The organism is Streptomyces sp. NPDC051180, assembly GCF_040689545.1.
Taxonomy (GTDB): domain Bacteria; phylum Actinomycetota; class Actinomycetes; order Streptomycetales; family Streptomycetaceae; genus Streptomyces.
In genome coordinates, this window is the sequence record NZ_JBFBBC010000007.1 from 57,672 (window position 1) to 173,014 (window position 115,343).

The 115,343-nt window shown below is 73.6% G+C and carries 96 protein-coding genes (2 of these 96 cut by a window edge); 43 read left to right on the plus strand and 53 right to left on the minus strand.

Annotated features, from left to right (window positions below; genetic code table 11):
- From AB0424_RS15010 to AB0424_RS15055, 10 genes are all read right to left on the minus strand, one after another.
- On the minus strand, window positions 1-2,210 hold the 5' portion of the coding sequence (locus AB0424_RS15010; RefSeq protein WP_366305403.1) for a vWA domain-containing protein. 244 nt of this gene lie to the left of the window's left edge; only the first 2,210 of its 2,454 coding nucleotides appear in the window; its start codon is at window positions 2,208-2,210; its stop codon lies beyond the left edge, outside the window.
- An 8-nt stretch (window positions 2,211-2,218) separates the two neighbouring features.
- Window positions 2,219-2,665, minus strand: a complete 447-nt coding sequence (locus tag AB0424_RS15015; RefSeq protein ID WP_366305405.1) for a Pycsar system effector family protein — start codon at window positions 2,663-2,665, stop codon at window positions 2,219-2,221.
- Between the two features lie 200 nt (window positions 2,666-2,865).
- Window positions 2,866-4,425, minus strand: a complete 1,560-nt coding sequence (locus AB0424_RS15020) for a hypothetical protein (RefSeq protein WP_366305407.1) — start codon at window positions 4,423-4,425, stop codon at window positions 2,866-2,868.
- Between the two features lie 548 nt (window positions 4,426-4,973).
- On the minus strand, window positions 4,974-7,409 hold the full coding sequence (locus AB0424_RS15025; RefSeq protein ID WP_366305409.1) for a hypothetical protein: 2,436 nt from the start codon (window positions 7,407-7,409) through the stop codon (window positions 4,974-4,976).
- On the minus strand, window positions 7,406-8,185 hold the full coding sequence (locus AB0424_RS15030; RefSeq protein ID WP_366305411.1) for a hypothetical protein: 780 nt from the start codon (window positions 8,183-8,185) through the stop codon (window positions 7,406-7,408). The genes AB0424_RS15025 and AB0424_RS15030 overlap by 4 nt, the downstream gene beginning before the upstream one ends.
- Before the next feature lie 170 nt (window positions 8,186-8,355).
- Complete coding sequence (locus tag AB0424_RS15035) at window positions 8,356-9,081, minus strand: Crp/Fnr family transcriptional regulator (RefSeq protein ID WP_366305413.1); 726 nt, start codon at window positions 9,079-9,081, stop codon at window positions 8,356-8,358.
- 334 nt (window positions 9,082-9,415) lie between these two features.
- Window positions 9,416-11,944 carry a polynucleotide kinase-phosphatase gene (locus AB0424_RS15040; RefSeq protein WP_366305415.1) on the minus strand — a complete coding sequence of 843 codons (2,529 nt, stop codon included), beginning with the start codon at window positions 11,942-11,944 and terminating at the stop codon, window positions 9,416-9,418.
- Window positions 11,941-13,449, minus strand: a complete 1,509-nt coding sequence (locus tag AB0424_RS15045) for a 3' terminal RNA ribose 2'-O-methyltransferase Hen1 (protein ID WP_366305416.1) — start codon at window positions 13,447-13,449, stop codon at window positions 11,941-11,943. Before AB0424_RS15045 ends, AB0424_RS15040 begins: the two co-directional genes overlap by 4 nt.
- Window positions 13,450-13,648: 199 nt before the next feature.
- Window positions 13,649-14,584 carry a homocysteine S-methyltransferase gene (gene mmuM, locus AB0424_RS15050; protein ID WP_366305418.1) on the minus strand — a complete coding sequence of 312 codons (936 nt, stop codon included), beginning with the start codon at window positions 14,582-14,584 and terminating at the stop codon, window positions 13,649-13,651.
- Window positions 14,585-14,600: 16 nt separating this feature from the next.
- Entirely contained in the window at window positions 14,601-15,524 is a 924-nt protein-coding gene (locus tag AB0424_RS15055) for an LLM class F420-dependent oxidoreductase (RefSeq protein WP_366305420.1), read from the minus strand.
- A gap of 249 nt (window positions 15,525-15,773) precedes the next feature.
- Between AB0424_RS15055 and AB0424_RS15060 the strand changes: the two genes are divergently transcribed.
- Window positions 15,774-16,106 carry a hypothetical protein gene (locus tag AB0424_RS15060; RefSeq protein ID WP_366305783.1) on the plus strand — a complete coding sequence of 111 codons (333 nt, stop codon included), beginning with the start codon at window positions 15,774-15,776 and terminating at the stop codon, window positions 16,104-16,106.
- 71 nt (window positions 16,107-16,177) lie between these two features.
- Here the strand turns inward: AB0424_RS15060 and AB0424_RS15065 are convergent, their stop codons facing one another.
- From AB0424_RS15065 to AB0424_RS15100, 8 genes are all read right to left on the minus strand, one after another.
- Window positions 16,178-16,663 carry a DUF6099 family protein gene (locus AB0424_RS15065; protein ID WP_366305422.1) on the minus strand — a complete coding sequence of 162 codons (486 nt, stop codon included), beginning with the start codon at window positions 16,661-16,663 and terminating at the stop codon, window positions 16,178-16,180.
- A gap of 126 nt (window positions 16,664-16,789) precedes the next feature.
- Window positions 16,790-17,185, minus strand: a complete 396-nt coding sequence (locus tag AB0424_RS15070; RefSeq protein ID WP_366305423.1) for a nucleotide pyrophosphohydrolase — start codon at window positions 17,183-17,185, stop codon at window positions 16,790-16,792.
- A complete protein-coding gene (locus AB0424_RS15075) occupies window positions 17,182-18,552 on the minus strand; it encodes an ATP-binding protein (protein ID WP_366305425.1) in 1,371 nt (456 codons plus the stop codon). The genes AB0424_RS15070 and AB0424_RS15075 overlap by 4 nt, the downstream gene beginning before the upstream one ends.
- A gap of 55 nt (window positions 18,553-18,607) precedes the next feature.
- On the minus strand, window positions 18,608-19,039 hold the full coding sequence (locus AB0424_RS15080; protein ID WP_366305427.1) for a cell division protein SepF: 432 nt from the start codon (window positions 19,037-19,039) through the stop codon (window positions 18,608-18,610).
- Between the two features lie 180 nt (window positions 19,040-19,219).
- Window positions 19,220-20,443, minus strand: a complete 1,224-nt coding sequence (locus AB0424_RS15085; protein ID WP_366305428.1) for a PLP-dependent aminotransferase family protein — start codon at window positions 20,441-20,443, stop codon at window positions 19,220-19,222.
- Window positions 20,444-20,623: 180 nt separating this feature from the next.
- Complete coding sequence (locus AB0424_RS15090) at window positions 20,624-21,412, minus strand: GntR family transcriptional regulator (RefSeq protein ID WP_366305430.1); 789 nt, start codon at window positions 21,410-21,412, stop codon at window positions 20,624-20,626.
- Between the two features lie 90 nt (window positions 21,413-21,502).
- Window positions 21,503-22,507 (minus strand): proline racemase family protein, encoded by a 1,005-nt coding sequence (locus tag AB0424_RS15095; RefSeq protein ID WP_366305432.1) that lies wholly within the window; start codon window positions 22,505-22,507, stop codon window positions 21,503-21,505.
- A 137-nt stretch (window positions 22,508-22,644) separates the two neighbouring features.
- Window positions 22,645-23,559, minus strand: coding sequence for a dihydrodipicolinate synthase family protein (locus AB0424_RS15100; RefSeq protein WP_366305434.1), 915 nt, complete (start codon window positions 23,557-23,559; stop codon window positions 22,645-22,647).
- 225 nt (window positions 23,560-23,784) lie between these two features.
- Between AB0424_RS15100 and AB0424_RS15105 the strand changes: the two genes are divergently transcribed.
- Window positions 23,785-25,032 (plus strand): SLC13 family permease, encoded by a 1,248-nt coding sequence (locus AB0424_RS15105; RefSeq protein ID WP_366305436.1) that lies wholly within the window; start codon window positions 23,785-23,787, stop codon window positions 25,030-25,032.
- A 251-nt stretch (window positions 25,033-25,283) separates the two neighbouring features.
- A complete protein-coding gene (locus AB0424_RS15110; RefSeq protein WP_188270826.1) occupies window positions 25,284-25,739 on the plus strand; it encodes a tellurite resistance TerB family protein in 456 nt (151 codons plus the stop codon).
- Between the two features lie 37 nt (window positions 25,740-25,776).
- On the opposite strand, the gene AB0424_RS15115 is transcribed toward AB0424_RS15110, so the two are convergent.
- From AB0424_RS15115 to AB0424_RS15130, 4 genes are all read right to left on the minus strand, one after another.
- Window positions 25,777-26,733 (minus strand): M56 family metallopeptidase, encoded by a 957-nt coding sequence (locus tag AB0424_RS15115; protein WP_366305437.1) that lies wholly within the window; start codon window positions 26,731-26,733, stop codon window positions 25,777-25,779.
- 5 nt (window positions 26,734-26,738) lie between these two features.
- Window positions 26,739-27,143: a BlaI/MecI/CopY family transcriptional regulator gene (locus AB0424_RS15120; RefSeq protein ID WP_366305762.1), complete on the minus strand. Its 405-nt coding sequence runs from the start codon at window positions 27,141-27,143 to the stop codon at window positions 26,739-26,741.
- Window positions 27,144-27,424: 281 nt separating this feature from the next.
- Window positions 27,425-28,819 (minus strand): cation:proton antiporter, encoded by a 1,395-nt coding sequence (locus AB0424_RS15125; protein ID WP_366305439.1) that lies wholly within the window; start codon window positions 28,817-28,819, stop codon window positions 27,425-27,427.
- 6 nt (window positions 28,820-28,825) lie between these two features.
- A complete protein-coding gene (locus tag AB0424_RS15130; RefSeq protein ID WP_366305441.1) occupies window positions 28,826-29,311 on the minus strand; it encodes a TrkA C-terminal domain-containing protein in 486 nt (161 codons plus the stop codon).
- Between the two features lie 275 nt (window positions 29,312-29,586).
- On the opposite strand from AB0424_RS15130, the gene AB0424_RS15135 reads away from it, so the two are divergent.
- Both AB0424_RS15135 and AB0424_RS15140 read left to right on the plus strand, forming a co-directional pair.
- A complete protein-coding gene (locus AB0424_RS15135; protein ID WP_366305442.1) occupies window positions 29,587-30,549 on the plus strand; it encodes a HAMP domain-containing sensor histidine kinase in 963 nt (320 codons plus the stop codon).
- Window positions 30,546-31,226: a response regulator transcription factor gene (locus AB0424_RS15140; protein ID WP_366305444.1), complete on the plus strand. Its 681-nt coding sequence runs from the start codon at window positions 30,546-30,548 to the stop codon at window positions 31,224-31,226. Before AB0424_RS15135 ends, AB0424_RS15140 begins: the two co-directional genes overlap by 4 nt.
- 1,007 nt (window positions 31,227-32,233) lie before the next feature.
- Here the strand turns inward: AB0424_RS15140 and AB0424_RS15145 are convergent.
- Window positions 32,234-32,836, minus strand: a complete 603-nt coding sequence (locus tag AB0424_RS15145) for an RNA polymerase sigma factor (protein WP_366305446.1) — start codon at window positions 32,834-32,836, stop codon at window positions 32,234-32,236.
- Window positions 32,837-32,914: 78 nt separating this feature from the next.
- Window positions 32,915-33,391 (minus strand): hypothetical protein, encoded by a 477-nt coding sequence (locus AB0424_RS15150; RefSeq protein ID WP_366305448.1) that lies wholly within the window; start codon window positions 33,389-33,391, stop codon window positions 32,915-32,917.
- Between the two features lie 247 nt (window positions 33,392-33,638).
- Between AB0424_RS15150 and AB0424_RS15155 the strand changes: the two genes are divergently transcribed.
- The 3 genes from AB0424_RS15155 (at window position 33,639) to AB0424_RS15165 (ending at window position 39,088) form a co-directional block, all read left to right on the plus strand.
- Window positions 33,639-34,097 carry a trypco2 family protein gene (locus AB0424_RS15155; RefSeq protein ID WP_366305450.1) on the plus strand — a complete coding sequence of 153 codons (459 nt, stop codon included), beginning with the start codon at window positions 33,639-33,641 and terminating at the stop codon, window positions 34,095-34,097.
- A 1-nt stretch (window position 34,098) separates the two neighbouring features.
- Window positions 34,099-38,259 (plus strand): tetratricopeptide repeat protein, encoded by a 4,161-nt coding sequence (locus AB0424_RS15160; protein ID WP_366305452.1) that lies wholly within the window; start codon window positions 34,099-34,101, stop codon window positions 38,257-38,259.
- Window positions 38,260-38,332: 73 nt separating this feature from the next.
- Complete coding sequence (locus AB0424_RS15165) at window positions 38,333-39,088, plus strand: DUF1775 domain-containing protein (protein ID WP_366305454.1); 756 nt, start codon at window positions 38,333-38,335, stop codon at window positions 39,086-39,088.
- Between the two features lie 142 nt (window positions 39,089-39,230).
- Here AB0424_RS15165 and AB0424_RS15170 read toward each other — a convergent pair whose 3' ends face one another.
- Both AB0424_RS15170 and AB0424_RS15175 read right to left on the minus strand, forming a co-directional pair.
- Window positions 39,231-39,749: a MerR family transcriptional regulator gene (locus tag AB0424_RS15170; protein ID WP_366305456.1), complete on the minus strand. Its 519-nt coding sequence runs from the start codon at window positions 39,747-39,749 to the stop codon at window positions 39,231-39,233.
- Window positions 39,746-40,120 (minus strand): hypothetical protein, encoded by a 375-nt coding sequence (locus AB0424_RS15175; RefSeq protein ID WP_366305458.1) that lies wholly within the window; start codon window positions 40,118-40,120, stop codon window positions 39,746-39,748. The genes AB0424_RS15170 and AB0424_RS15175 overlap by 4 nt, the downstream gene beginning before the upstream one ends.
- A gap of 702 nt (window positions 40,121-40,822) precedes the next feature.
- Between AB0424_RS15175 and AB0424_RS15180 the strand changes: the two genes are divergently transcribed.
- The 21 genes from AB0424_RS15180 to AB0424_RS15280 all read left to right on the plus strand — a co-directional run bounded on the left by AB0424_RS15180 (window position 40,823) and on the right by AB0424_RS15280 (window position 68,425).
- The gene (locus AB0424_RS15180) at window positions 40,823-42,301 is read left to right on the plus strand and encodes a sugar transferase (RefSeq protein ID WP_366305460.1); all 1,479 of its coding nucleotides are present in this window, start codon (window positions 40,823-40,825) and stop codon (window positions 42,299-42,301) included.
- 73 nt (window positions 42,302-42,374) lie between these two features.
- Window positions 42,375-43,691 (plus strand): nucleotide sugar dehydrogenase, encoded by a 1,317-nt coding sequence (locus tag AB0424_RS15185; protein WP_366305462.1) that lies wholly within the window; start codon window positions 42,375-42,377, stop codon window positions 43,689-43,691.
- A complete protein-coding gene (locus AB0424_RS15190) occupies window positions 43,681-44,946 on the plus strand; it encodes a glycosyltransferase family 4 protein (RefSeq protein WP_366305464.1) in 1,266 nt (421 codons plus the stop codon). Before AB0424_RS15185 ends, AB0424_RS15190 begins: the two co-directional genes overlap by 11 nt.
- The gene (locus AB0424_RS15195) at window positions 44,943-46,319 is read left to right on the plus strand and encodes a Wzz/FepE/Etk N-terminal domain-containing protein (protein WP_366305466.1); all 1,377 of its coding nucleotides are present in this window, start codon (window positions 44,943-44,945) and stop codon (window positions 46,317-46,319) included. Before AB0424_RS15190 ends, AB0424_RS15195 begins: the two co-directional genes overlap by 4 nt.
- Complete coding sequence (locus AB0424_RS15200; RefSeq protein ID WP_366305468.1) at window positions 46,316-47,836, plus strand: Wzz/FepE/Etk N-terminal domain-containing protein; 1,521 nt, start codon at window positions 46,316-46,318, stop codon at window positions 47,834-47,836. The genes AB0424_RS15195 and AB0424_RS15200 overlap by 4 nt, the downstream gene beginning before the upstream one ends.
- 3 nt (window positions 47,837-47,839) lie before the next feature.
- Window positions 47,840-49,774, plus strand: a complete 1,935-nt coding sequence (gene asnB / locus AB0424_RS15205; RefSeq protein WP_366305469.1) for an asparagine synthase (glutamine-hydrolyzing) — start codon at window positions 47,840-47,842, stop codon at window positions 49,772-49,774.
- Window positions 49,775-49,790: 16 nt separating this feature from the next.
- The gene (locus tag AB0424_RS15210; RefSeq protein ID WP_366305471.1) at window positions 49,791-51,974 is read left to right on the plus strand and encodes a bi-domain-containing oxidoreductase; all 2,184 of its coding nucleotides are present in this window, start codon (window positions 49,791-49,793) and stop codon (window positions 51,972-51,974) included.
- Window positions 51,971-53,914: an alginate lyase family protein gene (locus AB0424_RS15215; protein WP_366305473.1), complete on the plus strand. Its 1,944-nt coding sequence runs from the start codon at window positions 51,971-51,973 to the stop codon at window positions 53,912-53,914. Before AB0424_RS15210 ends, AB0424_RS15215 begins: the two co-directional genes overlap by 4 nt.
- Window positions 53,915-53,949: 35 nt before the next feature.
- Window positions 53,950-55,503 (plus strand): right-handed parallel beta-helix repeat-containing protein, encoded by a 1,554-nt coding sequence (locus AB0424_RS15220; protein ID WP_366305474.1) that lies wholly within the window; start codon window positions 53,950-53,952, stop codon window positions 55,501-55,503.
- Window positions 55,493-56,740, plus strand: a complete 1,248-nt coding sequence (locus AB0424_RS15225) for an O-antigen ligase domain-containing protein (protein WP_366305476.1) — start codon at window positions 55,493-55,495, stop codon at window positions 56,738-56,740. The genes AB0424_RS15220 and AB0424_RS15225 overlap by 11 nt, the downstream gene beginning before the upstream one ends.
- Before the next feature lie 7 nt (window positions 56,741-56,747).
- Window positions 56,748-58,025: a glycosyltransferase gene (locus AB0424_RS15230; protein ID WP_366305478.1), complete on the plus strand. Its 1,278-nt coding sequence runs from the start codon at window positions 56,748-56,750 to the stop codon at window positions 58,023-58,025.
- Window positions 58,022-59,257 carry a class I SAM-dependent methyltransferase gene (locus AB0424_RS15235; RefSeq protein WP_366305479.1) on the plus strand — a complete coding sequence of 412 codons (1,236 nt, stop codon included), beginning with the start codon at window positions 58,022-58,024 and terminating at the stop codon, window positions 59,255-59,257. Before AB0424_RS15230 ends, AB0424_RS15235 begins: the two co-directional genes overlap by 4 nt.
- Complete coding sequence (locus AB0424_RS15240; RefSeq protein ID WP_366305481.1) at window positions 59,254-60,072, plus strand: glucose-1-phosphate cytidylyltransferase; 819 nt, start codon at window positions 59,254-59,256, stop codon at window positions 60,070-60,072. The genes AB0424_RS15235 and AB0424_RS15240 overlap by 4 nt, the downstream gene beginning before the upstream one ends.
- Window positions 60,069-60,716, plus strand: a complete 648-nt coding sequence (locus AB0424_RS15245) for a PIG-L family deacetylase (protein WP_366305482.1) — start codon at window positions 60,069-60,071, stop codon at window positions 60,714-60,716. The genes AB0424_RS15240 and AB0424_RS15245 overlap by 4 nt, the downstream gene beginning before the upstream one ends.
- A gap of 3 nt (window positions 60,717-60,719) precedes the next feature.
- The gene (locus AB0424_RS15250) at window positions 60,720-61,745 is read left to right on the plus strand and encodes an SDR family oxidoreductase (protein ID WP_366305483.1); all 1,026 of its coding nucleotides are present in this window, start codon (window positions 60,720-60,722) and stop codon (window positions 61,743-61,745) included.
- The gene (locus tag AB0424_RS15255) at window positions 61,733-63,016 is read left to right on the plus strand and encodes a DUF4910 domain-containing protein (RefSeq protein ID WP_366305485.1); all 1,284 of its coding nucleotides are present in this window, start codon (window positions 61,733-61,735) and stop codon (window positions 63,014-63,016) included. The genes AB0424_RS15250 and AB0424_RS15255 overlap by 13 nt, the downstream gene beginning before the upstream one ends.
- A 5-nt stretch (window positions 63,017-63,021) precedes the next feature.
- Complete coding sequence (locus AB0424_RS15260; RefSeq protein WP_366305487.1) at window positions 63,022-64,332, plus strand: hypothetical protein; 1,311 nt, start codon at window positions 63,022-63,024, stop codon at window positions 64,330-64,332.
- Window positions 64,329-65,279 (plus strand): glycosyltransferase family 2 protein, encoded by a 951-nt coding sequence (locus AB0424_RS15265; protein ID WP_366305488.1) that lies wholly within the window; start codon window positions 64,329-64,331, stop codon window positions 65,277-65,279. The genes AB0424_RS15260 and AB0424_RS15265 overlap by 4 nt, the downstream gene beginning before the upstream one ends.
- Window positions 65,276-66,508 carry a polysaccharide pyruvyl transferase family protein gene (locus AB0424_RS15270; protein ID WP_366305490.1) on the plus strand — a complete coding sequence of 411 codons (1,233 nt, stop codon included), beginning with the start codon at window positions 65,276-65,278 and terminating at the stop codon, window positions 66,506-66,508. The genes AB0424_RS15265 and AB0424_RS15270 overlap by 4 nt, the downstream gene beginning before the upstream one ends.
- The gene (gene rfbC, locus AB0424_RS15275; RefSeq protein ID WP_366305492.1) at window positions 66,505-67,056 is read left to right on the plus strand and encodes a dTDP-4-dehydrorhamnose 3,5-epimerase; all 552 of its coding nucleotides are present in this window, start codon (window positions 66,505-66,507) and stop codon (window positions 67,054-67,056) included. Before AB0424_RS15270 ends, rfbC begins: the two co-directional genes overlap by 4 nt.
- A 7-nt stretch (window positions 67,057-67,063) precedes the next feature.
- Complete coding sequence (locus tag AB0424_RS15280) at window positions 67,064-68,425, plus strand: glutamate-1-semialdehyde 2,1-aminomutase (RefSeq protein WP_366305493.1); 1,362 nt, start codon at window positions 67,064-67,066, stop codon at window positions 68,423-68,425.
- A gap of 7 nt (window positions 68,426-68,432) precedes the next feature.
- Here AB0424_RS15280 and AB0424_RS15285 read toward each other — a convergent pair whose 3' ends face one another.
- Complete coding sequence (locus AB0424_RS15285) at window positions 68,433-68,879, minus strand: phosphatase PAP2 family protein (RefSeq protein WP_366305763.1); 447 nt, start codon at window positions 68,877-68,879, stop codon at window positions 68,433-68,435.
- 295 nt (window positions 68,880-69,174) lie between these two features.
- On the opposite strand from AB0424_RS15285, the gene AB0424_RS15290 reads away from it, so the two are divergent.
- The 4 genes from AB0424_RS15290 (at window position 69,175) to AB0424_RS15305 (ending at window position 78,752) form a co-directional block, all read left to right on the plus strand.
- Entirely contained in the window at window positions 69,175-69,654 is a 480-nt protein-coding gene (locus tag AB0424_RS15290; RefSeq protein WP_366305495.1) for a hypothetical protein, read from the plus strand.
- A 151-nt stretch (window positions 69,655-69,805) separates the two neighbouring features.
- Window positions 69,806-72,376, plus strand: coding sequence for a S8 family serine peptidase (locus AB0424_RS15295; protein WP_366305496.1), 2,571 nt, complete (start codon window positions 69,806-69,808; stop codon window positions 72,374-72,376).
- Window positions 72,376-75,318: a VCBS repeat-containing protein gene (locus tag AB0424_RS15300; RefSeq protein ID WP_366305498.1), complete on the plus strand. Its 2,943-nt coding sequence runs from the start codon at window positions 72,376-72,378 to the stop codon at window positions 75,316-75,318. The genes AB0424_RS15295 and AB0424_RS15300 overlap by 1 nt, the downstream gene beginning before the upstream one ends.
- Before the next feature lie 89 nt (window positions 75,319-75,407).
- On the plus strand, window positions 75,408-78,752 hold the full coding sequence (locus AB0424_RS15305) for an AAA family ATPase (RefSeq protein WP_366305500.1): 3,345 nt from the start codon (window positions 75,408-75,410) through the stop codon (window positions 78,750-78,752).
- Window positions 78,753-78,875: 123 nt separating this feature from the next.
- Here AB0424_RS15305 and AB0424_RS15310 read toward each other — a convergent pair whose 3' ends face one another.
- A complete protein-coding gene (locus AB0424_RS15310; protein WP_366305502.1) occupies window positions 78,876-80,204 on the minus strand; it encodes a TRAM domain-containing protein in 1,329 nt (442 codons plus the stop codon).
- A gap of 60 nt (window positions 80,205-80,264) precedes the next feature.
- On the minus strand, window positions 80,265-82,316 hold the full coding sequence (locus AB0424_RS15315) for an APC family permease (RefSeq protein ID WP_366305504.1): 2,052 nt from the start codon (window positions 82,314-82,316) through the stop codon (window positions 80,265-80,267).
- Window positions 82,317-82,550: 234 nt separating this feature from the next.
- On the opposite strand from AB0424_RS15315, the gene AB0424_RS15320 reads away from it, so the two are divergent.
- Together AB0424_RS15320 and AB0424_RS15325 are read left to right on the plus strand one after the other, a co-directional pair.
- On the plus strand, window positions 82,551-83,219 hold the full coding sequence (locus AB0424_RS15320; RefSeq protein ID WP_366305505.1) for a TrkA family potassium uptake protein: 669 nt from the start codon (window positions 82,551-82,553) through the stop codon (window positions 83,217-83,219).
- A complete protein-coding gene (locus tag AB0424_RS15325; protein WP_366305507.1) occupies window positions 83,219-83,899 on the plus strand; it encodes a TrkA family potassium uptake protein in 681 nt (226 codons plus the stop codon). The genes AB0424_RS15320 and AB0424_RS15325 overlap by 1 nt, the downstream gene beginning before the upstream one ends.
- A 103-nt stretch (window positions 83,900-84,002) precedes the next feature.
- Here the strand turns inward: AB0424_RS15325 and AB0424_RS15330 are convergent, their stop codons facing one another.
- The 4 genes from AB0424_RS15330 to AB0424_RS15345 all read right to left on the minus strand — a co-directional run bounded on the left by AB0424_RS15330 (window position 84,003) and on the right by AB0424_RS15345 (window position 88,513).
- Complete coding sequence (locus tag AB0424_RS15330) at window positions 84,003-84,752, minus strand: DUF3159 domain-containing protein (protein WP_366305509.1); 750 nt, start codon at window positions 84,750-84,752, stop codon at window positions 84,003-84,005.
- Window positions 84,753-84,755: 3 nt separating this feature from the next.
- Window positions 84,756-85,154: an OB-fold nucleic acid binding domain-containing protein gene (locus tag AB0424_RS15335; RefSeq protein ID WP_073906407.1), complete on the minus strand. Its 399-nt coding sequence runs from the start codon at window positions 85,152-85,154 to the stop codon at window positions 84,756-84,758.
- 57 nt (window positions 85,155-85,211) lie between these two features.
- Window positions 85,212-85,898, minus strand: coding sequence for a response regulator (locus AB0424_RS15340; protein WP_366305510.1), 687 nt, complete (start codon window positions 85,896-85,898; stop codon window positions 85,212-85,214).
- A 71-nt stretch (window positions 85,899-85,969) separates the two neighbouring features.
- On the minus strand, window positions 85,970-88,513 hold the full coding sequence (locus AB0424_RS15345) for a sensor histidine kinase KdpD (protein ID WP_366305512.1): 2,544 nt from the start codon (window positions 88,511-88,513) through the stop codon (window positions 85,970-85,972).
- 193 nt (window positions 88,514-88,706) lie between these two features.
- Between AB0424_RS15345 and AB0424_RS15350 the strand changes: the two genes are divergently transcribed.
- Window positions 88,707-89,111, plus strand: coding sequence for a YciI family protein (locus tag AB0424_RS15350; protein ID WP_366305765.1), 405 nt, complete (start codon window positions 88,707-88,709; stop codon window positions 89,109-89,111).
- Window positions 89,112-89,282: 171 nt separating this feature from the next.
- Here the strand turns inward: AB0424_RS15350 and AB0424_RS15355 are convergent, their stop codons facing one another.
- From AB0424_RS15355 to AB0424_RS15370, 4 genes are all read right to left on the minus strand, one after another.
- The gene (locus tag AB0424_RS15355; protein WP_366305513.1) at window positions 89,283-90,011 is read right to left on the minus strand and encodes an ABC transporter ATP-binding protein; all 729 of its coding nucleotides are present in this window, start codon (window positions 90,009-90,011) and stop codon (window positions 89,283-89,285) included.
- Window positions 90,012-90,272: 261 nt separating this feature from the next.
- Window positions 90,273-91,034, minus strand: a complete 762-nt coding sequence (locus tag AB0424_RS15360; protein WP_366305515.1) for a DUF3710 domain-containing protein — start codon at window positions 91,032-91,034, stop codon at window positions 90,273-90,275.
- Window position 91,035: 1 nt separating this feature from the next.
- Window positions 91,036-91,548, minus strand: a complete 513-nt coding sequence (gene dut / locus AB0424_RS15365; protein WP_366305517.1) for a dUTP diphosphatase — start codon at window positions 91,546-91,548, stop codon at window positions 91,036-91,038.
- Window positions 91,548-92,132 (minus strand): PaaI family thioesterase, encoded by a 585-nt coding sequence (locus AB0424_RS15370; RefSeq protein WP_366305519.1) that lies wholly within the window; start codon window positions 92,130-92,132, stop codon window positions 91,548-91,550. The genes dut and AB0424_RS15370 overlap by 1 nt, the downstream gene beginning before the upstream one ends.
- Window positions 92,133-92,190: 58 nt before the next feature.
- Here AB0424_RS15370 and AB0424_RS15375 point away from each other — a divergent pair, with 58 nt between their 5' ends.
- The gene (locus AB0424_RS15375; RefSeq protein ID WP_366305521.1) at window positions 92,191-92,694 is read left to right on the plus strand and encodes a DUF3093 domain-containing protein; all 504 of its coding nucleotides are present in this window, start codon (window positions 92,191-92,193) and stop codon (window positions 92,692-92,694) included.
- A 21-nt stretch (window positions 92,695-92,715) separates the two neighbouring features.
- Here AB0424_RS15375 and AB0424_RS15380 read toward each other — a convergent pair whose 3' ends face one another.
- The 4 genes from AB0424_RS15380 to AB0424_RS15395 form a co-directional block, all read right to left on the minus strand.
- Complete coding sequence (locus tag AB0424_RS15380; protein ID WP_366305522.1) at window positions 92,716-93,747, minus strand: hypothetical protein; 1,032 nt, start codon at window positions 93,745-93,747, stop codon at window positions 92,716-92,718.
- A 12-nt stretch (window positions 93,748-93,759) separates the two neighbouring features.
- Window positions 93,760-94,056 (minus strand): DUF4193 domain-containing protein, encoded by a 297-nt coding sequence (locus tag AB0424_RS15385; RefSeq protein ID WP_003955561.1) that lies wholly within the window; start codon window positions 94,054-94,056, stop codon window positions 93,760-93,762.
- A gap of 395 nt (window positions 94,057-94,451) precedes the next feature.
- Window positions 94,452-95,690, minus strand: a complete 1,239-nt coding sequence (locus AB0424_RS15390) for a HAMP domain-containing sensor histidine kinase (RefSeq protein ID WP_366305524.1) — start codon at window positions 95,688-95,690, stop codon at window positions 94,452-94,454.
- A gap of 4 nt (window positions 95,691-95,694) precedes the next feature.
- The gene (locus AB0424_RS15395) at window positions 95,695-96,348 is read right to left on the minus strand and encodes a response regulator transcription factor (protein ID WP_017237674.1); all 654 of its coding nucleotides are present in this window, start codon (window positions 96,346-96,348) and stop codon (window positions 95,695-95,697) included.
- A gap of 362 nt (window positions 96,349-96,710) precedes the next feature.
- Between AB0424_RS15395 and AB0424_RS15400 the strand changes: the two genes are divergently transcribed.
- On the plus strand, window positions 96,711-96,884 hold the full coding sequence (locus AB0424_RS15400) for a hypothetical protein (RefSeq protein ID WP_366305526.1): 174 nt from the start codon (window positions 96,711-96,713) through the stop codon (window positions 96,882-96,884).
- A gap of 88 nt (window positions 96,885-96,972) precedes the next feature.
- Here the strand turns inward: AB0424_RS15400 and AB0424_RS15405 are convergent, their stop codons facing one another.
- Entirely contained in the window at window positions 96,973-97,773 is an 801-nt protein-coding gene (locus tag AB0424_RS15405) for an inositol monophosphatase family protein (protein WP_366305528.1), read from the minus strand.
- A 9-nt stretch (window positions 97,774-97,782) separates the two neighbouring features.
- Window positions 97,783-98,910 (minus strand): ferrochelatase, encoded by a 1,128-nt coding sequence (locus AB0424_RS15410; protein WP_366305530.1) that lies wholly within the window; start codon window positions 98,908-98,910, stop codon window positions 97,783-97,785.
- A gap of 175 nt (window positions 98,911-99,085) precedes the next feature.
- Here AB0424_RS15410 and AB0424_RS15415 point away from each other — a divergent pair, with 175 nt between their 5' ends.
- Window positions 99,086-100,351, plus strand: coding sequence for an MFS transporter (locus tag AB0424_RS15415; RefSeq protein WP_366305532.1), 1,266 nt, complete (start codon window positions 99,086-99,088; stop codon window positions 100,349-100,351).
- A complete protein-coding gene (locus tag AB0424_RS15420) occupies window positions 100,290-101,630 on the plus strand; it encodes a D-arabinono-1,4-lactone oxidase (protein ID WP_366305533.1) in 1,341 nt (446 codons plus the stop codon). The genes AB0424_RS15415 and AB0424_RS15420 overlap by 62 nt, the downstream gene beginning before the upstream one ends.
- A gap of 3 nt (window positions 101,631-101,633) precedes the next feature.
- Here the strand turns inward: AB0424_RS15420 and AB0424_RS15425 are convergent, their stop codons facing one another.
- Entirely contained in the window at window positions 101,634-102,515 is an 882-nt protein-coding gene (locus tag AB0424_RS15425; RefSeq protein WP_366305534.1) for a hypothetical protein, read from the minus strand.
- 451 nt (window positions 102,516-102,966) lie between these two features.
- Between AB0424_RS15425 and sepH the strand changes: the two genes are divergently transcribed.
- Complete coding sequence (gene sepH, locus AB0424_RS15430) at window positions 102,967-104,034, plus strand: septation protein SepH (protein WP_366305536.1); 1,068 nt, start codon at window positions 102,967-102,969, stop codon at window positions 104,032-104,034.
- Between the two features lie 70 nt (window positions 104,035-104,104).
- Here sepH and AB0424_RS15435 read toward each other — a convergent pair whose 3' ends face one another.
- Window positions 104,105-104,932, minus strand: a complete 828-nt coding sequence (locus AB0424_RS15435) for a sulfurtransferase (RefSeq protein WP_366305538.1) — start codon at window positions 104,930-104,932, stop codon at window positions 104,105-104,107.
- Window positions 104,933-105,096: 164 nt separating this feature from the next.
- Between AB0424_RS15435 and AB0424_RS15440 the strand changes: the two genes are divergently transcribed.
- Window positions 105,097-105,870 carry a VOC family protein gene (locus tag AB0424_RS15440; RefSeq protein ID WP_366305540.1) on the plus strand — a complete coding sequence of 258 codons (774 nt, stop codon included), beginning with the start codon at window positions 105,097-105,099 and terminating at the stop codon, window positions 105,868-105,870.
- Between the two features lie 18 nt (window positions 105,871-105,888).
- Here AB0424_RS15440 and AB0424_RS15445 read toward each other — a convergent pair whose 3' ends face one another.
- The 4 genes from AB0424_RS15445 to AB0424_RS15460 form a co-directional block, all read right to left on the minus strand.
- Complete coding sequence (locus AB0424_RS15445) at window positions 105,889-107,280, minus strand: polysialyltransferase family glycosyltransferase (RefSeq protein WP_366305542.1); 1,392 nt, start codon at window positions 107,278-107,280, stop codon at window positions 105,889-105,891.
- 3 nt (window positions 107,281-107,283) lie between these two features.
- Window positions 107,284-108,249, minus strand: a complete 966-nt coding sequence (locus AB0424_RS15450; RefSeq protein WP_366305544.1) for a glycosyltransferase family 2 protein — start codon at window positions 108,247-108,249, stop codon at window positions 107,284-107,286.
- Window positions 108,250-108,345: 96 nt separating this feature from the next.
- Complete coding sequence (locus tag AB0424_RS15455) at window positions 108,346-110,925, minus strand: YfhO family protein (protein ID WP_366305546.1); 2,580 nt, start codon at window positions 110,923-110,925, stop codon at window positions 108,346-108,348.
- A 249-nt stretch (window positions 110,926-111,174) separates the two neighbouring features.
- Complete coding sequence (locus AB0424_RS15460; protein WP_366305547.1) at window positions 111,175-111,825, minus strand: isochorismatase family protein; 651 nt, start codon at window positions 111,823-111,825, stop codon at window positions 111,175-111,177.
- A gap of 144 nt (window positions 111,826-111,969) precedes the next feature.
- On the opposite strand from AB0424_RS15460, the gene AB0424_RS15465 reads away from it, so the two are divergent.
- Window positions 111,970-112,662 carry a TetR/AcrR family transcriptional regulator gene (locus AB0424_RS15465; protein WP_366305549.1) on the plus strand — a complete coding sequence of 231 codons (693 nt, stop codon included), beginning with the start codon at window positions 111,970-111,972 and terminating at the stop codon, window positions 112,660-112,662.
- Between the two features lie 81 nt (window positions 112,663-112,743).
- Here AB0424_RS15465 and AB0424_RS15470 read toward each other — a convergent pair whose 3' ends face one another.
- The 4 genes from AB0424_RS15470 to AB0424_RS15485 all read right to left on the minus strand — a co-directional run.
- A complete protein-coding gene (locus tag AB0424_RS15470; protein WP_366305551.1) occupies window positions 112,744-113,151 on the minus strand; it encodes a peptidoglycan-binding domain-containing protein in 408 nt (135 codons plus the stop codon).
- A 206-nt stretch (window positions 113,152-113,357) separates the two neighbouring features.
- A complete protein-coding gene (locus AB0424_RS15475; RefSeq protein ID WP_366305553.1) occupies window positions 113,358-114,008 on the minus strand; it encodes a thymidine kinase in 651 nt (216 codons plus the stop codon).
- Between the two features lie 60 nt (window positions 114,009-114,068).
- Window positions 114,069-115,274: a nucleotide pyrophosphatase/phosphodiesterase family protein gene (locus AB0424_RS15480; RefSeq protein ID WP_366305554.1), complete on the minus strand. Its 1,206-nt coding sequence runs from the start codon at window positions 115,272-115,274 to the stop codon at window positions 114,069-114,071.
- On the minus strand, window positions 115,274-115,343 hold the final stretch of the coding sequence (locus AB0424_RS15485; RefSeq protein ID WP_366305555.1) for a DUF5998 family protein. Its footprint extends 527 nt past the window's final position; 70 of the gene's 597 nt are visible here — the last part of the coding sequence; its start codon lies off the right edge, out of view; the stop codon is at window positions 115,274-115,276. The genes AB0424_RS15480 and AB0424_RS15485 overlap by 1 nt, the downstream gene beginning before the upstream one ends.

Below are 115,343 nucleotides of genomic sequence, written 5' to 3' on the forward strand. Positions count from 1 at the left end.
CCGCGCACGACGAGTTCGTGGTCGCCCAGGGCGATCGGCTCACCCGTCCGGACGGAGACCTGCGGGCCGCCCCGGGGGCGGAACAGCAGGTCGCCGCCGCCGGTGCGGCGCAGGACGTGGGAGGCGGCGGCGGTGCCGCCGCGGATCCGGCGGAGCGCGGGCGGCTCGCCGTACGGCTCGTCGACGGTGAAGGCGAACACCCCGCCCGGGCTCTGGCCGCGCCGGACGGTCAGCGCGTACAGGGACCGTCCCTCACGGCCCAGTTCGAGGGTGAGGCCGGTGAGGTCGCGGCGGCGGCGCCGGGCGGCGATCCGGATGCCGACGAAGGCCGCGGCGAGGAGGAGCGCGGCGGCGGCGCCGGCCACCTCCTTCCACCGGCGCTCCCACCAGGTGGGCGGGGCGACCACCCGGGCGTCGAGGTAGTCGGAGTCGAGGACCAGGTCGCCGTCGGTGTCCACGACCGTGACCTGCCCGCCCAGTTCGCCCTGCGGCGTGGAGCCGCCGACCGCGACCGTGAAGGCGACCCGGGTGCTCCTGCCGGGCGGCGCGGTGACGGTCGTCGGGGTGAGGGCGAGTTCGGCGCCCGGCGTCACGTCCTTCAGGGCGAGCCGCAGGGTGTGCGGCGCGGAGTCCTCGTTGGTGACGTCGAGGGTGCCGTGCACGGTGCCCCCGGGATGCACGGTGACCCGGTCGACGGCGAGGCCGGCGACCACGGTCCGCGGCTCCTCGGCCGTGCGGGCGTACAGCGGGCGCAGGTCCGAGGTGATGCCGGGCGCCGCCATCCGGGTCACGAACTTCAGCTCGCCGGTCGCCCCGGCGGGCACGGTGAGCCGCCCGGTGAAGCGGACGTCACCGGCCTTGCGGTCGGGCGCCCGGCCGTCGTCGGCGAGCCGGAACGTGACGGGCGCGAACCCCGCGCCGCTCATCTCGGCGGTGACCACGAGCCCGGCCAGCTGCCGGGGGTCGGTGATGACGACCCCGCGGCGGGTCTGCATCCGTGCCTGCACGGTGATCTCCTCGCCGGCGCGCGGCGAGGCCGGGTCGAGGGTGACGTCGGAGCGGAGTCGGCCCTGCCAGATGGCCCGGACGGCGACCTCGCGGTCGCGGTGGCCCTCCGGCGCCTCGATGTGCACGCGCCAGCGGCCGGGCAGCGGGTTCTTCACGCGCAGTGCCTCGACCGGGCCGTCCTGCCCGCTCACCTCGAAGACCGAGCCGTCGAACGCGCCCCGGGCGGGGACCTGGCGGCCCGCCGGGTCGAAGTACGTCACCCGCACCTTCGGGTCGTGCTTGGAGATGGTGAGGGAACCGTCGGTGGCGATCGGCGGGATGGTGACGGTCAGGTCGGCGGGCGGCTTGCCGACGGTCCCGTGGGCGATCCGGGCGCAGCGGGCGGCGGCGAACGTCTCCTGGAGCGCCTTGTCGATCTCGGCGGAGGTGCCGACGACCCGCATCTTCGGGGCGGAGCCGGGGATGTCGGAGCAGGCTCCGCGGTAGCCGCCCCCGGCCATCGCGGTGAGCGCGGCGCGGTCGATGGCGCTGCCGAAGCCGAGCGGCCAGATCTGGACTCCGGCGGCCCGCGCACGGGCGAGCTCCTCGGTGAGGCGCCGCTCGCCGTTGGCCTGGCGGCTGTCGCGGTCGGTGCCGTACTCGGGGCTGTCGGCGACGTCGAGCCGGCCGTCGGTGAGCAGGAAGACGACCTTGGGGACGGCCGGCGTCCTCGCCCCGGCCGGGGCGGCCCCGGTGAGGCGGGTGACGGCCTGGCGGATCGCCGCGGGGAAGTCGGTGCCCGGTCCCATCCTGGCCTCGTCGCGGCGGCCCAGCTTCTGCACGCACTCGCTGAGCGCCTCCCGGCCCGCCGCGTCGGCGACGAGGAGGGGGCAGACCTCCCGTACGGGCGACTGGCCGGCCTTCTCCGAACTGCCGAAGCCGATGACGGTGGCCCGGGAGCGCTCGGATATCTCGCCCTGGCTGAGCAGGGCAGCCGCCTCGGTCTCCCGGGCCAGGTCCTTGTCCGCGAGGCTCTTCGACTGGTCGACGACCACGGCGAAGTCGATCGGGTCGGGGCCGTCGGCCGGCTCGGCGGCGATCCCCGCCCGGGGGCTTCCCGGAAGCGCGGGGGCGCCCGCGGCGCCGGCCGCCGCGAACGGGGCGGAGAGCGCCAGGAGCACTCCGGCGAGGAGCAGGGCGCTCCCCTTGTCGTTCCACTGCATTCTCTGTCTCACCACAGTTCGCTGAAGAGGGCCAGGAGGGCGCCGAGCGCGAGCGCGCACACGCCCAGGCGCAGCCACCGGTACTTCGCCGCGAGCACGAGCCCGTGCACGCTGGCCTGTTCGAGGAGCCAGCCGGTCGCGTCCGCGCCCGAGGCGGTGAGCCGCTCGCGTAGCACCGGCTCCGACGGCCCGGCCGTCAGCTCGCGCAACAGGGTGCGGTCGGCCCCGATGCGGGTCCGGGGCAGCACCACCGACACGAGCATCACGACGCCGGCCGTCCACAGGACACCCGCGACCAGCAGGAACACGAGCCCGGGACCGGCCGTGGGCAGCGGCGCGCGCTCCCCCGAGAACACGACCGCGAGGAACGCGAGCGCGCCGGAGAGCAGGATCGCGGCCTTCGTGTCGGCCCGCCCGATGTCCTCGCGGACGGTGGCGAGCAGCCGCTCGGCCATGAAGCGGAGCTCCTCGGGCGGTACGGGCTCGGAGGCCGGGGCCGGGGCCGGGGCCGGGACACGGTCCGGCGCGCCGGCCGGGGCCGGGGCGGGTTCGGGTCCACGGTCCGGGACCCGGTCGGAGGAACGGTCCCGGACTCGGTCGGAGACAGGCCCCGGGACGCGGTCGGAGGCACGGTCCGGGAGGCGGTCCGGGGCCGTCACGCGTCGTCCCAGTCGTCGAAGTCGGCGCTGGGGCGGGCCGGGCGGCGGGATCGGGACTCCCGGCGCGCGCGGCCGGGCTCCTCGCGGTCGTACGGGTCGTCGCGGTCGTACCGGTCGTAGCGCTCGTACCGGTCGTCGTGGTCACCCGCGTCCGCACGGTCCCGCTCCCGGGCCCGGGCCCGCTCCCGGTCCCGGTCGAAGCCGGACTCGACGCGGGTCGGCTCGTAGACCCGGGGAGCGGGCGGGTCGTCCCGGCCGTCCCCGCTCTCCGCTCCCTCCCACCCGTCGCGGTCCTCCGGTCGCTCCCGGTCCTCTCGCCGTCCTCCGCGCTCGTCACGTCCCCCGCGGCCCTCGCGTCCCTGGGGTCCCTCGCGATCCTCCGGCCGTTCCCGGCCCTCTCGGCTCTCCGGGCGCTCGGGTATCTCCCGCCTCTCCCGGCGCTCCGGTTCGCCGTCGCCCCGTCCACCGCCGTGCGTGCCCCCGCCCCCGTAGGTCCGGCGGTCCCCGCGCACCCGGCCGTCGTCCGCGTCGCCGGCGTGGGGGTCGTCGTCCCAGTCCGGGCGGCCCGGCTCGGGGGTCAGGTCCTCGATGGCGCGCGGAGAGCGCTGACCGGCGCCGCCGGAAGGGTTGAGGACACGGTCGGTGATGCCGCCGACGATGGTCCCGGTCTGGGACCGCAGGTACATGAGCACCTGGTACATCTGCTCGCCGATGTCGTGCCGTTCGAGGACGCCGGTCTCCAGGAGCTGGGTGAAGACCGCGAGGTAGTCCTCCTGGCCCTGGCGCCGCTCCTGCTGGAGCTGGTTGCGGATCTCCCACTGCTTGTCGGGATGGACCGCCATGTGGTGGGCGATCTGGGCGAGGTCGCCGCGCCGGAAGAGGGCCTCGATCTCGCGGGCGCGGTCGGCGATCTTCGACCGCTCCGCCGCGTCCCTGCGGCGCTCCGCCTCGGCCTCGCGCGCGTCGGCCTCCATGGTGATGTCGAGCCGGTCCCGCCGGTGGACCTCGGCCTTGACCGACTCCTCCAGGTCGATGAAGACGTGGACGCGGGTCCGCAGCCCGATGTCCCGGCCGAAGCTGAGGCGCCCGGTGCTCAGCGCCTCCCGCACGGCCTCGTCGGCGCGCTGCGCGTCGGTGATCCGGAAGCGGCGGGAGATCCGGCGCAGCCCGTCGAGCAGCTCGTCGTGGAGCAGCTCGGCGACGTCCTCGACCTGCTCCTGGACGACCAGGTGCGGGTCGGTCACCATCCACTGGATCCTGGCGACGGCCTCGAAGAACACGCCGTCCCCGGCCGCGGGCAGTTGGAGCACGAACTCCGTGACGTTGCGGCCGAGCTGGACCTCGAAGACGGTGTACGGGGCGCCGATCAGCGGCTTGTTGACGTCCTCCTTGCGGTCGGGCCACACCACGCGGTGGCCGCCGTTGCGGTAGAGCAGCACGGCGGCGACCCGGCCGCTGCGGCGGCGGTAGGGAGGCGCGTACTCCCTCAGCAGCGGTCCGCGCGGCCGCCCTGCGGCGTCCGCGTTCCACGGCTCCCGCTCACGCCCCTGTCCCATGCCCCGCCCCTCGCCCCGACCCGGTGTCGACCCCTGCTCCTGCACCTGGCCCCTCCCCTGCTGACGACGCTGCTCACGACCCTGCTCCGGACGCTGCTCACGGCCCTGTTCACGACCCTGCTCCGGACGCGCTCCGCGGTCCCGGCCCCGGCCTTGCCCCTCTCCCTGCCCGCCGCCCTGGTCACGCCCCGGACCTCGGCCCTGGCCCTGCCCCTGGCCGCGCGCCCGGCCCCGGGCCGGGTCGGACCCCTGGCCTCCGGGGCCCGGCCGCCCTCCCGTGGCGCGGGCGCCGTGCGGGTCGTCGCCCGGTGCGGCGCCCCGTCCGGTATCCCGCCCGGGGCCGCGTCCGGCGTCCCGGTGGCGGGCGCGCTCGTCACGGGCGCGCTCGTCCGGCTCCTCGTACCGCTGCCGTACGCGCCCGTCCGGGCCCTGTCCCTCCGGCCCGGGGCGGTCGGGTCCCCGGCGGTCCGGGCGCCGTCCGTCGAGGTCGTGCTCGCCCCACCGTGTCCGGTCGTCCGGCCGGCCGTTCCGGTCCTGCCCGGGCCCGGTCATCGGCTCGCTCCTTCCGTGACGGCGTCCCACATCCGCCGCGCCGCGCGTCGGCCCAGGGGCCGGTCGCGGTCCCTGACCAGCTCGTTGAGCAGCGCCCGCAGGCGGTCGCGGTCGCGGCGGTCCACCGCGAGGAGCGGCAGGAGGCCGCAGACGTGGCCGAGCGACTCCGGGTCCTTGGCGGCGCGCCGGAGCAGTCCGCCGAACGCCTCCAGCGCCACCTCGCCCGAGCGCGCCGTGGCCAGGGTGTGCCGCAGCAGGCGGGCCAGTTCGGGCGCGAGGTCGGGCCGGGTGGCGAGCAGGGCGACGAAGAGCGGCCGGGCCGCGTGCGGCTCCAGCTCGGGCACGTCGCGCAGTCCCCACAGGTGCGTGGTCCGGGTGCCGAGGGCGCGGATGACGGTGAGGAGGACCAGGTTGGCGAGGCTCGGGCGGCCGTCGTCGAGCCAGGCGCGCAGCCGTCGCAGCACGGGATCGGGCTCGCCGGAGGCGAGCAGCCGGGCGGCGCTGAAGGCGGCGTGCACGAGGACGTCGGTGTCGCCCGCCTCGCGGGCCCTGACGACCCGGGCGAGGGCGTCGAGCGAGCCGGGCACGTCCCCGGCGGCCAGCACGTAGCCGTGGGCGAGCAGGGCGGTCTCGACGAGCGTGTCCTCGTCCGACGAGGCCCACTCCTTGAGGACGTCGGCGACGGCCGGCCGGACCCGGGGGTCGCGGGCGGACTCGGCGAGCGCGGTGGCGGCGGCCATCCGGGCGACGGGTTCGTCCGTCGCGGCGAGGGGTGCGATCAGTTCGCGGAAGCCGTGGATCCAGTCCCAGGAGCAGAGCACACCGGCGGCGATGGAGGCCCGGACCCACACCTCGGAGCGCGGGTCGTCGCAGAGGGCGCGCAGCCAGCGCGCCACCGGGCCGCGGACGTTGTGGTAGCCGTGCCAGACCTCGCCGAGGACGGCTCCGGCGAGTCCTCCGCCCTGGAACCGGACGGCGCGCACCGGCACCTTGGCGGGGCCGAGGTCCAGTTCGCCGTCCTCGAGGACGGCGCGGGCGAGCACCGGCCGGTGTTCGGCGTGCGTGCCGAACAGCCTCCGCCCGGGGGCGTGTTCGGGGTCGAGGGTGACGGCGAGCTCCCAGGCGAGCAGCTCGGCGGCCTCGGCGGCGAGGCTGTAGGCGGAGCCGTCGAAGACGGCGACGGCGATGCGGAAGGCTCCGGCGTTGAGGACGGGGAGGGCCTCGGGGAGCGTCCCGGGCCGGTCCGCTCCGGCGAACCACGCGCGGGCCTGGGCCGTGACGAAGGTGGCGCAGTCCGCGAGGAGTTGCTCGTCGGTGAGTTCGCCGCGCCAGTGCCGGCCGAGGTGGTCGGCGAGCCGGGCGGCCTCGCGCGGGCGCAGCGCCTCCAGGCCGAGGGCCTCGACCACGTCGGGGCGCCGGGCCAGCTCCCGGGCGGAGGCGAGTGCCTCGCCGCTCAGCCGGAGCCGGAGATGGCGGTGGAGGACCTCGTCGGCGGGCGGCGGGGCGCAGTAGACCCCGTAGCGGCCGCGCAGGAGCCGGTCGGCGAGCTCGCCGTTCTCGACGAGGACGATGCCGTACGCCTCACGGCCGCGCAGCAGGTCGCCGAAGCGGTCGAGGTGCAGCTCGGAGAGGCGGGTGGCGGGGCGCGGGGCGGTCGGGGGGCGGTCGCCGGAGCCCGTGCGGGTGTGGCGGGGCTCGCTCTCGGTCCTGACGTCCTCGGTGAGCAGTTCCAGGAGGTGGCCGCCGCCCTCCTGGACGTACTCCTCGGTGATCTCGTCGACGCCGTGGCGGGGGTCGAGGCGGAAGACCCTGCCGCGGGTGAGTTCGTCGAGGAGGGCGAGCGCGGTGGCGCGCCGGCCGCTGCTCGGCTCGCCGCACAGGACCAGGACCCGGTGGTCGCGGAGCCGGTCCTTCATCAGCCGGTAGCCGACGGGCTCGCAGTACACGCGGTCGAGGTGGGCGAGCGTCTCGGGCGGGACGGGCCCCTGCACGACGTGGGGCGAGCGGTCGGGGCCGTACAGGGCGAGGACCTGGGGGCCCTCGTAGACGACCCCGTCGCCGTGGATGACCGTGTGCCGGTCGGCCGCGGCCCCGTTCAGGGTGCGGACGGCGCGGCGTGCCGTGGCGGCGCCGCCGGTGCCGCTCTCGGCGCCGAGGAGGCCCCGGTCGGCGGCGGCGAAGACGCTGGGTTCGCGCTGCTGGTCCCCGGAGCCGTCCCCCCGGTCGGCGCGGTCGGCCTCCCGCTCGCCGCGGCCTGCGCCCCGGTCGCCCCCGCGGCCGGCGCCCCGGTCGCCGCCCCTCCCGCCGTTCCGGTCGTTCCCGCCGTTGCGTTCGCCGCCCCGGTCCGCCCGGCCGTGCCCGCCGGCCCGGTCGTCGGCGCGACCGGCGTCCTGGGGTTCGCTCCCCGAGGCGCCGTCGTCCTGGTCGCTCACTCCGGCTCACCCGCCCGCGCGGTCCTGCGGATGCCGGTGAAGTCGCCGTGGACGGTGTTGCCGTGGACGTCGAGCAGGTCGCCGCCGACGTGGTACGTGCGGTTCCCGCCCCCGGTCCGGGGCGTTGGGCCGTCCCCCCGCGACGGCCCAACGCCGGTCTGTGGTCCGCCGGCGAACGGCGGTTCGGTCCTGCGCGGCACGTGGAACCAGGCCGTCTCGTCGGTCTCCTTGGACCGGACCCGGGACGTGCGGTAGTGGTCCGGCTCCACGTAGCGGCCGCCGAGCGCGACGACGTTCTCGTACAGCCAGTCGGAGACCACGACGAGCAGGTCGACGTCGGTCGCCTCCGCCATGAGGTCCTTGGCCGGGGGGCTGTCGCAGAGCCGGGCGGCGAGGTCCACCGCCCGGCCGACGAGGCCGTGCCGGTCCTGGACGACGAGCCCGGCGTTCATGCCGATCCGCAGCCGCAGCCGGCGGTCCCGGCCCGCGTTGTGCGCGCGCAGGCTCTCGTAGAGGGTGTCGATCCACCGTCCGACCATGAGCGTCGGCGGTACGTCGGGGCGCAGGGCGGCGAGGATGCCGTCGCCCCGGTCCTCCTGGTGGAAGGTGCCGGGCTCGACCCCGACGGAGCTGTACGCCTCGTCGAAGGCGTCGTACATCGCGGCGCGGTGCAGCTCCTTCTCCGCCATGTCCATGGCTCCGGACCCGCAGATGTCGCCGAAGACGACGAGGCGGTGGATGCCGCCCTCCACCCCGCTCGCTCCCGCACTGCTCACTCGGACTCCCTGTGTGATGCGTCGTGCCGTTCGATGCCGTGGCGCTGTGGCGCCGTGGTCCCGTGGGTTCCCCGGCGGCTCCTCGTCGGCGGCCACCGGCCGCCGCCGCGGCCTCGTTCCGGGGGCGCGTCTCCAGAGTGGTCGCCTTCCGCGACCGGCGATGTAGCCGTTTACACATCCGGCGGAGATTCGTCCGCCCGTTCCGCGCCGGGGCGTGCGCGCCCCTCGGCCAGCAGCACCAGGACACGCATGTCGATGACGACGACGGTGCGGTGGGCGGTGCGGACGACGTCCTGCTCCCGCAGCAGGCGCAGCGCCTTGGCGACCGCCTCCCGGGTGGCTCCGATGGCGGCGGCCAGGTCGTGCTGGGGAAGCGGGAGTTCGAGGACGGTGCCGGTGTCGGCGCGGCGCCCCGCGCGCTCGGCCAGTTCGACGAGCCGGGCCGCGAGGCGCTGGAGGACGGTCTCGGAGGCCAGCGACCGGCGTTCGACGTCGGCGCTGCGGAGCCGGGTGGCGAGCTGCCGCATGATCAGCGAGGTGGCGTGCGGCCGGGCGGCGAGGAAGCGCCGGAACCGGTCGCCGGAGACGGCGACGGCCTCGACGGCGCCGAGGGCGGTGACGGTGGCGCTGCGCGGGCGCAGGTCGACGGCGGCGAGGTCGCCGACGACCTCGCCGGCGCCCCTCAGGGCGAGGATGAGGCGCGATCCGCGCTCCGTGCCGACGGAGACGACGGACCACCCCGAGAGCAGGGCGAGGACGTAGGCGCTGGTGTCGCGTTCGCGGATCATCACCTCCCCGGGCTCGTAGACGCGGCGGGCTCCCTCGGCGAGCAGTGCCCGCCGGTCGGCCGCCTGGAGGGCGTGGAGGAAGGAGCGGTCCTGGCCGAAGAGACTCATGGCCCGCCCACCCCCCGTACCGTTCGCCGGTCGTCCGCGGAAGACTGCCCTCGGAGGGTCGACCGGCTCTTTTCGTGCGCTTGTTCCCACCTCATGTGGCCATCTCTGTCACAGAGTTGACGTTGTGTCACGTCATGGGGTGAAGAACGCTAGAGGGTGCGGAAGAAACGCGTCAACGAGCACGAGGGGCGCAGGGGAGCGCCGCCGCCGGCGACCCTGCGCCCCCGGGGACGGCCGAGGGGCGGCTCCGCGAAGTCTTGGTGAAGGCTTCGCGGAGCCGCCCCTCCGGGACGTTCCTGGCGGTGTCCCCGCGCGACGGTTCCGCGCGGCCGGGTCAGAGCCTGGGGTCGACCGGCTCCGATTCGAGGGCGAGGACCGCGAAGACGGCCTCGTGGACCCGCCAGAGCGGTTCCCCGCCCGCGAGCCGGTCGAGCGCCTCCAGGCCGAGGGCGTACTCGCGCAGCGCCAGCGACCGCTTGTGGCCGAGGAAGCGCTGCCGCAGCCGCTCCAGGTTCTCCGGCCGGGTGTACTCGGGGCCGTAGATGATCCGCAGGTACTCCCGGCCGCGTACCTTCACGCCCGGCTGGGCGAGCCGGCCCTTGGGGTCGCGGACGAGCGCCGCCAGCGGCTTGACGACCATGCCCTCGCCGCCGGCCCCGGTCAGCTCCAGCCACCAGTCGGTGCCGGCCTTGACCGACGCCTCGTCGCCGGTGTCGACGACGAGCCGACGGGTCACCTGGAGCAGCCCGGTCGGATCGTGCTCCACCAGCCGGTCGATCAGGGCCAGCTGCTCGTCGTGCGGGACGGCGGCGAGCGGGCGACCACGGGCCGCCAGGAGCTGGAAGGGCGCGAACCGCACCCCGTCCAGTCCCTCGGTCGGCCAGCAGTACCTGCGGTACGCCTCGGTGAACGCCGCCGCGTCCCCCACCCGGTCCCGCTGCCCGGCGAGCAGCCCGTCGATCCCCTCGACCCCGCGGGCCACCGCCCGTTCGAGGGCGCCGACCACCTCGGGGAGGACGGCGCCGGAAGCGGCGCCGACGGCCGCGTACTGCGCGCGCAGCAGCCCGGCCGACTTGAGGGACCACGGCATCAGCTCGCCGTCGAGCAGCAGCCAGTCGGTGTCGAGCTCCTCCCACAGGCCGGCGGCGCCGATCGCGGTCCGCAGCCGGCCGAGGACCTCCTCGGTCACGGCGCCGTCGTCGAAGAACGGCCGTCCGGTACGGGTGTGCAGCGCGCCGGTCACCCCGGTGACGCCGAAGCGCTCGCGCGCCGCCTCCTCGTCGCGGCAGACCAGGGCCACGGCCCGGGAGCCCATGTGCTTCTCCTCGCACACGACCCGCTCGACGCCGTCCGCCCGGTACTGGGCGAACGCCTCGGCCGGGTGCTCCAGGTAGCCCTCGACCCGCGAGGTGGCGGTCGGCGCCATCGTCGGCGGCAGGTAGGCGAGCAGCCGGGGGTCGACGGCGAAGCGGCTCATGACCTCCAGGGCCGCCGCCGCGTTCTCCTCCCGCACCGCGACGTTGCCGAGGTGCCGGGTCTCGACGATCCGGCGGCCGTGCACGTCGGCCAGGTCCAGGGGGCGTCCCTGGTGGCCGCCGGGCGCGTCGGTGGTGAGCGGCTTGACCGGCTCGTACCAGACGCGCTCGGCCGGGACGTCGACGAGCTCGCGCTCCGGCCAGCGCAGCGCCGTCATCTTCCCGCCGAACACGGCTCCGGTGTCCAGGCAGATGGTGTTGTTCACCCACGAGGTGGTGGGCACCGGGGTGTGGCCGTACACGACGGTGGCCCGGCCCCGGTACTCCTCCGCCCACGGGTACCGCACCGGCAGCCCGAACTCGTCGGTCTCGCCGGTGGTATCCCCGTACAGCGCGTGCGAGCGGACCCGGCCCGAGGTGCGGCCGTGGTACTTCTCCGGCAGCCCAGCGTGGCAGACGACGAGGGCACCGCCGTCGAGGACGTAGTGGCTGACGAGCCCCTCGATGAACCGCGCGACCTCGGCGCGGAACGCGTCGCTCTCGCCCGACAGCTGCTCGATGGTCTCGGCGAGTCCGTGGGTCTCCTGGACCTTGCGCCCCTTCAGCCAGCGGCCGAGCTTGTTCTCGTGGTTGCCGGGCACGCACAGCGCGTCGCCCGAGGCGACCATGCCCATCACCCGGCGCAGGACGCCCGGCGAGTCCGGGCCGCGGTCGACGAGGTCGCCGACGAAGACCGCCGTACGGCCCTCGGGGTGGTGTCCGTCGACGTACCCCAGCTTGCCGAGCAGGGTCTCCAGCTCGGAGCGGCAGCCGTGGATGTCGCCGATGACGTCGAAGGGGCCGGTGAGGTGGCGCAGGTCGTTGAAGCGGCGCTCCAGGACGACGGACGCCTCCTCCACCTCCTCGACCGAGCGCAGGACGTGGACCTTGCGGAAGCCCTCGCGCTCCAGGCCGCGCAGCGAGCGGCGCAGCTCGCGGCGGTGGCGCTGGATGACGTGCGCGGGCATGTCGGCCCGGTCGGGACGGCCGGCGTTCCGGTCGCGGCACACGTCCTCGGGCAGGTCGAGCACGATCGCGATCGGCAGCACGTCGTAGGTCCTGGCCAGCTCCACGAGCCGGCGCCTGGCCTCCTGCTGCACGTTGGTGGCGTCGACGACGGTCAGCCGTCCCGCCTCCAGGCGCTTGCCCACGATGTAGTGGAGGACGTCGAAGGCGTCCCTGCTCGCGGACTGGTCGTTCTCGTCGTCGGCGACGAGTCCCCGGCAGAAGTCGGACGAGACGACCTCGGTCGGCTTGAAGTGACGCCGGGCGAAGGTGGACTTGCCGGAGCCGGTCGCGCCGACGAGCACGACCAGGGACAGGTCGGTGACGGGCAGGGTGCGGGTCATGCCGCGGCCTCCTTCGAGGTCTCGTCGGTGCGGGTGAAGACGGCCATCTGGGTGGGCGGGCCGACCTCGGGGTCGTCGGGGCCGACCGGGGTGAACCCGACGTCGTACCCGTACCGCCCCGCGACCTCGGCCGCCCAGCGGCGGAACTCCTCGCGGGTCCATTCGAACCGGTGGTCGCCGTGCCGGACGTGCCCGGCCGGGAGCGACTCCCAGCGCACGTTGTACTCGACGTTCGGCGTGGTCACCAGGACCGTCCGGGGCCGCGCCGAGCCGAACACCGCGTACTCCAGGGCCGGCAGCCTCGGCAGGTCCAGGTGCTCGATGACCTCGCTGAGCACGGCCGCGTCATAGCCGGTCAGCCGCTTGTCGGTGTACGCGAGGGAGCCCTGGAGCAGCTTCACGCGCGCGGCCTGCCGCTCCCCCATCCGGTCGAGCCGCAGCCGTCGCGCGGCGACGGTCAGGGCGCGGACGGACACGTCGACGCCGACGATCTCGGTGAAGCGGACGTCCTTGAGGAGGGCCTGCACCAGCTGGCCCTGCCCGCAGCCCAGATCGAGGACGCGGGCAGCTCCGGCGGCGCCGAGCGCGGCGAGGATCGCCTCGCGTCGCCGCTCGGCGAGCGGCACCGGCCGTTCCTCGGTGTCGGTGGTCTCGTCGACGGCGTTGTCGACGTCCTCGACGTCGACCCCCTCGGCCTCGGCGAGCCGCACCAGTTCGAGCCGCTCCGTCGCCTCGCGGGCCAGGCCCCAGCGGCGGGAGAGGTAGCGAGCGGTGATCAGCTTCCGTTCGGGGTGGGACGCCAGCCAGCCGTCACCGGCCCGCAGCAGCTTGTCGACCTCGTCGGGCGCGACCCAGTAGTGCTTGGCGTCGTCGAGCACCGGCAGCAGCACGTACAGGTGGTTGAGGGCGTCCGCGAGCCGCAGCTCGCCCTCCAGGACCAGCCGCACGTACCGGGAGTCGCCCCACTCGGGGAACTCCGTGTCCAGCGGAACCGGCTCGGCCTCCACCGTCTCCCAGCCGAGCGGCTCGAACAGCGCCCGGACCAGGGCGGCACCGCCCCGTGCGGGCAGCGCGGGCACCTCGACGCGCAGCGGCAGCGGCGCGGCGGCCCGCTCGGGCATCGCCTGGCAGACGCCGTGCAGCGCCGTCTTGAAGACCTTGGCGAGCGCCACCGCGAGCAGCGAGGACGCCGCGTAGGGGCGGTCGTTCACGTACTGCGCGAGCGCCGAGTCCGGGGCGCCGCCCCGGCCCTTGCCCTTGCCGCGGCGCACCAGCGCCACGGGGTCCACCTCCAGGAGGAGTGCTGCCGTGCACCGCTCGGCGCTCGCCTCGGGGTAGAGGACGTGCGCGGTGCCGTGCGAGGTCGAGAACGCCTGTGCCCGCTCGGGGTGCTTGTGCAGCAGGAAGCCGAGGTCGGTCGCGGGTCGCTCCGGGTTGCCGGTCGTACTGATCGTCAGGAACACACTTCCGAGTATGGGTCGCCCGTCCCCCCGCCCACCAGGCATTTTCCCGACCCTGCCGCCGGGGGCCCTGGCGCGCACGGCCCGGGCGCCCACGGCCCGGGTGCCCACGGCCCGGGTGTGCGATGCCGGGTCGCCACGGGGCCCACGCCGCGGCGCCCCTGCGTCGCAGCGCCCGGGTCGACCCGAGCAAGCCGAGCAACCCAAGCGACAGGAGCAACCGGATCGACCGGGGCGACCGGCCTCACGCGCCCCGGAGCCCACCGCCGGCGCCGGGGATTCCGGCCAGGGCCGACGCGAGGGCCGTGATCGTGCCGGGTCCCACCCGGCAGCAGCCGCCGACGAGCCGGGCGCCGGACGCGGCCCAGGCGACGGCCGCGGCCGGGTCGAAGGCGAGGTCGCCGCGCCAGCCGCGGGCGCGGGCGTCCCACCGCTCCCCGCTGTTGGGGTAGACCACGACCGGTCTCCCGGTCACGGCCGCGGCGAGCTCGACGGCCTCCCCCGCCTCGGCCGGGTCGCAGCAGTTCACGCCGACTGCCACGACCTCCCCGGCCCCGGCGGCGACCGCGAACGCCTCCGCCAGGTCCTGACCGGCCCGGGTCCGCCCGCCCTCGACGGTGTACGAGAGCCACACCGGCACCCCGCACCCCTCCACGGCCCGCAGCAGCGCCTCCGCCTCCGTCACGTCCGGGACCGTCTCCAGCGCCAGCACGTCGGGCGCCGCCGCCACGAGGGCTTCGATCCGCGGCCGGTGGAACGCCTCCAGCTCCCGCACGGTCAGTCCGTACCGTCCCCGGTACTCGCTGCCGTCCGCGAGCACCGCGCCGTACGGCCCGACGGACGCGGCGACCCAGACCTCGTCGGCCACGCGGTCCGCCGCCGCCCGCGCCAGCTCCACGCTCCGGGCCATCAGCCCCGCCGCCGCGTCCCGGTCCACACCCCGGCGGGCGAAGCCCTCGAAGCTCGCCTGGTAGCTGGAGGTGATGAGCACCCGGGCGCCGGCCCGCACGTACGCCGCGTGCGCCGCCTCGATCTGCTCGGGCCCGTCGGCGAGGAGCCGCGCGGACCAGAGCGCGTCCGAGAGGTCGCACCCCTGCGCCTCCAGCTGGTTGGACAGGCCGCCGTCGAGGACGACCACCCCGGCCCGGAGGGCCTCGGCGAGCGTTCGGACCGGCTTCATCGGCTGCTCACCCCGCTCATCCCAGCTGTGACCGGACCCGCGCGGAGATCAGCTCCAGGTGGTCCAGATCGTCCAGGTCGAGGACCTGGAGGTACACCCGGGAGGAGCCGACCTCCGCGTACCGCCCGAGCTTGTCGACGACCTCGGCGGGCGAGCCCGCGAGGCCGTTGGCCCGGAGCTCGTCCACGTCGCGCCCGATCGCCGCGGCCCGGCGCGCCACCTCGGCGTCGTCCTTGCCGACACAGACCACCAGCGCGTTCGAGTAGACCAGGTCGTCGGCCGCGCGGCCGGCCGCCTCGGCGGCGGCCCGGACCCGGCCGAACTGCAGCTCGGTCTCCTCCAGCGAGGCGAAGGGGATGTTGAACTCGTCGGCGTACCGCGCGGCGAGCCGCGGCGTCCGGCTCGCGCCGTGCCCGCCGATCAGCACCGGGATCTTCTCCTGGGCGGGCTTGGGCAGCGCGGGAGAGTCGGTGAGCCGGTAGAACTCGCCCTCGTGGCTGAAGGTCTTGCCGACCTCGGTCGCCCACAGTCCGGTGACGATCGCCAGCTGCTCCTCCAGCCGGCCGAACTTCTCGGGAGGGAACGGGATGCCGTACGCCCGGTGCTCCTCCTCGAACCAGCCGGCGCCCAGGCCCAGTTCGATCCTGCCGCCGGACATCCGGTCGACCTGGGCCACCTGGATGGCCAGGACCCCGGGAAGGCGGAAGGTGCCCGCCGTCATCAACGTCCCGAGCCGGATGCGCTTCGTCTCGCGCGCCAGGCCCGCCAGGGTGATCCAGGCGTCCGTGGGGCCGGGCAGACCGTCGCCGGAGCCCATGCTCAGATAGTGGTCGGAGCGGAAGAACGCGTCGAATCCGAGCTCCTCGGTGGCCCGGGCCACCGCGAGGAGGGTGTCGTAGTCGGCTCCCTGCTGGGGTTCCGTGAAGATGCGAAGATCCATGCCTCCATCCTGCACCGTCGGGTGCGTGTCAACCTCTCCGTCAGCCCGCCGTCCGCCCCGGCACGGTCGGGTGAATATCCGACCCCCTGGCGGGGCGCGTCCGCCCTGGCCAGTGACCGGGGCCCGGCACCTGTCGTTGGCTCGGGCGGAGCCGGACCGCCCGGCCCTCGTGCCGGCGGCCGCTGCCGGTGCGTCGCTCTCTCTCGTGGCCCCGTCCTCGGCGGTGGGGTCCCGGTCGAGGAGGCAGCCATGTCCCAGGAAGCCGCGCCCGAGCGGGCCGTCCCCGAACAGTCGGCAGCGCAGTCCGTGCCCGAGCAGAAGACCTCGGGCGCCCCCAAGGGCCTGCTCCAGCAGATGGAGGAGCTCATGGCGGCGCTCTCCGCCGACCTCTCCCAGCTCGACGCGGACCTGCAGTCCTCGGCCGACCGCAACGAGCCCGAGCAGCACGACCGCGAGCCCCACCAGGCCGCCCCGCTCGACCGGACCGGCCCGCACGACCACCCCGCACCCCACCGCGGCGAGGACGACGAGCACGGTGGGAACGGCCGGTTCCAGCACGGCGGGCCCGGCACCGCCCTTTAGGAATCCGTCGCTTCCGGGAAGGGCCGGACCATCCGTCCTCCGCGTGTCCCCGGCCGTCCGTCGGGAGCCGTTCACGTCGGGCCCCGACCGGGGCCCGCGCGACCGCGGGCCGGGTCGGGCGGGCGGGCCCGCTCTCCGTCCCGCACCGCGAGGCGCCGGAGCATCCCGCGGACCCGGTCACTCGACTCGTCGGCGGCGTCGATGGCCTCGATGCACTGCCAGTAGAGCCCCTCCTCGTCGGTGGCGCAGGCCACCCCGACGAGCGCGATCCCCACCTCCCCCAGTAACGCCCCCAGCGCGGTCAACGTCCCGTGCGGGTCCCCCACTTCGGTCAGCTGGGCCGCACGGGGGCCACCGGCGCCCCACATCGGGTACTCCCCGATCTCGCCCAGTCCCCGCGCGTCGCCCCGTAGCTCCATGGGCCCGCAGAGGGCGAGACGCCTCCCTATCGCCTGGGCGAGCGCCTGCGCCTGCCATGCCTCCGCCACGATGTCCTGCGCCGTCCCGCTCTCCGCCAGCGCCCGCCGGCCGAGCGTGATGAGTCGCTCCGCGTCCATCAACGCCGCCCCCGTTCGTACGACTTACTACCCACTCCATCCACTACCCAGCGTGAAGCCGCCTGAGCCTCTCCACCAGGGGAATTCGGAAATCTGTGGACAGGAAGCTCGATGGGGGAAAGCCGATCACTCCGAAGAGTGACGATCAGCGTCCGTATCCCCGCCCGCACCCCCTTCCCGGCCCTCTCCGGCCCTCCGCCGCGCCGGAAACCGGACCTCGTTGCGGTCGATCTTGGCCGCCAGGGCCTCCAGGGGATCGACGCCGAGCACCGCGCAGAACTGGAGGAGATAGGCGAGCACGTCCGCCACCTCGTCGCGGACGCGGTGCGCCGACTCGGGGTCGTCCATCACCCGCTCCGCCTGCTCGGGCGTCAACCACTGGAAGATCTCCAGGAGTTCGGCGGCCTCGACGCTGAGCGCCGCCACCAGGTTCTTGGGGGTGTGGTAGGGCTGCCAGTCGCGCGCGGCCGCGAACTCGACCAGCCTGCGCTGGAGTCCCGCCACGTCATGGTCGTCCGTCATCCGGTCAGGTCTACCACGGTCACCCCGGGCGTCCGCCGGGCCTCCCCCGCCGCCCGTTCCCCGACCGTGCCGACGACCCGGATGTGTCCGTCGGCGGCGATGCCGACCGCGAGCCCGAGGAGTTCGCCCAGCTGCCGGCGGTCGAGGCCGCGGTCGAGGCCGTCCGCGAGCAGCGTCAGGCTCTGCATGGCGTCGGGCACCTCCGCGAGCCGGTCCATCGCCAGCACGCCGGGGCCGGTGAGCAGGGTGAGCGCGAGCGCCAGATAGCGCAGCTCGCCGTCGCCGAGGCGGCCCAGCGGGGTCGGGGGCCGGCCGCCGCGTTCGAGGAACGCCCGTACCGTCCCCTCCGGAAGTTCCTGGACGCCCAGTCCCGTGACGGGTCCCGAGCAGCCCGCTCCCGCGACGGCCGCGAGGCGGTGGTGCCGGCGCGGGCAGTCGGTGTGGGTGCGGTGGAGGACCTCGGCGAGGTTGCCGCAGCCGCGCCGGAGCCGGCCCTCGCCGGGCGGGACGGGCGCCCGCATCCCCTCGGGCCTGGGGTCGCAGGCGAAGGCGGACCTCAGCCCGATCACCACCTGCTCCGCGGCGGCCAGCACCTCCAGCTGCCCCGCGGTCTTCCCCGCGACGCGCAGCGGCAGCAGGGCCGTGCCGAGCAGGTCGTCGGGGAGCGGTGCGCGGGTCACGGGGGTCGCGCCGGCCGTGTGCCACGCGGCCTGGACGGTGCTGCGGCCCGGGTCGCGCAGCGCGGTGGCCAGCAGGGTGCGGCCGCGTCCGGTGAGCCGTTCGCCGACGATCCTCAGCCGGGGCTCGGCCTGGACGGCGAGGTCCAGGTGGACCGGCCCCTCCGGTCCGTCCACCGTGCACCCGATCCGGAAGCCGCGCCGCCCCTGGGCGTCGGGCCTGGCCCGCTCGGGGACCAGGTCGGCCGCGTCGGGGAAGACCTCGTCCAGCGGGTCACCCGCGCCGAGCCTCGCCAGCGCCTCGTACGCCCGCAGCGTGGTCGACTTCCCGCTGCCGCTGGGGCCGGCGAAGAGCGTGACCGGCCCCAGCGGGTGCACGCTCCCGCGGTGTCCCGCGAACGCGGACAGGCGCAGCTCGGTGACGGTGGGGCGGGCGACGCTCCGCCCGGGCCCCGCCCCGCCGTCGGACGGACCCCGCGCCTCGGGGACGGAGGCACGCGATCGCGGGACGGAGCCGACGGGGTGTCCGGAGCCGGGGCGCGGTCCCGTCGCGGACGGGGGCGGTCCCGGGGGGACGGACTGCGGGGAGGGGGCGTCCGGGCGGACCGTGGGGTCGGTGCCGGAGCGGGAGACGCCGGGGGGAGACGCGTCTGACGTGCGGGCGAGCGTGGAGCCGCCGGTGAGGTCCATGCCCGGACCGTACGCAGCCGATTCCCTGACGAACCGTTACGGCGAGATGACCTTCCTACGATCGGGGGACGCCGGCGGTCCGGCTTCCCACGACGTCGTCCTCGTCCTCGCCTTCCGCGCCCTCGACCTCCGTGCCGGCCGGGGCGAGCAGGAAGACGTTCCGGTCGACGCGGTGCATGCCGCTGCCGAGGCCGAAGACGACGCCGCTGCTGAAGTCGAGGATCCGCTTGGCGACCTCGGTGTCGGCGCTGGTCAGATCGAGGAGCACCGGGATCTGGGCGACGAGGTACTCGGCGACCTCGCGGGCGTCGGCGAACACCTGCACCCGGAGCACCACCATGCGGCGCTGTTCTGCGGACTCGTACTGCTCGGGGATCGTGCGGTGGTCGACCCTGGACGGCCATTCGTCACGTCCGCGCAGCGGCACGACCTGCGCCAGGCCCTCCCACTGCTCGTCGGTGACGTCGTACCTCTCGTACCTACTCATGGACCCATCCTCCCGCTCCTCACCCGTTCGGCCCAACAACGACACGAGGTCGTGACCGGGCCGTGGCCGACGCGGAGCGGAAGTCACCCGGTCGGCCCATGCCGTGGATGGGGCGGGGGGGTCGTGCCGGGGTCGTGCCGGTATGTCAACTCGGGCCTTCGCCCGGACGGAGACCCGCCGTCAGACGAAGCTCTTGGCCAGTCTGCGCAGGCCCTCCCTGATCTCGTCCGCCGAGTGGGTGGTGAACGACAGCCGCATCGCGCCGGGGTCGGGCTCGCCGCAGAAGAAGGGCGCGCCGGGCACGTACGCCACCTCGTGGCCGACGGCCGTCCGCAGGAGCGCGGTGGCGTCGTGGCCCGCGGGCAGGGTGGCCCAGACGAACATGCCGCCTTCCGGACGGTTCCACCGGGCGCCCTCGGGGAGCGCGGCCGGGAGCCCTTCGAGCATCGCGTCGCGGCGCTCGCGGTAGGCGGCGCGCATGACGGCGACGTGGGCGTCGAGGTCGCTGTCGCGCAGGTAACGGGCTGCCGCGGCCTGGTCGATGGTCGAGGTGTGGAGGTCGGCGGCCTGCTTGGCGATGACGCAGGCGCGGCGCAGCCCGGCGGGGGCACGCAGGAAGCCGAGCCGGAGACCGGGGGCCATGACCTTGGAGAAGGAGCCGAGCAGGACCGTGCGGTCGGCGGCGGCCGGGTCGGCGGCGATCCAGGGGACGCGCTCGCCCTCGTAGCGCAGTTCGCCGTACGGGTCGTCCTCGACGATCCAGAAGCCGTGGCGGGCCGCGGCCTCGGCGACGGCGGTGCGACGCTCGGCGGGCAGGGTGCGGCCGGTGGGGTTCTGGAAGGTGGGGACGAGATAGAGGAGGGTGGGCTTCTCGCGGGCCGCGATCTCGTCGAGGGCGGCCGGGACGATGCCCTGGTCGTCGGTGGGCACGGGGACGACCCGGGCCCCCGCGAAGCCGAAGGTCTGCAGGGCCGCGAGGTAGCAGGGGTCCTCGACGAGCACGACCGCGCCGGGCTCGACGAGGGCCGTGGTGAGGAGCGTCAGGGCCTGCTGCGAGCCGGTGGTGACGAGCAGGTCGTCTGCGTCCGTGGCCAGTCCCCGGGCGGTGAGCCGTTCGGCGACGGCGGTCCGCAGTCCGGGGTCGCCCTCGGTCGTCGAGTACTGGAGCGCCTGCTGCGGCTGCTCCGCCAGCACGCGGTCGTACGCCGCCCGTATCCCCTCGACGTCGAACAGTTCGGGAGCGGGCAGGCCACCGGCGAAGGAGATCACCTCGGGCCGCGCGGTGAGCGCCAGGATCTCCCGTACCGGCGACGGTCCGACCTGGGCCAGCCGGGAGGCGGTGGCGGGCGGGGGCACGGAAGCGGCGCCGGCGGCGTGCGCGGGCGTCGGGGCGGCAGGAAGCATGGCCACAGCATATAGATCGCCCCGAGGCTGTCCAGGTTCCCGATTCGCCCTGGGAGAAGCGGAGTTGGAGGCTGAAAGACCGTTCCACGACGTTCCCGCGCGGGTCGGGCCCTTGCCATTCCGTCGCTGCGGGGAGGGCAGGGCGCCGCCGTCGTCACCCAGGAGTGGGTAGAGGGGGGCCTAGAGCGCGGCGAGGCCGGGACGAGCGGAGGGTTCGCCGCTCCGGGCGGACGGTGGGCGGCCGGGGGCGGCCGGCTCACGGCTTGCGGTGGACGGCGTGCGGCTCGGGGCGGGTGGCTCGTCGTGGGTGTCGTCGGCCCAGAGGGAGCGGACGTGGCCGAGGTGGCGGCGCATGCATTCCTCGGCGCCGCGCGCGTCGCCCGCGGCCATCAGGTCGAGGAGTTCGAGGTGTTCCTCGGCGGAGGTGACCAGCCTGCCCGCCTCGTCCAGGGCGGTCAGACCGTAGAGCCGGGAGCGCTTGCGGAGCTCGCCGACGGTCTCGACGAGCCGGTCGTTCCCGGAGAGGGCGAGCAGCGCGAGGTGAAAGCGGCGGTCAGCCTCCAGATAGCCGATGAGGTCGTGGTCCCGGGCGCGGGAGACGATCTCCTCGGCGACGGGGCGGAGCGCCTCCAGCCGGGCCCGGTCGGCCGTCTCCGCGATGCGACCGACGGTGGGGACCTCGATGAGGGTGCGCAGTTCGGTGTACTGGTCGAGGTCCCGCCCGCTGACCTCGGTGATGCGGAAGCCCTTGTTGCGGACCGGTTCGACCAGGCCCTCCCTGGCCAGGTCGAGCATCGCCTCGCGGACGGGAGTGGCGGAGACGCCGAGGTCGCTCGCGAGGCCGGGGGCCGAGTAGACCTGGCCCGGCCGCAGTTCGCCGGCGATGAGGGCGGCGCGGAGGGCATGACCGACCTGGTCGCGGAGCCGTTCCTGCGCCCGGACCAGGCCGTACTGCTTCAGGTCACCCATCGTGCGTCCTCCGAGGTGTCACGGAGGAGCATCGTACAATGTCACGTTTCTCCGTCTGCGGCCCTCCGCGCAGGGGCCCGCGCCCCCGTGTCAGAGCAGGAAGCCCGCGGGGAAGGGGTCGTCCGGGTCGAGGAAGTACTGGGCGGTGCCGGTGATCCAGGCCCGGCCGGTGACGGTCGGGACGATGGCGGGCAGTCCGCCGACGGTGGTCTCGCCGACGATCCGGCCGGTGAACTCGGTTCCGATGAACGACTCGTTGACGAATTCGGTGTGCGGGGCCAGCAGCCCCCTGGCGTGCAGCTGGGCCATGCGCGCGCTGGTGCCCGTACCGCAGGGGGAGCGGTCGAACCAGCCGGGGTGGATGGCCATGGCGTGCCGGGAGCGGGTGGCGTCGGAGCCCGGCGCGGCCAGGTAGACGTGCTTCACGCCGGCGATGGCGGGGTCCTCCGGGTGGACGGGCCGGTCGGGCCCGGCGTTGACGGCGTCCATGACGGCGAGACCGGCGGCGAGCAGCTCGTCCTGGTGCGCACGGCCGAAGGGCAGGCCGAGGGAGTCGAGGTCGACGAAGGCGTAGAAGTTGCCGCCGAAGGCGAGGTCGTAGGTGACGGTGCCGTACCCCGGAACCTCGGCCTTGAGGTCGAGCCCGACCGAGAAGGACGGCACGTTGGTCAGGGTGACCGCCTTCGCGGCGCCGTCCTCCACCCGGACGTCCACGCCGACGAGCCCGGCCGGGGTGTCGAGGCGGACCGTGGTGACGGGCTCGACGACCGGCACCATGCCGGTCTCGACGAGGACGGTCGCCACCCCGATGGTGCCGTGGCCGCACATCGGCAGCAGTCCGGACACCTCGATGTAGAGCACGCCGTAGTCGGCGTCGGGGCGGGTCGGCGGCTGGAGGATCGCGCCGCTCATCGCCGCGTGGCCGCGCGGCTCGTACATGAGGAGGGTGCGGAGGTGGTCCATGTGCTCGATGAAGTGGAGCCGGCGCTCGGCCATCGTGGCCCCGGGGATGACGCCGACGCCGCCGGTGATCACACGGGTGGGCATGCCCTCGGTATGGGAGTCCACCGCGTGGTAGACGTGGCGGGTGCGCATGGGTCGTCCTTTCGGGCGGACGGGCTGGGGAATCGGTCGGCACGGGCGGACAGGTGCGGGGACACCGGCGGGCGCGGGCGAAGAGGGAAGGGAACGGGCGGACAGGGGGCGGGCGCGGAATCGCTCTGCGCGTGGCCCTACGCGTGGCCCTCCGCGAGGACCTTCTCGGTGGCGGCGCGGACGACGGCCGCCTGCTCGGGCGAGAGCGGGTGGCGCGGCGGCCGGGTGGCACCGCCGGGGCGGCCGGCGAGGTCCATGGAAGCCTTGATGGCCTGGACGAACTCCGTCTTGGAGTCCCAGCGGAGCAGCGGGTGCAGGGACCGGTAGAGGGGGAGGGCGACGCCGAGGTCTCCTGCGACGGCGGCGCGGTAGAGGGTGGCGCAGGTGCGTGGGAGAGCGTTGGGGTAGCCGGCGATCCAGCCGACCGCACCGGCGAGGGCGAGTTCGAGGAGGACGTCGTCGGCGCCGACGATCAGGTCGAGCTCGGGGGCGAGCTCTGCGATCTCGTAGGCGCGGCGGACGTCTCCGCTGAACTCCTTGACGGCGACGATGCTGCCGTCGGCGTGCAGGCTCGCCAGGAGCGCGGGCGTGAGGTCGACCTTGGTGTCGATCGGGTTGTTGTACGCGACGACCGGCAGGCCGGCGGCGGCGACCGCGGCGTAGTGGTCGCGTACGGCGTGCTCGTCGGCGCGGTAGGCGTTCGGCGGCAGGAGGAGGACGGATCCGGCGCCGGCCTCGGCGGCCTGCTCGGCCCAGCGGCGGGACTCGGCGCTGCCGTACGCGGCGACGCCGGGCATGACGCGGGCCCCGTCGCCGGCGGCCTCGACGGCGGTACGGACGACCCGCGCGCGCTCCTCGCCGGTGAGGGTCTGGTACTCGCCGAGCGAGCCGTTGGGGACGACCCCGTCACAGCCGTTGGCGATCAGCCACGCCACGTGCTCCGCGTAGGCGTCGTGATCGACCGTGCCGTCGCCGCGGAAGGGCAGGGCGGTGGCGACCATGATCCCGTGCCAGGGGTGGGCGCGGTGCGCGGGGGCATGCTCGTGGGCCATGGATGGACTCCGACTCCTCGTGTGGTGTGTGACATTTTATTGAAGGACGGAGAGGCCACAAGCCCCTCACCCTCACGCATTTTCTGACCTCCCGTCAGCCCGCGTGCACGGAAGCCGCCGGGCGGCGCGCGACCGCGACCGCGAGGCAGACCCGGCGACCCCACCGCTCCCCCGGATCACCCCCGGCGGTCCCGACCCCACGGGCGGCCGTGCATCATCGAACACATGCTCGTCGCGTCCGTCTCCGTACTCGCCCTGGTCGTGGTGCTCGTCTGCGCCGTCGTCCGGCCCTTCCGCCTGCCCGAGGCGGCCTTCGCCGCGCCCGCCGCGGGAGTGGTACTGGCGGTGGGCGCGGTCACACCCGCGGCCGTGCGCGAGGAGACGGAGCGACTGGGCCCGGTGATCGGCTTCCTCGCGGCCGTGCTCGTCCTCGCCAAGCTCTGCGACGACGAGGGGCTCTTCCAGGCGTGCGGCACCTGGATGGCCCGGCGGGCACACCGGCGCCCGCGGCGCCTGCTCGGGGCGGTCTTCGCACTCGCGTCGCTGATCACCGCCGCCCTGAGCCTGGACGCGACGGTCGTCCTGCTGACGCCGGTGGTCTTCGCGACCACCGCGCGGATGGGAGCCCGTCCCGCACCCCACGTGTACGCGAGCGCGCACCTGTCCAACACCGCCTCGCTGCTCCTGCCCGTGTCGAACCTGACCAACCTGCTCGCCTTCACCGCCGCCGGGGTCGGCTTCACCCGGTTCGCGCTGCTGATGCTGCTCCCCTGGCTCGTCGCCATCGCCGTCGAGTACGCGGTCTTCCGGCGGTTCTTCGCGCGCGACCTCGCCGCCCCGGCCGACCCCGTCGAACCGCCGGAGGCCGCGCCGTTCCCCTTCTTCGCCCTGTGGACCGTGGCCGCGACGCTCGCCGGCTTCGGCGTCGCCTCGGCGGTCGGCCTCGACCCGGCCTGGGCGGCCGCCGCGGGCGCCGCCGTCCTGGCCGTCCACGCCCTGGCCCACCGCCGCACCACCCCGCGCGCCCTCGTCCGTTCGGCGTCGCTGCCCTTCCTCGCGTTCGTCCTCGGGCTCGGCGTCGTCGTCCGGGCGGTCGTCGACAACGGCCTCGGCACCGCCCTCGCCCACGTGCTGCCCGAGGGCACCTCGCTCCCGGCCCTGCTCGGCACCGCGGCGCTCGCCGCCGTCCTCGCCAACCTGATCAACAACCTGCCCGCCACCCTGGCGCTGGTCCCGCTGGCGGCCGCCTCCGGTCCGGGCTCGGTGCTCGCGGTGCTGCTAGGCGTGAACATCGGCCCCAACCTCACGTACGCGGGCTCCCTCGCCACCCTCCTGTGGCGTCGGGTCGCCCACGACCACGGGCACCCCGTGGCGCTCGGCGAGTTCACCCGGCTCGGCCTGCTGACGGTCCCCGCCGCCCTGGTCGCCTCGACCGTCGCCCTCTGGGCCTCGCTGCTGCTGATGGGCGTATGAGCGGCGGCGCGCCCGCCGCCTCGTTCGCCTCGCTCACCTCCTGAACCCTCGCCCGCGACCCCTCGCCCACCTCCTGGCCCTCTCGCCCGCGAACCCTCGGCCCCTGACCCCTCGCCCGCCGATTCATCGACTCATCGACTCATCGGCTCCGGGAACCTCGTCCGTCCCGACAACCCCGTCCGCCCCGGGAACCCCGCTGCCCACTGCTACGTTCTACAAGTCCGTAGAAGTAACCGACGTCGGGAGTGCTCATGGCCCTGTGGGACCGCATCAAGGAATCCGCATCGACGATGCAGACCCAGCTGGTGGCGAAGAAGAACGACCTGAAGAGCGGCGCGTTCCGCGACGCGAGCATGGCCATGTGTGCCCTGGTCGCGGCTGCCGACGGCACGATCGACCCCGCCGAGCGCCGCCGGGTCGCGCAGCTCATCGCGACCAACGAGGTGCTGCAGAACTTCGACGCGATCGACCTCCAGCGCCGCTTCGACGACAACCTGAACAAGCTGACCGCCGACTTCGACTTCGGCAAGGTCAGCGTGCTCCAGGAGATCGCCAAGGCGAAGAAGAAGCCGGCCGAGGCCCGTGCCGTGGTCCAGATCGGCATCGTCATCGGCGGCGCCGACGGCGACTTCGACAAGACCGAGCAGGCCGTGGTGCGCGAGGCGTGCTTCACGCTCGACCTTCCGCCCCACGAGTTCGACCTCTAGAAGGTCACTCCCCGCTCCTGCGCGACCGCCGTGCCGGTCACACCGGCGCCGCGGTCGCGTGCAGGACGAGGAACAGGGTCACGGCCGAGTTCGCCGAGGACAGCGCCGACACGGTCACGCCGAACGCGGCGCCCCACGCCGCCAGCCCGACCGCCGTGAACACCGGCGGCCACGCCCCGACCACCGGGGCGGGCCGCATCAGGGCCGCGACCCGCCTCGGCACCGGCCCGGCCGCCGCCAGGGCGGGAAGCGTCGCCGCGAGCGGCCGCGGGGACAGCAGCGCGGCCCGGCCGATCGCCCGCGCCACCGCCCGCCTGCTGCCGACCTGCGCCGCCGCCTCCTCGTCCGCCCAGCGCTCTGCCGTGTACGCGACGGCGGTACGCAGCGGGAGCAGGAACGGATTGGCGCGCGCGGCCAGGTGCACCGCGAGCAGGTACCGGTGGTGCCGCCCGGCCAGATGCGCCCGCTCGTGGGCGAACAGCGCGCGGCGCTCGGCCGACGAGAGCCCGGCGAGCATCCCCGTGCTCACCACGACCCGGCCGTCGCCACGGCCCCGGCGTGCGGGGACGGCGCCCGGGAGCGCGTACGCGTACGGGATCGGGTCCGGCAGCACGGCGACGGACGTGGCGGGCAGTCCGACCAGTGCACCGGCCGCGCGGCGGCGGGCGCGCAGCTGGCGCCAGGCCGCACCGCCGCACGAGACGAGGACGGCGAGGAGGGCCGGGATGGCGGCCCGGCCCGCGATCTCGTCGAAGGGGACGGCGGCGCGGACGTCGGGATCGGACCAGCCGTCGGGCAGCGGGTTGCCCGGCAGCTGGGCCGTGCCCACGATCATCAGCAGGCCGAGGCAGAGCGTGCTGCACACGGCGGAGACTCCGGCCAGGACGGCGAGCAGGCGCGTCGCCGTACGGGGATGGAGCCGCTGTTCGGCGAGGCGCGCGACCGGCCACGCGGTCAGCGGGAGGACCAGGGGAAGGAAGACGAAGACTCCCATGGCGGCTAGCCTTCCTCCTCCTCGGCTTCCCTGGAGAGCAGTTCACGCAGCAGTCGCTCGTCGTTCGGCGAGAGTGCGGTGACGAAGCTGGCCAGGACCGCCTGCCGGTCGGCCTCCGCGTCCAGCACCTTCCGCATCCGCAGGGCGGCGAGACCGGCCTCGTCGGCGACGGCCGTCCACCGGAAGGAGCGGCCGGACCGCTCGCGCTCGACGGCGCCCTTCGCCCACAGCCGGGTCAGGATGGTGATCACGGTGGTGTAGGCGAGGGCGCCGCCGAGGCGCTCGCGCACCCAGGCCACCGGCACCGGCTCGGACGCCTCGCGGAGTGCGGCGAGCACCTGGGCCTCCAGCTCGCCCTGCCCGCGCCTGCGCGGCGCGGCCCCCGTCCCGTCGTCCACCCCGTCCACCATGCCGCCGTCCTCCTGCCCACCGCCGCCGTCGCGGCGTATCCCCGCCGGCGCGTCCGGCGGTCCGCCCGCCCGCTCACCGGCCGGGGAACGGCAGGCCATCGTACTGACCACCGGCCGCCGTCCGCCCGCGCGCACCGCACCCGCCGTCCACCCGCGCGCACCGCACCAGGGGCCCGGGCACCCTCGCACCCGGTCGGACCCGCGCTCACCCAGCCGGCCGGACCCGCGCCGACCCAGCCGCTCGGACCCGCGCGCCCTCACACCTGGCCGGGCGTGGGCACTCACACCCGGCCGGGCGCGCTGTCCACGTCGGCCGCGCTGTCCACGCCGTCGGTCTCGTCGGCCGCCGGGCCGCCGTGCGGGTCGTGGGCGCCGCGCGGGCCGGGCGCCGCGCCCGCTCCGTCGGCGGTCGTCGGCGATCCCGGGGTGGCTCCGGTCACGGAGTCGGCCGGGGTCGCACCGACCCCTCGGCCGGTGACCCGGCCGCCTCCGAGCTCCGCCACACCCTCGGGCGCCGGCGAGCGGCGGCGGGCCACCGCGGCGGCGATCGGCTCGGTGAAGCGGGCCGTGAGCGGGCCGATCACGACGAGGACGAGCACGTAGGCGGTGGCGAAGGGACCCAGCTGCGGCTGCACTCCGGCGGTCACCGCGAGTCCCGCGATGACGATGGAGAACTCGCCGCGCGCGACCAGCGTCCCGCCCGCCCGCCAGCGGCCCTTCACGCCGATGCCCGCGCGCCGCGCGGCCCAGTACCCGGTGGCGATCTTGGTCAGTGCCGTGACGACGGCCAGGGCGAGCGCCGGAAGGATGACCGGCGGGATGCTGGCGGGATCCGTGTGCAGCCCGAAGAAGACGAAGAAGACCGCGGCGAACAGGTCGCGCAGGGGGCTCAGCAACGCGTGGGCGCCCTCGGCGACCTCCCCCGACAGGGCGATGCCGACGAGGAACGCCCCGACGGCCGCCGAGACCTGGAGCTGCTGGGCCACGCCCGCGACCAGCAGGGTCAGACCCAGGACCACGAGGAGCAGCTTCTCCGGATCGTCGCTGGAGACGAACCGCGAGATCAGCCGCCCGTAGCGGACGGCCACGAAGAGGACCGCGCCGGCCACGCCCAGGGCGATCGCGAGCGTCGCGCTGCCGGCCGCGAGGCCGACACCGGCGAGCAGGGCCGTGATGATGGGCAGGTAGACGGCCATGGCCAGGTCCTCCAGCACCAGGATGCTGAGGATCACCGGCGTCTCGCGGTTGCCGAGGCGCCCGAGGTCCCCGAGGACCTTGGCGATGACGCCCGAGGAGGAGATCCAGGTGACGCCCGCCAGGACGACGGCGGCGACGGGCCCCCAGCCGAGCAGCAGCGCGGCGGCGGCGCCGGGCAGGGCGTTGAGGGCGAAGTCGACGAGCCCTGCGGGGTACTGGGTCTTGAGGTTGGAGACGAGGTCGCTGGCCGTGTACTCCAGGCCCAGCATGAGCAGCAGGAGGATCACGCCGATCTCGGCGCCGATGGCGACGAACTCCTCGCTCGCGCCGAGCGGCAGCAGGCCGCCCTTGCCGAAGGCGAGCCCCGCGAGGAGGTAGAGCGGGATCGGGGAGAAGCTGAACCGGCCGGCCAGCCGTCCGAGGAGGCCGAGCCCGAGGATGATGGCGCCGAATTCGATCAGGAAGACCGCAGAATGCACCCGCCCTCACTCCTGTCCGAGGATCGCGGCGGCCGCGTCGACGCCCTCGCGGGTGCCGATGACGATGAGCGTGTCACCGCCGGCGAACCGGAACGCCGGCGTCGGGGACGGGATCGCCCCGGAGCGGCGCAGCACGGCGACGATGGAGGCGCCGGCCTCGGTGCGCATCCGCGTCTCGCCGAGCACCCGGCCGTTCCAGTACGAGTGGGCCGACAGCTCGATCCGCTCGGCGACCAGGCCGAGGTCGGTGGTGTGCAGGACGTTCGGGCTGTGGTGCGCGGGCATCAGCGCGTCGATCAGCGACGCCGTCTCCCCCTCGGTGAGGTGCAGCGACTGGGCGCACGCGTCGGGGTCGTCGGCCCGGTAGACGTTCACGGTGCGGGTGCCGTCGCGGTGCGCGATGACCGACAGCTCGCGGTGCTCCCGTGTCGTGAAGTCGTACTGGACTCCGATGCCGGGCAGAGGCGTCGTTCTCGTCCGCGGAGCAGGCACAGGCCCGTCCCTCCCATGGTGTCGTGGTGTGTCGTGGCCGTTCGGGGCAGGGGGCGGCCGGGCACGGCCACCAGGCGGAGACCGGGTGCCGGCTCCGCTCGCCACCCCCGTGGCCCGGTCATCGTGCCATCTCCCCGAAGGCCCGGGACATGGGTGTCGGCACGGATGGACAAGAGCTGCCGGCGCTGGTCAGGATGGGGCGGGGACATGGGTCCCGCCGCAGGTCGGAGGGGACGGCGGTCACGTGCGACGGGTGCCCGTCGAAGGGAGGGACCGTGTCGCTGTACTGGCGGATCCTCCTCCTGAACGCCTCGGTACTCGTCGCCGCCGTCCTGCTGCTCCTCGGACCCGTCACCGTCTCCACGCCCGTGCTCCTCGGCGAGGCGGTGGTCCTCGTGGCCGGGCTGCTCGCCATGCTCGTCGCCAACGCCGTCCTCCTCCGCATCGGCCTCGCGCCCCTCCAACGGCTCACCCGCGCGATGCGGACGGCGGACCTGCTGAGGCCCGGACGGCGCGCGGCCGTCGCGGGCCGGGGCGAGGTCGCCGACCTGACGCGCACCTTCAACACCATGCTCGACCGGCTGGAGGCCGAGCGGGCCGCGAGCAGCGCGCGCGTCCTGTCCGCTCAGGAGGCGGAGCGCCGGCGCATCGCGCAGGAGCTGCACGACGAGGTGGGGCAGACCCTCACGGCCGTACTCCTCCAGCTGAAGATCGCCGCCGACCACGCCCCCGCCGAGCTGCGGCCGGAGCTCCGGCAGGCACAGGAGACCACCCGGGGCAGCCTCGACGAGATCCGGCGCATCGCCCGCCGCCTGCGGCCCGGCGTCCTGGAGGAGCTCGGTCTGCACAGCGCGCTCCGCTCCCTGGCCTCCGAGTTCTCCACCCGCGGGCTGTCCGTCCGGCCCCACATCGACGCCGGGCTGCCGAAGCTCGACCCCGAGACCGAACTCGTCCTGTACCGCGTGGCCCAGGAGGGCCTCACCAACACCGCCCGCCACGCGGGCGCGAGCCACGTCGACCTGTGCCTGCGCCGGCTGCCCGACGGCGGGGTCAGGCTGCTGGTCCGCGACGACGGCCGCGGCACGGGAGGCGCCGCGGAGGGCGCGGGCCTCCGCGGGATGCGCGAACGCGCGCTCCTCATCGGCGCGGAACTCGCCGTCGGCGACGCCGACGGCGGCGGCACGGAGGTCCGCCTGGACACCACCGGCGCCGCGAACCCGAAGGCGAAGGCACCATGACCGAACCGTCCGGGGCGACCACTCCCCCGCGTCCCACCCGGATCCTGCTGGCCGACGACCACGCCCTGGTCCGCGGCGGGGTCCGGCTCATCCTCGACGCCGAACCGGACCTCACCGTCGTCGCCGAGGCCGCCGACGGGGCCGAGGCCGTCGCCCTGGCCCGCTCCGAGGAGGTCGACCTCGCCGTCCTCGACATCTCCATGCCCCGCTCCACCGGCCTCCAGGCGGCCCGCGAACTCAGCCGCCTCCGCCCGGAGCTGCGGATCCTGATCCTCACCATGTACGACAACGAGCAGTACTTCTTCGAGGCCCTCAAGGCGGGCGCGAGCGGCTACGTCCTCAAGTCCGTCGCCGACCGCGACCTCGTCGAGGCGTGCCGCGCGGCCGTGCGCGACGAGCCGTTCATCTACCCCGGCGCCGAGACCGCCCTCGTCCGCAGCTACCTCGACCGGGCCGAACAGGGCCGGCCCCTCCCCGACAAGGCCGTCACCGAGCGGGAGGAGGAGATCCTCAAGCTCGTCGCCGAGGGCCACAGCTCCAAGGAGATCGCCGAACTCCTCGTCATCAGCCCCAAGACCGTCGAACGACACCGCGCCAACATCCTGCAGAAGCTCGGCCTGCGCGACCGCCTCGAACTCACCCGGTACGCGATCCGGGTGGGCCTGATCGAGCCGTAGCGCCGGACGGCCCGACGACCGCCCGGCCCTTCGCCCTCCCGGAGCGCGACGACGGCGCGGACCCCGCACCGACCCGCGCCACGGGCCCCTCGGCGGCCGGGTCGTGGCCGGGGTGCGGGGGGTGGGCGCAGGGGCCGCTCCCGGGGCGCCGGCCGGCGCCGGCGGGCGGCGGCTCCGCGGCCTTCCCCGGCTTGGCGGCCTTCCCCGCCTTCGCTGCCGTGCCCGCCTTCGCTGCCGTGCCCGCCTTCGCTGCCGTGCCCGGCTTCGCTGCTGTGCCCGGTCGCTCTGCGTCGCCCGCTCTCCCTGCCGTCCCCGCCGCGTCCCGGCCGTTCGCCTTCGGAGAGGTCGCCTCCCCATCCGTCCGGGGCGTCCCGTTCGTCGGGTCCGTCCGGGGCGGCTTCCGCGCTGGGCCTGCCTGGGGTGGCTCCGCCGTCCCGTCCGCGCGGTGGGGCCTCCCCGCCTCGTCCCGCCTGCCGTACCCGCGGCACGGGTCCCCGCGGCCGTCCGTCACCGGCGGCGGGAGGTGGCCGTCCGGGTGGGACGGGGTGCTGCTCTCCGACGGCCCCGGGCGGGTCGAACCGGGCTCCGCGGGGCCTTCGGCGGGAGCTGTCGTCCGTCCGGCGGACCGACGTTCCGGGCCCGGCGAGGCGCTGCCGGGGAAGGAGTCCGGGAAGCCGCCTGCGGCGACGGCCACACCGCCCAGTGCGACTCCGGCGACCGCCGCCACCACGGCCGTCCGGAGGGAACGCGCCGGACCCCGGCGCTCCGCGGTCGGCGTCCAGTCGTCACGGCGCCGCGTCCGTCCCGTCGTGTGCAGCCCCGCGTCACGGGCGGCCCGGAAGGCGGCGCGTGCGCGCGCCTCGGCCTCCGGCACCGCCGGCCCGCCGCCCGGAGCGACGTCGCCTTCGGTACGGCTCCGCTCGGTCGGCTCAGCGTGCGGGGACGGCGGGGCGGATCGGGTCAGCGCGGCCCGCAGGGATGCCTCCAGGCCGGCGGTGGGCTCGTCGTCAGGCACGCGTCACCTCTCTCCCCGTGAGTTGCTTCGCAAGTCGCTTCAATCCCCTATGTGCGGCGGACCGTACCGCACCGGGACGCTTCCCCAGCACCCGGGCGGCGGTCGGTCCGTCGAGGCCGACGACGACCCGCAGGAGCACGGCTTCGGCCTGGTCACGGGGCAGCCCCGCGATCAGGGCGAGCGCACGCTCCGTCGACAGGGCGTCGAGGGCCTGGCCGGCCGCGTCCCCGGCGGCGGGGAGGTCGAGGACGTCCTGCTCGATGCCGGTGGGGCGGGGCCGGGACCGTATGCGGCGCAGATGGTCGAGGGCTCTGTGGCGGGCGATGGTCGCGGTCCAGCCGCGGAAGCCCGCGCCGTCTCCGCGGAACCGGCCGAGGTCACGGGCTATCTCCAGCCACGCGTCGGAGGCCACGTCCTCGGCGTCGTCGCCGACGAGGCCCCTCAGATACCCGAGCAGGCCGGGATGGACGATCCGGTAGGCCGTCGCGAAGGCGTCCTCGTCGCCGTGCCGGGCCCGCTCGACGGCGGCGCCGAGCTCCGTGTCCCGCTCCGGGCCGGGTGCCGTGCTGGGCGCCCGCCCCGTTCCCTCGCCCACACGCCCCTCTTCACAACCCGTACGCGTTCCGGACTCCAGGCCCCACGAGGAGCCGGAAACGTTCATCCTGTCAGACCGTCAGCAGGGCGGCTCCGACGGCCTCTCGGCGCGGTGGACCGGCCCGCCGCGCGGGCGGCTCGGCCGTCGGCCGTGCAGGGTGAGGAAGTACGTGTGGAGGGATTCGCCCGGCCCGATCTCGAAGCGGTTCACCGTGCGGCCCAGCGGATTCCACACGCGCCCATCCGGCATCCGCACCCCGACGGGGTGGGTGAAGACCGACCGCAGCAGGTGTCCGGGCGGCAGGTCGACCCACACCGCCCCGGCCCGCCTGACCAGCACCTCCCCCACGTACGCCCCCAGGCCCGCCAGCGGTCCGGCCACCTCGTCCCGGCCGACACCGCCCCTTCGGAGCCCGTCGATCAGCCGGTCCACCAGCAGCAGACTGCCCACCGTGTAGTCCAGCGGCAGCCGGCCCCGGGCGGCCACGCCCTCGACGAACTCGGCAGCGTGCCGGCCCATGTCGGCCGCGCACCACGTCAGGCACTCGCGATCCATCGGTGACCACCCTCCCCCTCGCGGCGGCGGAACCCGCCACGTGATCAAGCGGATCCGGCACCACGAACATCACACGCCACGGGCGTGACCCTCGTCACAGACTCAACTCCCCTCACAAGAGCCTCAGATGTCGCGCCGACGCGCGCACGGAGGAAGTCCACGGTGAACGCCTGCGGCGAATGGGGCGCATAGGACACACTTCGGCTGGGGACGACATCACTGGGTGTCAGGAACGCAGGGGGATCCCATGGACGAGCGCATCACGCTGGCCGAAGCCTTGAACGAACTGAGGCAGGAGCTCTACACCGCACAGGACGAGGGCACGAACGAGCAGTTCCGGTTCGAGGTGGAACAGGCCGAACTCACCCTGGAGGTGGAGTTCCGCCGCGACGGCAACGGCAAGGTCAACGTCGAGGTCGGGGCCTTCGGCGCCAAGGTCGCCGGTGAGGCCGGCGGCGCGCTGGGGAGCACCCTGCGGCAGACCCTGACCCTCACCCTCCAGGTCCACGACGAGGCGCTCGGCGGCGCGCGGGCCAAGATCCGTCGCCGGACCGGCGGCCTGGAGTCGCCCGCCGACGGCGCGACCGCGGACGGAACCACCGCGCAGGGCTCCACCGGTGTCCCCGCACAGGGCTCCGCCGCCACCCCGCCCGCCGCCGCCACCCCCGACCAGAAGGGCGTCGGACTGCGGGAGTGGGAGGTGTGAGGTGGACCCACGACGACTCGTACGGGTCGCCACCGGCGGCCCGCAGGGGTGCGGCTCCGGCTATCTCGTCGGTCCCCAGCTGGTCCTGACGGCCCTGCACGTCGTCCGGCCCGAAGGGGTCTGGGCCGAGCGCGTGGAGGCCGAGGTCGGGCACTCCGGCTTCGGCGATCTCGCGGGGGGCCCTGCGCAGGTGTGCTGGCCGGATCCCTTGGGTGAGCCACCCGCGCCGGACGCCCTCGACATCGCCCTGCTCTGGCTCGACGAACCGGTGGCGACCGCCGGAGGCGCGGTCGTCTGGGGCCGCCCCGGCGGTACCGGCCCCCTGCCCTACAAGGGCGCCGGATTCCCGGCGTTCGCCTCCGCAGCGGGCGACCCCGCCCACGTCGAGGCCCTGCGCGGAGAACTGTCCGCGGTGTCGACGTCCTCCGCGGGCTGGGTACTGGACTGCCGGATCTGGCCCGCACCCGGCCGCGCGGACGCACGGCCGTGGGCCGGCGCGTCCGGTTCGGCGATCTTCTGCCACGGCCGGCTCGTGGGCGTGGCCGTCGAGGACGACCGCGCCATGGACTGGCGCCGCCTCCACGCCGCGCCCGTCCACCACGCGCTGGCCCTGCCTGGCTTCGCCCGGCTCGTCTCCCGCCACGGACACCCCGGCACCACCACCACCGCAGAGGAGGTGACGGCCGACCACGCGCAGGCCGCGCCCGTACGCGAGGACGTGGCGTGGCCCGTCGAGGTGGGCCCGATCCCCACCCAGGCCACGGCCTTCCAGACGCGCGGCGTTCTGCGCGAACGCATCGACCGGACACGGTCGGCCGGCAAATCCGTCGTCCTGACCCAGGTACTGGCCGGCGGCGGCGGGGTCGGCAAGACCCAGCTCGCCGCCGCCTGCGCCACCGACTTCCTCGACGAGGGCGCCGACCTCGTCGTCTGGGCACCCGCTACCGAACTCCAGCAGGTCATCACCCAGTACGCCCAGGCCGCCGCCGACATACGGCTGCCCGGCGCGACCGGGGACGACCCCGAGGCCGACGCCCGGCTCCTGCTGAAGTGGCTGGCCACGACGTCCAGACGGTGGCTCGTCGTGCTCGACGACATCACCGACCCCGCCACGCTCGGCACCTGGTGGCCCGTCAGCCGCACCGGCACCGGCTGGGTCCTGGCCACGACCCGACTCAACGACGCCCGCCTCACCGGCGGCGGCCGCACCCGCATCGACATCACCGTCTACACGCCCGAGGAGTCCCTCTCCTACCTCGGGCAGCGCCTCGGCGGCGACCAGATGGGCCACCTCCTCGACGAGCGGGCCCCCGTCCTCGCCGAAGCCCTCGGCCACCTGCCGCTCGCCCTCGGCCTCGCCGCCGCCCACATGCTCAACGAGAACCTCAGCTGCACCCGCTACTTACACCTCTTCGACAACCGCGCCACCCGCCTGGACGACGCCCTTCCCGAGACCGCCGACACCGAGGGATACGGGCGGCAGATCACCGTCGCGCTCCTCCTCTCCCTCGAAGCGGCCCGCTCCTCCGACCCCACCGGCCTCGCCGTCCCGGCCCTCCGCCTCGCCGCCCTCCTCGACCCCGCCGGCCACCCCCGCGCCCTCTGGGCCGGCACCCCCCTCCTCGACCACCTCGCCACCCACCTCCCGGACGACGCCGAGGTCACCGAGGACCGCACCCACGCCGTCCTCCAACTCCTCCACCGCTACGCCCTCCTCACCTACGACACCCCCGCCGAACCCCGCGCCGTCCGCATCCACGCCCTCACCGCCCGCGCCGTCCTCGAAGACACCCCCGCCACCGAACTCCCCCTCCTCGCCACCACCGTCGCCCGGTCCCTCCTCCACATCTGGCCCGAAGCCGACCAGTCCCAGCCCGACCTCGCCGCCACCCTCCGCACCAACACCGACACCTTGGCGCGCCACGCCCACGACGAGCTCTGGGGGGAGGCTGCTGCACGTCGGGTGCTGTACCGCGTGGGCAAGAGCCTCCTGGCCGCAGGCTTCGCGGACGCCTCGGCCTCCTACTGGCAGCGCACGCTCTCCCTCGCCGAGCGCGCGCTGGGCGAGGACCACGCCGACCTCCCCACCCTCCGCGCCGGACTCGCCAGCGCCCACCGTCACGCAGGGCGCACCCGAGAGGCGATCGCGCTTCTGGAGCAGGCGGTCCCGGACTGCGAACGCCTCCTCGGTGACGACGCCCCGGAGACCATCACCGCACGCGAGCATCTGGCCGGGTCTTACCAGCAGGCCGGCCGCACCCGAGAAGCCGTCGCCCTCCTGGAACAGGTCACTGCGGACCGAGAGCGGCTGCTCGGGCACGACCATGCCGACACCCTCAACGCCCGTGTCAGTCTCGCCAGGTCGTTTCAGGACGCCGGCCGAACGCACGACGCGCTCGAACTGTTGGAGCGCGTCGTGGCCGACTTCGAGCGGACACTGGGGCACGACCACCCCGACACCCTCTCGGCCCGGGGCAGCCTCGCCTCCACGTACAAGCACGCGGGGCGCACCCGAGAGGCGATGGAACTCCAGGAGCAGGTGACCTCTGACCACGTGAGGCTCCTGGGGCGGGAGCATCCCGAAAGCCTGACCGCCCTCAGTAACCTGGCAGACAGCTATCAGCTGGACGGTCGTACCCAGGAGTCCGTCGCACTCCTGGAACGAGTGGTCGCGGACTGCGAGCGACTACTCGGACCCGACCACCCTCACACGCTGACGGCGCGCGGCAACCTGGTCGGGTCGTACCGGGAGGCAGGCCGCTTCGCCGAGTCCGTCAAGGGGCTGGCGCAGGTCGTGGCGGACTGCGAGCGAGTACTCGGGGCGGACCATCCTCACACGCTCACGGTCCGTGGCAACCTGGCCGGTGCGTACGAAAAGGCAGGTCACTCCCGGCAGGCACTTGACCTCCTCATGGAGGTGGCCGCGGATCACGAACGGTTGCTCGGCCACGACCACCCCAGCACGTTGACCGCTCGCGGCAACCTTGCCAGCTCGTACCAGCACGCCGGCCACACCCAGCAGGCCACGAAGCTACTGGAGGAGTCGGTGGCGGACTGCGAGCGCGTACTCGGTCACGACCATCCAGAGACCCTCACGGCGCGTTGCAACCTCGCCAACTCGTACCAGCAAGGTGGGCACACGCAGATGTCCATCGATTTGCTGGAGCGTGTCGTGGCGGACCGTCAACGCACTCAAGGGGACGAGCACCCCGGCACCCTCACATCACGCGGCACGCTGGCCAGCGCGTACCATCAGGCGGGCCGTATCCAGGAGGCCGTCGACCTCCTCGAACAGGTCGCAGCGGACCACGGGCGGCTCATCGGCCAGCACCACCCCGAAACCCTCACGGCGCGCAGCAACCTGGCCACCACGTACCATCAGGCCGGCCGCATCCAGGAGGCCGTCGACCTCCTCGAACAGGTCGCGGCGGACCACAAGCAGCTCGTCGGACAGCACCATCCCAAGACCCTCACCATCCTCGGGAATCTGGCCGCCGCGTACCAGCAGGCGGGCCGACCCCAAGAGGCCGTGGACCTCCTCGAAGAGGTCTCCGCGATCTCCGACCGCATTCTCGGCCCCGCTCACCCCGATGTCCTCAAGACCCGGTGCAACCTGGCCGCTTCGTACCAGAAGATGGATCGTCCCGCAGAGGCCGTCACCCTCTTGGTGGAGGTGGTCGCAGGCTGCGAGCGTGCTCTCGGACACCACCACCCCGAGACCCTTGCCGCCCGAGGCATCCTCGCCGACTCGTACCTGGACGCGGGTCGCACCTGGAAGGCAGTCAGCCTGTCGGAACAGTTGGTGGCGGACTGCGAACGCTTCCTCGGACTACACCACCCCTACTCGCTGACCGCCCGCGCCAACCTCGCCCGCTCTTACCACGAGACCGACCGCGCCGCCAAGGCCCTCGCCTTGATGCAACACGTGGCGGCCGACTGTGTGCGCTTTCTCGGCCCCGACCATCCCGGGACCCTCATCGCGCGGGGCAATCTCGCGATCTGCTACGCGGAGGTAGGCAGCTCGCACAAGGCCCGAGTCCTGCTGCAACAGGTCCTCGCCGACTGCGAGCGCGTCCTCGGCCCCGACCATTCCGATACCGCCAAAGCCCGCGCCAGCCTGCTCCTCGTCAAACAGCGCCGAAGAAGGCCACGCACCCGCTAGGTCCGATCACCGGCCATCCGACCGGGGGCGCGCTCCGGCATGCCCGTTTCCCTCCCACGACCTGGAGTCCCCCGTGTTCCGTGCCACCCCTGCCCGCCTTTACCTCCGCGCGCCCCTCGTCGTGTCGGCGGCGCTCGCCGTGTCGCTCGCGACGGCCGGCTCCGGCGTCGCCCACGTAGAGGTGGAGGCCAAGGGGGCGACGGCGCTGGCCGAGAACGTGGAGGTGTCGTTCACGGCCGAGACCGAGTCGGCCGCGGCCGGAATCACGCGCCTTGAGGTGATCCTGCCGGCGGGGATCGGGCCGGGCGACGTCGTCTACAAGAGCGGTCCGGCAGGCTGGGAGCTGACGCGCACCGCTCGCGGGTACGCCGTGTCCGGGCCGGCGGTCGCGGTCGGGAAGGACGCCGCGTACGCGGTCGTGGTGCGTCAACTGCCCGAGGCGAGGTCACTGGCGTTCAAGACACTGCAGACGTACGGCGACGGGCGCGTCGACCGCTGGATCGAGCTGGAGAAGGCTGGAGCGGGCCACGGCAACAGCGCCCCGGTCCTGGAGGTCGGCCCGGCGGCGCCGGGCGCCAGGCCGCTCGCGTCGGCCACCACGCCGCCGGCCGCCACCACTCCCGTGCCGAGCGCCTCGGTCACCTCGGCGCCGGCCGCGCAGGGGGCCGATGCGAAGGACGAGCCGGGGAACGCGGGCGAGGAGATACGGCGGAAGGAGGCGGAGTCCTCGTCCGCGGTGGCGAAGGTCATCGTCGGCGCCGTGCTGCTGGCCCTGGTCCTGGCGGGAGCGGTGCTGTGGTTCCGGCGGCGGGGCGGCGAGGAGTCCTGATCGAGTGGATAGGTCCGGCGGGACGCGAGGATTCTGACCGGCAGGATTCCCGACCGAGCGGATCGGTCCGTCGAAGCGTGGGGATTCCCGACCGGGCGCATCCGTCCGGCGGGTGCGGGGACGACCGGCCGGCCGGGTCGGTTCAGCGGCGCGGGCCCGGAGCGTGGTGGTCGTCCGCGAGGGCGGTGAAGGGGATCGGGCAGCGGGCGGTGGCGGCGCAGGTGGTGAGGTCGTCGCAGCCGGCCTGCACGGCGTCGAGGAGCGTGGCGCGGATGGTGGTGAGGTCGGCGATGCGCGCGTCGACCTCGGCGAGTTTCGAGGCGGCTCGTTCCCGCAGTCCGGTCGCCGGCCGCCCGTGGCGGTGGCGGCCGGTGTCGAGGAGTTCGGCGACCTCGTCGAGGGTGAAGCCGAGCCGCTGGGCCGCTTTGATCACGCGGAGGGCGGTCACGCTGTCCGCGTCGTAGAGGCGGTGGCCGCCGTTGCTGCGGCGCGGCGCGGCCAGCAGCCCGCGGCGCTCGTAGTAGCGCAGGGTCTGGACGTTCACCCCGGCCGCCGCCGCGACCTGACCGCTGCGGAGGGCGGTGTCGGTCCCGCCCGGTGCCGCGTCCTCTGCCCGGCCCGCCGGCTCGGGGGCCCGACCGTCGCCCGGTGCCGGGTTCATCTCCCCTCCCGATCCGCCGCGCGGGCGGCCAGTGCGTCGAGCACCGCCGCGTGCGGGGCGTCCACGGTGACGTCCAGGACGATCCTGTGTGCGTCCGCGGTGGTGTCGAAGGAGAAGAAGGAGCAGCATCCGCGCTCGCGGTCGGCCAGCTCGCGGACCTTCTCCGCCGTCTCCGGCAGCGGCTCCCATTCCAGCCGGAGGGCGAGGGGCCCGGTGCGGGCCGCCGAGCGCAGTCGCCCGGCGAACAGCGCGTCCCACTCGGCCACCCGCGGCGGCCGCTCCGCGGTCGGCAGCGTGCAGGTTGCCGGCGCCCATGCCTCGTCGCCGGTCGGCAGCGTGCCGGGCTCCGGCACCCGTGCCTGATCGTTCATCGTGCTCACTCCCGCCATAGGGGCCGGCAATTCCCGCGCTCTCTCCACGGTAAACCTGTACCTGGGTACAGGATGCGAATTCCGCAGGTCAGGTGTCTTGTTTCCCCTGTCCGGAAATTGCTTCACCCTCCACGCAAATGCCGACCGAAGTCGGACGCTCACAAATGGGCGTCATGGATTCCGCTTCACGCCCTCAGGGCCGCCGCATGTGAATACGGGATTCCGGGTCCGAACTGACCTTCGGAAAAGCCCTGTTGGAGCGGTCGTTGGCGCGAAGACACCGCCCGTTCGTGACCGATCTGTGCCCATCATCAAAGCTTGACCACGAATTGCACACATCCCCTCTCCAGACCTCTCCCCGATGGTCTAGATTGACCGTGCTTCAGCTGTTCGGATACGAGGCGACCATTAACGATCTTTAGGTCCGGCGCTACGGAAAACCAGCAGTCGAGTCACCCGTGCCCTGCGCGGGGGTGATCAATCAGCGGGGCCTGAAAGGGCCCCGGGTGCGGGGAGCACCCGGGGTTTCGACGGGATCCCGTGCGCCTCGGGGGGCCGGCAGCCACGTGAGTCCACTGCCGCCAGCGGGGGCGTTCAAGCAGCTCTGAAACAGGGATGTCATGTGCGGGAGGGCGGGGACCTCCCGGGCGGAGGAACAGTGTTAGGCGAACACGTCGAACCACTGGGGACCTGGGGGGTTCTGTGCGGCAAGGGGGAGTAGTCAGCCCGTTTCCGTCAACGCGCGGGCGTCTGGACGACGGACCGATCAGGCGGTCCGCGATCGATTGGGAGCAGCGGTACCGCCGTACCGTGATCATGAGCGACACGGTGGCGACCGCCTTCGTGGTGGGGACCATCGGGAACTTCTTCGGGGCCCGCGACGCGGCCAACTGGCACGAGAAGTGGGGGATCCTGGCGTTCGGCACCGAACTGCTGGTGCTGGCCGCGCTCGCGGTGAACAGGTCGTGGGCGCCGGCCGTGCTCGGCCAGGGCGCGGAGGAGTTCCGCCGGCTGGGCCGGTCGCTGTTCACGGCGACCGTCGTCCTGGCGCTCGGCGGGATCGCGCTGACCTCGCACAACATCAAGCTCTGGATCTTCGTCGCGATCCCGGCGATAGCGCTCGTCACCATGACCGCGCGCTATCTGCTGCGCGTCGGGCTGCACCGGCACCGCAACGAGGGGCGGTGCCTGAGGCCGGTGCTCGCCGCCGGCAGCCCGGCCACCGTGAGCGACCTGATCAGCCGGACCCGCAAGTTCCCTCACCTCGGCTGGCGGGTGGACGCGGTCTGCACGACCGACGGCCTGGGGCCCGACGGCGACCACGTGGACGGAGTGCCGGTCGTCGGCCCGCTCGCGGACGTCGCCAGCCACGTCAGCCGCGACGGCTACCGCGTCGTCGCGATCACTCCGGACCCGCACTGGTCGCCGGACCGGCTGCAGCGGCTGGCCTGGAACCTGGAGGGCAGCGACGCCGAGATGGTCGTCGCGCCGGTGCTGATGGAGGTCGCCGGTCCCCGGCTGCACGTCGACGCGGTGCTCGGCATCCCGCTGCTGCGGGTGAGCATGCCGACGTTCACCGGCGGCCGCCGGGCGATCAAGGGGGTCGTCGACCGGCTCGGCGCCGCCGTCCTGCTGGTGCTCTTCGCGCCGCTCATGGCCTTCGTCGGGCTGCTCGTGCTCGTCGACAGCCGGGGCGGGGCGTTCTACCGGCAGCGCAGGGTCGGCAAGGACGGCCGCGAGTTCACCATCCTCAAGTTCCGCACGATGGTGACCGGGGCCGACCGGGCACGGGACGAGCTGGCCGAGCTCAACGAGGGCGCCGGCCTGCTGTTCAAGCTCCGCCGGGACCCGCGGGTGACCCGGGTGGGAGCCGTACTGCGCCGGTACTCCGTCGACGAACTCCCGCAGCTGGTCAACGTACTGACCGGCTCGATGTCACTAGTCGGCCCGCGCCCCCCGCTGCCGGAGGAGTCCGCGGCGTACGGGCCGGACATCCGAAGGCGGCTGCTGGTGAAGCCCGGTCTCACCGGTCTGTGGCAGATCAGCGGACGGAGCGACCTGTCGTGGGAGGAGGCGGTCCGGCTGGACCTGCGGTACGTGGAGGACTGGTCGCTCGCGCTGGACACGGTGATCTTGTGGAAGACGCTGCGTGCGGTGGTGTACGGGCAGGGGGCCTACTGATGCGCGGGGGACGCGGTCGGGCAGGCGCACGGAGGGCAGGCCGGAAGGGCCTGCCCGGGGGGAGGAACGGGTCATGAGGATCAGCGTTTTCGGGCTCGGCTACGTGGGCTGCGTGTCGGCCGCGTGCCTGGCCGGCATGGGGCACGAGGTCATCGGCGTCGACGTCAACCAGGTGAAGGTCGACCTGGTCAACGACGGCAAGGCGCCGGTGGTCGAGGAGGGGATCGGCGAACTCGTCGCCGAGGTCGTGGCGTCCGGGGCCCTGAGAGCCACCCACGACGTCCGCGAGGCCGTCATGAACAGCGAGGTGTCGCTGATCTGCGTGGGTACGCCGTCGGAGCCCAACGGCAGCCTGTGCACCACCTATCTGGAGCGGGTCACCGAGGAGATCGGCGCCGCGCTCGCCGAGCGGGGCGGGCGGCACACCGTCGTGTTCCGCAGCACCATGCTCCCGGGCACCTGTCTGAACCTGCTGGTGCCGATCCTGGAGAAGTACGTCGGCGGCACGGCCGGCGTGGACGTCGGCGTCGCGGTCAACCCGGAGTTCCTGCGCGAGGGCACGAGCGTGAAGGACTTCTTCGACCCGCCCAAGACCGTCATCGGCGAACTCGACACGGCCAGCGGCGACGTGGTCGCCGCGCTGTACGAGGGTCTGCCCGGCGAGGTGTTCCGGGTGCCGGTGCCGACCGCCGAGGCGATCAAGTACGCGGACAACGCGTTCCACGGCCTCAAGATCGGCTTCGCCAACGAGCTGGGCGCCGTCTGCCACGCCCTCGGGGTGGACTCGCACCAGGTGATCGACGTGTTCCTCGCCGACCGAAAGCTGAACATCAGCCCCGCGTACCTGCGGCCCGGCTTCGCCTTCGGCGGCTCCTGCCTGCCCAAGGACCTGCGCAGCCTGGTCCACGCGGCGCAGCGGGCCGATGTCTCGGTGCCGATCCTCTCCCACGTGCTGCCTTCCAACGCCGACCACCTCCAGCGCGCGGTGGAGCTGGTCGAGCGCACCGGGAAGCGCCGGGTGGGCCTCTTCGGGCTGTCCTTCAAGCCCGGCACCGACGACCTCCGCGAGAGCCCGCTCGTCGAACTGGCGGAGCGGCTCTTCGGCAAGGGCTACGACCTGCGGATCCACGACGCCAACGTGAGCCTCTCCCGGCTCCTGGGCGCCAACCGCGAGTACATCGAGACCCGGCTGCCGCACCTCGCGCAGCTGCTCGCCGACTCCGTCGACGAGGTGCTCGACCACGCAGAGGTGTGCCTGGTCGGGACGAAGGACCCGGCCGTGGTGTCGGCGCTCCCCCATGGCGAGGGCCCGCTGATCATCGACCTCATCCGCCTTCCCGACGCCGAGACGCGCCGGGCCGAACCTGGGTACGTGGGCCTTGCTTGGTGACGAGACCAGCCGCGACCGGCCGAACCGGCGCGCGCTGATCCTGGTGGAGAACCTGTCGGTGCCGTTCGACCGGCGGGTGTGGCAGGAATGCACGACGCTGCGCGACGCGGGGTGGCAGGTGGACGTCATCTGCCCCCGCGGCAGCAAGCGGGACACGGAGGCGGAGGTGGTGATCGACGGGGTGCGGATCCACCGCTACCCGCTGCGCGCCGCCACGGGCGGTCCGGCCGGCTACGTGCGGGAGTACGGCTCGGCGCTGTGGCACACCCTCCGGCTGGCCCGGAAGGTCGGCCCGGTCGACGTGGTGCACGCCTGCAACCCGCCGGACCTGCTGTTCCTTCCGGCCCGGTGGCTGAAGCGGCGCGGGGCCCGGTTCGTCTTCGACCAGCACGACCTGGTGCCCGAGCTGTACCTGTCCCGGTTCGACCGCGGCCAGGACCTGCTCTACCGCGGCGTGTGCGCGCTGGAACGGATGACCTACCGGGCCGCGGACGTCGTCCTCGCCACCAACGAGAGCTACCGGGACGTCGCGGTGCGCCGCGGCGGCCGGCGGCCCGAGGACGTGTTCGTGGTGCGCAGCGCGCCGGACACCGAGCGGTTCCACCCGGTGCCGCCCGAGCCGGAGTTGAAGCGCGGCAGGCCCCATCTGCTGTGCTATCTGGGCGTCATGGGTCCGCAGGACGGCGTCGACTACGCGCTGCGGGCGCTGGCGAAGCTGCGCGACGAGGTCGGACGGACCGACTGGCACGCGGTGTTCGTCGGCGCCGGCGACACCTTCGAGGCGATGGTGGAGCTGTCCCGGAAGCTCGGTCTGTCGGACCAGGTGGAGTTCACCGGGCGCGTCCCGGACGCCGACCTGGTGCGCTACCTGTCCACCGCGGACGTCTGCCTCTCCCCCGACCCGCACAACCCGCTCAACGACGTGTCGACCATGAACAAGGTCCTGGAGTACATGGTGATGGGCCGTCCCATCGTCTCGTTCGACCTCCGGGAGGCGCGGGTCTCCGCCGGCGACGCGGCCGTCTACGCGCCCGCCAACGACGAGTCCGAGTTCGCGAGGCTCGTCGCGGCCCTGCTGGACGATCCGGAGGAGCGGGCCCGGATGGGCAAGCTCGGCCAGGAGCGGATCAACGGGCCGCTCGCCTGGCGGAACTCCCAGCGTGCGCTGCTCGACGCCTACGAAGCCGCCTGCCGTGCCGGAACCCCCGGGCCGGCGGGCTCCCCGAACAGCACAGGGACGAGGCAGCGCAGTTGAGCGATGACACGATACGCCTGGTCACGATCGGGCGGATTGTCCGTCGGCGCCGGCGGCTGCTCGCCCTCCTCGTGGTGGTGGGCGCGCTCGTCGGCTACAGCACCTCCCTGTTGTTCCCCCCGCGCTACACGACCTCGGCGTCCGTGCTGCTGCCCGGTGCCTGGGAGGAGCGCGAACTCCGCACCCAGACGGAGATCGCGACGAGTTCGGTGGTGGTCGACCGCGTGGCGGCCACCCTCGCCTGGGGCGGGGTCAGCGCCGCCGAGCTGCGCGAGCAGGTGGTCGCCGAGGCGTCCGACGGGAACATCATCAAGATCTCCGGCACGGCCGACACCCCGGCCCGCGCGCAGCAGCTCGCGGATCAGACGGCCCGCCAGTTCGTGGCGTTCGCCGCGCGGGTCATGGGCAACGGCACCGATCCGGACGCGGCGGCGCGGCTCGACGCGCTGCGCAAGCAGGTGGAGACGACCAACCGGCGCATCACCGAGCTGGCCGACGCGGCCGACCCGGGGCGGACCGTGGAGAGCGTGCAGACCCGCACCGACCTGGAGAAGCTGCGCACCTCGCTGCGCGAGGCCATCGACAAGCTGGACCAGGCCGACACGGCCGCCAGCAAGGCGGTCAAGGCCAACATGGTCGTCATGGGGCCCGCGGCCCGGCCGGACGGCAAGGCGCCGCCGACCAGGACGCAGCTCGTCGCCGCCGGGGCGGTGCTGGCCTTCCTGATCACCGTCATCGGTCATCTCACGGCGGCCCGGATGAGCCGTCGGCTGCGCACCGAGGCGGAGATCACCGCTGCGCTGCGCTCGACCCTGCTGGGCACCGTCGACGTGCCGGCCGAGCGGGCCGCGCACCGCGGCAAGGGCCGCGGCCCGTGGGCCCTGGTCCGCCGGCTCCTCGGCCTCGACGTTCGCTGGGACCTGCCGGTCCCGCGCACGTCCGGCGACGAGGCCAGCAGGCAGACCCGCTACCGGCGGGTGTGCGCCCGTCTGCGGGACCGGCTGCCGGCCTCCCGGTCGCTGCTGGTCGTGGTGCCGGAGGGCGACGAGACCGCTCTCCGGGCCGCCGAGCAGCTGGCCGCCGAGGCCGCGGGCGAGCCGCTGCTTCGGGTGACGGCCGTCTCGGTGACCCAGCCGATGCTGCCGGACCGGGACGACGAGACCGGCGCACTGATCATGCTCAGCGCCGGCAGCTGGACCGCCGGGGAGCTCGCCGGCGTCGCCGAGGCGTGTGCGGACGCCCGGCACGAGGTCGTCGGCGTCGTTCTCGCCGGCACGGTCCTGGCCCGTCCGGCGCGGTCCTCGGGCCGTACTCGGCAAGCGGCCGCGCCGGAGTTCGCGATGGCCGACGACGCGACGGGAGTCACAGGGTGACGACGAGTACGACCTCCGAGTCGTCGGCCGCCGCTCCGCTGCTCGACCTGCAGACGCTGGTCGTGGCGGTGCGCAGGCGGCGCCGCGTGTGGTGCTCCCTGGCGCTGCTCGGGCTGCTCCTCGGCGCGGCGGTGGCGGTCCTGCTGCCGCCTCCGCCGACGGCGGTGACCAAGCTGCTGGTGGCGCACCAGGAGGACCAGCCGAACGACCCCGGGACGCTGATCCGCACCGACGTCGCGCTGCTGCAGACGACGCGGATCGCCGAGCAGGCCCTGAAGTCGCTGAAGTCCGGGGAGAAGCCCGAGGACTTCATGCAGGAGTACCTGGGGACCGGCCTGACCAACAACCTGCTGCAGATCGAGGCGACGGGCGACACCGACGCGCAGGCGGTGGCCCGGGCGCGGGCGCTGGCCGACGTGTTCGTCACGGACCACGTGCGGCGCATAAGGGAGGCGGCGAACGCCGAGGCCAAGGCCCTGCTCGACCAGCGTGACCGGATGCGGGAGGAACTCGCCCAGGTCAACAGGTCGATCGGGGACGGGGGGCCGACGAGCGGCCCGAAGGCGTCGGCGAACATGGAGTCGCTCTTCGCCCGGCGGGCCGAACTCACCTCTCGGATCAGCGACTTCGACCAGCGTGCCGCGGAGGCCCGGATCGGGACGCCGCGGCTGATCTCCGGCACGCAGATCGTGGACGCGCCGCGCGCGGTGCGGCACTCGCTGCCCCGGGCCCTCGCCACCGACGGCGCCATCGGACTCGCCCTCGGGCTCGTCCTCGGACTCGCGGTGTCGGCGGTCGGCGCGGTGGTGGCGGACCGCCCCGTGCTGCGCCGGGAGATCGCGGCGAACCTGGGCGCCTCGGTCATCGCCGAGCTGCCCCGCCGGCCGGCCGCGCCGTGGCGGCGCCGCCGGGCCGGGGCGGCCCGCGAGCGGCTCACCGTCTCGCTTGCGCGCACCGTGCGCGGCTCGGCGGAGCCGGTGTCGCTGCTGGAGCTGGGCTGTGCGCGCAGCGCGGGCGTGATCGCCCTCGACCTCGCGGCCGCGCTGGAGGCGGACGGGCCGGTGGTCGTCGTGGACGGTCTGCCCGGCCGGCAGCTCGTCGACCGCCGGTCGAAGGCGGGCGGTCCGACGGTGGTGAGCGGCGAGCAGGCCGCGGCCGCGTCGCACCAGGAGCGGCTGGTCGGCGTCGGCTCGGTGGCGCCCGGCACGGCGTGGACGGACCTCCAGTACCTCGGTACGCGGACCGTGCTCGTCGTGCGGGCGGGGCACGGCAGCGCCGCGTGGCTGCACACGGTGGCGCGGCAGCTCGCGGACCAGCACATCCCGGTGATCGGTGTGGTGCTGATCGACCCCGACCCGCGCGACCGGACCGACGGCACGTTGTGGGACGGGCTGCAGGCAGCCCTGCGCGGGCAGGGCGAGCTGCTCGCCCGGCAGAGCGGGACGGGCCGGCGGCGGGCGGAACGGCTGCCGAAGTGGGCGGCTCGGGTACCGGAAAGCGACCAGGAGGCACGGTAGGACATGTGTGGCATCGCAGGGACGTACCGGTGGCCGGACGGGAAGCTCGTGGCCGACCGGCTCACCGAGACCCTCGCCCACCGGGGACCGGACGGGGCGGGCCGTTACAGCCACCCCGTCGCCGACGGGGAAGTGCACCTGGGGCACCGCCGGCTGGCCGTCGTCGACCTCTCGGAGACGGGTGCGCAGCCGATGGTCTCGGACGGGCTCGTCCTGACCTACAACGGGGAGCTGTACAACGCGCCCGAGCTGCGCGCCGAGCTGGCGGCGGCCGGGGTGCGCTTCCGGGGGACCTCCGACACCGAGGTGCTCCTGGAGGCGTGGCGGCGCTGGGGCACGGACTGTCTGCCCCGGCTGCGCGGCATGTTCGCGTTCGGGATCTTCGACGAGCGCACCGGTGAGCTGGTGCTCGCCCGCGACCAGCTGGGCATCAAGCCGCTGTTCTTCCTCCGGCGGGGCGAGGGGCTGGTGTTCGCCTCGGAGCTCAAGGCGCTCGCCGCCGTGACCGGCGGTTCCCTGGAGGTGGACCACGGGGCGCTGGTGGCCTCGCTGCTGTACTACTGGGTGCCGGACTCGCGGTGCGCGTTCCGCGAGGCGGAGAAGCTGCCGCCGGGCACCTGGCTGCGCTGCCGGCCCGACGGCCGGGTGCAGCGCGGCCGGTTCTGGAACCTGAAGGACGTCGCGGCCGAGGGACGGGAGCGGGCCCGCACGGGTGAGCTGCCGGACATCGCGGCCGTCGTCGAGGAGTCGACCCGGCGGCATCTGATGGCCGACGTGCCGGTGGCGACCTTCCTGTCGGGCGGTCTCGACTCCAGCTATCTGACCGCCCTCGCGGCGGCCGAGCAGCCGGGTATCTCCGCCTACACGATCGGGTTCCGTGCCGAGGACGCCCGGTTCGAGGCGATGCCGGACGACCTGCGCTACGCCCGGCAGGTGGCCGCGCGGTTCGGCGTCGACCTGCACGAGATCGAGATCGCCCCGAACGTGCTGGACCTGCTGCCGCAGATGACGTACCACCTGGACGAGCCGATCGGCGATCCGGCGGCGATCAACACGTTCCTGATCTGCCAGGCCGCCCGGGAGGCCGGGGTCAAGGTGATGCTCTCCGGGATGGGCGCCGACGAGCTGTTCGCCGGCTACCGCAAGCACCTGGCCAACCTGCTCGCGCTGCGCTACCAGCGTGTGCCGCGGCCGCTGCGCCGCGGGGTGTCCGCGGCCGTGGACCGGCTGCCGGTGGCCTCGGCCCGCCGCGGGTACCGGTCGGTGCGCTTCGCGAAGCGGTTCCTCTCCTTCGCCGATCTGCCGGAGGAGACGGCGTTCCGGCGGAGTTACACGATGTACGACCGGGAGGAGCTGCTCGCCCTGGTCGATCCGGACCTGGCCGGGACGGTCGGGGACGTGCTGACGGAGCACGCGGACGTCTACCGGGACAACGACCTGGACGACTTCGTCAACCGCATGTGTCTGGGCGACGCCCGGATGTTCCTGCCGGGCCTGAACCTCGCGTACACGGACCGGTCGAGCATGGCCGCGTCCACGGAGGTGCGGGTGCCGTACGTGGACGTCGAGGTGGTCAGAGCGGCGTTCGCCGTGCCCGGTGACCGCAAGATCGTCGGGCGGCAGGGGAAGGCCGTCCTCAAGGAGGCGGCCACCTCGGTCCTGCCCCGGGAGATCGTGTACCGGCCCAAGGGGCTGTTCAGCGCTCCGCTGCGGGCCTGGATGAGCCGGGACCTGGCGCCGCTGGTGCGCGAGGTGGTGAACGACGGCGTGCTCGTCGGCTCCGGGCTGCTGCGGCGCGACGCGCTGGCGCGCATGGTCGCCCAGGACGCGGCCGGGCAGCGGGACTTCTCCAAGCATCTGTGGCACGTGCTGACCCTCGAGTACTGGTACCGCGGCGCGACCGCCGGGTCCGACCAGCACCCTTCCTTGACTGCGTAGAGACAAGAGGACTTCGGTGAAACAGGTAGTACAGAACTACAAGAGCGGTGAACTGACGCTGCTCGACGTGCCGATGCCGGGGTGCAAGCCGGGCGGTGTGCTGGTCCGGACGGCCTATTCGCTGATATCCACCGGGACCGAGCTCATGAAGGTCTCCGAGGCCGGCATGTCGATGCTGGGCAAGGCCCGTTCGCGGCCGGACCAGGTGGCGAAGGTCGTGCAGAGCGTCGCCACCAACGGGGTGCCCGCCACCTACCGCAAGGTGATGGGAAAGCTCGACTCGTACACGCCGCTCGGCTACTCGCTGTGCGGGGTCGTCGAGCAGGTCGGCGCCGGCGTCGACGACGTGGCGGTCGGCGACCTCGTGGCCTGCGCGGGCAACGAGCACGCGCTGCACGCCGAGCTGAACTGGGTGCCGAAGAACCTCTACACCCCGCTGCCGGACGGCCTCGCCCCGAGGCACGCGGCCTTCGGCACCGTCGGCGCGATCGCGCTGCAGGGCGTCCGCCGGGGTGAGCCGCAGCTCGGTGACGTGGCGCTGGTCATCGGCCTCGGCCTGATCGGGCAGCTGGTCGTCCAGCTCCTCGTCGCCTCCGGCGCCCGTGTGGTCGGCGTCGACCCCGACCCGGCGCGCTGCGAGCTGGCCGAGAGCCTGGGCGCGGCGGCGTGCGGCGATCCCGCGTCCGCGGCCGTGGAGGCCGCCGTCGCCGAACTCACCGACGGCCACGGCGTGGACCAGGTGTACCTGGCAGCCGGCGGGAGCAGCAACCAGCCGGTCGAGCTGGCCGCGCGGCTGAGCAGGGACCGGGGCCGGGTCGTCGACATCGGCAAGTGCAGCCTGGACCTGCCGTGGAACGCGTACTACGAGAAGGAGCTCGACGTCCGGTTCTCCCGGTCGTACGGGCCGGGCCGCTACGACCCGGAGTACGAGCTGGAGGGGCGGGACTACCCGATCGGGTACGTGCGCTGGACCGAGCGCCGCAACCTGGCCTGCTTCCTCGACCTGGCCGCCCGCGGCAGCATCGACGTGGAGCCGCTGATCTCGCACATCTCCGACTTCGACGACGCCGTCGAGACCTACCGGAGCCTGAAGGACGGCGAACTGAAGGCCGTGGCCGTGCTGTTCCGCTATCCCGAGCACACGGCGGAGACGCCGGCGCCGGTGGTGGCCGTCCCCGCGGTCAAGGCGAACGGCGGCGGGCTGCCCGCCCAGGCGCGGTACTCCGGGACGCCGGTGCGGCTGGCGTTCGTCGGAGCGGGCAACTACGCGACGTCGATGCTGCTGCCGCACCTGGCGCAGCGCGAGGGCGTGGAGCTGTCGACCGTCGTCACGACGACCGCGCTGTCGGCGGCCAACGCCCAGCGGAAGTTCGGCTTCGCCGAGGCGACCACCGACCTCGACGCCGTGCTCGGCGACAAGTCGATCGACGCGGTGTTCGTGGTCACCCGGCACAGTTCGCACGCCGACCTGACCCGCAAGGCGCTGCTGGCCGGCAAGGCGGTCTTCGTGGAGAAGCCCCTGGCCCTCACCGAGGACGAGCTGGCCGGGGTGCTCGCGGCGGTCGAGGAGTCCGGCAACGACCGGCTCCAGGTGGGCTTCAACCGCCGGTTCTCGCCGCTGCTCCAGGAGGCCAGGAAGCAGTTCGGCACCCGGACCGGGCCGGCGAGCCTGCGCTACCTGATCAACGCGGGCCGGCTGGAGCACGGCAGCTGGTACCTCCGGCAGGGCACCGAGGGCTCGCGGTTCGCCGGCGAGGGCGGTCACTTCATCGACACGGCGAGCTGGCTGCTGGGCGCCGACCCGGTCTCGGTGTACGCCACCGCCACGCCGGGCCACGAGGACCTCCAGGTCCTGCTGACCTACCCGGACGGCTCCACCGCCACCCTCAGCTACGTGACCAGCGGCGCGCCCGGCTTCCCCAAGGAGACGCTGGACCTCGTCGCGGACGGCAGGGTGCTGCGGCTCGACGACTTCGTGCGCGCCTCGGTGTACGGCGCCAGGAAGTGGGTCAGCTCGCGGCTGCCGAAGGCCCGGGACAAGGGCCAGTCGGCCGAACTGGCCGCGTTCGTCAAGGCCGTGCGGACCGGCGGGCCGATGCCGGTGCCGCTGGAGTCGCTGGTCGCCACCACGGCGGCGACCCTCGCCGTCCAGACCGGCCTGGCCGGCGGTGTGCCGGTGACGCTGGCGGGCGCCCGATGACGATGAGCGCGGGCTGGTACCTGCGGCGGCTCTCCCGGATGGGGCCGCGGGAGGTCGGCGGCCGGGTCGGGGACACGCTGCGCAGGCGGCGGTGGCGGTCGGCGCGGCCGGTCCGCCCGGAGGTCACCGGCGCCCGCTTCACCGCGCTCCTGCCCCCGGGGACGATCGCCGCGGTGCCCCCGGACGCCGCGAAGCGCCTCGTCGCCGAGGCGGACCGGCTGATGGCCGGGCGCGGCGAGTTCTTCGGGGTGGAGCGCGACGACCTGGTCGACCCCGACTGGTGGTACGACCCGAAGACGGGGCGCCGGGCCCCGTGGGGCTACGCCTTCGACGTGCCGTACCGCGACGAGGAGGCGGTCGGCGACATCAAGCAGATCTGGGAGCCGTCCCGGCACCAGTACCTCACCGTCCTCGCGGCCGCCTACGCGCTGACCGGGGACGACCGGTACGCCGAGCGGGTGGCCGAGCACCTGCGGTCGTGGTGGGGCGCCAACGCGCCGCTGCGCGGGGTGCACTGGACCAGCGGCATCGAGCTGGGCATCCGGCTGCTGTCCTGGGTGTGGGTCCGCAGGCTGCTGGACGGCTGGCCGGGCGCGGCCGGGCTCTTCGAGGAGAACCCGGTGGCGCTCACCCAGATCTGGCACCACCAGCGCTGGCTGGCCGCCTTCCCCAGCCGGGGTTCCTCGGCGAACAACCACGTCATCGCGGAGACCGCCGGGCAGTTCGCCGCGGCCTGCGCGTTCGGCTGGTTCCCCTCGTCGGCGCGGTGGCGGGCCGACGCGCTGCGGTCGCTGGAGCGGCAGCTGCGCGCCAACACCCATCTCTCCGGCCTCAACCGGGAGCTGGCGACCGAGTACCACGGTCTGGTGCTCGAACTCGGTCTCGCGGCGGTGGCCGAGGCCGACGCCGCCGGTGTGCCGGTGCCGTCGACGGTCCGGGTGGTGCTGCTGCGGATGACCGACGCGCTCGCGGCGGTGGTGGACGGGCGGCTGAGGCCGCCGCGCCAGGGCGACGCGGACGACGGGCACGGGCTGGTCGTCGACGGCGCGGGCACGGACCGCTGGGGGTCGCTGCTGGCCACCGGGGACGCCGTGTTCGGCCGGCGCGACTGGTGGCCCGAGGTGACCGGCACCGATGTGCGCACCCCGATGCTGGCCGCGCTGATCCGGCCCGGCTCGCCGGCCGTGACCCGGCCGGCGAGCCGGCCGTCCCACTTCGCCGACGCGGGCATGACGATCCTGCGGGCGCCCGGGGAGATCTGGTGCCGCTGCGACGGCGGCCCGCACGGTTTCCTGTCGATCGCCGCGCACGCCCACGCGGACGCGCTGTCCGTGGAGGTGCGGCACGACGGGGTCGACGTGCTCGCCGACCCGGGGACGTTCTGCTACCACGGGCAGCCCGAGTGGCGGCGGTACTTCCGCTCCACCCTCGGCCACAACACCCTGCAGCTGGAGGGCGGGGACCAGTCCGTCTCCGGCGGGCCGTTCCTGTGGACCCGGCACGCCGGCACCCGCGTCCTGGCCGCGGACGCCCCCGGCGAGGGAGGGGGCCGCTGGTCCGCCGAGCACGACGGGTACCAGGGGTCCGTGCACCGGCGCCGGGTGGAGCTGACGGCCGCGAGCGGCGAGCTGAAGGTGGTCGACGAGGTCCGGGGGCAGGGCGGGGAGGTACGGCTGGCGTTCCACCTCGGTCCGGCGATCGCCGCGGACCTGGTGGGCAACCGGGCCGTGCTCAGCTGGACGCGGGACGGCGAGGACCGCTCCGCGGCGCTCGACCTGCCCGGGGAGCTGTCCTGGCGGGCGCACCGCGGCGAGAGCAACCCGCCGCTGGGCTGGTACTCCCCCGGCTTCGGGCGCAAGGAACCCGCCACCACGCTGGTCGGCACCGGCTTCGCCGACGGCGCGGAGGGGTTCACCACCGTGCTCAGGTTCCACGGCTAGGGGGGCACGTGCGGAACGAGCGGCGGCACCGGAGGGTGCCCGCGGCACCCCTGGTGCTGCTCCTGCTGGCGGTCGCCGGGTGCACCGGCCCGTCGGACGCCCCGGCGAAGCAGGCCGGGGCGCGCTCCCCGTCGGCGGCGGCGTCCGCGCCGGGAGCGGGCACGCCGACCGGGGCGCCGTCCCCGGCCCGGGTGTGCGCCGCTCCGCCGGCGGGGCCGGAGCGGGCGCCGGCGGGCGCGGTCACGGTCGACCCCGCGGTCGTCGGCGACCTGGCCGCGAAGACCGAGAGCAGCCCCCCGCGCACCACGTTCTGGCTTCGGCCGGGGCGGCACACGCTCCCGTCCGACGCCTACGCGCAGGTCGAGCCCAAGGAGGGCAACCGCTACCTGGGCGCGCCCGGCGCGGTGCTCGACGGCCGGCGGACCAACCAGTACGCGTTCGGCGGCACCGCCCGCGGCGTCGCCATCCGGTACCTGACCGTGGAGGGTTTCGTCGCGCCGAACAACGAGGGCGTGGTCAACCACGACATGGCCGACGGATGGGTGATCGAGCACGCGAGGATCCAGTACAACTCCGGTGCCGGTCTGATGGCGGGCGCCCGCCAGCAGCTCCGCGCCAGCTGTCTGCGCGGCAACGGGCAGTACGGCATGAACGCCTACAAGACCGGGGACACCATCAAGGGCCTGGTGGTCGAGGGCAACGAGGTCGTGGGCAACAACACCGACGACTGGGAGCGGCGGGAGCCCGGCTGCGGCTGCACCGGCGGCATCAAGTTCTGGGCCGTCGACGGCGCGGACGTGCGCGGCAACTGGGTGCACGACAACCGCGGGGCCGGCCTGTGGGCGGACACGAACAACAACGACTTCCTCTTCGAGGACAACGTCCTGGAGTCCAACGACGGCGCCGCGCTGATCTACGAGACCAGTTACAACGCGGTCGTCCGCAACAACACGATCCGTCGGAACGGGCTGGTCGAGGGCCGGGCGGCCGCCGAGGACGGCGACGGCTTCCCCTACGGGACGGTCTACCTGTCCGAGTCCGGCGGCGAACCGCGGGTCCGCGCCCGCACGGACCGCATCGACGTCCACGGGAACCTGATGGAGGACAACTGGTCGGGGATCACCCTGTGGGAGAACGCCGACCGGTACTGCAACAGTCCGGCCAACACCTCCACCGGCTACTGCACGCTGCTGGTGAAGGACACCGCGCGCTGCGCGCCGCCGGCGATCGCCGCCGCGCCGCTCCACGACGACTGCCGGTGGAGGACCCGGCGGGTCGACATCCACGGGAACCGCTTCGTGCACCGCCCCGCGGCCGTCGGCTGCACGTCGGCGTGCGGACGCATGGCGGTGCTGGCCGGCTCCGGCGACCGACCGGAGGGGTCCCCCTACCGGGCCGAGCGGGTCGGCGAGGCGATCACCCGCGACCAGGACAACCGGTGGCACGACAACGCCTACGTGGGGCCCTGGAGCTTCGTCGCCCACGACACGGGCCGGACGCTCGACGTGGCGCGGTGGCGGGGCACGCCGTACGGGCAGGACGCGGGCAGCACCTTCGACGCGGGGGGCGGTGACGGCGATGACCGCTGAGCGCACACCGAGGATCGTCGGCGTGGTGTGGGCGCTGCTCGCCCTCAACACCCTCGGCTCCGCCGGGGCGAAGACCGTCGTCCCGCTGCCCCGCTCCCTCATCCAGATGGCCACCATGGGCGCGCTGGTCGCCGCCTTCGTGCTGGCGCTCGCGGTCAACCCGCGGCTGCGGTTCCGGGCCAGCGCCTTCGTCTTCCTGCTCACCCTGCTGCTGGTGCCGAGCGTGATCGCCAGCGTGCACCTGGAGGTGGGCCTCGGCGCGCTGTTCCGCTGCGCCCGGCTGTCCCTGTTCGTCGGCACGCTGTGGCTGCTCAGCCGCTGGTGGGACGGCGGCATGACGTTCGTCCGCCACCACATCCGGATGTACTTCGCGGTGCTCGTGCTGGTCGCCGCCGGCCTGGTCGTCTCGCCGGGCACGGCGATGCCCGAGTACTACGGCGGGCGGCTGGTCGGCGCGCTGTGGCCGCTCACCCCGCCGCAGATCGGCCAGTACTCCGCGGTGATCATCGGGCTCACCGTGCTGCTCCTGCTGGGGCGCCGGACCACCGGGGCGAGCGCGGCGGTGGTCATCGTGCCCTCGCTCGTCCTGCTCGCGATGACCCACACCCGGACGGCCACCCTCGGCATGATCATCGGGCTGATGCTGGCGATCGGCTCGCTCGTCATGACCAGCGCCGCCGCCCGCCGCTTCTTCGCCTGGGCGGTGCTGTGCGCAACGGTGGCGGCGGTGGTGTTCAGCTCCGCGCTGCGGGCGTGGTTCCTGCGCGGGCAGAGCCAGGAGAACTTCTCCAACCTCACCGGGCGGGCCAAGGTCTGGGACGCCCTGCTGTCCGCGCCCCGGACGCTCGGGGAGCAGGTGTTCGGCATGGGCCTGAGCGACAAGTCGTTCGACGGCCTGCCGATCGACAACAGCTGGCTGGCGGTCTACCAGGAGCAGGGCCTGATGGGGGTCGCCATCGTGGCGGCGATGCTCATCGTCCTGGGCGGCGTCGCGCTGCTGCGGCCCCCGTCGCTGCCGAGGGCCTGCGCGATCTTCCTGATCAGCTACGTGGCCATCTCGTCGTACACCGAGGCCGGGCTGGGCGACGCCTCGGCGTACCTGCTGCACCTGGCCCTGGCCGCCTCGCTGCTGATGACGCCCGCCCCCGCCGCGCCGGCGGCGCCGGCGCCCGCCCCGGAGAAGACGCCGGTGGCCGAAGTGACCCGACCACGCGTTCCGCGATGGGCCAGGAGGTGACCTGAGCATGCATGTCCTTGTGGTGCACAACCGCTACTCCTCGGCGCAGCCGAGCGGGGAGAACAGAGTCGTCGACGAGGAGGTGGGGCTGCTGCGTGCGGCCGGCCACCGGGTCGAGGTGTTCGAGCGTCGCAGCGACGACATCGCCGCCCGGTCGCTCCTCTCCAAGGCCGCCGTGCCGCTCCTGGTGCCGTGGAACCCCTCGGTCCGCACGGAGCTCGCGGCGCGGCTGCGGGCCGACCGGCCGGACGTGGTGCACGTCCACAACGTCTTCCCGCTCCTGTCGCCGGCCGTGCTGGCGGCCTGCGCCGACGCGGGCGTGCCCGTCGTCGCCACGCTGCACAACTACACGCAGGTCTGCCCGCCCGGCACCCTGCACCGGGACGGCCGGGCGTGCACCGAGTGCGTCGGGACGGCCACGTCGCTGCCCGCCGTCCGGCACGGCTGCTACCGGAACTCACGGCTGGCGACGGTGCCGCTCGCGGTCAGCCTGGCGGTCAACCGGCGACGGTGGTGGTCGGGCGTCGAGCGGTTCCTCTGCATCTCGGCGGCGCAGCGCGACGTCCTGGTGCGGTCCGGCATGCCGGCCGAACGGCTCACGGTGAAGCACAACTTCGTGCCCGACCCGGGCGTGGGCCGGAAGGACGACGGCGAGCACCTGCTCTTCCTCGGCCGGCTCGCGGAGGCCAAGGGCGTACCGCTGCTCATGACCGCGTGGGACGAGATCGCCGCCGGCGGCGGTCTCGGCGTGCCGCTGGTGATCGCCGGCGCGGGGCCGCTGGAGCGGGAGGTGACGGCCTGGGCGGCGGGCCGCGACGACGTGCGGTACGTCGGCCTGTACGACCCGGAGCAGTGCCGGGAGGCCGTCGCGCGGTCGGTGGCGGTGGTGGCGCCCTCGATGGCCCGGGAGACGTTCGGCCTGGTGGTCGCCGAGGCGATGGCCGCGGGGGTCCCGGCCGTGGCCGCGGCTCACGGCGGCTTCGTCGAGCTCGTGGAGGACGGCGAGACCGGTCTGCTGCACCGGCCGGGCGACGCCGCGGAACTCGCGTCCCGGCTGCGCCGGATCGCGGCGGATCCGGCCCGCAACCGGGAGATGGGCGAGGCCGCCCGGCGCCGCTACGAGGACCACTTCAGCCCGTCCGTCGGGCTGAGGCGTCTGGAGGAGGAGTACCGCGCCGCGACAGCGGGGCGGTCCGGTGACGGGGAGGTCCCGTCACCGACCAGGGAAACAAGCACAGGCTCGCGCCGGGACACCGGCGTGAGCGGGGATGGGGGAAGTAGATGACACGATGCCGACTCTGCGGCTCGGCGGCGCTGGCGAGCGTGGTCGATCTCGGGGCGACGCCGCCGTGCGAGAGCTTTCTCGCCGCGGACGAACTGGACCGGCCCGAACCGGCGTACCCGCTGCACCTGCGGGTCTGCACCGACTGCTGGCTCGCGCAGATCCCGCCGCTGATCTCGCCGGAGGAGACCTTCACGGAGTACGCGTACTTCTCCTCCTTCTCGACCTCCTGGGTGGAGCACGCGCGGACCTTCGTCACCGACGCCGTCCAGCGGCTCGGTCTCGGCGACGACTCCTTCGTGGTGGAGGTCGCGAGCAACGACGGCTACCTGCTGAAGCACGTGGTGGACCGGGGGATCCGCTGCCTCGGGATCGAACCGTCGGTGAACGTCGGCGCCGCGGCGCGGGACGCGGGCGTGCCCACGGTCACCCACTTCCTGGACCCGGAGACCGGCGCCGGGGTCCGTGCCGAGCACGGCCCGGCGAACCTGGTCGTGGCCAACAACGTGTACGCGCACATCCCCGACGTGGTGGGCTTCACCCGGGGCCTGCGCGCCCTCGTCGCCGACGACGGCTGGGTCTCCATCGAGGTGCAGCACCTGCTGACCCTCATCGAGGAGAACCAGTACGACACGATCTACCACGAGCACTTCCAGTACTACACGGTCGCGGCCGCGATCCGGGCCCTGGCCAGCGGCGGCCTCTCGCTCGTCGACGTCGAGCTGGTGCCCACGCACGGCGGCTCCATCCGGCTGTGGGCGCGGCCCTCCGAGGTCGCCGGCGAGCCGAGCGCGCGGGTGGCCGAGGTGCTGGACCGGGAGAAGGCCGCCGGGCTGCAGGAGCTGTCGGGGTACACGGAGTTCTCCGCCCGGGTCGCCAAGGTGCGCCGGGACCTGCTGCGGTTCCTCATCGACGCGGCCGAGCGCGGCGAGACGGTCGTCGGCTACGGCGCCCCGGGCAAGGGCAACACGCTGCTCAACCACTGCGGCATCCGGCCCGACCTGCTCGCGTACACGGTCGACCGCAACCCCTACAAGCACGGCAGGTTCACGCCGGGCACCCGCATCCCGATCCTGCCGCCGGAGCGGATCGCCGCCGACAAGCCGGACTACGTGCTCGTCCTCCCGTGGAACCTGCGGGCCGAGCTCACCGAGCAGCTGTCGTTCGTGCACGAGTGGGGCGGCCGCCTGGTCTTCCCCATCCCGGAACTGAGCATTGTCGAGGTCAAGTCATGAAGGTCGTTCTCTTCTGCGGCGGCTACGGGATGCGGATGCGCAACGGCAGCTCCGACGACGTCCCCAAGCCGATGGCGATGGTCGGGCCCCGCCCGCTGATCTGGCACGTCATGCGCTACTACGCGCACTTCGGGCACACCGAGTTCATCCTGTGCCTCGGCTACGGGGCCCACCACATCAAGAACTTCTTCCTCAACTACGAGGAGACGACGTCCAACGACTTCGTGCTGCGGGGCGGCCGGACCGAGCTCCTCTCCACCGACATCTCCTCCTGGACGATCACGTTCGTGCAGACCGGCATCGAGTCCCCGATCGGGGAGCGGCTGCGCCGGGTCCGTCATCTCCTCGACGGTGACGAGATGTTCCTCGCCAACTACGCCGACGTCCTCACCGACGCCCCGCTGCCGGAGATGATCGACCGGTTCTCCCGGCGCGACGCCGGCGCGTCGATGATGGTCGTCCCGCCGCAGTCCTCCTTCCACTGCGTGGAGCTCGGCGACAACGACCTGGTCGGCGGCATCACCCCGGTGAGCGAACTGCCTCTGTGGGAGAACGGCGGCTACTTCGTGCTCCGCCAGGAGGTCTTCGACCTCATACCCGAGAACGGGGACCTCGTCGCCGACGGCTGCGCCGAACTGGCCAAGCGCGGACGGCTGGTGGCGCACCAGCACCGTGGCTTCTGGAAGCCGACCGACACCGTCAAGGAGCGGGCCGCGCTCGACGACGCCTACTCCCGGGGCGAGCGCCCGTGGGCCGTGTGGGAGCACGGCGGCGCGGGGGCCGACCGGGCCGGCGCCGCGGCGGGGACCGCGTGATCCGGCTGCGGCCCGGCGGCCTGGACGGCATCGTCGCGGTGGGCGCGCACTGCGACGACATCGCCATCGGCGCCGGCGGCACGCTGCTGACGCTGTGCCTGGCGCGGCCGGGCATCCGGGTGGACGCGCTGGTCCTGTCCGGCGGGGGCGGTGAACGGGAGGAGGAGGAGCGGGCCGCGCTCGCCGCCTTCTGCCCGGGCGCCGACCTGCGGCTGACCGTGCACAAGCTGCCGGACGGCCGGCTGCCCGCGCACTGGGAAGAGGCCAAGTCCGCGGTCGAGGAGCTGCGCGCGCGGACCGAGCCCGGCCTCGTGCTGGCCCCGCGCACCGACGACGCGCACCAGGACCACCGCGGCCTGGCGCAGCTGATGACCACCGCCTTCCGCGACCACCTCGTGCTCGGCTACGAGATCGTCAAATGGGACGGCGACCTCGGCCGTCCGTCCGCGTACCAGCCGCTGTCGCCGGAGATCGCCGAGCGGAAGGTGAGCCTGCTGCAGGAGCACTACCCCTCGCAGCGGCACCGGCCCTGGTACGACCGGGAGGCGTTCCTCGGGCTGGCCCGGATTCGCGGCATCGAAAGCCACGCCCGCTATGCCGAGGCGTTCGCCGTCTCCAAACTCACTCTCGATCTGGGGGAATGAACCTTGCGCGTACTGCTGACCGGTCACCAGGGCTACCTGGGCACCGTGATGGCCCCGGTCCTCACGGCCGCCGGACACGAGGTCGTCGGCCTCGACGCCGGTCTGTTCGCCGACTGCGTCCTCGGCCCGAAGCCGGCGGACCCGGCGGGGCACCGGGTGGACCTGCGGGACGTCACCGCCGAGCACGTGGCCGGTGTGGACGCCGTGATCCATCTGGCGGCGCTCTCCAACGACCCGCTGGGGTCGCTGGCACCGGAGCTCACGTACGACATCAACCACCACGCGTCCGTGCGGCTGGCCCGGCTGGCCCGCGAGGCCGGCGTGCGGCGCTTCCTGTACGCGTCGACGTGCTCGGTCTACGGCGCCGCCGGCGGCGACGAGCTGGTCGCCGAGGACGCCCCGCTCCGCCCGGTGACGCCGTACGCGGAGTCCAAGGTGCGGGTGGAGGACGACCTGCACGCCCTCGCCGACGGCGACTTCACCCCGGTGTACATGCGCAACGCCACCGCGTTCGGCTACTCGCCGCGGCTCCGCGCCGACATCGTGCTGAACAACCTGGTGGGCCACGCCCTGCTGTCCGGCGAGGTCCTGGTGCTCTCCGACGGCACCCCGTGGCGGCCGTTGGTGCACGCCGCCGACATCGCGCGGGCCTTCGAGGCCGCGCTGACCGCGCCCCGTGAGGCGGTGCACGACCGGGCGTTCAACATCGGCAGCGAGACCAACAACGTCACGGTCGCAGAGATCGCCGAGCAGGTCGCCGAGGCGGTGGCGGGCGCGAAGGTGCGGATCACCGGCGAGAACGGCGCCGACCCGCGGTCCTACCGCGTGGACTTCTCCCGGTTCCGCGAGGCGATCCCCGGCTTCGACTGCGAGTGGACGGTGAAGCGGGGCGCGCTCGAACTCGCCGATGCCTACCGCGAACACGGTCTGGACCGGGAGGACTTCGAGCGCCGCTTCACCCGTCTCGCCGTGCTGCGCGCGGCGTCCGAGGCCGGCACCGTCGACGACACCCTGCGGTGGCGCCGATGACCTCGCTCGGCGAGGAGATGCACGCGCTGGTGGAGCGGCTCTACCCGCTGTGCCGGAGCATCACCGGCGACGGCGTGCGCGCCACCCTGGACATCGTCGGCGAGTACCTCCCGCTGGAGGTGCACGAGGTGCCGACCGGGACCCAGGTGCTCGACTGGACGGTGCCCCAGGAGTGGAACATCCGGGACGCGTACGTCGCGGACGCCGCCGGCAACCGGGTCGTCGACTTCGCCGCGTCCAGCCTGCACGTGCTCGGCTACAGCGTGCCGATCGCGGCGACGATGCCGCTGGAGGAGCTGCGCGGGCATCTGCACACCCTGCCGGACCGGCCGTCGTGGGTGCCGTACCGCACCAGCTACTACAAGCCGGAGTGGGGCTTCTGCCTGGCCCAGGAGGTCCTGGACGCGCTGCCGGAGGGCGAGTACGAGGTGTGCGTGGACTCCACGCTCGCCGACGGCCACCTCACCTACGCCGAGCACGTGGTCCCCGGGCAGGTCGCCGAAGAGGTGATCGTCTCCTGCCACGTCTGCCATCCGGCGCTGGCCAACGACAACATGGCCGGCGTCGCCGTGGCGACGTTCCTGGCCCGGGAGCTGGCCGGGCGGACGCCGTACTACACCTACCGGTTCCTCTTCGCGCCCGGCACCATCGGGGCGATCACCTGGCTGGCCCGCAACAAGGAACGGATCGAGCGGGTCAAGCACGGGCTCGTGCTGGCCTGCGCGGGCGACTCGGGCCAGGTGACGTACAAGCAGAGCCGGCGCGGTGACGCGGAGATCGACCGGGTGCTGCGACACGTCCTCGCCACCTCCGACCGCCCGCACGAGATCAAGGAGTTCACTCCGTACGGCTATGACGAGCGGCAGTTCTGCTCGCCCGGGTTCGACCTCGGCGTGGGCTCGCTCACCCGGACGCCGTACGCCGGCTACCCCGAGTACCACACCTCCGCGGACAACCCGGACTTCGTCTCGCCCGAGGCGATGGAGGACACCCTCGCGGTCTGCCGTGAGGCGTTCGCCGTCCTGGACCGCAACCGGCGGTACCTCAACCTCAGCCCCTACGGCGAACCGCAGCTGGGACGGCGGGGGCTGTACGAGGCGCTCGGCGGCCGCAGCGACACCCGGGAGGCCCAGATGGCCATGCTCTGGGTGCTCAGCATGTCCGACGGCGAGCACGGCCTGCTGGACGTCGCCGAGCGGTCCGGGCTGCCGTTCGACACCGTCGCCACCGCAGCGGACGCCCTGTGCGGCGCCGGACTGATCAAGGCGTGAGGCCGATGACCACCGAGGAGGAGCAGGCGACGTCGTCCCGGGCCCCGGCCGGGGCTCCCGGGCGGACCGCCAAGCGGGCCATGGTCGGCCGGCTGTCCTGGGGACTGGCCGACCAGGCGGCCTCCAGCATGACCAACTTCGCGGTGGGCATCTACGTGGCGCGCTCGCTGGGGCCGGCCGCGTTCGGCGCGTTCGGCCTGGCGTGGGTGACCTACGGCGTCGTGCTCAACGTCTCCCGCGGGCTGGCCACCGACCCGCTCGTGGTGCGCTTCAGCGGCGTGCCCGAGACGTCCTGGCGGGGGGCGGTGGCCCGGTCCTCGGGCACCGCCCTCGGCGTCGGCGCCGTCCTCGGCGCCGTCTGCCTGGCGATCGGGCTCGCCATCGGCGGCGGCGTCGGGCCGGCGTTCGCCGTCCTGGGCGTGGTGCTGCCGGCACTGCTGCTCCAGGACGCCTGGCGGTTCGCGTTCTTCGCCGCCGGGGACGGACGCAAGGCGTTCCTCAACGACGTCGTGTGGGGCGTCGCGCTCGTCCCGGCCATGGTGGTGGCGGCCCACGCGGGCACCGTGGCCGCCTTCGTGCTGGCCTGGGGCGGGTCGGCCGCGGTGGCCGCGGCGTACGGCCTGCTCCAGTCCGGCATCCGGCCGCTGGTCAGCGGGGCGCGCGGCTGGCTCCGCGAGCAGCGCGACCTCGGCTACCGGTACCTCGTCGAGAACGTCGGCCTGAGCGGCGCGAGCCAGCTGCGGGCGTACGGGCTCGGCGCGATCGTCGGCGTCGGCGCGGTGGGCGCGGTCCGGGGCGCCGAGCTGCTGCTCGGCCCCTTCCTCGCCGTCCTGATGGGCCTGTCGCTGGTGACCGTCGCCGAGGCGGCCCGGGTCCTGCGGCGGGCATCGCACCGACTGGGCTCGTTCTGCCTGCTGCTGGGCGGCGGGCAGGCCGCCGCCGCGCTGGTCTGGGGCGGGGCGCTGCTCCTCGTGCCCGACCGGCTCGGCGAGTTCGTGCTCGGCGGCGTCTGGCACGCCGCCTCGCAGCTCATCGTGCCGGCCACGCTCGGTGTCGCGGGCGCCAGCCTCGGCACCGGCGCGGCGGCCGGGCTGCGCGCGCTCGGCGCGGCCCGGCGCAGCCTGCGCTGCCAGCTCTTCGCCTCCGCCTGCTACGTCGGCGGCGGGCTGGGCGGCGCGGTGGCGGCCGGCACGGCCGGCTCGGCCTGGGGCGTCGCCGCCGCCACCGTCGGCAGTTCGGCCGTGTGGTGGCTGGAGCTGCGCTCCGCCCTGCGCGAGCACCACAAGCACACCCTTCCCGAATTGAGGACGTCATGACCGCCCAACCCCGGCTGAGCATCGGCCTGCCCGTGTACAACGGCGAGGAGTACCTGGCCGAGTCCCTCGACGCGCTGCTCGGCCAGACCTACGAGGACTACGAGCTGGTCATCACCGATAACGCCTCGACCGACGGGACCCAGGACATCTGCCGCCGGTACGCAGCCCGGGACTCGCGCATCCGCTACCTCCGGCTGCCCCGGAACATCGGCGCCGCCCCCAACCACAACCACGTGTTCACCCAGTGCCGCGGCGAGCTGTTCAAGTGGGCCTCGCACGACGACCTGTACGCCCGTGACCTGCTGCGGCGCTGTGTGGAGGCGCTGGACGAGCGGCCCGAGGTGATCCTCGCCCACGCCGACCAGGCCGTCATCGACGCCGACGGCCAGGTGAAGGTGCCGTACGCGTACGGGCTCGCCACCGGCTCCCCGAGCGCGCCGGAGCGCTTCCGCAGCATGCTGTTCGAGCCCGGCGGCGACGACTTCTACGGCGTGATCCGGGCCGACGTGCTGCGCCGGGTGAAACCGCACGACAGCTACCACCACGCGGACCGCACGTTCGTCGCCGAGATCGGCCTCAACGGCCCGTTCCACCAGGTGCCCGAGCTGCTGTACTTCCGCCGCGACCACCCCACCCGCGCCGAGCGGGCCAACCCCTCCAAGCGCTCCCGCTGCGTCAACCTCGACCCGCGCCGGGCGGGCCTGCTCCACCCGACGCCGCGGCTGCTCGCCGAGTACGTCTGGGGGTTCGTCGCGGCGATCCGGCGGGCGCCGCTGTCCCCCGCGGACCGGCGCGCCTGCTACCGGCACCTGGGCGAGTGGGCGACCAGCCGGGCCAGGCCGGGCAGCGCCGGCGAGCGGGTCGAGGACCGCGCCCCGGTCGACCCGAGCCGGCTCGACTTCTCCGTCGACGCCCTCGTCGCCGGCCGCGAGGGGAGGCGGACGTGACGCGCCCGCGCCGGACCCCGGCGCGCGTCGGGGTGTTCGGCCTGCTGGGCTCCGGCAACCTCGGCAACGACGGGTCGCTGGAGGCCGTGCTCGGATACCTCCGGGACGACCACCCGGACGCGCTCGTCGACGCCCTGTGCGGCGGACCCGAGGTCGTCACGGCCCGGTACGGGATCCCCGCGACCCGGCTCCACTGGTACCGCGGCGAGTACCGGACCGCCTCGCGGGCCGGCGCCGTCGCGGGCAAGGGACTGGGCAAACTCGTCGACGTCGTCCGCACCGCCGCCTGGGTGCGCCGGCACGACGTGGTGATCGTCCCGGGCATGGGCGTCCTGGAGGCCACGCTGCCGCTGCGGCCGTGGGGCTTCCCGTACTCCCTGTTCCTGCTCTGCGCGACCGGCCGGCTGCTCGGCACCCGGGTCGCGCTGGTCGGCGTCGGCGCCGGCGCGATCAACGACCGGCCGACGCGTGCCCTGGTCCGCTGGTCGGCCCGGCTGGCCGCCCACCGCTCCTACCGGGACGCCCTCTCCCGCGACGCGATGCGGGCGATGGGCGTGGACACCGCGCGCGACGAGGTCCACCCGGACCTCGCGTTCGCCCTGCCGACCCCGCCGTCGCGCACTCCCTCGGGACCGCCCGGACGGGTCTGCGTCGGCGTCATGGCCTTCCACGGCGGCAACGACGACCGTGCCCGGGCCGAGGAGATCCACCGGCGCTACCTCGACGGGACGACCCGGTTCGTCCGCGCCCTCGTCGAGGACGGCAGGCCGGTCCGGCTGCTCACCGGCGACGCGTGCGACGAGCCGGTCGTCGCCGCGATCCTCCGGGCGGTCGACTCGCCGCTGGTCACCGCGGCCGAGACGGCCTCGCTCGCCGACCTCATGCGGGAGGCGGCAGCCGCCGACGCCGTCGTCGCCACCCGGTACCACAACCTGGTCTGCGCGCTGAAGGCCGGCACCCCGACGCTCGCGCTCAGCTACGCCGCGAAGAGCGACGCGCTCATGGCCGGCATGGGCCTCGACGCGTACTGCCATCCGGCCCGCGAGGTCGACGCCGACCGCCTCCTCGACCAGTTCCGGGCGCTGGAGAAGAACGCCCCGGAGCTGCGGCGGACCCTCGCCGAGCGGAACGCCGCCGCCGCCCGGCGTCTCGCGCACCAGTTCACCGCCCTGACGGCGGCCCTGTTCCCGACGACCGACCACGCCACCACCCCGCGGAAGGCTCCATGAAAGCGACCGAAGTGCCGGCCATCGCCGGCGCGTACCTGTTCGAGCCCACGCCGTACGCCGACGAGCGCGGCTTCTTCTCCCGCACCTTCGACGCCGACGTCGTCCGCTCGGTGGGCCTCGATCCGGACGCCTTCGTCCAGGACAGCCTGTCCCGCTCGGTCGGCGGCGTCCTGCGCGGCATGCACCTGCGCTCCGGAGCCGGCGAGGCCAAGCTCGTACGGTGCTCGTACGGCCGGGTCTTCGACGTCGTCGTGGACCTCAGGGCGGACTCCCCGACCTACCGCAACCGGGCCGTCTTCGAGCTGTCCGACGAGACCCAGGCGACCCTGTACGTCCCCGCGGGCTGCGCGCACGGCTTCCAGGCCCTGACCGACACCGCCGACGTCTCCTACCGGATCGACCGCCCGCACGACCCCTCCGAGGACGTGACGATCGCCTTCGACGACCCGGAACTCGCCATCCCCTGGCCCCTTCCCGTCACATCGATGTCCCCGCGGGACCGGCAGGCGCCGAGCCTCGCCGAGGTCCTGAAGCACCGAGAGAACTGAGGCGGGCGTGAGCACCGAGTACACCGAGAAGACCGCGCGGCGCGACGCGGCCGAACCCCTCGACCTGCCCAGGTCGCGGGCGGCGAACGAGCGCCTGCACGCCCTGATCCCCGGCGGCGCGCACACCTACGCCAAGGGCGACGACCAGTACCCCGAACACCTCGCCCCGGTCATCAGCCACGGCAGCGGCGCCCACGTGTGGGACCTCGACGGCAACCGCTACATCGAGTACGGCTCCGGCCTGCGCTCGGTCAGCCTCGGCCACGCCCACCCGCGCGTCACCGAGGCGGTCCGGCGGGAACTCGACCGGGGCAGCAACTTCGTCCGCCCGTCCGTCGTGGAACTCGACGCCGCCGAGCGCTTCCTGGCCACGGTGCCCACCGCCGAGATGGTGAAGTTCGCCAAGAACGGTTCCGACGCCACCACCGCGGCCGTCCGCCTCGCCCGCGCCGCCACCGGCCGCACCCGCGTCGCCCTCTGCGCTGACCACCCGTTCTTCTCGGTCGACGACTGGTTCATCGCCACCACCCCGATGTCCGCGGGCATCCCGACCGACACCGACCGGCTCACCGTGACGTTCCCGTACGGCGACCTGGCCGCCACCGAGGCGCTCCTCGACCGGTACCCGGGCGAGATCGCCTGCCTCATCCTCGAACCCGCCACCCACAGCGAGCCGCCGCCCGGCTACCTCGCCGGCCTCCGCGAGCTGGCCGACCGCCACGGCTGCGTCCTCGTCTTCGACGAGATGATCACCGGCCTGCGCTGGTCCGAGGCCGGCGCCCAGGGCCTCTACGGCGTCACGCCCGACCTGTCCACCTTCGGCAAGGCCCTGGGCAACGGCTTCGCCGTCTCCGCCCTGGCCGGCCGCCGGGAGCTGATGGAGCGGGGCGGGCTCCGCCACTCCGACGAGCGGGTGTTCCTGCTCTCCACCACCCACGGCGCCGAGACCCACTCCCTCGCCGCCGCCATGGCCGTCCTCACCACCTACACCGAGGAGGGCATCACCGCCCGCCTCCACGACCTCGGCGAACGCCTCGCCGCCGGCATCCGCGAGGCCGCCGCCGCCATGGGCGTCGACGACCACCTCATCGTCCGCGGCCGCGCCAGCAACCTGGTCTTCGCCACCCTGGACGAGCACCAACGTCCCTCCCAGGAGTACCGCACCCTCTTCCTCCGCCGCCTCCTCGCCGGCGGCGTCCTCGCCCCGTCCTTCGTCGTCAGCAGCGCCCTCACCGACGACGACATCGACCACACCGTCGAGGCCGTCGCCGACGCCTGCGCCGTCTACCGCAAGGCCCTCGACGCCACCGACCCCACCCCCTGGCTCTCCGGCCGCCCCGTCAAACCCGTCTTCCGCAGCCGGGCCTGACCATCCCTCAGCGACGCGCCGCCCGCCCGACGTCCGCCGTACGGTCCGCCACCCGGTCGACCGCCCACGCGACCACCGGCACCACCGCCACCGCGGTGCACCAGCCCCCCACGACGTCGGTCGGGTAGTGCGCGTCCAGCAGCACCTGCGCCCACCCCATCACTCCCCCGGCCACGATTCCCGCCGCCCACACCCCCGCCGGCCGCGCCCCCACCATCACCGCCACCACCAGCGCGAACGCCGTCAGGAACGCCGTATGCCCACTCGGATACGACAGGCTCCCGTCGTGAATCGTCCGCCCCACCACGGACTTCAGCACCTTCGTCGCCCCCACGGCCACCCCCACCCCCACCACGAGCACCACCACCCCCCGAGGCCGCCGCGCCATCAAGAACCCCAACGCGGCCGCCACCACCAGCACCACCGCCCCCACCGGCTCCCCCAGGAAGTCCACCGCCAACGCCACCCCCCTCCCCGCCCCACCGACCCTCTCCCCCACCCACACATCCACCACCCCGGGCTCCCCCTCCCCGGCCACCCCGACCCCCACCCCCACCAACCCCACCAACCCCACACCCACCGCAACCCACCGCCCCATACCGAACACCCCACCCACCACCATTCCCCCAGAAAAACCGCTTACCACCACAGACTACCTGTGCCCAACAGCCCACAAGCGTCCACCAGTTGTCGCTTCACCCCGCACGAGTGACGCGCCCGCCTTCCCCGAAGCACCCACAGGCGCGACGGTGGGCGTCGACCTCGACCTCGGCTGCATGATCCGCTGCACCGACGGCTCCAAGACCGTGGTCCAGGCCCTGGGCAACGCGTTCGGCGCGGTGGACCGGTTCCCCTACATCGCGCTCGACGCCGACGACCGCACCGGCGCCCTGGAGGCGGGAGAGAACCTCGTCATCAACCTGGACCACCAGGCCGAGTTCCAGAAACTCCTGCTCTTCGTCTACATCTACGAAGGGTCCGGCGACTTCCGCGGCCTCGACGCGGTGGTGACCCTGACCTCCGACCGCGGCGACCGCTTCCGGGTCGTCCTGGACGAATGCCCTCCACAGGCCCACGCGTGCGCCATCGCCCTCATCAAGCGCCAGAAGGGCGAACTCGTCATCGGACGCGAGGTTCGCTGGTTCACCCCGGCGGACGGCCCCGGCGTCCACGACGTGATCTCCCGCGCCTACCGCCTCGGCATGAAATGGACCCCCGGCCGGAAATGACCCTCCGGCGGGGCGCGCGCGTACGGGCCGGGTCGCCCGGTCGACATGCCCCCGCGCAGGCCGGGCGGCCCCGGCCGAAGGGCTGTAATTCCCGAGTAACGGCAGCTGTCTAGCGTCCGGGCTCCCCGAACCTTCCCCGAGGAGCATCCCGATGCACCTGCCACGATCGCCCCTGCGCCGATCCGCCGCCTGGGCGGCGGCCGCTCTGGTCGCCGCAGCCGTACTGACCGGCCCACCCGCCGTCGCGGCCGACGCCGCACCGTCCGCCACGGTGGACGCCGCCCTGCTGGACGCCGTGGACGAGGGCGGTGAGGCGTCTTTCTTCGTCGTCCTCAAGGACCAGGCCGACCTGTCCGACGTCAAGAAGCAGCGGACGCACGCGGCGAAGGCCAAGGCCGCGTACAAGGAGCTGCGCGCACACGCCGACGCCGCCCAGCGGTCGTTGACGGCCTTCCTCGACCGGGAGAAGGTCGGGCACGAGGAGTTCTGGATCGCCAACGCCGTCAAGGTGCACGGCGGCCAGGAGCTCGTGGAGCGGCTCGCGAAGCGCTCGGACGTCGCCTCGATCATCAAGGAGCAGCACTACGCGCTCGACGACGTCGAGGCCGCCGACGGCCGGATCACCACGGCGCGTACGGCCTCCTCCGGCACGGCCGCCGCCACCGTCGCAGCCGTCCCCCCGGAGTGGGGCGTCGCCGACATCAACGCCGACGACGTCTGGAACGGGTACGACGACCGCGGCGAGGGCATCGTCATCGCCAACGTCGACTCGGGCGTGCAGTACAACCACCCGGACCTGGTCGCCCAGTACCGCGGCAACAACGGCAACGGCGGCTTCACGCACGACTACAACTGGTACGACCCGACCGGCCAGTGCGGCAGCGGCGGCGTTCCCTGCGACAACAACGGCCACGGCACCCACACCATGGGCACGATGGTCGGCGCGAACGGCGTCGGTGTCGCTCCGAACGCCAAGTGGATCGCCGCGAAGGGCTGCGAGTCGTCCTCCTGCTCGGACGAGTCGCTCCTCGCCGCCGGCCAGTGGATCCTCGCGCCGACCGACCGCAACGGCCGGAACCCGCGCCCGGACCTCGCGCCGAACATCGTCAACAACTCCTGGGGCGGCGGCAACACGACGTTCTACCAGGACATCGTCGAAGCGTGGAACGCCGCGGGCATCTTCGAGGCATTCGCCGCCGGCAACGACGGTGACGGCAAGACCTGCTCCACCACCCGCGCCCCCGGCGCGCAGGCTCCTGCCTACGGCGTCGGCGCGTACGACGTCTCCGGGAAGATCGCGAACTTCTCCGGCTTCGGTCCGTCCCTCGTCGACGGCTCGATGAAGCCGAACATCTCGGCTCCGGGCGTCAACATCCGTTCCACCTGGCCGGGTTCGTCCTACAACACCATCAACGGCACGTCGATGGCGACGCCGCACGTCGCGGGCGCGGTCGCGCTGCTCTGGTCGGCGGCCCCCTCGCTCATCGGCGACATCGACGCGACCCGCGCGCTCCTGAACCAGGGCGCCCGCGACGTCGACGACACCCACTGCGGCGGCACCGCCGGCACGAACAACGTCTGGGGCGAGGGCAAGCTCGACATCCTCGCCTCCATCGAGAAGGCCCCGCACACCGCCGTCACGGTCTCCGGCAAGGTCACCGACAAGGACACCGGCGCCGCCGTCTCCGGCGTCACCGTCAAGGCCACGAGCACCGCCACCGGCGCACGTTCGGTCAGCACCGGCTCCGACGGCGCGTACCGCCTCTCCCTGGCCCCCGGCACGTACGACTTCGCGCTCAGCGGCTACGGCTACGCGCCCCGTACGGTCACCGGCGTCCAGCTCACCACCGGCACGCCGCTCACCCAGGACATCGCCCTGACCGCGGCCCCCTCGCACCAGGTCACCGGAACCGTCCTCGACGTCACCGGCAAGGCGCTGCCGGGCGCGACGGTCGAGCTGAACGGCTCGCCGCTCGCCACCGTCACGACCGACGCCAAGGGCGCGTACGGCTTCGCCAAGGTCGCCGAGGGCTCCTACAGCCTGATCGTGAGGCCCGCCGCGCCGGTCCTGTGCAACGGCGTCCACAACGGCACCGTGACCGTCGGTACCGCCGACCTGAAGCAGAACGTCCAGGTCCCGAACCGCACCGACAACAGCGGCAACAGCTGCGCCCCGGCGGGGTACTCCTGGATCGCCGGTTCCAAGAAGGTCGCGCTCACCGGTGACGAGGACTCCGCCACGATCGCCCTGCCCTTCCCGGTGAAGCACTACGGCGTCTCGTACACCTCCGCCTCGGTCACCACCGACGGCCTGCTCAACTTCCTCTCCCCGCGCGTCGGCGACTACGACAACACCGCCCTGCCGACGACCGGCATGAACGGCGTCAAGGGCATCGTCGCCCCGCTGTGGGACGACCTGACGCTGGACAGGAAGTCGTCCGTGCAGACGGCCACCACCGGCACCACGGGCAACCGCAGGTTCGCCGTCGTCTGGAACGACGCCGCCTACGCCGACGGCACGTCGGGCCGCTCCACCTTCGAGATCGTCTTCGAGGAGGCCACCGGCGCGGTGACCCTCCAGTACAAGGCGGTAGCGGACAAGGGAGCGGGGGCCACCGTCGGCATCGCCGACCAGTCCGGCGCCGACGCCCTCCAGTACGCGTACAACCAGCCCGTCCTCACCGCGGGCACCGCCGTCCGCTTCGCGCAGGGAGCAAAGTGATGAGAACCCACCTCTCGCGGCGGGGCCTCCGGCTCGCCTCCGCCCTGGTCGCGGCGGGCCTGTGCCTGAGCATCGCCCCGACGGCCCTGGCCGCCGCCGACGACAGCGGCTCGGCGATGAAGCTGAGCAGCACCGAGGCCGAGGCGCTGGCCGCCCACGCCGCGCTCGACCCGTACGAGGGAGCCGCCGCCGACAACACGGTCGCCCCGGAGGCCGACGGCTCCCCGGAGGCCACGGCCGACGGCGGCACCGCGACGGGCGGCGCGTCGACGAGCGCCGTCGACCCGGCCACCAAGGTCGCCATGACCGCGAAGTCCACGCTGGAGGGCGTGCGCGGCATGGGCGCCACAGTGCCGATCGGCACCAAGGGCGAGTACTTCACCGTCAACAGCATGGGGTACGTGCAGCGCCACGCCGCCGACGGCAGCGAGACATGGGCCCGCACCGGCAGCTCCTTCTTCACCGACTGGCAGGTCAAGCCGACCCAGGTGTGGCGGGTGGAGCCGTACCCGGCGCAGATCCTGATGGGCTACAACGCGGTCTCGCCGTTCTCGGCCAACTCCGACTCCGGCTTCTCCACTGGTGACCTGACCGGTGACGGCAGCCCGGACCTGGTGTTCTCCGCGCAGGTCGGCACGAACCCCTACCCGCGCCCGTTCACCGTGCCGGGCTCGACGCTGAACACCGGCACGTTCGTCACCGTCCTCGACGGAAGGACCGGCCGGACGCTGTGGTCGAAGCTGTACAACCGCGCGTCCCTGGTGAAGATCGTCGACGGGACCCTGCTGGTCGCGGACGCGCCCCGGATGAGCGGCGACCCGCGCGTCCCGGCCGCCGCCACCATGACCCTGACCGGCATCCGCTTCTCCGCGGCCGCCGACGGCACACTCGCACCGGCACAGACCTGGACGTACGACACCGGGGAGGCCCGGCGCGCCAACTGGGGTGACATCCAGGACCTGGGCAGGGGAAAGGTCGCCGTGTCCTGGAACCTGGCCAAGGCCACCGGTGTCGCGGGCCGGGGCCGCGTCCTCGTGCTCGACACGGGGGACGGCTCGGTGACCTGGCAGACCGACAGCATGCTGTACGCCCGTCAGCTGCGGGTGGACACCGGCCGCAGGCGGCTCGTCGCGATCGAGCAGGCGGACACCACCGACGCCGTGCGCTACGAGGTCGCCGCGTACGACCTCAAGGCCGGTCTGCGCTCGACGCTGGACAGCCGCGAGAACGTGGTGCCCACCGCCCTTGCGGTCGGCGACCTCGGCGCGAAGGCGGGGGACGAGTACGCCGTCGCGGAGTCCTCGCTCGACGAGAACCTGTGGATCAGTGCCAGCACCGTCCGCGCCGTCGACGGCACCGACGCGGGCAAGGTCCTGTGGTCGAGCACGATCAAGCGGAACGCCGCCAACGGCAAGGACGGGCCCAGCGTCTGGGGCCTGCGGGTGGCCGACGGCTCCCTGATCACCTCCGCCCAGGACGACCGCGCCATGGACGACGCCGAGAACCGGGGCGGCCTGCGCTACGCCTCACTGACCGTGTTCTCCGGCAAGGGCGCCGTGAAGTGGCAGTCGAAGGGCGTCGCCGCCGCGCCGATGTACCAGGACGTCCACACCGACGCCCGGGGCACGCATGTGCGCGTCGTCGACCAGGCGCAGAACGTCCGCACCTTCAAGCTGGGCAGCGGCAAGGCCGAGAACGTCACACCGCTGCAGGCCGACATCGCCTACGCCAAGGGCGCCGACCTGAACAAGGACGGCGCGTCCGACCTGATCATGGGCGGTTCGTCCAACGGTGTGTGGGCCTACTCGGGCCCGTCGCTCGTCGACGGCGGCACGCCGCAGAAGCTGTGGCAGGCCACCGTCCCCGGCGCGGTCCACGACATCCAGACCGGTGACGTGAACGGTGACGGCCGGACCGAGATCGTGGTCGCGGCCGACACCGCGACGGTCGTCCTCGACGGGCGGACGGGCCGGACGCTCACCACCGTCGAGGCCCCCGAGGGCCGGTTCGTCCGCTCGACGACACTGGCCGACCTCGACGGCGACGGCGAGCTGGACCTCCTCGTCCCGACGGACGCGCTCCGCGCCTACCACGGCGACGGCCACACCCTGTGGACGTACAGCGCTCCCACCGAGGCCGGCGACGTGCGGTTCGCCGACCCGTCGGTGAACGACGGCCGGGTGTACGCCTCGTACGCGAGCCTGAACGCGTACGACCTCGACGCCCCGGTGACGAACGCGGTCGCGCTGAACGCCGGCACCGGCAAGGTCCGCTGGTCCGTGGCGCCGACGCCGCCCGCCACGGCGGTCGGCGGCATCCGCACCGCCATCCCGAACGAGGGCGTCTTCGCCTCGAAGGAGATCCCCTACGCCGCCGGGCACGCGGTGGTCTACCTGTGGGCCGTCAGCGCGCCCATCAAGTGGGACACCACCGCGCTCAGCCCGCAGAACTTCTTCGAGATCCGCGACGGCCGCACCGGCGAGGTGCTCCACTCCGGGCTCGCGGGCGGTCTGTGGACGCACAACAGCTACTTCGCCAAGGACGGCGTGCTGTACGAGGGCGGAACGGCCTCGTTCCGGCGCTACCGGGCGAACGGCGACGACACGACGCAGTTCGTCACGCCGCAGTCGTACGGCGGTGGCTTCGTGACCGGTCCGGGCGGGCGTGAGCTCCTGGGAGCGGGCTCCGAGGCCGGCCTGTACCTCTGGGACCCGAGCATCCTCGACTCCGAGGACTCCTGGGCGCCGTCCGTCGGCAGCATCGGCAGCCTCGTGGGCGCCCGCAACTACTTCGCGGGCGACCTCGACGGCGACGGCGTCGACGAGATGCTCACCCTCAACAGCGACGACCACGGCCGGGATCGTGCCGCCGCGTTGTTCGGCGGCGGGTACTTCGTCACCGACAACGGCATCCACCAGGTCACCACGTACAAGCTCTCCTGAGCTCCCGCTGACGTGAACCGTTGATCCGAGGCCCCCCTGGGCACACCGCCCCGGGGGGCCTCGGCATGCTCGGTTACAGTGGCGCCCACATGAGCGAGCAGCAGACGAACCGGCCGGAATCTGCCGCTCCACTACTCCGTCTGCACCTTTTCGGCGGTTTTCACGCCACACGTGACCACGGCCCCGCCCTCGCCGAACGCTGGCCGCGGCCCGGCGCCCGCGCCCTGGTCAAGCTGCTCGCCGTGACACCCGGCCACCGCCTGCACCGCGATCAGGCCGTGGACATCTGCTGGCCCGACGCCGATCCGCAGGCCGGGCTGCGCAGCCTGCGGGTCGCCCTGCACGCCGCACGCCACGCGCTGGAACCGGAGCTGGCTCCCCGCACCGCTTCGTCGTACCTGGTATCCGACGGCTCACTGCTGCTGCTCGATCCCCGGACCGTATGGATCGACGCCGATCACGCGGAGGAGACGGCACTCGCCGCGCTCGCCGCCGGGGACATCTCCGCGCTGGCCGACGCGGCACGGCACTTCACCGGCGAGCTGCTGCCGGAGGACCGCTACGCGCAGTGGGCAGCGGCCCGCCGCGACCGGCTCGTGGGGCTCGGGGAACTGGTGCTGCTCGCGCTCGCGACGGCCCAGCTCGCGGCGGACGAGCATCAGGAGGCGGCCGCCACCGTCGAACGGGTGCTCGCGGCGAACCCGGCCGAGGAGGCCGCCCACCGGATCCTGATGGAGTCGTTCCTGCGCCGCGGGCTGCGCAGGCTCGCGGTGCGCCAGTACCACCTGTGCCGCGAGGCGCTCGACACGGAGCTGGGAGTGCGGCCGAGGCCCGAGACGGAACGGCTGCACCGGCTGGCACTCACCGACGCGCCCGCGCCCGCCCTGTCCGCGCCGTCCCTGCCCGCGCCCCTGCGGGCCCCCGCCGCGGCACCGCTGCGGGGCCGCGACGAGGTGCTGGCGCGGCTGCTCTCGGCCGCCGGGCCACCGGTGACACTGCTCACCGGCGAGGCCGGCGTCGGCAAGACCAGCCTGGCCCGCGAGGCGGCGCGGCGGGCCGCGCGGTCCGGCACGGCCGTGCTGTGGGGCGGTGGACACGACGCGGAGGGACACACGCCGTACGGGGCGTTCGCCGAGGCCCTGGACGGCTGGCTGGCCGAGTGGAACGCCGCGGAGCGCGCCCGGGTCGGCGCCGAGTACCCCGAGCTGGCGGCGTTCCTGCCGTCGCTGGGGCGTCTCCGGGCGGAGGACGAGCGGAGCCCGGAGGAGGAGCGGGACCGGCTGTTCCGGGCGAGCACCGCCCTGCTCGGCGACCTGGCCGCGGTCCGCCCGGTGCTGGTCGTCCTCGACGACCTGCACGCCGCCGACACCGGCTCGTACCAACTCCTCGGCCATCTCGCCCGGCGGGCGGCGGAACGCGGAACGGCGCTGCGGTTCCTGGTGACGTACCGGGAGGAGGAACTCCCCGAAGGCGACGCGCGCCGCTCGGTCATGGCCTCGCTCACGCGCCAGCGGCTCTCCGCGCGCGAGGAACTGGGGCGGCTCGGCAAGGAGGCGTGCCTGGCGGTGGTGCGCGACGCGACCGCCCACGTCCCCGGCGACGAACGGGCCCACCGGGTGTGGGAACTCTCCCTCGGCAACCCCCTGTTCGCCCTCGAACTCGCCCGCGGTCTGCCCTACGACGGACCGTCTGACAACGTTGCCCCCGACAGCGTGCGGGAACTGGTCGCCGACCGGCTCCTCCGGCTCGACGCGGACACGCGCCGGGTCGTCGAGGCGCTCTCCGTGGCAGGCGGGGAGGCCGCGCTGACCGAGCTGCTCGACGTCGCCGCACACGCGCTGCACCCCCCGGTGTCCGGCGCCGCCGCCACCGACGCCCTGGAGCGCGCCATCGCCGCCTCGCTCGTCGAGGAACGGCAGGTGGTCATGGCCGGACGCCCCGAGGCGGGGGTGGCCTTCCGCCATCCCCTCGTCCGCCTCACCTGCTACGAACAGCTGTCCGCGGTCCGCCGCCGACGGCTGCACACCGCCTTCGCCCAGGCGGTCCTGCGCCGGCGGCCGGATGCCGTCGACGCCCTCGCCTCGCACTTCGCACGTGCGGACGACCCGCGCGCGGCCGCCTACCTGCGCCGCGCCGCCGAACGCGCCGCCGCGCTGTACGCCAACGACACCGCCGACCGCTACTACCGCGACCTCGTCGCCCGCCTCGACGTCGACGCCGCCCGCGCACGGCTCGCGCACAGCCACGTCCTGCGCAGGATGGGCCACTTCGAGGAGGCCGCCGGAGCCCTCCGGCTCGCCCTGACCGAGTTCGAGCGCCGCGGCGACCACGACGACACGGTCCTCGCCGCGGCCCTGCTCGCCGAGGCCCTCGCCAAGACCCGGGCCCCCGGCGCCGCCCGCCGGACGCTGCGCGAGCACCCGGTGACCGCCGACACCTCGCCGGAACCGGCGGCCGGCCACTGCCTCGCCCTGGCGGTCGTCCGCTGCACCCAGGGACGGTACGCGGCCGGAGCGGAGGCCGCCCGGCACGCCCTGACGGCCGCGCGGAAGGTCCCGGGGACACGGGGGCAGGGGCTGACGGCCCGCGCCTTCGCCCTCCAGGCCGCCAGTCTCGGCCTCGCCGGACGCCTCGACCAGGCACGCGAGGCCGGTGACCAGGCGCTGGCACCGGCCGAGGCGTACGGGGATCCGACGCTGCTCGGCTCGGTCCTGTCGACCCTGCGCGAGAACGCGCGGCGCTCCGGCCGCCTGCGCGAGGCCGTCCAGATCGGAAGCCGGGCACTCGCCCTGGCCGAACAGTCCGGCGACCCGGTCTCCGCCGCCTTCGAGCGGGCGAACCTCGCGGAGCTCCGTCTCCTGCTCGAAGAACCCGAGTCGGCCCGGGCCCTGGCCGAGCAGGCCGTGTCGGGCGCGGAGGCGTACGACGCCTGGTGCCTTCCACACGCCCTCGCGACGATGGCGCGCGTGCGGGGGTTCCAGGGCGAGGCGGCGACGTCGGCGGCCGTGGTGCACCACGCCGAGGTGGTCGCCACCGCGCTCGGGGACCGGCAGGCGGGGCACGAGGTGCGCACGGCACGTGCCGAACTGGCGCTGTACGCGCGCCGCCCGGACGAGGCGCTGCGGGCCCTGGACGGCCACGCCGACGACGCCCCGGTCCTGGTGGCCTGGGCGGAACTCATGTCGGGGCGCCCCGACATCGCGATGCGACTGGCGCGGGCCGAGGCGGCGCGAGCCGAGCGCACGGGCGAACGGCTCGCCGAGGTCGAGGCGCGCATCGCCCTGGGCACGGCCCTCCACCGGCTCGGCAGGACACCGGAGGGCACCAAGGAGCTGACCCGGGCCGTGGCATCGGCCGACGCCCTGCCGTATCCGGCGGGAACACGACGGGCGGCGTGGGCACGGGACCTGCTCGGCGATGCCTCACAGGACTGACCGCCCCCCCCTGGCGACCCATCAGAAACCGCGCCGTCCGTGCGTCACACGTGCGTCACGTGCGTCGAGACATCGCACCCGACGCACGTGACGCCCCTGACGCACGCTCAGAGAAACACCAGGTCAGCTGTTCTTTGCAGCCGGTTCCAGGATCGCCACGCACTCCACGTGGTGCGTCATCGGGAAGAGGTCGAAGGCGCGGAGGGTGCGGACCTTGTAGCCGCGGGCGGAGAAGTAGGAGAGGTCGCGGGCGAGGGCGGCGGGGTCGCAGGCGACGTAGGCGATGCGGCGGGCGCCGAGGTTGGCGAGGTGGTGGACGGTCTGCTGGCCGGCGCCGGCGCGCGGGGGGTCGAGGACGATGAGGTCGACCTCGGTGATGCCGGTGCGGGGCAGGACGGACTCGACCTTGCCCTGTTCGACGCGGACGCGGGGGAAGCCGGCGAGGTTGTGGCGGGCGTCCTCGACGGCGCGCTTGCCGGACTCGATGCCGAGGACGGCGCCCTGCTCGCCGACGCGGTCGGCGAGGGCGCCGGCGAAGAGGCCGACGCCGCAGTAGAGGTCGAGGGCGGTGTCGCCCTTGCGCGGGAGGAGGCCCTGCATGACGGCCTTCATGAGGGTGTCGGCGGCCTTCGGGTGGACCTGCCAGAAGCCGCCGTTGCCGACGCGGTGGGTGCGCTCGTCGGCGCGCTCGCGGACGAAGGCGCGGCCGTGGACGCGGTGGACGCCACCGTCCTTCTCGCCGACGCGCAGGACGGAGACGGGCTTGTCGAGCTCGACGAGCGGGAGGCGGGCGCCGGGGCGCGGGGTGAGGACGACCTGGCGGTCGTGGGAGCCGGAGGCGGCGATCGCCTCGACGGAGGCCATGCCCTCCCAGGTCCGCTTCTCGATGCCGAGCTCGGAGACGCCCTCGGCGGCGATCATGCAGTGGTCGATGACCTCGACCTCGTGCGAGCGGTGCTTGCGCAGGCCCGCGTGGCCCTCGGCGTCGATCGCGTACTGGACGCGGGTGCGCCACTGCGGGACCTCGCCGGAGGGGAGCTTGTCGCCCTCGGCGGGCATGACGGTGCCGTCCCAGCCGGCCTGCTCGGGGGTGAGGCCGGCGAGGCGGAGGAGCTGCTCGGCGATGACCTCGCCCTTGAGGCGGCGCTGGGCGCCGGGCTTGGCGTGCTGCCAGTCGCAGCCGCCGCACTTGCCGGGGCCGGCGAAGGGGCAGGGGGCCTCGACACGGTCCTTGGAGGGGTCGAGGACGGTGACGGCGTCGGCGCGCAGGAAGCGGGAGGTCTCCTCGCCCTCGGTGACGCGGGCGATGATCCTCTCGCCGGGCAGTGCGTGGCGGACGAAGAGGACGCGGCCCTCCTCGGTGCGGGCGATGCAGTGGCCGCCGTGGGCCACCGGACCGACCTCCACCTCGTACTCCTCCCCGACCAACGACGAAACAGGGGTGTTCTGCATGGCGGGGGGTCTCCAAGGGGAAGTAACAGTGGGCTGCCGTGTGCACGGCAGCCCACCAGTCTAGTTGTTCTTCGAGGCCGGTTCCTTCTGGCGCTTCTCGACGGGTCCGCGACGGACCGATCCGGGCGCGTTCCACTCCTGGCGCCTGCGGGCCCGCTTCTTGGCGGCTTCGGAGGACTGGAGCTGGTAGGGGACCGAGGTCACCATGACGCCGGGGGTGAAGAGCAGCCGGCCCTTGAGCCGCAGGGCGCTCTGGTTGTGGAGCAGGTGCTCGTACCAGTGGCCGACGACGTACTCGGGGATGTAGACGGAGACGGCGTCGCGGGGGCTCTCGCGGCGGATGCTCTTGACGTACTCGATCACCGGCCGGGTGATCTCGCGGTACGGCGAGTCGAGGATCTTGAGCGGCACGTTGATGCTGCGCCGCTCCCACTCCTCCTTGAGCGCCTTCGTCTCGACGGGGTCGACGTTGACGGTCAGCGCCTCCAGCTCGCCGGCGTGCATGAGCTTGGCGTAGGCCAGGGCGCGCAGGGTGGGCTTGTGGAGCTTGGAGACGAGGACGATGGAGCGGACCCGGGAGGGGCGGACGTACTCGTCGGGGCGCTCCTCGGCGGCGGCGATCTCGGCGGCGACCGAGTCGTAGTGCCGGCGGATCGCGGTCATCGTGCCGTAGAAGATCACCATGCCGAGCAGGGCGACCCAGGCGCCGTGGGTGAACTTGGTGGCGAGGACGACGACGAGGACGAGGCCGGTGAAGAAGGCGCCGAAGGTGTTGATCGCGCGGGAGCGGATCATGTGGCGGCGCTTGGCGGGCGCGCGCTCGCTCTTCAGGTGCCGGTTCCAGTGCCGGACCATGCCGATCTGGCTGAGGGTGAAGGAGACGAAGACGCCGACGATGTACAGCTGGATCAGCCGGGTCGAGTCGGCTCCGTAGACCCACACGAGGAGGGCGGCGGCGCCGGCGAGGAGCACGATGCCGTTGGAGAAGGCGAGGCGGTCGCCGCGGGTGTGCAGCTGGCGCGGCAGGTAGCGGTCCTGGGCGAGGATCGAGCCGAGGAGCGGGAAGCCGTTGTACGCGGTGTTGGCGGCCAGGAAGAGGACGAGCGCGGTGGCGGCGGCGAGGACGACGAAGAAGAACGTGCCGTCGCCGAAGACGGCGGCCGCGACCTGCGAGATGACCGGGTCCTGGACGTAGCCCGGGCCGACCGGGACGCCGTTGTTCAGGAGGTCCTCGGCGGGCTTCTCGGCCATGCGCACGTCGGTGGCCATGGCGAGGAAGATGATGCCGCAGAACATGGTGACGGCCAGGCCGCCCATGAGGGCGAGGGTGGTGGCGGCGTTCTTCGACTTCGGCTTGCGGAAGGCCGGGACGCCGTTGGAGATGGCCTCGACGCCGGTGAGGGCGGCACAGCCGGAGGAGAACGCGCGCAGCAGCAGGAAGACGAGCGCGAAGCCGGCCAGGCCCTGGTGTTCGGGCTTGATCTCGAAGTCGGCGGTGGGCGCCCGCATGGTGTCGTCGAGGACGATGCCGCGGTACGCGCCCCAGAGGATCATGATGAAGACCCCGGCGACGAAGACGTACGTCGGGATCGCGAAGAGGGAGCCCGACTCCTTCACCCCGCGCAGGTTCATCACGGTGAGCAGCACGATCACGCCGACCGCGCAGGCCACCTTGTGCTCGACGACGAAGGGGATCGCGGAGCCGAGGTTCTCGATGCCCGAGGAGATCGACACGGCGACGGTCAGGACGTAGTCGACGAGCAGGGCGCTCGCGACGGTGAGTCCGGCCTTCGGCCCGAGGTTGGTGGTGGCGACCTCGTAGTCGCCGCCGCCGCTGGGGTACGCGTGCACGTTCTGCCGGTAGGACGCGACGACCGTGAACATCAGCACGACGACCGCGAGCGCGATCCACGGGCTGAAGTGGTAGGCCGACAGTCCGGCGACGGAGAGGACGAGCAGCACCTCGCCGGGCGCGTACGCCACCGAGGACAGCGGGTCGGAGGCGAAGACGGGGAGGGCGATCCGCTTCGAGAGAAGGGTCTCTCCCAGCTTGTCGCTGCGCAGGGCCCGCCCGATCAGGATCCGTTTGGGCACGTCGGTCAGTTTGGACACGGAGAGGATCGTAAGCGTTCGAAAAGAGCCACGCGCACCGGCACCCCCGATCGGCACCGAATCTCCCTCAGTACCACCTCGGATGCGGTCCCGGCCAGCGTTGCCGCATAAGCTCGGACCGGGCAACCCGGCAGGGGTTAGCCGGCCGCGGCCCGGGCGCATCGGGCGAGGAAAGTTGTGAGCAGGGTGTTTTCGCAGGTCAGCAAGGCGATCAGGAGTGCGGGGTAAGGGGACGTGCACATCGTCATCATGGGCTGCGGGCGAGTGGGAGCCGCTCTCGCGCAGACCCTCGAACAGCAGGGGCACACCGTCGCGGTCGTGGACCAGGACCCGACGGCCTTCCGTCGCCTGGGGTCGGGTTTCGGCGGTCGACGGGTCACCGGCGTGGGCTTCGACCAGGACACGCTGCGTGAGGCGGGGATCGAGGAGGCCGGCGCCTTCGCCGCGGTGAGCAGCGGCGACAACTCGAACATCATCGCGGCGCGGGTCGCGCGCGAGATGTTCGGCATCGAGAACGTGGCGGCGCGGATCTACGACCCGCGCCGTGCCGAGGTCTACCAGCGCCTGGGGATCCCGACGGTCGCGACGGTCCGCTGGACCGCCGACCAGATGCTGCGGCGGCTGCTGCCCTCCGGCGCGGAGCCGCTGTGGCGCGACCCGAGCGGTGCCGTGCAGCTCGCGGAGGTGCACACCTCCCCCGCGTGGATCGGTCACAAGGTGAGCCGGCTCCAGGAGGAGACCGGCGTCCGTGTCGCCTTCCTCACGCGGCTGGGAGAGGCGATCCTGCCCACCTCGCAGACGGTGCTCCAGGAAGGTGACCTGGTGCACGTGATGATGCGTACGGACGAGATCGCGAAGGTCGAGGGGGCCTTCGCCGAGGGTCCCGAGGAGGGCGGTCACTGATGCGTGTCGCTATTGCGGGCGCGGGTGCGGTGGGCCGTTCCATCGCGGGCGAGCTGCTGGAGAACGGGCACGAGGTCCTGCTCATCGACAAGGCGCCGACCGCCATCTCGGTGGAGCGGGTGCCGCAGGCGGAGTGGCTGCTGGCGGACGCCTGTGAGATCACCTCGCTCGACGAGGCGGCGCTCCAGCGCTGCAACGTGGTGATCGCGGCGACCGGCGACGACAAGGTGAACCTGGTCGTCTCGCTGCTCGCCAAGACCGAGTACGGCGTGCCGCGGGTGGTCGCCCGGGTGAACAACCCGAAGAACGAGTGGCTGTTCAACGAGGCGTGGGGCGTGGACGTCGCCGTCTCGACGCCGCGCCTGATGTCGGCGCTGGTGGAGGAGGCGGTGAGCGTCGGCGACCTGGTCCGGCTGCTCCGCTTCAGCCACGGCGACGCCAACCTGGTCGAGCTGACGCTGCCGCCGGAGTCGGCGGTCGCCGGCACCTCCGTGGGCGACGTGGCCTGGCCGCAGGACACCTCGCTGGTGACGATCATCCGCGGTTCGCGGGTGCTGACGCCGAGCCCCGAGGAGACCCTGGAGGCCGGCGACGAGCTGCTGTTCGTGGCCGCGCAGGCCCGCGAGGAGCAGCTGGAGGACCTGCTGCAGGTCCGCCGCGACGCCGACGCGGAGTCCTGACGCGGGGCGGACCGCGGACGGCGTACGGGGAAGGGCCCGGACCTGGTGAACAGGTCCGGGCCCTTCCCCGTACGCGCGCTGCCGCCGGGGTCGCTCTCCGTGCTCAGGACTCGGGGTGGGTCTGCGCGGCGGCGGCCGCCTTGCGCTCCTTCTCGGCGCGCTCCTCGGCCTCCATCTCGGCGAAGACGTCGATCGGGGCCGGGGCCTTCGCGAGGAACACCCAGGTGAGGTAGACGGCGAGCAGGAACGGCGGGATCTTCAGGGCGACGAGGACCCAGCCGAACTTGGTGGTGTCGGCCCACCAGTACATCGGGAAGAGGATCGCGCACTTGCCGAGCAGGATGAGGCCCCAGGCCCAGCTGGCCTTCGTGTACGCCTTCTTGCGGCCGGGGTTGCGGGTGCGCCAGGAGAGGTTCTCCTTGAAGACCGGGCCGAGGATCAGGCCGATCAGGGGCACGCCGGCGAGTGCGGTGACGATGTACGCCAGGGCGAGGCCCAGGGTGTACAGCATGCCGGGCAGGTAGAAGTCCTTGGCGTTGCCCGTCATCATCGCGAAGACGACGCCGAAGGCGACCCCGAAGACGCCGCTGAAGGCGTGCTTGACGGTGTCGCGGCGGATGAGCCGGACGGCGACCAGGACCAGGGAGACCGCGAGCGCGGCGATCGCCGAGACGTGCAGGTCCTTGTTGATCGTGAAGATCGTGACGAACAGCAGGCCGGGCACGACCGTCTCGATCATGCCGCGAAGACCGCCGAAGGCTTCGAAGAGCGCGGCCTCGGTCACCGCCTTGTCGGCCTGGGCGTCCTGGTCCGGGGTCGAGCGGTCCGCGGTCGGCTTGTCGAGGGACGTCACCGGCTACTCCTGTCCGAGCGGTCGGAGCTCGTATTTGGGGTTGAAGAGGACCCGCCGGCCGTGGCTCATGGAGATGCGGCCGGAGGCGATCAGCTTGCGGCCCGGTTCGATGCCCACGATGGAGCGCCGACCGAGCCACACGACGTCGAGCGGTGCCGTGCCGTCGAAGAGTTCGGCCTCCAGCGCGGGCACACCGGCGCGGGGACGCAGCGTGACCGTGCGCAAGGTACCAGTCACCTTGACTATCTGGCGGTCGGAGCAGTCGCAGATCCGTGTGCACCCCGAGGCTTCGGCGTCCTCCTGGAGCTCCTCCGACTCCAGGTCCTCCGGGGAGGAGGAGAGCCGGTCGAGCATCCGGCGGAACCTACCGGCCGGCTTCTCTGTACGCGGTGCAGCACTCATACAGAAAGCGTACCGGCCGCCGCTCCCACCGGGACCGGGCCCTGACGGCCGCTCCGTTCAGCGTTCGAAGCGGTACCCCATGCCCGGTTCGGTGACGAAGTGGCGCGGGTGCGAGGGGTCGGTCTCCAGCTTGCGGCGCAGCTGGGCCATGTACACGCGGAGGTAGTTGGTCTCGGTGCCGTACGAGGGTCCCCAGACCTCCTGGAGGAGCTGCTTCTGGCTGACCAGGCGGCCGCTGTTGCGGACGAGGACCTCCAGGAGGTGCCACTCGGTGGGGGTGAGCCGGACGTCGCGCCCCTCGCGGTGGACCTTCTTCGCCGCCAGGTCGACGGTGAAGCCCTCGGCCTCGACCACGACGACCCCGTCCTCGGCGCCGCCGACCGGTTCGGCCCGGCGCACGGCGGCGCGCAGCCGGGCGAGCAGCTCGTCCATGCCGAAGGGCTTGGTGACGTAGTCGTCGGCGCCGGCGTCGAGCGCCTCGACCTTCTCGTCGGAGGTCTGGCGGGCCGAGAGGACCAGGATCGGCACCCTCGTCCAGCCGCGCAGGCCCCTGATGACCTCGACGCCGTCCATGTCCGGCAGGCCGAGGTCGAGGACGACGACGTCGGGGTGGCGTTCGGCGGCGAGCCGGAGGGCGGTGGCGCCGTCGGGTGCGGCGTCGACCTCGTACTTCCGCGCCTTGAGGTTGATCACCAGGGCGCGGACGATCTGCGGCTCGTCGTCGACCACGAGGACCCGGGTCATGGAGGGGGCCTACTTTCTGCTGGAGGTGCTGCGGGAAGCTGTCGTGTGCCCGGCGCCGGCCGGACCCCGGGTCAGGTCACGGCGTGGGCCGGGAGGTCGGCGGGCGGTACGGGCCCGCCGGGGGCGGCCCGGAGGGTGAGGACCATGGTCAGTCCGCCGCCGGGGGTGTCCTCGGCGCCGAGGGTCCCGCCCATGGACTCCACGAAGCCGCGGGCCACCGCGAGCCCGAGGCCGACGCCGGAACCGCGCGGGGCGTCGCCGAAGCGCTGGAAGGGCTCGAAGATGCCGTCCTTGGCCTCGTCGGGCACGCCGGGGCCGCGGTCGACGACCCGCAGTTCGACCCGGTCCCCCAGCGTGCTGGCGGCGACGGCGACCGGCACGCCCTCGGGGCTGTACTTCACGGCGTTCTCGACGATGTTGGCGACCGCCCGCTCCAGGAGGCCCTTGTCGACGTCGACCATGGGCAGGGACTCGGGGATGTCCAGCTCGGCGCTGCCGTCCGGTACGCCCCCGAGGGCCATCGGGACCACCTCGTCGAGGTCGACGGTCCGGATCAGCGGGGTGACCGTGCCGGTCTGGAGCCGGGACATGTCGAGGAGGTTGCCGACGAGGTGGTCGAGGCGGTCGGCGCCGGCCTCGATGCCCTCCAGGAGCTCGGCCCGGTCCTCCTCCGACCATTCGACGTCGTCGGAGCGGAGCGAGGAGACGGACGCCTTGATGCTCGCGAGGGGCGTCCGCAGGTCGTGGCTGACGGCGGCGAGCAGGGACGTGCGGATCTTGTTGCCCTCTGCCTGCTTCCTGGCCTCCTCCGCCTCGCCCACCAGCCGCTGCCGGTCGAGGACGACCGCGGCCTGGGCGGCGAAGGCGCCGAGCACCCGGCGGTCCTCCGCGGGCAGTACCCGGCCCGACAGGGCGAGGGCCAGGTGGTCGCCGACCGGCATGTCGACGTCGGCGTCCTCCGGCCGGGCGGCCGGGTGGGGGCCCACGCTCGCGGCCCTGGTCCACGGCTCGATGTCGTCCGCGCGCTCCAGGAGGGCCACCGACTCCATGGAGAAGGTCTCGCGGACCCGTTCGAGGAGGGCGTCCAGGCTGGTCTCGCCGCGCAGCACGCTGCCGGCGAGATAGGAGAGCACTTCGGACTCGGCGCGCAGCCGGGCGGCCTGGTGGGTGCGGCGGGCGGCCAGGTCGACGACCGAGGCGACCGCCATCGCGACGCCGAGGAAGACGGCGATGGCGACGATGTTCTTGGGGTCGGCGACGGTCAGCCGGTGGATGGGCGGGGTGAAGAACCAGTTGAGGAGGAGGGAGCCGGCGACGGCCGACGCGAGCGCCGGCGCGAAGCCGCCGAGGAGCGCCGCGGAGACCGTCAGGGCGAGGAAGAGCAGCATGTCGTTGGCGAGCCCGAGGTCGGCGTCGACATGGGTGAGGAGCAGCGCGAGGGCGGCGGGGCCCGCGACGCCGACGATCCAGCCGCCGAGGATGCGGGAGCGGCCGAGGCGGGCGCCGCGCGCGACCGGGAGCCCGCGCCCCTTGGCGACCTCGCCGTGGGTGACGATGTGGACGTCGAGGTCGGGACCGGAGTCCCGGGCGACGGTCTGGCCGACTCCGGGGCCGAGCATGTACTGCCAGGTGCGGCGGCGGCTGGAGCCGAGGACGATCTGCGTGGCGTTGACCCCGCGGGCGAACTCCAGGAGGGCCGAGGGGATGTCGTCGCCGATGACGTGGTGGAACGTGCCGCCGAGGTCCTCGACCAGGGTGCGCTGGACGGCCAGCTCCTTCGGCGAGGCCGCGGTGAGTCCGTCGCTGCGGGCTATGTAGACGGCGAGCACCTCGCCGCCGGCGCCCTTCTCCGCGAGGCGGGTGGCCCGGCGTATCAGGGTGCGGCCCTCGGGTCCGCCGGTCAGGCCGACGACGATCCGCTCGCGGGCCTGCCAGGTGGAGCGGATGTTGTGCTCGCCCCGGTACTGCTGGAGGTACTCGTCGACGCGGTCGGCCGTCCACAGCAGGGCCAGCTCGCGCAGGGCGGTGAGGTTGCCGGGGCGGAAGTAGTTGGACAGGGCCGCGTCGACCTTGTCCGAGGTGTAGACGTTGCCGTGGGCCATCCGGCGCCGCAGGGCCTCCGGGCTCATGTCGACCAGTTCGATCTGGTCGGCCCTGCGCACGACCTCGTCGGGGACGGTCTCCCGCTGGCGCACCCCGGTGATCGACTCGACGACGTCGCCGAGCGACTCCAGGTGCTGGATGTTGACCGTCGAGACCACGTCGATGCCGGCGGCGAGGAGCTCGGCGACGTCCTGCCACCGTTTGGGGTTCCGGGAGCCCGGCACGTTCGTGTGGGCGAGCTCGTCGACGAGGGCGACGGCCGGACGGCGGGCCAGGACGGCGTCGACGTCCATCTCGGTGAAGGCGGTCCCCCGGTAGTCCAGGGTGCGGCGCGGAACCTGCTCCAGGCCGTGCAGCATGACCTCCGTGCGCGGCCGTCCGTGGTGCTCCACGAAGGCCACGACGCAGTCCGTGCCGCGCTCGACCCGCCGGTGCCCCTCGGAGAGCATCGCGTAGGTCTTGCCGACGCCCGGCGCAGCGCCGAGGTAGATCCGAAGCTTGCCGCGTCCCATGGCTCGACCATACGTCCAGCCAATCGGACATTCCGTACGCGGGGAGATGCCCCGGTGCGGTATTGACGTGATTCTGATGTCGAACCGCCGGACCGCGATGTCGAGAACCCCGGACCGGCTCCGACCTCACCGTGACAACAGCCCCGGCACCGCCCGGGACGCGACGCACACCGAGGAGCCCCCCGTGAAGTACATGCTGCTGATGCAGTTCAACGCGCAGAGCCTCGACGTCCCCTCGATCGGGGAGTGGGAGCCGGAGGAGATCCGCGCGCACATCGCGTTCATGCGGACCACGAACGAGAAGCTGGCGGCGGCGGGCGAGCTGGTCGACGCGCAGGGGCTCGCCATGCCGGAGACGGCGCGGATCGTGCGGGCGGCGGCGGACGGCTCGGCCCTGGTGACCGACGGGCCCTTCGCCGAGACGAAGGAGTTCCTGGCCGGCTGGTGGATCGTCGAGGTGCCCTCGCAGGAGCGCGCCGTGGCGATCGCGGCCGAGGTGTCGGCGGCGCCCGGCCCCGGCGGGGCCCCGGTCAACATGCCCATCGAGGTACGCGAGGTCATGTCCGCGCCCCCGGAGACGGCGGACGCCCGCAGCTGAGCCGACGGGCCGGGCGGGGGCGCGGGGGCGGGGCTGGGCGGCCGGGCGGCCGAGCAGACGGGCTGAGCGGCCGGGCAGGCGGGCTGGGCGGCCAAGCCGAGCGGCAGCGGCGCCGGCCCCGCCCCGCGGCTCCCCGTCCCGCCCCGCTGCTCCGTGCCCCGCTCCCGTGGCTCAGTGCTCGATGATCTCGCCGTCGCTGAGCTCCAGGACCCGGTCGGCCAGGCCGAGGAGCTGGGGGTCGTGGGTGGCGACCAGGGCCGTGCAGCCCTCGCTGCGGACGACGGCGCGGAGCAGCTGCATGACGGCGAGGCCGGTCTCGGCGTCCAGCTGGCCCGTCGGCTCGTCGGCTATGAGCAGCGCGGGCTTGTTGGCGAGGGCGCGGGCGATGGCGACGCGCTGCTGCTGGCCGCCGGAGAGCTCCCCGGGCCGCTGCTCGGCGTGGTCGGCGAGCCCCACGAGCCCGAGCAGCAGGGCCACCCGCTCCTCGCGCTCCCTCGGGTCGGCCTTGCGCAGCCGCATGGGGACGCCCACGTTCTCGGCGGCGGAGAGGATCGGGAGCAGTCCGAAGGACTGGAAGATGAAGCCGATCCGGTCGCGGCGCAGCTCCAGGAGACCGCTCTCGCCGAGCGTGGAGAGGTCGGTGCCGTCGATGACGATGCGGCCTCCGTCGGCGCTGTCGAGGCCGCCCACGAGGTTGAGCAGGGTCGTCTTGCCGGAGCCGGAGCGGCCCTTGAGCGCGACGAGCTCGCCACGCGGGATGTCGAAGGAGACCCCGCGCAGGGCGTGGACGGCGGCCTCGCCCGTCCCGTACGAACGGCGCAGGTCCTCGACGCGGACCATCGGCAGGCCGGCCGGGTCCTCGGCCAGGGCCGTCGCGGACCCCGTGCTGCTCTCACTCACCCTGTGTTCCCCCTCCTCGAACATGTGCGTTCGCCAGTATGGTCCTGGGCCGCCCTCCTCTGCCAGAGCCCGAGGCCGGCCCTGTGGAAAACCCCGCAGGCCGAGAACCGGCGCGGGTCCGGGGGCGAGGACGGCGGGCCGGCGACGCCGGGGCGGCCGGAAAGGCCGGTGGGCCGCCGCCCGTACGCGAGGTACGGGCGGCGGCCCACCGGCCGTGCTGGGGTGACGCCGGTCCGTGGGGGCGGGCCGGCGATTTGTGGGTCAGCGGATCTCGGAGATCTCCGGGCCGCGCTGGAGCTGGCCCATGCCGCCGGAGAAGCGGGAGTTCTCCTGCTCCTCCTGCTGGACGCCGTCCGGCACCATCTGCGCGTCGTTCGGCAGCTTGAGCACGATCGGGTCGCGGGGGGCCATCGGGCCGTCGCCGCGGACGACGACGGTGTCCCGGACGATCTGCTCCAGGAGGCCAGCGGCCTCGGGCTGGACCGCGCCCTGCCCGGAGATCACTCCGCGCAGGAACCAGCGGGGTCCGTCGACGCCCACGAAGCGGACCAGCTGTACACCGCGATTGCCGTCCGGCAGCTGTACGGGGACCTGGGCCCGAAGCTCCCAGCCCAGCGGACCCTCGACCTCGTCGATGGCGCCGCCCTGCTGGATGATGCCCGTGGCGATCTCGTCGCGGACCTCGCCCCAGATGCCCTCGTTCTTGGGGGCGGCGAATGCCTGCAGCTGTACGGCGCTGTCGCGCAGCACGACGGTGGCGGCGACGATCGCGTCACCGGCCACCTCGACCCGCAGCTCCATGCCCTCGACTCCGGGCACGAAGACGCCGCCGAGGTCCACGCGGCCCTCGTCGGGCTTGGACACCTCGGAGATGTCCCAGGGCCCGTCGGGCCGGGGCGCCGGCGGAAGGTTCACCCGGCGCGGCGCGGCGTCCGCGTCCTCGCCGTCCACTGCGTCGACGACCTGCTCGGCCTCGCCCGCCGCGTCCTCGGCGGCACCGCTCTTCTTGCGACGTCCGAACACGTCACTGTCCTTCCCGGTCGGATACGACCGAAGCGTATCGATTCCCACCCGTTGTGCCGTCCACGGCGGCATGACCGCCGGTGGACCCGAAGCCCCCCTCGGCCCGCGCCGAGCCGGGAAGCTCCGCCACCTCGTGGAAGCGCACCTTCTCGACCTGCTGGACGACAAGCTGGGCGATCCTGTCGAATCGTTCGAACCGCACGGTCTCGCGCGGGTCGAGATTGACCACGATCACCTTGATCTCTCCACGGTACCCGGCATCCACCGTCCCCGGGGCATTCACCAGTGCCACTCCGCAGCGGGCCGCGAGACCGGAGCGCGGGTGCACGAAGGCCGCGTAGCCGTCCGGCAGGGCGATGGAGACCCCGGTGGGCAGCACCGCGCGCTCGCCGGGGGCGAGCTCGGCGGCCTCGGTGGTCACCAGGTCGGCCCCGGCGTCGCCGGGATGCCCGTAGGCCGGGATCGGCACCTCCGGGTCCACGCGGCGGATCAGTACGTCGACAGGGTTGCGCATCAGGGGTTCACCTCGAAGGCGCGGGCGCGCCTGACCTGGTCGGGGTCGGACATGGCGGCCTGGATCTCCTCCGGGCGGCCGTTGTCGATGAAGTGGTCGACCTTCACCTCGACGAAGAGGGCGTCGGCGCGGACGGCGACGGGGCCCTCGGGCCCGCCGATCCGGCCGACGGCGGTCGAGAAGATCTTGCGGCCGTGCACGGCGGTGACCTCGGCCTCCAGGTGGAGGACGGTGCCGACGGGGACGGGCCGCACGAAGTCGGTCTCCAGTCGTCCGGTCACGGCGATGACCCGCAGCAGCCAGTTCAGGGAGCCGAGGGTCTCGTCGAGCGCGGTGGCGAGCACGCCGCCGTGCGCGAGGCCGGGGGCGCCCTGGTGGTCGGGGGTCACCGTGAACTCGGCGGTGACGGTCACGTCCGCGCCCGCCCGTGCCTCCAGGTGGAGGCCGTGGGGCTGCCCGCCGCCGCACCCGAAGCAGTACGCGTAGTGCGAACCGAGCAGCTCGCCGGGGGCCGGGGCGTCGGGGTGGCGTACCGGCGGTATGGCGTCGGCCGGCGGGGTGAGGGCGGCAGATGTTGCAGTCACAGGCGCAGACCTTACCCGCGCGGATGGGCGCCGGTCGCGCCGTGCCAAGCTTGGACGCATGCAGCCTTCCGCACCGTCCCCGGCCCCCTCCCCCGCGCCCTCCGCCGCGCCGCGTTTCGACGAGCGGCTGACGGCGCCCCGCTCGTGGTGGGTCATCGTGGTCCTGCTCGGCATCTCCGGCGGTCTGGTCATGTTCCCGCTGGGTACGGTCCCGCTGCTCGGCGGCGTGATCGTGGCGGGGGTGCTCGCCGGGATGGCGGTCTCCTCGTACGGCTCCGCGCGGATCCGGGTGACGGCCGGTTCGCTGGTCGCGGGCGACGCGCGGATCCCGGTGACGGCGCTGGGGGCGGCCGAGGTGCTCGACGAGGAGGGGGCGCGCGCCTGGCGCACGTACAAGGCGGACCCGCGCGCCTTCATGCTGATGCGCAGCTACGTGCCCGGGGCGGTGCGGATCGTGGTGACGGACCCGGCGGACCCGACGCCGTACGTCTACCTGTCGACGCGGGAGCCCGCGGCGCTGGTGGCGGCCCTGGAGGCCGAGCGTCCCGGCGCCGAGGACTGAGCGGGCGGACCCCGTCCGGGTCTAGAAGCCCAGTTCCCCGGGGTTCTCGGGCTGCTCCAGCGGGGGCAGCTCGCGGAGGGCGTCCCAGGGGACCTGGCGGGTGCGGAGGTCCTTGCGGATGTGCCCGGCGAGCTTCTTGGTGTCGCGGCGGTTCATGACCGCGCCGACGGCGGCTCCGACCATGAAGGGCATGAGGTTCGGCAGGTTGCGGACCATGCGTTTCATGATCTGCTGGCGCAGTTCGCGCTTGAGCTGCCCGCCGAGGGCCGCGTTGACCGTGGTGGGCTTGGTGGGGTCGATGCCCCGCTCCTCGGCCCAGGAGGTCAGGTAGGCCGCCGAGCGCTGGGCGAGCCGGCCGGGGGGCCGCAGCCCGTAGACCTCGTGGAGTTCGGCGATGAGCTTGAGTTCCACGGCGGCGACGCCGGTGATCTCGGCCGCCAGTTCGGCCGGCATGGCCGGGGGGACCGGGAGCATGGCGGCAGCGCCGACGCCCGCGCCGACGGTCGAGCTCGCGTTCGCCGCGCCCGCGACGAGTTTGTCCGCGAGCTCCTCGGGGCCGAGCCCGGGGAAGTGTCTGCGGAGGGTCGCCAGATCGCGGACGGGGATCCGCGGGGCGAGGTCGATCAGCCGGTCGGCGAGGTAGCCGATGCCGGCCTTGGCGCCGTCTCCGCCGCGCCTGACTCCCCGCGTGACCCCACGCCGGACGGCGTCGATCCGCTCGGAGTCGATCCTGATCCGGTCGAGCTGGGACCGTGCCGGGTCGGCCAGCCTTCTGACGGCGCCGAGGCGCCCGTCCTGCCGCGCCACGTGTTGCCCGTCGCGGCCCGTCTCCCGCTCCGCCGGCAGGGACGCCGGATCAGGCTCGGTGACCGCTTCGAGCGAGGCCGGGTGGCCTCGCTCGTCGTCACGTGCGCCGGGGGAGGGCAGGGGGGCGGCGTGCTCGGCTTCAGGGGCCTCCTGGGCGCCCTCTGCCGGGCCTGAGCCGCCCTTGTGCGTCCGAGGGCTCCCGGGGAGCCTCAGACGCCGCTTCCGGGAAGGTGTGTCGCCTGCCACGGCCGGGCGACCTCAGTCGCAGTCACGGCAGATCGGCTGGCCGTTCTTCTCCCTGGCCAGCTGGCTGCGGTGATGCACGAGGAAGCAGCTCATGCAGGTGAACTCGTCGGCCTGCTTGGGCAGGACCCGGACGGCCAGCTCCTCGTTCGAGAGGTCGGCGCCGGGCAGCTCCAGGCCCTCGGCGGCCTCGAACTCGTCGACGTCGACGGTCGAGGTCGACTTGTCGTTCCGGCGTGCCTTCAGTTCCTCAAGGCTGTCCGAGTCGACGTCGTCGTCGGTCTTGCGTGGGGTGTCGTAATCCGTTGCCATGTCGCTCTCCCCCTCTGGGTGGTTGCGGTGTCTCCAGCGCACGTAACGCGTGAGAGGTCGGACTTGTGCCCGACCTGAGGCGGAGATTTTGCCTCACATCAAGGTCTGTTACTCAATCGACACCCGTCGCCCGCTCTCGCGAGTGATCGGCTTCGGGTGGCGAACCGGACCGTACACGGTCCTCCGGGCGCCCCACACAGGCGCCACCCCGTGTACTTCCCGTCATTCCGGGCCCCGGAAACCCGGACTTTTCCTGGTTTTCCGAGGGATTTCTCGGTCACGGAGAGTGGAGATCCGGACACCCTCTCCTGTGATCGATCACACATGAGCGTCTCAGAATCAGGGCCACGGAATTCCGCGCAAAGCGAACGGAACCGGTCGGCTCGTGCAGTGTGTCAGATCGGCAGAGTGACGCGCATCACGAGACCACCGCCCTCGCGGGGCTCCGCGATGATACGGCCGCCGTGGGCCCGGGCCACGGACCGTGCGATCGACAGGCCGAGACCGACCCCCTTGTCGCTGCCGGTCCGCTCCTGCCGGAGCCTGCGGAACGGCTCGAAGAGGTTGTCGATCTCGTACGCGGGAACGACCGGCCCCGTGTTCGAGATGACCAGCACGGCCTGGCCGTGCTCCGTCTCGGTGCCGACCTCCACCCAGCCGTCCTCCGGCACGTTGTACCGCACCGCGTTCTGGAGCAGGTTCAGGGCGATCCGCTCCAGCAGGACGCCGTTGCCCTGGACGACCGCGGGATCCAGCTCGCGCCGGATCTCCACGCCCTTGGCCGCGGCCTCGGCGTGCGTCTGGTCGATCGCCCGGGAGGCGACCTCGGCGAGGTCGACGGCCTTGCGCTCGATGATCTGGTTGTCGCTCCGGGCCAGCAGCAGCAGGCCCTCGACGAGCTGCTCGCTGCGCTCGTTGGTGGCGAGCAGCGTCTTGCCCAGTTGCTGGAGCGCCACGGGCGCCTCGGGGTCCGAGACGTGGATCTCCAGGAGGGTGCGGTTGATCGCGAGCGGGGTCCGCAGCTCGTGCGAGGCGTTCGCGACGAACCGCTGCTGTGCGGTGAAGGCCCGCTCCAGGCGCTCCAGCATCTCGTCGAAGGTGTCGGCGAGCTCCTTGAGCTCGTCGTCGGGGCCGTCCAGCTCGATCCGCCGGGCCAGGTCGGAACCGGCCACCTGGCGGGCGGTGCGGGTGATCCGGCCGAGCGGGGAGAGCACCCGTCCCGCCATGGCGTAGCCGAAGGCGAAGGCGATGATGCTCAGGCCGAGCAGGGCGAAGAGCGAGCGGCGCAGGAGGTCGTCCAGGGCCAGGTCGCTCTGGTGGCGCAGACAGACCGAGACCGCGTCGTTGAACTGGTCTCCGGTTCCCGTGTTGGGCAGCCGGCACCAGGAGGTCGTCGGCAGCACCTCGCCCTTGACGATCTTGAAGGGCAGCTGGGCCGCGCTGTCGCCCAGCGCCTGCGCCGTGAAGAGGTAGATGATCGACAGCAGCAGGATGCCCGCGATGAGGAACATGCCGCCGTAGAGCAGGGTGAGCCGTATCCGGATGGTCGGGCGCAGCAGCGGCCGGACCGGGTCGCGGGGGTCCCAGGTCGGCTTCGGGGGCGCCTGGGGGTGGGGCGCGGGAGTCGTGGCCATCGGGTCAGATCCGGTACCCGGAGCCGGGCACGGTGACGATGACGGGCGGCTCGCCGAGCTTGCGGCGCAGGGTCATGACGGTGACGCGCACGACGTTGGTGAAGGGGTCGGTGTTCTCGTCCCACGCCTTCTCCAGGAGCTGCTCGGCCGAGACGACGGCGCCCTCGCTGCGCATGAGGACCTCCAGGACGGCGAACTCCTTCGGCGCGAGCTGGACCTCCTTGCCCTCGCGGAAGACCTCTCGGCGGTTCGGGTCGAGCTTGATGCCGGCGCGCTCCAGGACGGGCGGGAGCGGCACGGTGGTCCGCCGGCCGAGGGCGCGCACGCGCGCGGTGAGCTCGGTGAAGGCGAACGGCTTGGGCAGGTAGTCGTCGGCGCCGAGCTCCAGGCCCTCCACGCGGTCGCTGACGTCGCCGGAGGCGGTGAGCATCAGGACGCGGGTGGGCATGCCGAGCTCGACGATCTTGCGGCAGACGTCGTCGCCGTGCACGAGCGGGAGGTCTCGGTCGAGGACGACGACGTCGTAGTCGTTGACGCCGACGCGCTCCAGGGCCGCCGCGCCGTCGTACACGACGTCGACGGCCATGGCCTCCCGGCGCAGTCCGGTGGCCACCGCATCGGCGAGCAGCTGCTCGTCCTCGACGACGAGTACGCGCACGTCGTTCATCCTTCCCGTCAAGCCGCTGTCCGAGGGAGGACCGGCTGGAATCCACGCACTGACTGTGCGTGTCCATCCTGCCCCGTACGCGCGTAAACCGGCTGTAAGACGGCGGTGCGGGGGGCCCCGCGGAGGGGCCGCGAGCGGGGGGCGCGCGGCGGGGCGCGAAGAATTCACCTGATTCACGGGCCAGTTGAGGTTTCTCTGAGGAAGGGCATGGGGAGGACGACTGCACACCCCGTGATCACGCCCTGTATGTGGCGCGCCACCTACCGCTCTCTGTCCCCCAGAGGCATCAGTGTGTGATCCACCCACCCTCGGCACACCCCCGTGCCAACGGACCCACGACGAGGGGGCGCACGATGGACGCTTTCACCGCAGGACTGCTGCACCGCATCAGGACCACGCAGACCGACCTCACGCGAGCTCGTGAGACGGGCGACGACTACCTGGTGGACGTCGAGCAGGCAGAGCTGGACGACCTGCACCGACTGGCCGCCGAGCACGGCGTGGAGGTCGCCGTACCCGGCGTCTGACACGTCACGCCCGATCGACCCTTTGGGACGCACGAGGCCCCGGCGCCGCTCCCGGCGCCGGGGCCTCGTGCGTCCGTCTCACGGCCCGCTAGTCGTGCCAGGCCCCCAGCTCCTCCAAGAGCTCCTGGAGGGGCCCGAAGAGGCCGGGAGAGGCCGCCAGGGTCAGTTCGCCGGACTCCGGCTCCCCGGGGCGGCCGCCGGTCAGCGCGCCCGCCTCGCGGGCGATGAGCGCCCCGGCCGCGAGGTCCCAGGGGTTGAGGCCGCGCTCGTAGTACGCGTCGAGGCGGCCGGCCGCGACGTCGCAGAGGTCGATGGCGGCCGATCCGCCGCGGCGGATGTCGCGGACCATGGGGATCACGTGCCGCGCGACCTCCGCCTGGTGGGCGCGGCGCGCCTGGACGTATCCGAAGCCGGTGCCCAGGAGGGCCTGGTCGAGCGAGGGCGAGGGCCGGACGGCGAGGCTCCGGTCCCCCGCGTGGGCGCCGCCGCCGAGGACCGCGTGGTACGTCTCGCCGCGCATCGGCACCTCGACGACGCCGGCCACGGTCCGGCCGTCCTGCTCGGCGGCGATCGAGACGGCCCAGGTGGGCAGTCCGTACAGGTAGTTCACGGTGCCGTCGAGCGGGTCGATCACCCAGCGGACGCCGCTGGAGCCGGGGCTGGAGGCGCCCTCCTCGCCGAGGAGGCCGTCCTGCGGGCGGTGCTCGGCGAGGAAACCGGTGATCAGCTTCTCGGCGGCGATGTCCATCTCGGTGACCACGTCGATGGCGCTGGACTTGGTCTTGGCCACGGTGAGGTCGTCCGGGCGGCCGTCGCGCAGCAGCGCTCCGGCCAGTCGGGCGGCCTCCCGGGCGAGGTCGAGCAGTTCGGTGTGCAGGGGGTCGGTCACGCTGGCTCCTTACGCGTACGGACTGTCGGCGCCGGCCGCGGCCGGCCGCTCGGCCCTGGCGGGGCAGCAGCCGATCGGGCACAGGTCGTGGGAGGCCCCGAGCGCGCCCAGCGCGCACCGCTCGGCCCTGCTCCCGCGCTCGTGCGCCGCCCGCTCCAGGACGAGCTCGCGGACGGCCGCGGCGAAGCGGGGGTCGGCGCCGACGGTGGCGGAGCGCCGGACGGGCAGTCCGAGTTCGGCCGCCTTGGCCGTGGCCTCGGTGTCGAGGTCGTAGAGGACCTCCATGTGGTCGGAGACGAAGCCGATCGGGACCATGACGGCCGCGGGGGCTCCGGCTCCGTGCAGTTCCTCCAGGTGGTCGCAGATGTCGGGCTCCAGCCACGGGATGTGGGGGGCGCCGCTGCGGGACTGGTAGACGAGCTTCCAGGGGCGGTCGACGCCGGTGCGCTCGCGGACCGCGTCGGCGATCGTCCGCGCCGTGTCGAGGTGCTGGCGGACGTAGGCCCCGCCGTCGCCGTGGTCGGAGACCGGTCCGGAGCTGTCGGCGGCGGAGTCGGGGATGGAGTGGGTGGTGAAGGCGAGGTGGGCGCCGTCCCGCACGTCCGGGTCGAGGTCGGCGAGGGAGGCGAGGACGCCTTCGATCATGGGCTCGACGAAGCCGGGGTGGTTGAAGTAGTGCCGGAGCTTGTCCACGCGGGGCAGCGGGAGGCCCTCGGCCTCCAGCGTGGCGAGGGCGTCGGCGAGGTTCTCCCGGTACTGGCGGCAGCCGGAGTAGGAGGCGTACGCGCTGGTGGTGAGGACGGCGATGTGGCGTCGTCCGTCGGTGACCATCTCGCGGAGGGTGTCGGTGAGGTAGGGCGCCCAGTTCCGGTTTCCCCAGTGGACCGGGAGGTCCAGGCCGGCCTCCGAAAAGTCTGTCCGCAGCGCGGCGAGGAGCGCGCGGTTCTGGTCGTTGATCGGGGAGACGCCGCCGAAGAGGAAGTAGTGCTGTCCCACTTCCTTGAGCCGTTCCTTCGGGATGCCGCGGCCGCGCGTCACGTTCTCCAGGAACGGGACCACGTCGTCCGGGCCCTCCGGGCCGCCGAAGGAGAGCAGCAACAGGGCGTCGTACGGGGCGGGATCGTGCTGATCGGACATGGCACCGATCCTCCCACCCGGCGGCGGCGCCCCGGGGTGCGGCCCGTCCGAGGGCGGAGGTCCGGAAAAAGGGGGATGACCTGGCGACTTCAACACCGTAGGCTTTAGCTATTAATTACACGTGTTGAGTCGTCGCGCGGAGCCAGCTCCGAAGCACGGAGATCCGGAGACCCCCTTGCCCAGTCCCTACCGCGCGATCTTCGAGGCCCCCGGCACGGCCTCGTTCTCCGTCGCGGGCTTCTTCGGCCGGATGCCGCTGTCCATGATGGGCATCGGCATCGTGACCATGATCTCGCAGGTCACCGGCCGGTACGGGCTCGCCGGCGCACTCTCCGCGACCCTCGCGATGTCCGCCGCGGCCCTCGGTCCCCGGGTCTCGCGGCTCGTCGACCGGCACGGGCAGCGCGCGGTGCTGCGGCCCGTGACGCTGGTCTCGCTGGCGGCGGCGGCCGGCCTCCTCGTCTGCGTGCAGCAGGAGGCCCCCGACTGGACGCTGTTCGTCTTCACCGCCGTGATCGGCTGCGTGCCGAGCGTCGGGGCGATGACCCGGGCCCGCTGGGCCGAGATCTACCGGGGCGACGGGCGGCGCCTGCACACCGCGTACTCGTGGGAGTCGATCGTCGACGAGGTGTGCTTCATCTTCGGCCCGATCATCTCCATCGGACTGTCGACGACCTGGTTCCCCGAGGCCGGCCCGCTGTTCGCCGGGGTCTTCCTGACCATCGGCGTCTTCTGGCTGACCGCCCAGCGCGCCACGGAGCCGGTGCCGCACCCCCGGGAGGCCGACGGGAAGACCGCGTCCGCGCTCCGCTCCCCCGGCCTCCAGGTGCTGGCCCTGGCCTTCGTCGCCACCGGCGCCATCTTCGGCTCGGTGGACGTGGTGACCGTCGCCTTCGCCGAGGAGCGGGGCCAGAAGGCCGCCGCCAGCCTCGTCCTGGCCGTCTACGCGCTGGGCTCCTGCCTGGCCGGCGCCGTCTTCGGGCTGCTGCACCTCAAGGGCGCACCGTCCCGCCGCTGGCTGCTGGGCATCTGCGCGATGGCCGTGAGTATGATCCCCCTCCTACTGGCCGGGAACCTGCCGTTGCTGGCCGTGGCGCTCTTTGTCGCGGGCCTGTCCATCGCACCGACGATGGTGACCACCATGGCCCTCGTCGAAGCGCACGTACCGCGCACCAAGCTGACCGAGGGCATGACCTGGACGGGTACCGGCCTCGCGATCGGCGTGGCGCTCGGCTCGTCGGCCGCCGGCTGGGTGGTCGACGCGTCGGGGGCGAAGGCGGGGTACGTGGTGCCCGTCGTCTCGGGCGCCGTCGCGGTCGCGGTGGGTCTCCTCGGACATCGCCGGCTGAACAGGCCGGCACCCAACCGGGAGGGGCAGCGTGAGCGGGACGACAACAGCGGGGTCGGGGAGCACCAGGGCGGCGGGCAGCCCGTGGCGTAACTGGGCGGGGAACGTCACCTCGCGCCCGGTGCGGGAGGTGAGCCCGGCCTCGGCCGAGGAGCTGGCCGAGGCGGTGCGCCGGGCGGCCTCGGACGGACTGCGGGTGAAGACGGTCGGCACCGGTCACTCCTTCACCTCGATCGCGGCCACCGACGGAGTCCTGATCCGGCCCGGTCTGCTGACCGGAATCCGGCGCATCGACCGCGAGGCGATGACGGTGACGGTCGAGTCGGGCACCCCGCTCAAGCGGCTCAACGTGGCGCTGGCCCGCGAGGGCCTGTCGCTCACGAACATGGGCGACATCATGGAGCAGACGGTCGCCGGCGCCACCTCCACCGGCACCCACGGCACCGGCCGCGAGTCGGCCTCGATCGCCGCGCAGATCCGCGAGCTGGAGCTGGTGACCGCCTCGGGCGAGCTGCTGACCTGCTCGGAGAAGGAGAACCCGGAGGTCTTCGCGGCCGCCCGGATCGGTCTCGGCGCCCTCGGCGTGGTCACGGCGATCACCTTCGCCGTGGAGCCGGTCTTCTTCCTCACCGCGCGCGAGGAGCCGATGAGCTTCGACCGGGTGACCTCGGAGTTCGACGCGCTGCACGCGGAGAACGAGCACTTCGAGTTCTACTGGTTCCCGCACACGGACAACTGCAACACCAAGCGCAACAACCGCAGCGCGGGCCCCGCGGCACCTCCCGGACGGGTCAGCGGCTGGATCGAGGACGAGCTCCTCTCCAACGGTGTCTTCCAGCTCGCCGTCTCGCTGGGCCGCGCGGTCCCGCCGGTGATCCCCTCGATCGCCAAGGTCTCCAGCCGGGCCCTGTCGGCCCGTACGTACACCGACATCCCGTACAAGGTCTTCACCTCGCCGCGCCGGGTGCGCTTCCTGGAGATGGAGTACGCGCTGCCGCGCGAGGCCGCCGTCGCCGCGCTGCGCGAGGTGAAGGCGATGGTCGAGCGCTCGCCGCTGAAGGTGAGCTTCCCGGTGGAGGTGCGGACGGCGCCGGCCGACGACATCGCGCTCTCCACGGCCTCGGGCCGGGAGACCGCGTACATCGCCGTCCACCTGTACAAGGGCACGCCCCACCACGCGTACTTCACCGCGGTGGAGCGGATCATGACGGCGCACGGGGGCCGTCCCCACTGGGGCAAGGTGCATACCCGCGACGCCGCCTACTTCGCCGAGGTGTACCCGCGCTTCGCCGAGTTCACGGCGCTGCGCGACCGGCTCGACCCGGACCGCCTGTTCGCCAACGACTACCTGCGGCGGGTCCTGGGCGACTGACCGTCACCCGGTGCCGGCTCCGGTCGTCGCCGGGGCCTCGGGCTCGGCGGCGCCGGTGCTCGGCTCGCCGGTCGGGGCGGTCGGCGTCGGGCCGGTCGTGGGACCGGTCGGCGTCGGGGCGGGCGTCTCGCCGCCGGTGGAGCCGGAGGGGGTCGGCTGCGCCGAAGGGGTTCCCGTTCCGGTCTCGCCCCCGTCGGAGCCCCGGCCGGAGTCCCCGTCGTCCGGGGTCGCCGGGGAGCCGGTCGCGGGAGCACCGCCGTCCGAAGGCCGCCCGGTGCCGTCGGTGGAGCCGGACGGAGTGGGCGCGGGCCCGGTGTCCCGGTCCGGCGCCTGCCGCCCGGCGTTCCCGCCGACGACGGTTCCGAAGGTGGTCGTGCCCTGCCGGCCGCCGAAGTCCTCGCCGGAGACCAGCTCGTAGGCGGTGATGCCGCCCATGGTGACGCCGAAGACCAGGGCGGCGGCGACGGCCGGGCGCTTCCAGCCCCGGACGCGGGTGCCGTGGGTGGTCGCGTCGCCGAACTCCTCGTCGTACGGGACGGGGGCGGGCGCGAACGTACCGAGCATCACGGTGCGGTCGTCCTGCGGCCCGGCCACGACCGGGACCTGACGGGCCTTCGGCTTCGCGGCCGCGGTCGCGTCGCGCATCTGTTCGCCGGTGCGCCGGAAGAGGTGCTGGAAGAGCGGGCCGCCGCAGGTGGCGATGACGCTGATCACGCCGGCGCCGACGATGGTTCCGTACACGCCGAGGGTGGAGGCGAGCTTGGCCGCGATGACGGCGGCCAGGGCGCTGCCGGAGACCTGGGCGACGCTCAGGTCGATCCTTCTCCTGCCGCTCTCCTTCTCCTCCTTCGGTTCGTCCGTGTCGGTCTCCGGCCTGTGACGCATCTCCAACCCCTGACGGCTCATCCGTTCGCCTTGCACCCAGAAGGGACATATGGGCGAAGCGAATAGTTCCGTTTCTGCTGTTTCTGTGAACAGTGACACGTATGGGGGAAGATCACGGAGACTCAACTCCCGTACCGCCCGAGAAGTTGGGCGGCGCGCCGGTCCACCCACGTGGCCCGAATGGAGTACATTGGCGAACCCTGGGTCCGGACGCCTTCGGGTGCCCGGGATCAAGGCGAGAGCGCCGAAAGGGGCACTCGAACCGGTGACGCCGCGGCACCGCACGGAAACCGGCTGCACAGAGTGACCGCCAGTCACTTTGGGTAGCCAACAGGTCACCGTGTCATAACGGCGTTCCAGGGTCCATGCCCGACACGCCGGGCAACTCGGCAAGGTAGTGGCAGGCTGCACCCGGGCAGGCCACACTCGACTAGCGGAAGCAGCGACGCACGTGACGTCGGCAGGCACCACCCGGGAGGTCCCCATGCCCGAACTGCGTGTCGTGGCCGTCTCCAACGACGGCACACGACTGGTGCTGAAGGCTGCTGACAGCACGGAGTACACGCTTCCGATCGACGAGCGACTCCGTGCCGCCGTGCGCAACGACCGCGCGCGCCTCGGCCAGATCGAGATCGAGGTGGAGAGCCACCTCCGCCCCCGTGACATCCAGGCGCGGATACGAGCCGGTGCCTCCGCCGAGGAGGTCGCCCAGCTCGCCGGCATCCCCGTCGACCGGGTGCGCCGCTTCGAGGGCCCCGTGCTCGCCGAGCGCGCCTTCATGGCGGAGCGGGCCCGCAAGACCCCGGTCCGCCGGCCCGGCGAGAACACCGGGCCGCAGCTCGGCGAGGCGGTGCAGGAGCGACTGCTGCTGCGCGGCGCCGACAAGGACACCGTGCAGTGGGACTCCTGGCGCCGCGACGACGGCACCTGGGAGGTGCTGCTCGTCTACCGGGTCGCCGGCGAGGTCCACACGGCCAGCTGGACCTACGACCCGCCGCGGCGGCTCGTCCAGGCCGTGGACGACGAGGCACGGGCCCTGATCGGCGAGACCGACGACACGATCGCCGCCGCGCCGGAGCCCAGCTTCCCCTTCGTGCCGCGCATCGCCCGGCTGCCCCGGGACAGGCCCCTCGACCGTGCCCTGGACCGCCAGCTCGACCACCGCCAGCTGGAGCGTGCCTCCGCGCCCGCCGAGCCGGAGGAGGAGCGGGACTCGCTGACGAGCCTCCTGGAGGCGGTCCCGAGCTTCCGCGGCGACATGGTCGTCCCCGAGCAGCCGGACGGCGAGCCCGTGGAGGAGCCCGAGGCGGAGGAGCCGCCGGCCCCGGCCGCTTCGGCCGGCGCGGGTTCCGCGTACGCGGACGTCCTCATGCCGCGCGCGGTCTCGGGCCACCGGGACCGGCTCACCGGAACCACGGACCGACAGGCCGAGGCGGACGGCGTCCGGCCCGGCCGCCGCGCCGCGGTCCCCAGCTGGGACGAGATCGTCTTCGGCACGCGCCGCAAGAAGCAGGACTGACGCGAGCGAGCGCCGTGCCCGTACGGGAGGAGGCCCGCGCCGCACGACGGCGCGGGCCCTCTCCCACGGACTACCGCGGGTCGGGGCCCGTGGCCACCGGACGGGCGGGGTCCGAGGACCACTCCGACCACGAGCCCGCGTACAGGGCGGCGGAGACGCCCGCGATCTCCAGGGCCAGGACCTCGTGCGCGCCCGAGACACCGGAGCCGCAGTAGACCGCGACGGACGTGCCCTCGGCGGCGCCGAGCGCGGTGAACCGTTCGCGCAGCGCGTCGGCGCCCAGGAAACGCCCCTCCGCGTCGACGTTCTCCGTCGTCGGGGCCGAGACGGCACCCGGGATGTGCCCGCCGACGCGGTCGATGGGCTCCACGTCCCCGCGGTAGCGCTCGGCCGCCCGGGCGTCCAGGAGCAGCCCGGCGTCGGCCAGCGCGGCCGCGCCGTCGGCGTCGAGCAGCCCGAGACCGCCCGGCTCCGGCCGGAAGTCGCCCGGCTCGGGCACCGGGGCCTTCTCCGTCAGCTCCCCCGTCCAGGCCGCCAGGCCGCCGTCCAGGACCCGCACGTCCCGGTGGCCCGCCCAGCGGAGCAGCCACCAGGCACGGGCCGCGGCCCAGCCGAGCCCGCCGTCGTACACCACGACGGACCGGCCCGCCGAGACGCCCGCGCGGCGCATCGCGGCCCCGAAGGCCGCCACGTCGGGCAGCGGGTGGCGGCCGCCGCTCCCCGGCGGGCCGGCGAGCTCCGCGTCCAGGTCGACGTAGACCGCGCCCGGCAGGTGGCCGGACTCGTACGCGGGCCGCCCGGGCGGCCCGCCCAGGGTCCAGCGGACGTCCAGGAGGACGGGCGGCCGCGGCCCGGCCGACTCGCTCAACAGTTCGCTTGCGGAGATGATGGGCTTCATGGGTGCCATCCTCGCGCAGCCGCACGGCCGCCGGGGACGGACCCGGCGTCCTCCCCGCCGGATCGCGCCGTCCTTCGGCGCGGCCCGGAGCGCGCCGAGCGCCCTTCGGTGACACGATCGGATCGGGGGCACGGCCACGACGATGGTCCGAGGAGAGAGAGACGATGACCGAGGCGACTCGGCGCACACCCGGCACGCCCTGTTGGGTGAGCCTGATGGTGCACGGGCTTGACGCCACCCAGGAGTTCTACGGCGCGCTCTTCGACTGGGAGTTCGTGCCCGGTCCACGGCAGCTCGGGCCGTACGTGCGCGCGCTGCTCGGCGGCAAGGAGGTGGCGGGCATCGGCCAGCTGCCGCCCGACCGCCATCTGCGGATCGCGTGGACGCCCTATCTGACCACCGTCGACGCCGACGAGACCGCCGAGAGCATCCGCTGCTGCGGGGGCACCGTCGCGGTGGGCCCGCTCGACGCGGGCGAGGCGGGCCGTCTCGCGGTCTGCTCGGACCCGGTCGGCGCCGTCTTCGGCGTCTGGCAGGCGGAGGCCCACCACGGCACGGCGACGGCCGGCCCGCCGGGGACCCCGGTCTGGAACGAGCTGCTGACGTACGAGACGTCCTCGGTCGGCAAGTTCTACCGGTCGGTCTTCGGACTGGAGGTCGAGCCGATCGTCTCCGCCGACCACGACTACGCGACGCTCGTCGCGGACGGCCGCCCGGTGGCGTCCCTGCACGGGGTCGGCAACGCGCTGCCACGGGACCGCGGCCCGCACTGGATGACGTACTTCGAGGTGGCCGACACGGACGCGGCGGCGCGGTTCGTCGTGGAGCTGGGCGGCCGGGTGCTGCGCCCTCCGCGCGAGGCCACGGCGGGCCGGCTGGCCGTGGTGGCGGACCCGGAGGGCGCGGTCTTCACCCTGGTCAGGTCCGCCGCGGACTGACCCGCGGGCCCGACGGGATCAGCCGCGCAGGGTCCTGGCGAGGCCGCGGCGGAGCCGGGCGGGGCCGTAGCGGAAGGGCGCCGGGGCTCCACCGGGCAGGCCGAGCCGGGTGAGCCGTTCCGAGGTGAAGTGGTGGACGATGTCCGGGTCGGCGTGGTGGGCCGCGAGGAAGCGGGTCGCCTCCGCGCGGAGACCGGGATGGATCTTGTGCCGCATGCAGTAGCCGACGGCCCGCACCAGGGGCGTCAGCGAGGCCGGGGCGGTGCCGGGGACGGCGGGCTCCTCGCCGCCCTCCAGGTCGGCGACGAGGTGGTCGACGACGGTGAGCGGGATCCGGTTGCTGTTCTCGAAGGGTGTCAGGCGCCCGAGGACCTCGGCCGTGCCCACGCGCGCGATGGGGATGCCGTAGTGGACGGCGGCCGTGAGCATCGCCGTGGAGAAGCAGCCGACGACCAGTGCGGGCCGGCAGCGCTCGTAGAAGGTCTCGGCGAGCAGCGGGCCGTCGAGGACGGTCAGCCGGACGCCGGAGCGCTCCGCCTCCTCGTGGAGGGCCTGGGAGTAGCGCGCGGGCGCCGTCGGGTGTGGCTTGAAGACCACCGAGCGGTGTCCGGCGCCCGCGGCCCCGCGCAGCATCCGCACGTGCAGTTCCTCTTCCTCCTCGGCGGTGAGCAGGCCGAGGGCGGCGAGGTACTGGCCGAGCAGCAGGGCCGTCGCCCCGGCGGCGGCCGATCGGGCGATGCCCGGGTCGTCGGCCGCCTCCTCGGCGATCTCGGCGAGGACGGCGCGGAAGGCGCTGTCGGGGACGATCTCGGGCTCCACGCCGTACTCGGAGAGGAGGAGGGGCCGGAGCCCCGGCACCAGGTCGAGGTGGAGGACGCGGCGGATGCGGCAGGCGATCGACTGGGCGAGGTCGGAGCGGGTGGGGCCGTAGCTCATCAGGCCGTCGGCGTAGACGTGCAGCTCGCTCTCGGGGAAGGCGCCGGCCAGCGCCTTGGCCGGGTTGACCTGGATGGACTCGACGATCAGCTCCACCGGGGCGCTGCCGAGGTCCCAGGCCGTGCGCAGCACCCGCTGCCAGAGCGGGGCCTCCTCGGGGCGCGGCGCCCAGCCGGCGGGGTGGTACGGGTGGATGGTGGCGTTCCAGTCGAGGGTGGCGTCGAAGCGGGCGGCGATGCGGCCGTAGCCGGTCATGTGCTCCAGGCGCAGCGCGGTCTCGGGGATCTCGGCGTTGTGCGAGAGCAGCAGGATCCTGCGGACGTCCGCGCGCGGGCCGAACCGTCCGGCGTCCAGGGCGGCGGCGAGCGTGGCGGCGCCGTACAGGGTGGACACCTGGAAGAGCTGGACCGGGCGGCTGTCGGCGGGCGTGGCCGGGGTCGTGGCGGAGGCGGTGGATGCCGTGTCGGGTGCCATGCTTCAGGCGGTCCTTCCGGTGTCGCGCAGGCTCCGCAGGAGGGTGCTGCGCGGGGTGTCCATGGTGGCCAGGGTCTCGTCGAGGACCTGCTGCGGCATCCGGTGCAGGGCGTCGCGGACGTCGGCGCGCAGCCGTCGGGCGACGGCGGGCTCGTACGTGCCGACCTTGCCCATGTGGAAGGCGATCATCGCGCAGTAGGTGCGGACCGCCTTCGGCAGGAACCGGTCGGCCTCCGCGTCCCGGGAGACGTCGGCGAGCAGGAGGTCGTAGGACGGGATGAAGTCCAGCTGGCGGTTGTCGGTGATCTGGGTGAGCGAGGTGGTGACGCCCCGCCGGTAGAAGACGCCGTGCAGGGAGAGCGCGGCGAAGGTACGGGCCTTGAGGTGGAGCCGCCAGATCCAGAGACGGTCCTCCGCGGTCCTGAGGGAGGTCTCGAAACGCGAGGCGCCGTCCTCGAAGAGCCGTCCGGCGTAGATGCCGAAGGGGACGAACGGATAGTCCACCATCGTCACCATGCTGGCCGGCGAGATGCCGTCCCGGGGGTCCATGACCGTGTCGCGGCGCTTGGCCGGCGCATAGCGGATCTGCCGCCTGCGGCCTTCGGAGAGCACGTGGTCGGTGCGGGCGAAGTCGCAGTCCAGCCGGGAGATCCCGGCCACGGCGGCGCTCAGGTGGCCGGGGGCGTACCAGTCGTCGCCGTCGAGGAAGGTCAGGTAGTCGCCGCGCGCCGCGTCGATCCCGGTGTTGCGGGCCTGGGCGACTCCTCGGTTCGTCTCGTGCCGGATGACGGTGGCGTGGGGGAGGCGGTCGCGCCAGCGGTCGAGGATCTCCGGGGTGTCGTCCGTCGAGCAGTCGTCCACCAGCAGGAACTCGAACTCGGGGTCCGCGTTGGCGACGAGGCTGCGCAGGGTGTCGGGCGCGTACGCCCCGACGTTGTGGAACGGTACGACGACGGACAGTTTCGGCACTCGGAATCCCCATGCTGGTGCGAACGGCTGAGGGCCGCTCGGCTGGACGTCGCTCGGGTGGCCGCCGCTCGGTCGCGCGCCGCCACGGCGGGCAGGTTAGTCATCGGTTCTCCCGGGTGAACGAGCCGCGCGTGCACGCCGGGTGAACTCTTGCCGTCTCCCGAGCACACCCGTCACGGCCAGCGCGAGGACGGCCGCAGCTCCGGCGGCGCCGCCGAGCCGGAGCCCCGGGGGCCGGAAGGAGCAGCGCACGGTCGTCGCCCGCCCGTCGAGGGGGACCGCGACGAGCCCTTCGTACGCGCGCGCGGGGCGCGGGCCCCCGTCTCCCGCGGCGCAGCGCCAGCCGGAGATGCGGGGCGCGGCAAGGACGGCGACGCCGGTGCTGCCCGGCGGGAGTTCGGCCGTGACGGTGTGTCCGGTGGCACGCACGCGCGTGGCGCCGGTTTCGGTGAGCCGGCGTACGGCGGAGTCGAGGCGGGCGCGGACCAGGCAGCCGACGGCCTGGCGGGGCAGCCGGACGCGGGCCTCGGGGGCCAGTGCGATCCGGACCTCGCCGGTGGCGGGGACGATGCCGAGCGGACGCATGGGAGCGCGGACGGACGGCGGCTTCCCCTCGAACTCCACCGGCTCGCCGCCGGCGAGGGCCGCCGTGCCCCGGTACTCGGGCGCCCAGAACCAGACCTGGGAGCCCGCCGGGCAGCGGGTGGTGAGGGTCTGTCCGGTGCGGTGCGGTGCGGTCGGCAGCTCGTAGACGTCGGTGCCGAGCAGGCGTTCCTGCCGGGCGAAGGCGGAGTCCCCGGGGTGCGTGGCGGGCCGGCCCGGCGGGCGGACGGTGACCAGCGGCGGGACCGGCGTGGTGGTGGCGGTGACGGTGGCCCGGGGCAGGGCGTCCTGGCGTACCGGCTCGGTCGGCGTCGAGCGGATCCGGGTGCCGATGGCGAAGAGGGCGTCCGTCACGGGGTTGTCGAGGCTGACCGGATGCCGGCCCTTGGCGTAGTGGCCGAAGCCCAGGCCGTCGAGGGTGCGGGAGGTCACCTCGGCGGTGAGGCTGCTGTAGTAGTCGGCGCCCTGGCCGCCGACGAGCAGGACGTCGTTGCCTCCGGGCACCTCTCCGGGGTCCGTGCGGTGGTGCGGCCAGGCGTCGGCGCGCGCCGCCTCGCGGGCGACGTCCTCGTGCCAGGGGCCGATCCGGGGGGACCAGGACACCTCGCCGCGCTGCTGCTCCTCGATCCGCTTCCCGGTGACGGCGGCCTCGCCCGCCTGGGCGGCGACGAGCAGCACCACGGCCAGTGCGGGGAGCACGCGCGCGTGGCTCCGTCGGCCGGCCGCCAGGGCGAGCAGGACCGCGGCGAGCGCGAGGAACGCGGCCGCGCCGAACGCCGGGAAGGTCCACCGGTCGATGTCGACGCTCCCCCGTGCCGCCCAGGCCAGGACCCCGAGCAGGGCGCCACCCGCGAGGAGCGCGGCCGGCCGCGGGACGCCGCGGGCGGCCGAGAACCAGGCCCCGACGAGCAACAGGCCGCACAGGACGAAGGTCTGGCGGTACGGGATGCCGTTCGGCGAGGCCCCGGCGTGCCACAGCAGGTGGGTGGGTTCCCACTGGAGGGAGAGCGTCACCAGGAGGATCGCGGCCGTCCACCCGGTCCGGACGCGCGCGGGGACGGCCCGGTTGAACGGCAGCGTCAGGGCCAGGGCGAGGGCGGGCGTGCCGATGAAGAGGGCGGGGCTGGCCACGCTGGACGTCGCCGGCAGGAAGCGGGCGAGGACCTCGGTCCAGGCGGCGGGCGCGAAGGTGGTCTCCGGGGTCGGGTCGGCGACCTTCGTGGCGACGTACACGACCACGACGAGCGGGGCGGCGAGGCCGACGCCGACGAGCACGCTCCGGGCGGCGCGCAGCGCCCCGGCGACGCGCTGCCGGGCGGACGCGGTCTCCTCCGCGGTGAGCAGCCGGACGGCGAGGACGACGGCCGCGCCGAGGGTCGCCATGTACGCGGTGTAGAAGTTCGCGATCCAGGCGAGGGCGACGACGAGCGGGCCGAGGACGGGGCGTCGGCCGGTGCGGGCCCACTCGCCGACCAGGCAGAGCAGCGGGAAGGCGACCAGCCCGTCGAGCCACATCGGCACGGTGGCGGCGTAGTTGAACGTCCAGCCGGAGAGGGCGTAGGCGGTGCCGAGCACCGCGGCGACCGGCCAGGGCCCGGGGCGCAGCCGCAGGAGCAGGAGCGCCATCGCCGCCCCCGCCGCGGTGATCTTGGCCGCGGTGACCACGTAGAGGGCGAGTTCGATCCGGTCGGCCGGGAAGGCCACGACGAGCAGGTCGAAGGGGCTGCTCAGATAGGTCCCGATGTCGCCGAGGAAGTTCGCCCCGAAGCCGGAGTTCCAGTTGAGGAAGGCGTCGCCGTGCGTCTCGCCGTGGAGGAGTGCGCGCCAGTAGGCGTGGTAGGGCAGGTACTGCTGGCCCAGGTCGACGATGTTCCTGGTCACCGGGCCGAACGGGTAGCTGCGGGAGAGCCGGCCCGCGACGCAGAGGAGCACGGCGGTGAGCAGGGCGGCGCCGAGGGGCGCGGCGACGGCCGGGTTCCGCGGTCCCCGTCGCGAGCCGCCGGGCGGGCCGTCCTCCCCGACCTCGCCCTCGTCCTCGTCCTCGTCGCGCACGGTCTCGGCGGCGGGTGGCACACGTCCTCCAGGGGGCGCACGGAGCGGGAAGGCGCCCGGAGGTGAGGTCGTCGCGGGCCGACCGCCATTACCGCCGAGGCGGGCGACCCTGAACCGATCACCAGGCGGGCTTCCGGCACACCCCGGGTGAACTCCCGGTGCCGTGCGCCGGGGGGACCCTGGTGTCGCGCCGCCCGGGGCGGACCCCGGTGCACGGCGTCGGGGCGCACTCCCCGGTGGTGCGCCCCGACGCCGTGCGCTCCCGCCGGATCAGCCGGCCGAGGTCGGGGCGAGGAGCTCGTCGACGGTTCGGGCGACGGTGCCGAAGAGGTCGGTGACCGTGGTGAGGGCCGCGGCCTGGAGGGCGTCGGACGGCAGGACGGCGCCGTCGGGAGCGGTCAGCGGGCGGGTGGCGGTGGCCTCGGCGACCACGGTGGGGCGGTAGCCGCGGTGGAAGGCCCCCTGCGCGGTGAAGAGGACGCACATGTGCGTCATGAACCCGGCGATGACGAGGTCGCCGTCGGCGCCGAGGCCCTGGAGGGTCTCGTGGAGGTCGGTGGCGTGGAAGGCATCGGGGAACTGCTTGACGACCACCTTCTCGCCCTCGGCGGGGGCGACCTCGTCGCTGATGGCCCCGATCTCGGCCCGGATGTCGTAGGGGGTGCCCTCTCCCCCGTCGTTGACGACGTGCACGACGGGCGTACCGGCGGCGCGGGCGGCCGCGAGCAGCCGGGCGCCGGCGGCGAGCGCCCGCTCGGCCCCGTCGAGCCGCATGACGCCGGAGCGGTAGGTGTTCTGGAAGTCGATCATGATCAGGGCGGATCCGCCCAGGCGCGGGAGCCCCTGGGGCAGGCCGATCACGTCGCGCAGGGTGGTGGACGCGGTCGGGGCGGTGGGCACGGTCGGGGCGGTGGCGGTCATGGAGGTTCCCTTTCGACGGATGGAGGCGAGGGGTGTTACACACGCTAACACATGTCGTAATCATTGATTACGCGACCGCGCACCCAACTCCCCCCTCGCGACGAACCCCCAGGTCCGGCCTGTTAGCGCTGTTATCGTGGGGCCATGTCGACGGCCCGAGAGCGCATCCTGGAAGCCACCGGAGAGCTGCTCGCCACCAAGGACGCCCTGGCCATCTCGACCCGCGCCATCTGCGACCGCGCCAAGGTCGGCATGCCCGAGATCTACCGCCAGTTCGGCGACAAGCAGGGGCTGCTCACGGCGGTGGCCGACGTGGGCTTCGAGCGCTTCCTCGCCGACAAGCGGCGCAACCCGCTCACCGACGACCCGGTGGCGGACCTCCGCACCGCGTGGGACGGCCACGTCGGGTTCGCGCTGCGCAACCCCCACCTCTACCGACTGATGTTCACTCCGACGGGTGACGCAAAGCCGCGGGCGATCGACGAGGCCCGGGCGATCCTCCTCCAGGCCGTCGAGCGCTGCCGCGACGCCGGACGCCTGCGCACGGCCCCCGAACTCGCCGGCCAGACGATCCTCTCCGCCAACGTGGGCGTGTGCATGATGGCGCTCTCCTTCCCCGACCTGTTCGGGGACCCCGCCGTCTCGTGGTCGGTGCGCGACGCCGTGATCGGCAAGGTCACCGGCGACGAGCGGGAGGACACGCGGATCGGCGCCGCGACCGTCCTCGCCCAGGCGCTCGTCGGCACCCTCAACGGCACCGCGCCCGTCGACGGCGCGACCCTCGGCCGTCTGACGGACGCGCTGCGCCCGCCGACCGGCCCGACCGCGGAGTCGTGACCCCGCCGCCACCGACGACGGCAGGGCCTCCCGGGAATCCCGGGAGGCCCTGTTCGTACGGTCGGCGCGTGGCCGGCCGGCTCAGTAGGTCGTGGGCACGTAGCTGTAGCAGGGGCCCTTGCCGGCCCCACCGCCGCTCCACTCCGGGTCGCCCTCGAACATCAGCATGTCTCCGGTGCGCGGCCCCACGATGCCGTCGACCGACAGGGACCCGCCCGTGCCCCGCTGCACGTCGATGACGGCCTGACGGGTCTTCGGGCCCCAGATGCCGTCCTCGGCGACCTTGGCCACGCCCCAGTAACGGCCGCGGTCGATCGCGTAGTTGATCAGGTGCTGCACGCACCGGACGGCGGTGGTGCCGTTCGGGTAGCCGTTCCCGATGTACGACGCGCCGGTCGATGCGCTCGCGCTGCCGCCCGTCACGGTGCCGGTGAGCAGGGCGGCGGCGGCCGCGACGAGGGCGGCCTGCGACGTGAGCTTCTTGAACAAGGCAGGGTCTCCTGAACAGGTGGAGGGAAGTGGTGCGGCCACCACTCTCCGCCACCCCGCCCGGAAGGGCGACGGCTCCCGCGGGATGGGACGTCCCGTCCCGTTCCCACCGTCCCTGACCTGCGAAGAGGGATGCGTCCCACGGTCGATCGGGGACGCCGGAGCCGGCCCGCGCGGCGACCCGGAGCCGCCGGTGCGCGGCGGCGTCAGGTCTGGTTGACCGGGAGGACGTCGGGCGACAGGGCGCCGGCGCGCGCCGCAGCCGAGGTCATGCGGCGGCGGTGGTGGCGCCGGCAGAGGACCTCGTAACCGATCTCCTCCGAGGGCCGGTTCACGTCCCCGACGACGACCTGCTCGCCCTCGACGACCATCTCGCCGCCCACCGTGCGGGCGTTGTGCGTGGCGCGCGCGCCGCACCAGCAGAGGGCCTCGACCTGGAGCTGTTCGATCCGGTCCGCCAGCTCGATGAGCCGCTGCGAACCGGGGAAGAGCTTGGTCCGGAAGTCGGTGGTGATACCGAAGGCGAAGACGTCCATGCCGAGGTCGTCGACGATCCGGGCGAGCTGGTCGATCTGGTCCGGGGCGAGGAACTGCGCCTCGTCGACGATCACGTAGTCCGCCTTGCCGCCCTGGGAGAGCTGCCCGACGAGGTAGGCGTACAGGTCCATGCCCTCGCCGGCCTCGACCGCCTCCGTCACCAGGCCGAGGCGGGAGGAGAGCTTGCCCTCGCCCGCCCGGTCGTCACGGGTGAAGATCACGCCCTGGAGCCCTCGGGCCGACCGGTTGTGGCCGATCTGGAGCGCCAGGGTGCTCTTCCCGCAATCCATCGTTCCGGAGAAGAAGACCAGCTCGGGCATGACGGGTCGGGGACCTTTCAGGTCGTGGGGGGGGTGAGGGGCGGGGAAGGGCGGTGGGGTTCAGGAACGGACTTCGAGCAGCGGGACGAGCTGCTCCGCGGGGGTCATCGACCCGTGCATCCCGGCCATCGCGGACTCGTGGGGTTCGTTGACGGAGGCGGTGATCGCGACGTCGTCGTGGGCCGCGGCGACGACGTCGCCGATCCGCCCGTACACGCGCTCGTCGACCTCGTCCCCGAACCAGCCCAGGTCGATGGCCTCGTCGCGGCCCGCGACCCAGAACTGCTCGCCGACGACCTCGCGCCAGCAGGTCAGGACGTCCGCCTGGGCCCCGGGCACCGCGTACACGTGCCGGGCGCGGCCCTCTCCGCCGAGGAGGGCGACGCCGGCGCGCAGCTCCCAGTCCTCGTCGAAGTCGATGCGGTGCCGGTCGTCGAAGGGGATGTCGACCATGCCGTGGTCGGCCGTGACGTAGAGCGCCGAGCGGGGAGGCAGCTGCTCGGCGAGCCGCTGCACCAGCCGGTCGACGAACATCAACTGACCGCGCCAGGCGTCGGAGTCGATGCCGAAGCGGTGTCCGGCGCCGTCGAGTTCGCTGTAGTACGTGTAGACCAGCGAGCGGTCGCCCGCGGCGAGCTGCTCGGCGGCGAAGTCCACGCGCTCCTCGCCGGAGAGCCGCCCGTGGAACGTTCCGCCGCTGAGCGCGACCTTGGTGAGCGGGGTCTGCTCGAAGATCGGGGACGACACCTGGGCGGTGTGGATCCCGGCGTCGTGCGCGAGCTGGAAGACCGTCGGGTACGGCTGCCAGACGTGCGGCGGGGTCCACGGCTTCCAGCGCAGCTGGTTCATCAGCGCGCCGCTGTCGGGGTCGCGCACCGTGTAGCCGGGCAGTCCGTGCGTCCCGGGATAGCGCCCGGTGCCGACCGAGGCCAGCGAGGTCGCGGTCGTGGCCGGGAACCCGGCGGTGATCGGGCGGCCCGTGCCGCCGCGCGAGGAGCCGAGCAGCGAGGTGAGGTAGGGCGCCTCGTCCGGGTGGGACCTGATCTGCTCCCAGCCGAGGCCGTCGATCAGGAAGACGCAGTTCCGGTCGGCCGGGGCCAGCTCCGCGATCCGCGGGTCGAAACCGGGCACGCCCTGACCGGCGACGAGCGTCGGGAGCAGGTCGCCGAGCGAGCCGAAGGTGTACTCGGGCACCGGCGCGCTCTCGGGGGCGAGCGGGAACGGGTCGTCGGGCCAGCCGTGGGTCATCGCGGCGGGCTGCGCCATCAGCGGGTGGGCGCGGCGGTCGCCGCGATGGCTTCGGAGAGGGCCTGGGCGAAGGCGAGCGTCTGCCGG

Bases quoted from the DNA above. Each gene is read 5' to 3' on its own strand.
- AB0424_RS15035 (WP_366305413.1), bottom strand. From the start codon at position 9,081: ATGAGTCTCTTCGGCCAGGACCGCTCCTTCCTCCACGCCCTCCAGGCG.
- AB0424_RS15065 (WP_366305422.1), bottom strand. From the start codon at position 16,663: ATGGACGCGGAGCGACTCATCACGCTCGGCCGGCGGGCGCTGGCGGAG.
- AB0424_RS15340 (WP_366305510.1), bottom strand. From the start codon at position 85,898: ATGACCCGGGTCCTCGTGGTCGACGACGAGCCGCAGATCGTCCGCGCC.
- AB0424_RS15170 (WP_366305456.1), bottom strand. From the start codon at position 39,749: ATGAACCCGGCACCGGGCGACGGTCGGGCCCCCGAGCCGGCGGGCCGG.
- AB0424_RS15070 (WP_366305423.1), bottom strand. From the start codon at position 17,185: ATGACGGACGACCATGACGTGGCGGGACTCCAGCGCAGGCTGGTCGAG.
- AB0424_RS15140 (WP_366305444.1), top strand. From the start codon at position 30,546: ATGACCGAACCGTCCGGGGCGACCACTCCCCCGCGTCCCACCCGGATC.
- AB0424_RS15460 (WP_366305547.1), bottom strand. From the start codon at position 111,825: ATGACCGCCACCGCCCCGACCGTGCCCACCGCCCCGACCGCGTCCACC.
- AB0424_RS15110 (WP_188270826.1), top strand. From the start codon at position 25,284: ATGGCCCTGTGGGACCGCATCAAGGAATCCGCATCGACGATGCAGACC.
- dut (WP_366305517.1), bottom strand. From the start codon at position 91,548: ATGCGCAACCCTGTCGACGTACTGATCCGCCGCGTGGACCCGGAGGTG.
- AB0424_RS15090 (WP_366305430.1), bottom strand. From the start codon at position 21,412: ATGGGTGACCTGAAGCAGTACGGCCTGGTCCGGGCGCAGGAACGGCTC.
- AB0424_RS15100 (WP_366305434.1), bottom strand. From the start codon at position 23,559: ATGGCCCACGAGCATGCCCCCGCGCACCGCGCCCACCCCTGGCACGGG.
- AB0424_RS15325 (WP_366305507.1), top strand. From the start codon at position 83,219: ATGCGTGTCGCTATTGCGGGCGCGGGTGCGGTGGGCCGTTCCATCGCG.
- AB0424_RS15055 (WP_366305420.1), bottom strand. From the start codon at position 15,524: ATGGATCTTCGCATCTTCACGGAACCCCAGCAGGGAGCCGACTACGAC.
- mmuM (WP_366305418.1), bottom strand. From the start codon at position 14,584: ATGAAGCCGGTCCGAACGCTCGCCGAGGCCCTCCGGGCCGGGGTGGTC.
- AB0424_RS15045 (WP_366305416.1), bottom strand. From the start codon at position 13,449: ATGCCTGGTGGGCGGGGGGACGGGCGACCCATACTCGGAAGTGTGTTC.
- AB0424_RS15020 (WP_366305407.1), bottom strand. From the start codon at position 4,425: ATGGGACAGGGGCGTGAGCGGGAGCCGTGGAACGCGGACGCCGCAGGG.
- AB0424_RS15230 (WP_366305478.1), top strand. From the start codon at position 56,748: ATGCATGTCCTTGTGGTGCACAACCGCTACTCCTCGGCGCAGCCGAGC.
- AB0424_RS15150 (WP_366305448.1), bottom strand. From the start codon at position 33,391: ATGGATCGCGAGTGCCTGACGTGGTGCGCGGCCGACATGGGCCGGCAC.
- AB0424_RS15345 (WP_366305512.1), bottom strand. From the start codon at position 88,513: ATGGGACGCGGCAAGCTTCGGATCTACCTCGGCGCTGCGCCGGGCGTC.
- rfbC (WP_366305492.1), top strand. From the start codon at position 66,505: ATGAAAGCGACCGAAGTGCCGGCCATCGCCGGCGCGTACCTGTTCGAG.
- asnB (WP_366305469.1), top strand. From the start codon at position 47,840: ATGTGTGGCATCGCAGGGACGTACCGGTGGCCGGACGGGAAGCTCGTG.
- AB0424_RS15265 (WP_366305488.1), top strand. From the start codon at position 64,329: ATGACCGCCCAACCCCGGCTGAGCATCGGCCTGCCCGTGTACAACGGC.
- AB0424_RS15260 (WP_366305487.1), top strand. From the start codon at position 63,022: ATGACCACCGAGGAGGAGCAGGCGACGTCGTCCCGGGCCCCGGCCGGG.
- AB0424_RS15295 (WP_366305496.1), top strand. From the start codon at position 69,806: ATGCACCTGCCACGATCGCCCCTGCGCCGATCCGCCGCCTGGGCGGCG.
- AB0424_RS15085 (WP_366305428.1), bottom strand. From the start codon at position 20,443: ATGCTTCCTGCCGCCCCGACGCCCGCGCACGCCGCCGGCGCCGCTTCC.
- AB0424_RS15115 (WP_366305437.1), bottom strand. From the start codon at position 26,733: ATGGGAGTCTTCGTCTTCCTTCCCCTGGTCCTCCCGCTGACCGCGTGG.
- AB0424_RS15350 (WP_366305765.1), top strand. From the start codon at position 88,707: ATGCTGCTGATGCAGTTCAACGCGCAGAGCCTCGACGTCCCCTCGATC.
- AB0424_RS15040 (WP_366305415.1), bottom strand. From the start codon at position 11,944: ATGACCCGCACCCTGCCCGTCACCGACCTGTCCCTGGTCGTGCTCGTC.
- AB0424_RS15240 (WP_366305481.1), top strand. From the start codon at position 59,254: ATGAAGGTCGTTCTCTTCTGCGGCGGCTACGGGATGCGGATGCGCAAC.
- AB0424_RS15385 (WP_003955561.1), bottom strand. From the start codon at position 94,056: ATGGCAACGGATTACGACACCCCACGCAAGACCGACGACGACGTCGAC.
- AB0424_RS15375 (WP_366305521.1), top strand. From the start codon at position 92,191: ATGCAGCCTTCCGCACCGTCCCCGGCCCCCTCCCCCGCGCCCTCCGCC.
- AB0424_RS15480 (WP_366305554.1), bottom strand. From the start codon at position 115,274: ATGGCGCAGCCCGCCGCGATGACCCACGGCTGGCCCGACGACCCGTTC.
- AB0424_RS15185 (WP_366305462.1), top strand. From the start codon at position 42,375: ATGAGGATCAGCGTTTTCGGGCTCGGCTACGTGGGCTGCGTGTCGGCC.
- AB0424_RS15175 (WP_366305458.1), bottom strand. From the start codon at position 40,120: ATGAACGATCAGGCACGGGTGCCGGAGCCCGGCACGCTGCCGACCGGC.
- AB0424_RS15335 (WP_073906407.1), bottom strand. From the start codon at position 85,154: ATGAGTGCTGCACCGCGTACAGAGAAGCCGGCCGGTAGGTTCCGCCGG.
- AB0424_RS15465 (WP_366305549.1), top strand. From the start codon at position 111,970: ATGTCGACGGCCCGAGAGCGCATCCTGGAAGCCACCGGAGAGCTGCTC.
- AB0424_RS15445 (WP_366305542.1), bottom strand. From the start codon at position 107,280: ATGGCACCCGACACGGCATCCACCGCCTCCGCCACGACCCCGGCCACG.
- AB0424_RS15300 (WP_366305498.1), top strand. From the start codon at position 72,376: ATGAGAACCCACCTCTCGCGGCGGGGCCTCCGGCTCGCCTCCGCCCTG.
- AB0424_RS15410 (WP_366305530.1), bottom strand. From the start codon at position 98,910: ATGTCCGATCAGCACGATCCCGCCCCGTACGACGCCCTGTTGCTGCTC.
- AB0424_RS15120 (WP_366305762.1), bottom strand. From the start codon at position 27,143: ATGGTGGACGGGGTGGACGACGGGACGGGGGCCGCGCCGCGCAGGCGC.
- AB0424_RS15105 (WP_366305436.1), top strand. From the start codon at position 23,785: ATGCTCGTCGCGTCCGTCTCCGTACTCGCCCTGGTCGTGGTGCTCGTC.
- AB0424_RS15400 (WP_366305526.1), top strand. From the start codon at position 96,711: ATGGACGCTTTCACCGCAGGACTGCTGCACCGCATCAGGACCACGCAG.
- AB0424_RS15310 (WP_366305502.1), bottom strand. From the start codon at position 80,204: ATGCAGAACACCCCTGTTTCGTCGTTGGTCGGGGAGGAGTACGAGGTG.
- AB0424_RS15080 (WP_366305427.1), bottom strand. From the start codon at position 19,039: ATGAGTAGGTACGAGAGGTACGACGTCACCGACGAGCAGTGGGAGGGC.
- AB0424_RS15215 (WP_366305473.1), top strand. From the start codon at position 51,971: ATGACGATGAGCGCGGGCTGGTACCTGCGGCGGCTCTCCCGGATGGGG.
- AB0424_RS15425 (WP_366305534.1), bottom strand. From the start codon at position 102,515: ATGCGTCACAGGCCGGAGACCGACACGGACGAACCGAAGGAGGAGAAG.
- AB0424_RS15390 (WP_366305524.1), bottom strand. From the start codon at position 95,690: ATGGCCACGACTCCCGCGCCCCACCCCCAGGCGCCCCCGAAGCCGACC.
- AB0424_RS15225 (WP_366305476.1), top strand. From the start codon at position 55,493: ATGACCGCTGAGCGCACACCGAGGATCGTCGGCGTGGTGTGGGCGCTG.
- AB0424_RS15235 (WP_366305479.1), top strand. From the start codon at position 58,022: ATGACACGATGCCGACTCTGCGGCTCGGCGGCGCTGGCGAGCGTGGTC.
- AB0424_RS15015 (WP_366305405.1), bottom strand. From the start codon at position 2,665: ATGGCCGAGCGGCTGCTCGCCACCGTCCGCGAGGACATCGGGCGGGCC.
- AB0424_RS15060 (WP_366305783.1), top strand. From the start codon at position 15,774: ATGTCCCAGGAAGCCGCGCCCGAGCGGGCCGTCCCCGAACAGTCGGCA.
- AB0424_RS15095 (WP_366305432.1), bottom strand. From the start codon at position 22,507: ATGCGCACCCGCCACGTCTACCACGCGGTGGACTCCCATACCGAGGGC.
- AB0424_RS15155 (WP_366305450.1), top strand. From the start codon at position 33,639: ATGGACGAGCGCATCACGCTGGCCGAAGCCTTGAACGAACTGAGGCAG.
- AB0424_RS15075 (WP_366305425.1), bottom strand. From the start codon at position 18,552: ATGGACCTCACCGGCGGCTCCACGCTCGCCCGCACGTCAGACGCGTCT.
- AB0424_RS15305 (WP_366305500.1), top strand. From the start codon at position 75,408: ATGAGCGAGCAGCAGACGAACCGGCCGGAATCTGCCGCTCCACTACTC.
- AB0424_RS15475 (WP_366305553.1), bottom strand. From the start codon at position 114,008: ATGCCCGAGCTGGTCTTCTTCTCCGGAACGATGGATTGCGGGAAGAGC.
- AB0424_RS15435 (WP_366305538.1), bottom strand. From the start codon at position 104,932: ATGAAGCCCATCATCTCCGCAAGCGAACTGTTGAGCGAGTCGGCCGGG.
- AB0424_RS15440 (WP_366305540.1), top strand. From the start codon at position 105,097: ATGACCGAGGCGACTCGGCGCACACCCGGCACGCCCTGTTGGGTGAGC.